Consider the following 115,343-nt stretch of genomic DNA (forward strand, 5'->3'; position numbering starts at 1 on the left):
AATAGGTTTCCAGATTCAATAGCTTGTAGGCTGATTTGATAAGACGAGCTACACCCGATTCCTCCAGACCTACTTCGGCAAGAAACATCTGACGGTCTTCATAAGTCTCCAGTTCGGCAATGTCCGATTCTGTTTTGGCGGCCACAATCAGAATCTCTGCATTTTCGTCCTTCACAGCTTCACGTACCATGTCTACGTATTTGTTTCCGCTTACTGCGCTGGCTTCGTCTACGTTGCAGACATACATCACGGGTTTGCTGGTAAGCAGGAAAAGTTCACGGGCAATCTTTTGCTCGTCTTTTGTTTCGAATTGTACGGTACGGGCTGATTTCCCTTGCTCCAATGCCTCTTTGTATTTCACCAATACGTCGTAGGCCTGTTTGGCTGCTTTATCTCCACCGGTCTGTGCCTGTTTCTGCACTTTCTGTATGCGGGCGTCGATGGTATCGAGGTCTTTCAGTTGTAATTCGTAGTCGATGATTTCTTTGTCGCGTACCGGATTTACACTTCCGTCTACGTGTGTCACGTTATCATCGTCAAAGCAACGGAGTACGTGCAGGATAGCATCTGTTTCGCGGATGTTAGCAAGAAATTTATTGCCCAATCCTTCTCCTTTACTGGCTCCTTTTACCAATCCGGCGATATCCACGATTTCTACCGTAGTGGGTACGATTCGTTGCGGATGTACCAGTTCCGCCAACTTATTCAGACGTTCGTCCGGGACGGTAATTACGCCTACATTCGGTTCTATTGTACAAAAAGGGAAGTTTGCCGCTTGTGCTTTCGCATTTGACAAACAGTTGAAAAGTGTCGACTTACCCACGTTCGGCAGTCCGACAATACCACATTGCAATGCCATTTATCTATTTTGTTATTTTATTTATTATCAATGCACATTAAACAGTACGTACTGTTTAAAATATGGGCGCAAAGATAACTATTCTTTTGCAGGCAAGCAATTATGTTCTCAATTTTCATATTTCTTGTGAAATACAGTCAGCAGTATAAATCCTGCAAAAGCGAAAGGGACACCTATCAATGCAGGATATTGATAGCCAAGTCCTGCTTGCAATGCTAATCCGCCGGAGTAAGCACCAATTGCGTTTCCCAAATTGAATGCCACCTGTACGCTGGCTGCTCCCAACATCTCTCCTCCTTTTGAATAACGTATCAGCAAGACTTGTTGCGGACTGGAGAGGGCAAACAGTCCTGCCGTACAAAGACACATCAGCAATACGGACAGCCACGAAACGGATGATAAAAAGAAAATTAGCAATAGTGTGACGCAGATGCATGCCTGTACGGTAGCTGCCACTCGTCCCGGTTTGTATTTATCGGACAAACGTCCACTGGCAAGATTTCCTACAACCATACCGAAACCGGCAAGTACCATTAGAAAAGTAATGCTCTGAGGATGGAATCCGGATACATGGGTCAGTAGCGGATTGATATAACTGTACCAGCAGAATACGCCGCCGTTTCCCAACAGGGTTGCTCCTATCAACAGCCAGGGGGCGGGAGATTTAAGAAAGCGGAACTGTCCTTTTAATCCTGTATCGGGCAGGCTTTCTATTTGTGGCACCCAGCGCCAGATGTAGTAGAGTATAATCATTCCCCAACAGCCTACCAACAAGAAAGTTACACGCCATGAAATAGCGGCACTCAATGAAGTTCCCAATGGGACACCGAAAAGATTAGCTATCGTCATCCCAGCTACCATAATAGAGACGGCTTCCGAACCTTTTCCTTTATCTGCCAATTTTTCGGCAACAATAGAGCCTACTCCGAAATAGGCGCCATGTGGAAGTCCGGAGATGAAACGGGCCAACAACAGTATCCAATAGTTAGGTGCCAGAGCCGCACTTATATTTCCTACCATGATCAGCGTGACGAGTATCAGAAGAATACGTTTCAACGGATGTTTGCGGGCAAGTATCAGCATAGGTGCCCCTACGCATACTCCCAGCGCATAGGCAGAAATAAAATGTCCTGCCTGGGAGATACTGATACCGAAATCATGCGCCACATCGGGCAGAATACCCATCATGACAAATTCTGCGATACCCAATCCCAAGGTACCGAACGCCAATGCGATAAGACTTTTCTTCATATTAACTATACCAATCTTTTTACCGGCGGCAAAATTACAACAATCATGAAAAACAGCGATCAGTGCTCTCTTGTTTTTGAGTTTATCCCCTTTTTTCTTGATTTATGTCATTTTTTGCATTTCGTCTATTCGGTCTTTTTGTTCTGTCCGAAAACGGCCGATTGCTCATTTTGTAGACTGAAGAAAAAGGTTTCTTATGCTCCATATACTACTTTTTGTTTATCTTTGTTGAAAATATCGTTTTGGACGGTGACTTGATGACCGGCTCTTTCTTTTTTGTAAAACAGCCTTTTATGATTTGTGCTAAAATTATGATTATATAAATTAACCTTTGTGACAATGAAAACACTTCCGATATTAAACAGTATGTTAGTGCTGGCTTCCGGGGCCGGACTTTCGGCTCAGCAGGCAAATGCTCAGCAAAAACCTCATATTATTCTGATCATGTCCGATCAGCACCGTGCCGATGCTTTGGGATGTATGGGAAATGAATCCGTCATCTCACCCAATATAGATCAGTTATCCCGGGAAGGGACCTTGTTTTGTAACGGCTATTCTTCGACGCCGAGTAGTACGCCGGCACGCGCCGGGCTATTGACCGGTATGTCTCCTTGGCATCACGGTATGCTGGGTTATGGAAGGGTGGCCGAAGAGTACAAATATGAAATGCCCGCCATGTTGACGGAACAAGGCTATTATACATTCGGCATTGGAAAGATGCATTGGTTCCCGCAGAAGGCTTTGCATGGTTTTCAGGGGACATTGATAGACGAGAGCGGGCGTGCCGAGTCAAAAGACTTTATCAGTGATTACCGGTTATGGCTACAGCTTCAAATGCCGGGTGGAGATCCGGATTTGACAGGTATCGGTTGGAACGAGCACAGGGCAGGCATTTATAAATTGCCTGAAGAACTGCATCCCACAGCCTGGACAGGTAAGATGGCCTGTGAATTGATCCGAAATTACGATAACGAAAAACCTCTTTTTCTGAAAGTTTCTTTTGCACGGCCGCATAGTCCGTACGATCCTCCCCAACGGCTCTTGGATGAATATTCGGATAAAGAAATTCCGGCACCTTATATGGGTGATTGGTGTGACAGGTATGCTGCCCTGCTTGATCCGGCGAAAGCGGATAAAGACGCTCCATTTGCCAACTTTGGGACGGAATATGCCCGGAATTCCCGCAAGTACTATTATGCAAATGTGACATTTATTGATGAGGAAATAGGTAAAATAGTACAGGTCTTGAAGGACAAAGGCATGTATGACAATGCTTTAATCTGTTATGTCTCCGATCATGGGGATATGTTAGGTGATCATTACCATTGGCGGAAGACCTACCCTTACGAAGGTTCTACACATGTGCCCTATATTGTGAAATGGCCCGATTCGTTTGGTGTAAAAAAGGGAGCCCAAATAGATGAGCCGGTAGAGTTGCGGGATTTTCTGCCTACTTTTTTAGAAGTTTCCGGCGCACAGGTTCCGCAGGATATGGACGGACTTTCTTTATTGGCTTTGATGGATGAAAATAGAAAACCCGGCTGGAGACAGTATATTGATTTGGAGCATGCTACCTGTTATGCTAAGGAAAACTATTGGTGTGGTTTGACGGACGGTAAGATGAAATATATATGGAATTTCCATACAGGTGAGGAACAGTTGTTTGATCTGGTAAAGGATAGGGGAGAACAGAAAAACCTGGTGTCGGAGAAACGCTATAAACATAAACTGGAAGAATTGCGTGGGGCAATGGTGAAACACTTGAGTGAACGGGGAGAAGGGTTTGTGAAAGATGGAAAATTGGTGGTTCGGAAAGAAACTTTGCTTTATAGTCCCAATTACCCCAAGACAGAGGCAAGTGAATAAGATTGGTTTTTATATTTTGTCTATCTTTGCACGTCCATTTAGTTTGAAATTATGCAAAAGCAGAGATATGCATTGGTGAAAAAGGAATATAGGATTCCTTTTATCCTGGTTACTTCTTTATTTTTCTTATGGGGGTTTGCCCATGCCATTCTTGATGTGTTGAATAAACATTTTCAGGATGTAATGGTTATTAGCCGGGCCCATTCGGCATGGGTGCAGGTGATGTTTTATTTGGGATATTTTGTTATGGCGATTCCGGCCGGACTGTTTATTAATAAATACGGTTATCGCCGTGGTGTTGTCTTCGGATTACTGCTTTACGGGCTCGGTTCTCTATTATTTATTCCCGGAGAATATTGGATGTCGTTCAATTTCTTTCTGTTTTCTTTGTTCGTCATCGCCTGTGGTTTGGTTTTTCTGGAGACTGCTGCCAATCCCTATATGACAGAGTTGGGAGACAGGGAGACTGCTGCCAGCCGGTTGAATCTGGCCCAGTCATTCAATGGCTTGGGGTGTATCTGTGGGCCGTTGGTAGGTGGATTATTATTATTTTCAGAAGACGGATCAGCCGCCATCGCTTTGCCCTATACGTTGATGGGTATTGTGGTATTGTCAGTCGCTATGGTTTTCTCTAAGATCAGGTTGCCGGAAATAGTTCATGAAGAAGAAAACAAGGAACAGGAAAAGGTGGGAGGATTATGGTCGCATAAACTTTTTGTTTTGGGTGTTGCCGCCCTGTTCTGTTATGAGATAGCTGAGATTTCCATTAACAGTTTCTTTATCAATTACGTGGTAGACGATGGCTGGATGAATGCCCGGGATGCTTCTGTCGTGCTCTCTTTCGGAGGATTGGGCCTGTTTATGTGCGGACGTTTTGCCGGTAGCTGGATTATGCAGCGCATTTGTGCAGAGAAAGTATTATTGTTTTGTGCCATATGCACGGTGATCACTTCTTTATTGCTTGTGCTGAACTTGGGGATGGTTTCCCTGATTGCCCTTTTCTTGGGTTATGCATTTGAAGCTATTATGTTTCCTACTATCTTTGCCCTTTCTTTGAGAGGATTGGGGAGACATACGAAGCGCGCTTCCTCATTTTTGATGATGTCACCTGTCGGTGGGGCGGTAGGCCCGTTAATGATGGGATATGTAGCCGATCAGACTACGATGTCTTTCTCTTTTATAGTGCCTTTACTCTCTTTTATAATAGTTATGTTGTATGCTTGGAGAGTGAATGTGGCAAAATCATATTGAGCTTTTATCAAGAACCATTGTATATAATTTGACAGGTTTATCATTATAAAACATCCGGATGTTGCTAATGAAAACATGCCCATGTTGTATAAGACAACATGCCCATGTTCTGACATAAAACATGGGCATGTTTTTACTTCTTGATCCTATAGGGAAGAGAGACGGAAGTATACTTTTAAGTAGTAAAAGAGTATACTATGCTTATTTATAATAATATTAAGCAATACTTTTGAAAGACAACCAAACGGGTTTGCTTCAGTCTTGATTTTTATTAATACTCGTCACTGAGTGATATTACTTTCAGTTGCTTTTCCAACATCGACTGCGATAAAACGGTATAAATAACAACCGATACGGGAGTGCCCGGCAGTATGTCAAAGTAATTGTCGCTGAAAGAGCTTTCTGCATCACCTGTACTTAAAAATACAGCCCGTGCAAAATAATCACTTTTCAGGGTTACCTCGAAACCTCCTTCTACCGGTTTAATGTCCCGTGTAATCGATACTTTGGGATAATTGACCTCTTTTTGCTTGACTAAAAAGTATTGATTCGAATAAATGTTTTTATTCTTATCTGTAAGCCGGGCATAAATGAAAACGTCTTCTTTAGGGATATTTTTTAGTGCTTTGTCCAGTTCGATGGAAAAGAGCTTACGGCTCGTATTGGCGGCTATCTTTACGGTTTGCCGGAAGTCGCTGATGATTTCACCTGTCAGTTTGATAACTTTTACATCGAGGGTACCGCTACAAGAAGCAGGGCGGTCGGAAACCACATAGATGTTCAGCATACCTTCCTCATCGGCAATGGGGGAGACGAGCAGATCACGATAGGTTTGACGGGCAAAGTAGTGTTGCGCTTTCCAGCGTCCGTAATAGTCGCGGCTTGCCCAAGAGGCCACCGGCCAACAATCGTTATGCTGCCAGAAAAGTGTTCCCATGCAATAAGGCATGTCCCGTCGGTGGGCTTCAATAGCTGTTTTGATGGCATCTCCCTGCAATACATGATTCATGTAGAGGAAAGCTTCGAAATCTTTCGGTTGACGATATTCGTTCAACAGATATGTTTCGATCAGTCCGTTGGCATGCGCGCCACCGCGTTGGTGAGATATCATTACCTCCGAGTAGATGTCCCAGTCTTCCGGGTAGGGAGCATAGCGCTTTACCGATTCAAATTCCGGAAACGACTGGAAACCATATTCGCTGAAAAAGCGGCTGCGTGCTTTGTTGTAGCTGTTGATCGGTTCTTTGGAATGCCATACGTTCCAATAATGGCGGTCGCCGTTGCGATCGTCGCTGCCGCCGTCATAACGGGCAAAAGGAGAAGAGGGCCAATAAAAACTTTCAGGAGCATATTCTTGAACGACTTCGGGAAGCGTCACGTAATATTGATCGGTAAATTGTTTCCATATCCGTTGCTCGTACTCCGGATTCTGCTGGGTATATCGCCTTTGCCATCCCCAGTTGAACCAGGCATCATTGCACTCATTGTTACCGCACCAAAGGGCGATACAGGCATGATTGCGCAGGCGCTTTATGTTGTCGATCGCTTCCTGGCGGATATTTTCAAGAAATTCACCTTCGGCAGGATAAAGGCTGCATGCGAACATGAAATCCTGCCAAACCAGTATACCATATTGGTCGCAAAGATCGTAGAAGAGGTCGTTCTCGTAAATACCTCCTCCCCAGATGCGCAGCATATTCATATTGGCATTGACTGCGTCGAGAATGGTTTTCCGGTATCTTTCTTCCGTGACGCGTGGCAGAAAATTGTCTTGAGGAATGTAATTGGCGCCTTTTGCAAAAACAGGTTGCCCGTTTAGTTCCACATAGAATGTCTTTCCGTCCTTGTCGGGCTTATTGATAATCTTTAAGGAGCGGATTCCTATTTTCTCTGTTTGGCTGTCTGTAAGTCGTTCGTTGACAGATAAGTCTGTCCGGAAGTCATAACGGTACGGTTCTCCCAGTCCGTTGCTCCACCAAAGCTCCGGGTTTTTGAGGACGAAAGACACGGTTGCTTTGTTGAACCCTTTTTTGAGAGATAATCCTTGCTGTCCCAGTACTTTCCCGGATTTATTATCTGTAATGGAGACAATGGCTTGGTCGAAATCTCTGTCTGCTTCTATTTCTACTTCTCCGGTGATGGTTGCCCGGCTTTTGTTTACTTCTTTTTGCCGGATAAAGATATTGTGAATATGTGCATCGTCCCATGCTTCTATAAAGACGGGGCGCCAGATGCCCGATGTGACCAGACGCGGTCCCCAATCCCATCCGTAATGATAGCCTGCCTTGCGGGCGAAGACGCTGACCTTCTTATCGAATACTCCGCCATTCTCCGATTGGTCATTGGATGCTTCGTAATGATAGGGAAGCGCATCCCATTTAGGGATATCCATTTTGATGGGTGAGTGGAAGTAAACTTTCAGCTTATTATCATCCGGCAGCAGATAGGGTTTTATATCGACTTGCCACTCACGGAACATATTATTGGCTGCCAGTATCTTTTTTTCGTTCAGGTAGACATCCGCATAGGTATCCAGTCCTTTGAATATGAGTCTGATAGTTTGTTTCTGCATGATTTCTGCCGGGAGAGAAAAAGTGGTTTCATAGATCCAGTCTTCTTTGTCGATCCATTGCAGCCCTCTTTCGTTGAGTCGGAAGAACGGATCTTCAATGATTTTATTAGCCAGCAGATCGGTATGTATCACACCCGGTACGGTGGCCGGATACCAGTTGGTAAGTCTTGCCTGTTTGAATTTCCAGCCTTCATTCAGTTCCTTCCGGAACGGGACGGCCATCAGTAAAGCACTGCATAGGAGTGATGAGGCCAGTAAGCCGGTACGTTTCACGGTTGATTTCAGTTCCTTCATAATATATTCGTTCTATGTGTTGTGGACTTCTATTTGCAAAAGTATGGAAAATTACCTTTATCGAATGATGAAATTTTATTGAATGCTGATACTATTCTGAATATTAGGGGCTGTTTTTCGTGTTTATACCTTATTTGTAGTACGAATTTACCACAAGTGTGGTATTTCCGGCGAACTAAAACCTCCCTATCTTTGTCGTATAATAAAAGAATGGATATTTAAATACAATATAAGTATGGCAAAGATAGCGAAAAAGCTGACGGACCTTGTTGGCAACACTCCGTTGCTGGAGTTGAGTAATTACAATGCAAGTAAAGGATTGAAAGCCCGCGTGGTAGTAAAGTTGGAGTATTTTAATCCGGCAGGAAGTGTAAAAGACCGCATTGCGCTGGCAATGGTGGAAGATGCGGAGGTGAAAGGTGCTTTAAAGCCCGGTGCCACTATTATTGAGCCGACCAGTGGAAATACGGGGGTAGGACTGGCTTTTGTATCTGCTTCTAAGGGATATAAACTGATTCTGACGATGCCGGATACCATGAGTGTAGAACGACGGAATTTGCTGAAGGCTTTAGGGGCCGAGTTGGTATTGACCCCCGGTGCCGACGGAATGAAGGGTGCTATCGCCAAAGCGGAAGAATTGAAAGCAAATACTCCCGGTGCAGTGATATTGCAGCAGTTTGAGAATCCTGCCAATCCGGCTGTGCATGTACGGACTACCGGACAGGAAATCTGGGCCGATACGGATGGCAGGGTTGAGATATTTGTGGCTGGAGTCGGTACAGGGGGGACAGTAAGCGGCGTCGGTAAGGCGTTGAAAGCTCATAATCCTTTAATAAAGGTAGTGGCTGTGGAACCTGCGGATTCTCCGGTTTTATCCGGCGGTAAGCCTGGTCCTCATAAGATACAAGGTATCGGTGCAGGATTTATCCCGAAAACTTATGATGCTTCGGTAGTAGATGAAATAGTACAGGTACAGAATGACGATGCTATCCGGACCAGTCGTGAACTGGCTACAAAAGAAGGATTACTGGTAGGTATCTCTTCGGGAGCTGCCGTATACGCTGCTACCAAACTTGCCGAACTTCCGGAGAATGCCGGTAAAACAATAGTAGCACTACTGCCTGATACAGGAGAACGCTACTTGTCGACGATTTTATATGCTTTTGAGGAATACCCTCTTTATTAGTTGAAAGTTGAGAGTTGAAAGTTGAAAGTTAGCTGCGCTATAAATACGCGCTGCATAGTAACTTTCAACTTTCAACTCTCAACTAAATAAGGCTTTCAACTATTATGCGGGGCAGCATATTCTTTGGCTGTCACGCTATCAATAGGTATTTCCCATATTTTCACATTTCTTACAGCCGGGTCGGAGTATACGAATTCCCGGCTGCTATAATGTTTCATGATGATATTCAGTGCTTCCCGTTTACTGTCCATATCTTCGATGAATCCTACCTTTCCACGGCAAATGACGCTCTTGGCTTTCATACGGTAACTGCAGGCTACTTTGGGATGCTGGAATACCAGTTCGTGATCTGTGCTGAAAGTGATACACACATGGTTGTTTTGCGCCAGCATATCGATACTGCTTCCGGTAGGGCCGGAATGCAGATAGATAACTCCCTCCTGATAACCGAAATTCATGGGTATTACGTATGGATTTCCTTCCAGATCGGTGATGCCGACAAAACAGATATCGCAACGGGAGATGATCTCTTCCACTCGTTGTCTGTCTTCTATGATAACAGTTTTCATTTTAAATAATTCAATAATATATCAAATCAATAATGTGCCAATTAAATAATGTGCCAATATGCCAATGTGCCAATTGCCATTCGGCTGGACAGCGCAGCTAATTGGCACATTGGCATATTAGCATATTGGCACATTATTCACATTATTAAACTAATGCAAAGTCGAGTTGTTTCTTTTCCAAATTGGCTCGTGCCACTTTAACGGTGATGGCATCTCCCAGGCTATAGGTGTGATTTTTGCGACGTCCCCGCAGGCAATAGTTCTTTTCGTCGAACTCATAGTAGTCATTATCCAAATCGCGCATCGGTATCATACCCTCGCATTTATTTTCGTTGAGTTCTACATAAAGCCCCCACTCCGTAACTCCGGAAATTACTCCGTCGTAGGTCTGACCTACCCGTTCACTCATAAATTCCACTTGTTTATACTTGATGGAAGCACGTTCGGCATTGGCGGCAATTTGTTCCATGTTCGAACTGTGGTCGCACAGGTCTTCGTATTTACTTTCCGAAACACTTCTTCCACCATCGAGGTATTTGGTAACTAACCGATGAACCATCATATCCGGAAAACGGCGGATGGGGGATGTGAAGTGAGTATAATAATCGAATGCCAAGCCGTAGTGGCCGATGTTGTGCGTTGAATAACGGGCCTTCTGCATGGCACGGATAGAAACTGTTTCGATCAGGTTTTCTTCTTTTTTTCCCTGTATATCATCCAACAGGTGATTGATGGATTTCGAAATATCCGTTTTGGTACCACTGGTACGCAGTTTGTATCCGAAACGCGCAATGAACTGATTCAGGTTGTCTAACTTTTCCGGATCGGGCAGGTCGTGAATACGGTAAGGCAGGACTTTGGCCTTTTTGCCTTTAGGTACACGGCCTATCTGCTCGGCTACCGTCCGGTTGGCAAGCAGCATAAACTCTTCCACTAACTTGTTGGCATCTTTCGATTCTTTGAAATAGACGCTGACCGGTTTTCCTTTCTCATCTATCTCGAATTTTACTTCGTAACGGTCGAAATTGATGGCACCGGCGGCAAAACGCTTTTCTCGTAAAGCTTTGGCAATCGTATCCAGCATCAGTACTTCATCTTTAAAGTCACCGTTTTTGGTTTCGATGATCTGTTGTGCTTCTTCGTAAGTGAAACGACGGTCAGAATAGATCACTGTATGTACGACACGGGAATTTTTCACATCTCCTTTTTCCGTGATGTCGAAGATGACGGAAAATGCGAGTTTCTCTTCGTGTGGACGCAGGGAGCAGAGGAAGTTGCAGAGACGTTCGGGCAGCATCGGTATGGTACGGTCTACCAGATAAACGGACGTTGCGCGTTTCTCGGCTTCCTTATCGATGATACTTCCTTCTTTTACATAATGGGTCACATCGGCTATATGTACGCCTACTTCCCATAAATTATCTTTTAGTTTACGGATAGAAAGCGCATCGTCAAAGTCTTTGGCATCTTTCGGGTCGATGGTGAAAGTCGTTACTTTACGGAAATCTTCACGTCTGGCTATCTCTTCTGCCGTGATTTCCGCCGGGATTTTATCGGCAGCTTTCTCTACAGCCTGCGGATAAACGTAGGGCAGGCCGAATTCCGCCAGGATGGCATGCATTTCGGTTGTGTTATCCCCTGCTTTTCCTAAAATATCGATCACCTGTCCGATCGGATTTTTGGCTTTGTCCGGCCATTCGATCACCTTTACCACTGCTTTGTCTCCGGTCTTTCCACCTTTCAGTTTGTCTTTTGGAATGAAAATATCGTTGGCCAGTGTCCGGTTTTCGGTTACCAGAAAAGCATAAGACTTCTCTACTTCCAGTGTACCCACAAAGGTGTCGTTGGCGCGTTCCAGAATTTCGATCACTTCTCCTTCGGCATCATGGTGCTTGCGTTTGGCAAAAAAGGCTATCTTTACTTTATCATTATTCATGGCATGGGCCGAATTGCGTTCGGCTATGAATATGGGTTCGCCTCCGCCTTCGGGAATAAATGAGTTCTTTCCATTGCTTTTCCGTTGGAAAGTCCCTGTCATCTCGATACCGTGATTGTTGAGTTTGTATTTGTTTTTATCGACTTCCGTTATGTAGTCGTCTGCCAGCATATCCGCGAGAATATCCATGCACAGCATTTTCAGGGGATGTGTGGTAAGGTGTAATTCCGCGAAAAGATATTTAAGGCTGATAACCTCTTCCTGTTTGGTATGGAAGAAATCCATTAATATGTTTGCCAGTTCTTTTTTCTTCATTCGTTTACCGGCTTTCTTTTCTTTCTTTTTCGCCATATTTTTTAAATTATAAGTTTAGTATGCAGGCCAGGTGGTAAGTGCGTATCTTATACGCTGGTTTCTAATTATTAATAGATACAAAGTAAATGATTAAATATTAATAATTCAAGATTTTCATGTACATTTGCCCGCGAGTTGATTAATATTATAACAAATTGGGGGCAGAAAATCCTACTCGGAATGAAATTTAATAATGTGTCAATGTGTCAATATGCCAATGTGCCAATTACCATTCGGATAAACAGCGCAGCCAATTGGCACATTGGCATATTGGCACATTGAATAATTATCTCTTATGGCAAGTATCTTAATAACAGGAGCAAGCGGATTTATCGGCAGTTTCATTGTGGAAGAAGCATTGAAGCGTAAATTTGCTGTGTGGGCAGGCATTCGTTCGTCGAGTAGTAAGAAATATTTGCGTGAGCGTAAGATCCATTTTCTGGAACTGGATTTTGCCCATCCCAATGAGCTGAGGGCACAGTTGTCCGGGCATAAAGGTACTTATAATAAGTTTGATTACATTGTACATTGCGCCGGACTGACCAAGTGCAGGGATAAGAAAGAGTTCGATCTTGTCAACTACTTGCAGACGAAGTATTTTGTCGATACGCTACGGGAGTTGAATATGGTTCCCAAACAGTTTATTTATATCAGTACGTTGAGTGTTTTCGGACCGGTGCACGAGAAAGATTATGCTCCGATAAAGGAGACCGATATTTGTACTCCGAATACTGCTTACGGGCTTAGTAAACTTAAAGCAGAATTGTATATACAGAGTATTCCCGGTTTCCCTTATGTCTTTTATCGTCCTACGGGAGTATACGGTCCGCGTGAGATGGATTATTTCCTGATGGCGAAATCGATTCGCAACCATATGGATTTTTCGGTTGGCTTCAAACGCCAGGATCTTACTTTTGTATATGTGAAAGATATTGTTCAGGCCATTTTCTTAGGGATAGAGAAACAGATATCCCGTCGTGCTTATTTTCTTTCTGATGGAAAAGTCTATAAAAGCAGTGCATTTTCCGATCTGATACGAAAAGAATTGGGGAATCCATACGTTATTCGATTGAGATGTCCGTTAATTGTCCTTAAAGTTGTATCTTTGCTCGCTGAATTCGTGGCTACCCGTTCGGGAAAGAGCAGTACACTGAATTCGGATAAGTATAAGATAATGAAACAACGAAACTGGCAATGCGATATAACTCCTGTCATGAAAGAACTGGGATACGTTCCGGAATACGATCTTGAAAAAGGAGTGAAAGAGGCTATTGCCTGGTATAAGAATGAAGGATGGCTCTAGATTTATTTAAACGTGTAGAGACCCGCAAGGGACTGTTCGCTGTCGAGAAGGTGACACTGATATATAATTTGTTAACTTCCATATTGATTCTGTTCCTTTTTCAGCGGATGGATCATCCCTGGCATATGTTGCTCGACAGGGTTATGATTGCCGGTATGACGTTTTTGCTGATGTATCTCTACCGGCTGGCACCTTGTAAGTTTTCCGCATTTGTGCGTATTGCCATTCAGATGAGCCTGCTTTCTTATTGGTATCCGGATACTTATGAATTTAACCGTTTCTTTCCCAATTTAGATCATATTTTTGCTTCGGCCGAACAATGGATGTTTGGAACTCAGCCTGCCCTTCATTTTTGTTATCTTCTTCCGCAGAAATGGATGAGCGAGGCTTTTAATTTAGGCTATTTTTCTTATTATCCGATGATTCTGGTAGTTACACTGTTTTATTTCATTTACCGGTTCGAGTTGTTCGAAAAGCTTTCTTTTGTATTGGTTACTTCGTTTTTTATCTATTATCTGATTTATATATTTGTTCCGGTTGCAGGTCCTCAGTATTATTTTCCGGCCATCGGGTTTGAAAATGCAGAACACGGGACGTTTTTTGCCATCGGTGATTATTTCAATTATCATCAGGAGTTACTTCCCGGTCCGGGATATGAGCATGGCTTCTTTTATAATTTGGTAGAGGGGTCGCAGCAGGTCGGCGAACGGCCTACGGCTGCTTTTCCCAGTTCGCATGTGGGGATTTCTACTATCCTGATGATTATGGCATGGCGTGGCAGCAAGTGGTTGTTCGCTATTTTGATGCCGTTTTATGTGCTGCTTTGTTGTGCTACTGTCTACATACAGGCCCATTATCTGATTGATGCGGTTGTCGGTTTTGTTTCTGCATTCGTGATGTATGTCCTTGTGACGAAGATGTTCAAGAAATGGTTTGCGGTGCCGATGTTCAAGTAAGGTGAACAGGGAAGAGAATGCCGTTCATAAAAAATAAATAGTAATCGATGCTTTATTTTATTTAAAGCTCCCCCGGCATTTGTTGTTAGAATGCCGGAGGAGCTTCGCCTTATGTAGAGAAGATTATAGGGTTTTATTGTTAAGAGTACGGAGGATAATGGCAAAGATCGTTGGATTATTCTTCGCAAATATAATGAATGTTTGTATTCCCGGTTTAATTTGGCAAATAAAATGATGGGGAATGATTGGATTTTAACTTATAAAATCAATACGTGTCACGGTTTTCAGTGACAAAACTTTTTAAGGGAGATATAAAAGTTGAGGTGCGATGTGAAAGGGTATGGTAAAGAGTGCGGCCCACATGGAATTTCCGTGCGGGCCGCCTGTTATTTAAAAATGACTTAGGTCGATCAGTCCGAAGTTCGGGTCTTTTTCCGGTTGCCATGTACGTACATGGATAATCGGTTCTTTGGGATTATTGAGATCTACCATCAGGAAAAGATACCCTGTGTCGCCGTAACTGGATGAAAAGTAGTCTTGTTTGATCTGGATGCCATAGATTTCTCCTCCTACTCCGGATTTACGCACTTGATTATCAGCAAAACGGATGTTGATATACTCATTGCCTGCGAAGATGTGTTTCAGTCTTTTCATGAATTCGCTTTTCGTCTGGCGGGTATATTTGACGGCATCTTTGCTCATAGGCTGATTTTCGTTCGCCACTTTGTGTTTCAAGACGGAACCGGTGATAATCAGAGCATCATCCGAGAAGATGCTGTTGATGTAATCGTAACGTTTCAACGCATAGGCTGTTTTGTAGCTCTCGAGGAAGTTTATCAGTACCTTACGCACGTCGTCTCCCCAAGAGGTTTGATTCATGATGTCGTCAACGGCCGGTTTGTTGAGTCCGAATGAGATCGCGTCTATTTTCCCCTCTTTAGTCAGGGTGAATACAACGTCCTCGACGAATGTGCGCCGGTTGCCGTTGAAACTGAAACTCATAGGAAGGCTGCGGCAGGTGATTTCACCATTGCATTCCAGGTATTTGAGTTCAGGCTCTTTTATTATTTTGGCATTGCCATATTTGATAAGTTGATTGAACATGGAAAAACCTTCCGGCGTGCATATGGATTGTATGTTCGTATAGTTCTTAGAGCGGATTGCCTTTTCTACTTCGTCTATGGTGTTTTGGTAAATGGTGGTGGCTTCGTCGGCGAGGTAATGCATGGCGGATTCTGTCTGTTTGGCACTATCACCGGAGGCAGCTTGCAGAGGCTCTTCAGGGGCGGATTCTCCCGGTTTGGGTTCGTCACCTTCCAGTTTTAAATAGCAATTGCGCATAGGGATCGGGTTTACCGATTGCATCACTTCTGCCAGTTCATTGTCGATGTTCGATTCGCCTTCGAACATGTATTCTGTTTTGATCTGCATTCCTTTGGCATTGGCTACGGCCGGCATTTCGATGATGCCCAGTCCGTCTTTTGCCGAAAAGATGTTCGACCAATCGCGCCCGTCAAAATAAGTGTAGTCGTAATTGCGGGCGGGTTTGCCTTTGTAGAGTACTTTCAGATCGATGGTTTTCAGATCCCCGTCGATATGCACCTCGTTGATAGAGACTTCCAGATGCGAAAAGATCTCATTCATTTGTTTGGGAATCCAATTGCATAGTAATTGCTCTTTGCCTTCTTCGTCTTTTATGGTGAGGAAATTGCCGTCCGGATAGCTTTGCAGCAAGATAAGAGCCCAGTAATAATAACGTAGGGCATCGGCTACCTGTGCCTTTTTCTCGGCTTTTATCGCTTCTTGGGTAAAGTCGAGCAGTTTGGTTTTGCGGCCTTCGAAAATACGTTGTATCTCGCTCACTTTGATGTAGCGCATGACAGCTGCTTCCGGTTCGTTTTGTATGACGATGCGACGGGTGTTGTTCAGGGTAGCCCGTGAATAGGTGTTGATGACCGATTTGAAGGTCTCGTCCACCGTAGCCTTGTCTCCGTCTGTCCCTCCTTCGGTGAGCTGGCTGAATTGGCTGGATACATTGGTGGAAATCTGGCTGATTAATGCAGCCAGAGCTTCATTGTCGGCTTTCTTGAGCGTGGAAGCGTTTCCTGTTCCCCAAATATATTCTTTGCTGTTCTGTATTTCTTCTACAGATTGTGCACGAAGCAGTGGGAGGCTGAATGTCAGCATAACAAGAAGTAGCAGTTTTCTCATATTGTTTGTTACGTTATAAGAGGTTCATTTTCTTGCAAAAGTAATAACTTTTTTATAATTATGCGATTAAAGTCGATCTCTTTTTTATTCACCTTCCGGCTTTATTTTGTCGAAAATTTGGAAAAGTTCTTCTACTGATTCTGTTCTTAGCATGGCAATACGGGTTTCCCGGAAATTTGGAATGCCTTTGAACAAGGGTGTTGCAGCCAGATGGCGGCGTATGTGTATGATACCCCGGCGTTCGTCCAGGCGGGTTACACTGTTGAGTACCTCTTCGCGGAGTACGTTTAGATACCATTCGAAAGTTTCGGGCGGCAGTTCGTTACCTGTTTCTAAAAAGTGTTTTACTTCGCGGAAAATCCACGGCCGGCCGATGCTGCCGCGACCGATCATGATGGCATCCACTCCGTAGCGGTCAAAGCATTCCTTTGCCCGTATGGCCGAGGTGATGTCACCGTTGCCAATGATCGGGATGTGCATGCGCGGGTTGTTTTTCACTTCGCCGATCAGCGTCCAGTCGGCTTCTCCCGTGTACATCTGTGCACGGGTACGTCCGTGGATGGCCAATGCGGCAATGCCGCAGTCTTGCAATTGTTCGGCCAGATCGACGATGATCTTATGGTCGGCATCCCAGCCCAGCCGGGTTTTTACGGTAACCGGTATTTTCACGGCATCTACTACGGCACGGGTGATTTCAAGCATTTTCGGAATATTCTGCAACATTCCGGCACCGGCGCCTTTTCCGGCTACTTTCTTTACGGGGCATCCAAAGTTGATGTCCAGTATGTCGGGACGTGCTTCTTCTACGATTCGTGCGGCTCCTACCATGGCTTCGGTGTCTTTACCGTATATCTGTATGGCAACGGGGCGTTCTTCATCGCAAATCGTGAGCTTCTGCGTGGTTTTATTGACCGAACGTATCAGTGCGTCGCTCGAAACGAACTCGGTGTATACCATATCTGCTCCAAACTTTTTACACATCAGACGGAAAGCGGGATCGGTCACATCCTCCATCGGGGCTAAGAAAATAGGGTGTTCACCCAAATCTATATGGCTTATTTTCATTTGTTGTTTACTTAATTATGCGGTTTACGATTGAAGTAACTTTCTTTATCGCTGCAAAAATACGGATTAAATTGTACCTTTGCATCATGATAAATCTATTTTCAATCGTAAATTATGAATATAAATGACTTTGAGATAATGGCTCCGGTGGGTTCCCGTGAGTCGCTTGCGGCAGCTATTCAGGCGGGAGCCGATTCCATTTATTTTGGTATTGCCAATCTGAACATGCGTGCCCGTTCGGCCAATACTTTTACGATTGACGACTTAAGGGAGATTGCCCGTACCTGTGACGAACATGGGATGAAGAGTTATCTGACGGTAAATACGATCATATATGATGACGATCTGGAGCTGATGCGCACCATTGTGGATGCGGCAAAGGAGGCCGGTATTTCTGCCGTGATTGCTGCTGATGTGGCGGTGATGAGCTATGCCCGTCGGATCGGTCAGGAGGTGCATCTTTCTACTCAGTTGAACATATCGAATGTGGAGGCGTTGCGGTTTTATGCACAATTTGCCGATGTGGTGGTGCTTGCCCGTGAATTGAATCTGGAACAGGTGGCCGAGATCTACCGTCATATCCGGGAAGAGAATATTTGTGGTCCTTCGGGGGCACAGATACGCATCGAGATGTTCTGTCACGGTGCATTGTGCATGGCAGTTTCGGGCAAATGTTATCTTTCATTGCATGAGATGAACAGTTCGGCCAATCGGGGTGCTTGCATGCAGGTGTGCCGCCGTTCTTATGCGGTGCGCGATAAGGAGACCGATGTGGAATTAGAGGTTGATAACCAGTATATTATGTCTCCTAAAGATTTGAAGACCATCCACTTCATGAATAAGATGATGGATGCCGGTGTGCGGGTATTCAAAATAGAAGGCCGTGCTCGCGGGCCGGAGTATGTACGTACGGTGGTGGAGTGCTATAAGCAGGCCATTCAAGCCAATCTGGAAGGCACGTTTACCGATGAGAAGATCGCTGAATGGGACGAACGTCTGAAAACAGTGTTCAACCGTGGCTTTTGGGACGGTTATTACTTAGGGCAACGCTTGGGTGAATGGACGAGAAATTATGGTTCGGCCGCTACGGAACGCAAAATTTATGTGGGGAAAGGAATCCGGTATTTCAATAACATTGGGGTTGCGGAGTTTTTGGTGGAAGCGGCTGAGCTGAATGTGGGTGATAAGCTGTTGGTGACCGGTCCGACTACCGGTGCGCTGTTTGCCACACTTGAGGAGGCTCGTGTAGACTTAAAGCCCGTGCAGACCGTAAAAAAAGGAGAGCGTTTCTCCATGAAGCTGGATAAAGTACGGCCGAGCGATAAGCTCTATAAACTCGTTTCAACGGAAGAATTGAAGAAATTTAAAGGAATTGAATAATAATGTGTCAATGTGCCAATATGTCAATGTGCCAATTTTCCCTGCGGCATATGTTATGACAGCGTAGCCAATTGGCACATTGGCATATTGGCACATTATTTAATTGACAAATTATTTTTTATGGATAAATATATTTATGAACTGGAGATGAAGGTGCGCGACTATGAGTGCGACCTGCAGGGCATTGTTAATAATGCCAATTATCAGCATTATTTGGAGCACACCCGTCATGAGTTTCTTTCTTCTGTCGGAGTTAGTTTTGCCGTACTTCACGAGCAGGGTGTCGATCCTGTTGTAGCCCGTATCAATATGGCTTTTAAAACTCCTTTAAAGAGTGGTGATGAGTTTGTCTCTAAACTTTATATGAAGAAGGAAGGGATCAAATATGTATTCTATCAGGATATCTTTCGTAAAAACGATCAGAAAGTAGTGGTGAAATCAACGGTTGAGACGGTCTGTGTGGTGAACGGACGTTTGAGTAACAGCACATTGTTTGATACCGTTTTTGCACCTTACCTCTGATGAGTAGTCCTGAAGAGTGTATTTGCAGCATTGCCTTGACGCAGATTCCGGGAATTGGGCATATTTGGGCCAAGAAGTTGCTGGATGGGGTTGGAAATGCTGTTGATGTGTTTCGCTATCGAAAAGAACTTCCCGATTGTTTGCCCGGTGTCAATAGCCGTGTGGTAGAGGCTTTAGATTGTCCGCAGGCTTTGTCGCGTGCTACACAGGAGTTTGAATTTGCAGAGAAGAATCATATTTCGTGCCTTGCTTTCACTGACGAGCGATATCCCTCCCGTCTCCGTGAATGTGATGATGCTCCTGTCGTACTCTTTTTTAAAGGTGCGGCCGATTTGAATTCTCTGCGTGTCATCAATATGGTAGGTACTCGTAATGCTACCGATTATGGAAAACAGCTTTGTGCTTCTTTTCTTCGTGATCTGAAGATCCTCTGTCCGGACGTACTTGTGGTAAGCGGCCTTGCTTACGGTATCGACATTCATGCCCATCGCGCTGCTTTGGCCAATGATCTTTCTACGGTCGGAGTATTGGCACACGGTCTCGACCGTATTTATCCTTCTGTCCATCGGAAGACGGCTGTTGATATGCTGCAAAAAGGCGGTCTTTTAACGGAGTTCCTTATCGGAACCAATCCTGATAAGCATAACTTTATAAGTCGTAACCGTATTGTGGCAGGTATGTCCGATGCCACAATTGTGGTGGAATCTGCTTCTAAAGGAGGCTCGCTGATTACTGCCGACATTGCCGAGAGCTATCATCGCGACTGTTTTGCTTTTCCCGGCCGTACGATGGATGCCTCTTCTATCGGCTGCAACCAGTTGATCCGGGATAATAAAGCGGCTCTTCTTCTGTCGGCCGAAGATTTTGTAAAGGCTATGGGCTGGGGAGTTTCCCCTGTCTTTTCAAAAACGGAAAGTATTCAACGAAGTTTGTTTCTTGAATTGTCGGAAGAAGAACAACAGGTTGTTTCTATTCTTGACAAGCAGGGCGATCAGCAGATAAATACGTTAGTGGTAAAAGCGGATATTCCTGTGCATAAGATGAATGCCATACTTTTTGAGTTAGAAATGAAAGGGGTAATACGTGTATTGGCAGGCGGTATGTATCAACTGCTTCGGTAAAGAGCAAAAAAAAGGAGCAACGCCTTGCTCCAACCTTTGTTAACCTTAAATCTAATACTATGAAAAAAATCACATTGCAAATGTAAAGTTTTTGCCTGTTCCCACCAAATTTTATTCTTGATATTGGTTCTCTTTTAATTTCTTTCACGGTTTTTCACTGTTATCGTACACGAATGCACTCAGGATAGGTATATTCAATGTAATTTAAGCTCTTTATCCCGAAGAATCGGGAAAAGTGAATGTGCATAAGAACATCGTTTATGGAGGATAAATACAGTTTGATTTGCGAACAATAGTCCTATGGCAGGGTTGCGTACAAGTCTGTTTGAGAAATGTTGTGATTTCAGATACGTGTAAGTGCATGGAGACGGAAGAGCGGGAACGGCCCTTCACTCTGTATCACCGATGAATAGGGAGTTTGATTAAAAAAGGTGAAGCCTGTGAAGGGGGGCGAAATATATAGAATAAGCATGCTGAAAAATAAAAAACGTTTGCCGGAAAAAAGATGTTACGTCTTTTTTTGAAACTTGTACATCTTTCTCTTGAAACCTGCTACATCTTTTTTTGAAAGATGCTACGCTTTTTAAAAAAGATGCTACGCTTTTTCACGCAGAAAGTTAACGGGCTGAAGTTGTAAAGTTGCAAATATCTTCCAATCGTTTCACGAACCCTTTCAGTACCGTAAAATAGTTGCCGGAGTGTTGCTTAAGTTCATTTTCATCTTCTATATTTGTTGCATCGAGATAATCGGTAGATGCAAAACAAGAGAAATTTATTCATGAAAAAGTAATGTCTTTCGTATTGTATTGGAGGAATCTCTTTTTGGGTAGATATGGCATTTATTAAAGATAAACGCGACTGTTACGGCAATGAATTGGAGGGCAATGAATTGGAGAATGAAACAGGATGTATGTACCGGTGGAATTTAGAAACAAATAAAACAATAATATAAACTTTAAAAACAAGAAGTATGAAGACATTTATTTTTTCAGCATTGGCATTGGGAGTGATGGCTGGTTGCTCAAATACAGAGATTGAGGATGTGGTTGATAGTGGGGAACCGGTAGCGATTACACTGAATGCAGGAGTAGAAACAGCAGTAGTGGTAGGGACGAGAGCTGCTATTGGAACAGATGAGCTGTTTAAAGCTACAGTATTGGGATGGGAAGGTGATAATGTTGCTGATTATAAGGTCGCACCTACATGGACGGCAATATCCAGTGATATAAAAGCGTCTTCTGAAGTAACTAATAATATAACTTTAACGAATACTCAATATTATAAATCAGATGGAACCCATACTTTTATGAAAGCTTTTTATGTAAATGGTGAAACTCCTGTTGCTGATACTGATAGTTGGATTTATAACTTGACAAAGAAAGATGGAACATTAGACATCTTAATGGCATCTGCCATTAACGGTGATAAAAATACGCCTGCTGCTTCATTTGCTTTTAAGCGGCCGTTGACAAAATTGATATTTAAGGTGGTTGCCGGTGATGGATTAGCTGATAATGTAACACTTACCTCTATTGAGGTAAAAGATATGTGTGTACCTGAAAAAATAAATCTTGGTACTGATGAAGTTGTTTTTGGAGAAACGCTTGCTACGCCTTTGTCTATAGGTGTTACTGCAAGTACTTCAATAACTGCAACTGAAACACCGGTAGGGCATGCCATCATGGTAAAACCTATCGCAGGTACATTTGTTATTAGTGTGACAACAAGTACAAAAACTTATGATAATGTTACTGTAACTTTAAATTCTGTGGCAGAGCATTTAGACGGCGCAGGTGTTGCATACACTGTAACTTTAACATTTAAAGAACAGATTTCGGTCAGTGCTTCTGTTGCTGATTGGAGTGAAGGTACAGGTTCTGCTACTATTGGATAATTGTTTTTATAAATGTAGTATAATCATCTAATGAATTCCTCAAGAAAAGTTTTTATATCTTTTCTTGAGGAATTTTTTATATAATGCTTTGTGTGTAAAAATATTATTGTACTTTTGTGGAAAACATAAACAAATAAATAATATATCGTTATGTCCGGCCTCTCCACTTGTGGAGTCACGATGAACTGTTTGGAATGTCCCAAGGCAGTGACAAATTCTATTGTTCATGCTTCTCATCCGAGAGGGTTTCACAAGCCGGCTCAGAAGTGTGAAGAGAACATTATTATTTTTTTGCTTAAAGGTGAAGTTCTTGTCAATAGTCAGGAATATGCCGGTACTACATTGCGGGCCGGCGAATTTATTCTTCAGGCAATCGGTTCGAAGTTGGAGTTGCTTGTTATGGAAGACGCTGAATGTGTATGCTATAGCTTTAATAAACCTGAATTCTTTTGTGAGGAGCGTTATAATCATATAAAAACTCAAGTGACTCCTCCCTTGATCTTTTCTCCATTGAAAATAGTGCCGGAATTGAAACATTTTCTTGAAGGTTCTGCCAGCTATTTATCTAAAGACAAGATATGTCGCGAGCTATTATCACTCAAGAAAAAAGAACTTGCTTTTATTCTTAGTTCCTATTATTCCGATTATGAGTTATCCACTTTAGTACATTCATTGGCCAAGTATACCAGTAGTTTTCAATACTTTGTCCTCGGCAATCATACGAAAGTAAAAACAGTGGAAGAATTTGCCCACTTGGGTGGATATACGGTTACTACTTTTCGTCGTATATTCAATTCTGTATTTCATGAACCTGTCTATGAGTGGATGATGAAACAACGTAAAGAAGGGATCATTTACGAACTTCGCTATACGAAAGCTACCATTTCTGAGATTTGTTACAAATACGGATTTGAATCTTTACCTCATTTCTCAAATTTCTGTAAGAAAAACTTTGGAGCTTCTCCTCGCAGCATACGTTTAAGCGAATCGCAGTAAGTTTTGGGAGTATAAAAAAGGGCATCGCTTCACAGCGACACCCTGCCTAAATGGACACTCAGCAGTCTATAAAGATACACACTTGTACTTTTTGTTTATTGACTACCGGTATCCTCTCTTACATAAGGGATGATAAAATTCTATTAACGATTGGACGGAATTGTTAGCTTGTTTAAATAATTTATATTCATAATCATTTTTTTCTTTGTGTGTAACTTATTAATATAATTCCTATTACATGTGAAAACGAACAATAATATGTAATATTTAGTCGGAGTGCCGATAATATAAGAGCGTGAGACCGAAACATTACTCCTAAACGAGGCTCGACCAAAAGCCTAACTCTGGATCAATGAGTCAGCCCACACTCCCTTTATTGGTATATACGGGGAATTTATCTGTACGTATAAAAGCGTGTAGATATAACATATATATGCAATAAAGGTTGCGGGACTTTCTCTGTGCCAGAGTTCCAGAAATGAAATTGGTCGATTTCGTTTAGGCACAAATATTAGTTCGCAACAGAAGATGTACTACTGATAGTTAACGTCACCTGTGCTTGTATACGTTATGCATCTCCTTTTCCATTTGCAAATATAATGCATTAATATTATATTACAACCGATAATAATCTATTTATTTTCTTAATTCCTAAGAAAAATGGTTAACCTTGTTTTTAAGAAAACATCTTTTTCTATCATAGAGACAAGTTTATAGGTGAAATAGAACAGGAATATATGCTTATTTTTATGAAAGAAAGTGTCTTGATTTTACGATGAAAAGCTTATACGAATCCGTAGCGGCTATTCTATGGATTAGTGAATATTCAAAGTTTTTTTCGGTCGGTTCTATTTGATGCGGAAGTAAAGGACTGGTCCTAAAGAAAGAACTCCTTTAAATGTATTTTGCAATCTTTTAAAATCATTTTAGAAAGTATTACCGTCAATGCGAATAGCAAGTTTTACGTGATTTCTCTCTTTATTTGCAAACTCTGAATGGTTAATCCTGAAAGACAGTATCCTATGTTGAATTTTAAATTTAGTATTATGAGACATTATTTTACAAGTAGATTGTTTCTATTTTTGTTTGTTCTATTCGGCTGCGTGATGGCAACCAACGGGCAGAGTCTGAAAACCGTTAAAAATTGGAATTTCTTATCGTGGAGTGAAACAACTTTAGCTAATCTGGGGGCAGATGCCACCAGCTGGGAAGCAGAAATTGACGCTGAGACGCAAGTTCTTAAGCGTTATAAGAATTTAGAGACGGTGGATGCCAAAAATGTCCTGAAAGCTAATGGGGTAGTGATTGCAGAGACCGATGGCATTCTCTTTCCTGCACTGACCAAAGGAAATTTGAGTCTTCGTATAAATATGGGTGATGATGGTATCCAGTTAGGAAGTAAGAATCTGGAAGTGACAATCAAAGAACTGAAAGCTGGACAGCATGTTACCATTATTCTGAAAAGTGCGAATGCGACAAGTGGACGTGGTATCAGCGCCATAACGAACATGACAGGTACGGTGGGATCTGACACTTATAAGACCGGCAATGATGGTGAAAATACTTATGAGTTAGTAGTCGCTGCTGATGGTGATGTGAAGTTCAAATACAATGAAGGTGTTATCTTGAAAAGTATTACAGTATCCGAAGAAACGGTTGCACGTAAAGTAGCTTATATTTATGATTCTTCTTATGCCGGTTATGTACTCGATGAAGACCCTGTACATGCTGCATTGATTGACGCCTATGAGGTAACGGATATCGATGTGAAATCTTTAGATGGTTCTACGGTAAATGAATTACTTGGTTATGATCTGGTATTTTCTTCTGAGGCTGTTGGCGGTAAACATGCGTATGGGTTGAAGTTGGAGACCGTTGTAAATAAAGTGCCTATGCTCAATCTGAAGTCATTCTATTATTCTTCAGACCGTTGGGCATGGGCTACGGGGCAGAATCCGGATAAAGGAACTAATACGATGATTATATTGGAAGCTTATCGTAATCATGCTATTTTCAATGGAGTGGCCATCGCAGAAGACGGTACATGTGTTATTTTTACCGAGAGCGATGCCAGCAACAATCAAGTGCAAGCTTATAAAGATCCGGGTGCAATCATTGCTGATGACATTGTTATGGCAAAAGATGGAACAGGCACTTATAATACCATTCATGAACATGGTACGACAAATAAGTATATGTTGATACCGTTTGCCAGTAATCTGATCAGGGGGATTGATGCCAATGCAATTAGATTGTTGCTGAATGCGGCCGATTATCTGATTGCCACGAAGGAAGTATATGTTGAGCCGTCGGATCCGGTAGCTGCTCCGGTTATTTCGGATGTTGTTAATGGAAACGCTAAAACAGTGACTATTACTACTGCAACAGAAGATGCCGCGATTTACTATACTTTGGACGGTACTGTTCCTACTATTGAAAGTATCCTATACACGCAACCATTTGATGTTTTGAAGCCGTGTTCGGTAACGGCTTTTGCTGTGAAAGAAGGAATGCTCGATTCAGAAGTAGTGTCGAAGGATATTGAGAACGAAAATTATATTGCACGAAACAAAACGTTGTTATGGGCCAATTTCAAGGATCAGCCGGAAGAATGGGGAGTAACCGGGGATATAATCGGTTCCGGAAAGACGGATGAAAAGACAATCGCAGGATTTATAATCGGAAGCAAGGGGCAGCGTGTTAATCTGCAGGCTACAGGTGTGTCCGAAAAGATCGGTGATACTTACGGTCCCGTTACAGAAGAAGATATGGGAGCGACAAGCTATGCAATGTCTTTCCTTACAGGCTCTGCCAGTGGCTATATAATTACTCCGTCTGTAGTAGCCGGACCTTTTGATGTTGCTATTTGGTGGTGTACGGCAAAGAGTGCATCTTACACTGAGAAATTGACTATATCTGTGAAAACTGCGGATGCAGAGGAGTGGACAGAACTTGAAACGATCTCTAATAAAAGTTATAAGAGTGTTCGTAAGCAAATTGTATCTTATGATGGAACAGAGCCTGTACAAGTTAAGATAACTTGTGCTTCCGGAAACGGCTCTAACAACAATGCAATGATATTCGATGTTAAGTTGTTGGGCGAAGGGGCAGATCCGGTAGCTACTCCGGTTATTTCGGCAGAAGCAAATGGAAATGCCAAGACAGTAACCATCACTACGGATACGAAAGATGCTACTATCTATTATACGATTAATGGAACAGATCCTACGATTGCCAGCACGCAATATACAGAACCTTTTGACATCTTGAAGCCTTGTACAGTAAAAGCATTTGCCGTGAAGAAAGATATGGCAGATTCGGATATAGCTTCGGAAGATATTGAGAATGAAAATTATATCGCACGGAATAAAACCCTGTTGTGGGCCAACTTCAAGAACCAACCGGAAGAGTGGGGAATAACCGGGGATATAATCGCTTCCGGAAAGACGGATGAGAAAACGGTTGCAGGATTTATAATCGGAAGTGAAGGCCAGCGTGTAAACCTCCAGACTACCGGTGTTTCTGAAGAAATAGGCGGAAATTATGGCCCGGAGACAGAAGCTGATGCCGGTGCGTCGGGTTATGCCATGTCATTCTTGACAGGAACGGCCAGCGCTTATATGATTACTCCTTCTGCCGTAGCCGGACCGTTTGATATTGCTATCTGGTGGTGTGGTGCAAAATCAGCTTCCAATACGGAGAAGTTGACCGTATCGGTGAAAACGGTGGATGCTGAAGAATGGACAGAACTGGGAACACTTTCTAATGATGCTTATAAGAATATCCGTAAACAAGTGATTTCTTATGAAGGAACAGAACCGGTATTGGTTAAGTTTGCTTCTGCTTCGGAAAACGGAAAGAACAATAATGCGATGATATTCGATATTAAATTATTAGGTGAAGGTGAAGATCCGGTACTGCCGGTGGCTACTCCGGTCATTACGACAGAAGATACTGCCGATGGGAAAATGGTCACGATTGCTTGTGAAACAGAAGATGCGGCTGTCTACTACACTTTGGATGGCACTGAACCTACAGTAGAAAGTAGTCTTTATGCAGAACCGTTTGAGACGAAATCATCTTGCACAGTGAAAGCTATCGCAGTGAAAGAGGGTTTCCCCGATTCGGAAATTGCCGAACTGGATATTACTATCGCTACTTCCATTATTTCTGAAACAGCTTCTAAAGTTATCTTATCCCGCTCTTATTTCACTGTTGGCGGAGTGAAGCTTGAAGCTCCGGTGAAAGGATTGAATATCGTAAGAACGGTGTTTGAAGACGGGGTGATCGAGATGTCCAAGGTAATAGTAGAATAGTTCACAATTTCTCTTATTCAATAGGTATATATAAAAATCCCTGCCGGATGACCCGGCAGGGATTTTCTGTTATTAATCAAATGCTAAGTTATACGCTTAGTCTTTCAGTTTTGCGAGGATGAAATCGCGGTTCAAACGAGCGATGTTGCTGATAGAAATGTTCTTCGGACATTCAGCTTCACATGCACGGGTATTTGTACAGTTACCGAATCCGAGTTCGTCCATCTTAGACAACATGGCTTTTGCGCGGCGGGCAGCTTCTACCTTTCCTTGCGGAAGCAGGTTCAACTGGCTGACCTTTGCCGAAACGAACAACATAGCCGAACCGTTCTTACATGCAGCTACACAAGCACCGCAACCGATACATGCAGCAGCATCCATAGCTTCGTCAGCAATGTCTTTGGAAATCAAGATAGCGTTAGCGTCTTGTGGAGCGCCGGTATTTACGCTTACATAACCACCTGCCTGCATGATTTTGTCATAAGCAGAACGGTCTACCATAAGGTCGCGGATTACCGGGAAGCCGGCGGAACGCCAAGGTTCTACAGTGATTGTATCGCCATCTTTGAAACGGCGCATATACATCTGGCAGGTAGTGGCGCCTGTTGCAGGACCATGTGGATGTCCGTTGATGTACAAAGAGCACATACCACAGATACCTTCGCGGCAGTCATGGTCGAATACGATCGGTTCACCACCATCGTTAATGATTTGTTCATTCAGGATATCCAGCATTTCGAGGAACGAAGTATCGCCCGGGATATCTTTCATTTGATATGTTTCAAAAGCACCTTTTGCTTTCGGGCTTTTCTGACGCCATACCTTCAGTGTGAAACTTATATTTTTATCCATTTTTGTTTTCCTTTAATTGATTAGCCGATTAAGATTTGTAGTTACGAGTCTGAACTTTCACGAACTGATAGTTCAAATCTTCTTTGATCAATTCCGGTTCTGAATCTTCACCGGTATATTTCCAGCAAGATACGTAAGAGAAGTTCTTATCGTCACGCAAAGCTTCGCCTTCCGGAGTCTGATACTCAGTACGGAAGTGACCGCCGCAAGATTCTTCACGGTTCAGAGCATCGCGGGCCATCAACATACCTACTTCGATAAAGTCGATCAGACGGAGAGCCTTTTCAAGTTCTACGTTCAGTTCGTTTACTTCACCCGGGATGCGTACGTTGGTCCAGAAGTCTTTTTTCACTTCTTGGATACCGCTCAAAGCTTTCTGCAAAGATTCTTTGGTACGAGCCATACCTACAAAATCCCACATGATGTGACCCAATTTCTTGTGGATGGAGTCAACAGAATGTTTACCGTTAACGGCTTTGATTTTCTGAATCTTATCCTTGACAGCTTTTTCGGCTGCTACGAATTCCGGAAGGTCGGTAGAGAAACGCGGAACTTGGATTTGATCGGCCAGATAGTTTTGGATAGTGTATGGCAATACGAAATATCCGTCGGCCAGACCCTGCATCAACGCGGATGCACCCAAACGGTTGGCGCCGTGATCGGAGAAGTTGGCTTCGCCGATAGCGAACAGACCCGGAATAGAAGTCATCAATTCATAATCTACCCAAATACCACCCATTGTGTAGTGGATAGCGGGGAATATCATCATCGGAGTTTTATATGGATTCTCGTCGGTGATTTCTTCGTACATATCGAAGAGGTTACCATAACGGGCACGAACCACATCCTCACCCAGACGATCGATGGCATATTTGAAATCAAGGAAAACGGCCAAGCCGGTATTGTTTACACCGAAACCTGCATCGCAACGTTCTTTGGCAGCACGTGATGCCACGTCGCGAGGTACGAGGTTACCGAATGCCGGATAACGACGTTCCAGATAGAAGTCACGATCTTCGTCGGGTATATCATTCGGTTTTTTAGTTCCTGCCTGCAATGCTTTGGCATCTTCGATCTTTTTCGGAACCCAGATACGGCCGTCGTTACGGAGAGATTCAGACATCAGCGTCAGCTTAGACTGTTTGTCACCGTGAACAGGGATACAGGTCGGGTGGATCTGTGCAAAACAAGGATTAGCAAAATAAGCACCCTTTTTGTAGCACTGGATGGCAACAGAACCGTTGGAGCCCATTGCATTGGTTGAAAGGAAGAAAGCATTTCCGTAACCGCCTGTACCGATAACTACGGCATGAGCAGCGAAACGTTCAATTTCCCCGGTTACGAGGTTGCGGGCAATGATACCACGGGCGCGTCCTTCGATTATAACAAGGTCGAGCATTTCATAACGGGTGAACAATTTTACAGTACCTTTCTGTACCTGACGGCTCAATGCTGAATAAGCGCCCAGCAACAACTGCTGTCCGGTCTGGCCACGGGCATAGAATGTACGTGATACCTGCGCACCACCGAAAGAACGGTTGTCGAGCGTACCACCGTAGTCACGGGCAAAAGGAACACCCTGAGCTACACATTGGTCGATGATGGCATTGGATACTTCTGCCAGACGGTAAACGTTGGCTTCGCGTGCACGATAGTCACCACCTTTGATTGTATCGTAGAAAAGACGGTATACAGAGTCGCCGTCATTTTGATAATTCTTAGCTGCGTTGATACCACCTTGTGCTGCGATGGAGTGAGCACGGCGTGGAGAATCCTGGATACAGAAGTTGAATACTCTGAATCCCATTTCACCCAGAGAAGCGGCTGCAGATGCGCCGGCAAGTCCGGTTCCTACAACGATAATGTCGAGACGACGTTTGTTGGCAGGATTAACAAGTTTTTGGTGAGCTTTATAGTTACTCCATTTTTCGGCTAACTGGCCTTCAGGAATTTTAGAATCTATTTGAGTCATAATGCTATTTACGATTTAATCATTTACAATTTTAAAATTTAGCAAGAAGCGCCGCATAACGATTGAACGTAGAATACGACTACTACCAGGGCAAAGCAGATGACAACGATTGTTGAATAGATGTTAGAGATGCATTTCCAACGATTGATCCAAATCTTGTTGTTCCAGCCCAGTGACTGCATAGAGCTCCAGAAGCCGTGAGTCAGGTGGAACCAGAGAGCGGCCAGCCAGATGAGATAAAGCACTACGTATACCGGATTAGAGAAAGTGTTGGTGATGTGATAAACACCGTCGGCAGCATAAGTAGTATCTACTACTGCACCCATGTTGTGCATCAATTCGGGGAGCTGCATTTTAGCCCAGAAATTGAACAGGTGAAGACCTAAGCCCAGAACCACGATGATACCTAAAACAAGCATGTTTTGTGAAGCCCATTCCACAGTTTTGGGTTTATCTACTACGGCATAGCGTTCGCTGCCGCGTGCTGCACGATTCTGAATCGTCAGCCAGAAGGCATAGATAATGTGAATCACGAAGAGGGCAGCCAGTCCTAAGGTAGCCACCAACGCGTACCAGTTTGCTCCCAGGAACTCACAAACCAAGTTGTAACCCTCAGCCGAGATGATCGCAACAAGGTTCATCGCCATGTGAAACGTTAGAAACAGGACAAGGGCGATACCTGTAACGCTCATCACCACTTTCCTTCCTACAGATGAATTACTTAACCACATAAATGATTGATTTTAAATTATTTAATTGTTAGAACTATAATTTCTTTTTTACATGCCTATTTCTCTTCGTGCAAAAGTACAGGAAATACATTGATTAACCAAAGAATTAAAGAAATAATTCTTTAATGAAAAGGGGGTATTATTTCTTACTAATATTCTCCCCTTTGGCTGCACGTGATCTCAGAGCACGGGGAGAATCTCCGAAAGAGGCTTTACAGAAATGGGCAAAATGTGACAAGGAGTCGAATCCGTAACGCGTGCTGATGTCGGTAATTCGCTCTTTGGTATGTTGCAGATCGTCAAGAATTCCCTCACGCTTTTTGTCGAGTATCCATTCGTACACCGGTACTCCATACATGTTTCTGAACAGGCGCCGGAAGGTAGTAACGGTATATCCGCCCAAATGGGCGAATTCTTCTACATTCTTTACCTTATTATAATTCTGCATGATGAAGTACTGGAAACTTTCAGTATACGTACTGATGGGATAAAAAAAGTTACTTAGTTGGGGGCGCGGATAGTAGCAGGTAAGAAGGAATACGAGTTCCTGACTTTTAATATCGATAAAAGGTCCGCATGAAATGCCTTCTGTTAAGTATTCTCCCAAGTCCGTTATGAACCGGCTGAGCCGGTAATTCATCACCAAGGGAGTATAGGTCAGCGGGGCTTCGGAAGTATTTAAGATTTCGCGGTAATAACTTTCACATATTTGTGGCAATTCATTGAACCAGTATACGATGTATTCCACTTCTGTCAGTGCCAGTAATTCGATTTTGGAGCCGATGGCCTGAAGGATAAACTGCCCGTCACGTAAGCTGGTTCCGGGGTATTCCTGGCTATTCACGAGGAGTTCTCCCTTTATCATAAACAGTATGCAGTTTTGTGTGCACTTGTCGGCAGGGAAGTGTTGTCCCCTGGGAAAGTTCCTATAGACAAATGTACCTTGAGCAGCTTTGGGGCATTGTGCACAGTCGGTAAATCTTTTACAATAACTGTTTTTTATCATGAATTAAAGTGAGAAGCTATGGTTGTCAGGCAACAAAGATATGATATTTTTTATGAAAACTCAATATTTTTGCTATATCTTTGTCTGGTCTAATAAATGAAAATGGTGATGAGGAAATTAATGATTGCGTGTGTTGCAGTGTTCTGTACTATGGGAATTCAGGCACAAAACTGGGATATAAATACGTTGCATAAAATTAATAGTATGGACGGGAAATTTGTGCGGAATTATAGTAAAGCATTTTCTCGCTCGGCTCCTTATATTTCGGTGGGAGTGCCTGTCGCTATGGCAATTTATGCCGGTATAGGGAAGGACAAGGAGTTGTTAAAAGATGCCGTATATATTGGTACGAGTGTGGCCGAAGCTGTGGTGCTGACTTATGGCATAAAACACATGATCGATCGTGAGCGGCCGTATGACCGATATCCCGGGCGGGTATATCCGTATAGTACGGAAAGCAGTCCTTCGTTCCCGTCCAGCCATACGGCGGCAGCTTTTTCGTTGGCTACTTCACTGAGTATTAAATATCCCAAATGGTATGTGATTGCTCCTTCGGCTGTTTGGGCCTGTTCGGTAGGTTTTTCCCGAATGAATGAGGGGGTACATTATCCTTCGGACGTGATAGCAGGAGCGGCTATCGGCGCAGGTTGTGCAGTCGTTAATATTTATGTCAATCGTTGGTTGAACAGTTGGCTGTTCGGAGAAAAAAAACAGGTCGCTTTTACCTATTAAAAGCCTGTTTTTAATTTTCACTTATAAATAAAAACGGGGATGTAAATGTGTCAAAACTCCCCTTTTATCGAAATCACCCTCGCTACAACTGCTTGAGCTGCACTCCTAAAGTTTTATGTCCAACTTTTGGGGTGCAGTTCATTTTTAGTTTATGAGAATTTCGACACACCCTCATTTTCTTGGAGGGGGATATGCACCCTTCATTTATTTCAGCATTTGTTCGTACTCCTTTGAACTTAATATTTCCAGTGCCCGTTCTACACTTTTATTTGTTTTATTCATTACTTGGAAATATTCGTTCATATCCCATAGATCGCGGGCAATGAGTGCTTTCAGTTGGGTCTTGATAAGAGGCAGAGCCTTGTTGTATTGCTCTTCGTTGAATTCGATTTTCTCTTGATCTGCCATTTCACGCATCGTTTTCAGCAATTCATCATCTACTTCGAATTTCTCATTGAAAGTTTCAAACTTTTTGTATTTATTCAATAATTCTTTCCGATGCTTTTCGATGTATTTCATGGTCAGTTTGATAATTACCCCTTTGGCCACGAGATTGCGGTGATAATCCGTATACAGAGTGGTATCGATCGGCACAAAATAATCGGGCATGATACCTCCGCCGCCGTAAACGGTACGTCCTAATTTTTTAGTCTGGCATTTTAGTGAATCCGGAAAGTGGATACTGTCTGCATTCATCAACTCACCACGATTGAAACGGTCTATCAAATCCTGATTATATTTCTTTTGATTATTCTCACTGTCACTGTTCCTGCCTGATAATTTGGTATCTGCTGTGCTATCGTAAGGTTTTTGAATGCAACGGCCTGCGGGAGTATAATACCGTGCTATGGTCAATCGGATCATTGAGCCATCGGGCAGGTCGATAGGACGTTGAACCAGTCCTTTTCCGAAAGAGCGTCGTCCTACAACTACACCTCTGTCCCAGTCTTGGATGGCTCCGGTCACAATTTCACTGGCTGAGGCGGAATATTCGTCTACCAGTACGACCAAGCGTCCTTTACGGAAATTTCCCGTACCTTTTGCGAAAAATTCACTGCGCTGTGCCGTTCTTCCTTCTGTGTATACAATCAGCTCTTTTTCCCCGAGGAATTCATTGGCAAGGTCGATAGCTGCGTTCAGATATCCTCCTCCATTACCTTGAAGATCGAGGATAAGGTCTTTCATACCTTTGCTCTGCAACTCTTTCATTGCTTTTAGAAATTCTTCAGCGGTGGTAGCTCCAAAACGGTTGATACGGATATAGCCTGTTTTCGGTTCGATCATATATGCGGCATCCAGACTAAGGATGGGGATTTTGTCGCGTTTCACTGTGAAAAGTAACGGGTCATTTACTTCCCGTCGGAGGATGGTCAGGTTTACTTTAGAACCTTTCGGGCCACGAAGACGGCTCATGATATCTTCCGTACTCATTTTCACTCCGGCAATAGCCGTATCGTTGACTGCTATGATACGGTCTCCGGCGAGAATACCTACTTTCTCGGAAGGTCCGTTACTGACAGGTTGTACGACCAATAGGGTATCTTCAATCATCTGAAACTGAACGCCGATACCTTCAAAATTACCCTGTAAGGGTTCATTCATCTTTTTTACCTCTTCCGCATTCGAATAAGTGGAGTGTGGATCGAGTTGTGCCAGCATTTTGATGATGGCTTCTTCTACCAGTTTATTTTCGTCTACTTTGTCCACATATAAGTTGGCGATAGCGAATTCGGCCATTTGCAGTTTGCGCATGGCAGGAGAACCGAAGTTCTGTGCCTGTGATGTGATAGCCCACAGGCAGGCTAAGAATATATATATTTTTTTCATCATCTTGATTTACTAATCACTAATCATTTATTACTCGTTATTAAATTTCCATCCCTTCCGGAATAAACATACTGATATCTTTATTGTAGCCAAGAAGTTCGCGTACGATGGTAGAACTGACGCAAGTGAGTTCCGGCTCGGTGAATAGTAATATGGTTTCGATTCCGGCCAGTTTGCGATTGATGTCTGCAATGGTCTCTTCATATTCGAAATCTTTTACCGTACGTATGCCGCGAACGATAAATTGCGCACCTACTTGCTGGGCGAAGTCGATGGTCAGACAATCATAAGACATTACTTTTATTCGTGGTTCGTTTTGGTAGAATTTCCGGATCATTTCCACACGCTTCTCTATCGGGAAATAAGTGTTTTTGTTTTCGTTGATACCTATTCCGATGATTACCTCATCCATAAAAGTCAGGGTACGGGTTACTACCGAATAATGTCCGATAGTAAACGGGTCGAACGTGCCCGGGAAAATAGCTCTTCTCATTTTTTTGTTTTATGCTATGTCTTCTTCTATAACCAGATTGTCTATAATAAAGTTTTGCCGTTCCATGGTGTTTTTACCCATATAGAATTCGAGTAATTCTTTTACAAGATCGGTTTTACGCAATGACACTTGCTCCAGACGCATGTCTTTCCCTATAAAGTGTTTGAATTCGTCCGGGGAGATTTCTCCTAAACCTTTGAATCGGGTAATTTCCGGATTGGGGCTTAACTCCCTGATTGCTTTCTGGCGTTCTTCGTCACTGTAACAATAAAGGGTCTTTTTCTTGTTGCGTACACGGAACAGAGGTGTTTGCAGGATATAGACGTGCCCTTTTTTAATCAGGTCGGGAAAGAACTGAAGAAAGAAAGTAATAAGCAGCAAACGGATATGCATACCGTCTACATCGGCATCCGTAGCTACGATTACTTTGTTGTAGCGCAATCCTTCAATACCGTCTTCAATGTTTAATGCAGCTTGAAGCAGGTTGAATTCTTCGTTCTCGTATACCACTTTTTTGGTCAGCCCGAATGAATTTAGCGGTTTACCGCGCAGGCTGAATACTGCTTGTGTGTTGACATCGCGGCTTTTGGTAATAGAACCACTGGCAGAGTCTCCCTCGGTGATGAATATACATGAATCTTCTTCGAGTCCTTTACCTTTGGGGTCATTCAGATGAATGCGGCAATCACGGAGTTTTCGATTGTGCAAATTGGCTTTTTTAGCGCGTTCACGTGCTAATTTGGTTACACCGGCAATGGCTTTGCGCTCTTTCTCGGAGTCTTGTATCTTTTGCAGCATGATTTCTGCTACATCACCGTGTTTGTGCAAAAAGTTGTCTACTTCCTGTTTGACAAAATCGCCGACAAATTTGTTTACAGTTATGCCACCGGGTGACATATTGGTAGAACCTAATTTGATTTTTGTCTGGCTTTCGAACATCGGCTCCTCAACGTTGACGGCAATGGCAGCTACCAGCCCGTTACGAATATCGGTATAATCTTGATTTTTATTATAGAATTCTTTGATCGTACGGGCAATGTGTTCTTTGAAAGCACTTTGGTGAGTACCTCCCTGTGTCGTATGCTGTCCATTGACAAATGAATAATATTCTTCGCCATACTGTCCGGTATGTGTAAAGGCGATCTCGATGTCTTCTCCTTTCAGATGTATAATAGGGTAAAGCCCGGTAGCAGTCATGTTGTCATTCAGCAGATCGACTAATCCGTTTCGGGATAAAATTCGTTGCCCGTTATAGATTATTGCAAGGCCGGTATTGAGATAAGTATAGTTACGCAGCATCGTCTCGATAAACTCAGGACGGAAGCTGTAGTTCAGGAACAGGGTAGCATCCGGTTCGAAGAAAATATATGTTCCGCTTTCTTCTTCCGTATCCAGTGTTTCGTCTGTAAGCAGATTGCCTTTAGAAAAGGTGGCAATGCGGACTTTACCGTCGCGATAGCTACGTACTTCGAAACGGGAGCTCAATGCATTGACGGCTTTTACACCTACACCATTCAGGCCGACACTCTTTTTAAATGCTTTACTGTCATATTTACCACCGGTATTCAAGACACTGACGGCTTCTACCAGCTTTCCCTGTGGGATGCCTCGTCCGTAATCTCGTACACTGACACGCAGATTTTCTTCGACAATGATTTCTATTTTCTTACCGGCTTGCATCTTGAACTCGTCGATACTATTATCTAACACTTCTTTCAAAAGGACATAAATTCCGTCTTCGGAATGTGCACCGTCGCCAAGCTTTCCAATATACATGCCGGGACGTGTACGGACGTGTTCCATGTCGCTCAGATGGCGGATGTTGTCATCTGTGTATTCTACAGGACTGTTGTCTAAAGGTATCAGTTCGTTCTCTTCCATAAACAATAATTTTTTAATGTGCCAATATGCCAATGTGCCGATTGGCTACGCATGCAGCTACGCTATGCTAAAGCACCGTTCGGAAACTGGCACGTTGGCATATTGGCACATTGTTCCATTATTCTATCTTTTTTGTAAACGCACGACGACGTTTATGTTGCTCGGTTTTGAAGTATTCCCATTGAGCCTGGACTTTTCCGTTTTCTTCCAGCTCCGGGTTGCTTTCTGCAAATATAAAACCTAATTTTTGATAAACCGGAATTAAATCGGAAAATAACAAAGCGTTAACACCTTTATTCTGGTATTCCGGTTTCACGGCTACAAGCAGCAGATCGAGCATTTTTGCCCGTCGTTTCATGAACAGGGCTTTCAGAAGATAATACCAGCCAAAAGGTAATAAACGCCCATGTGATTTTTGCAGAGCTTCTGATAATGAGGGCATTGAAATACCTACTGCAATCAGTTTGTCATTGGCATCCGTGATAAGGGTTACCATGCGCAGGTCGACGATTGGCAGATACATTTTAACGTACTGGTTTATTTGGCGTTGCGACAGTGGGGAATAACCGTACAACGGACTGTAGGCTTCATTCATTAACTCAAAAATGGCCTGTCCATAGTCTGCGGCAATCTTTTTGGCGGAGGTATATTTCTTTATTTTGAGATTATATTTCCGTTGGATGAGATCGGAGATACGTTTATGTTTTTCCGGTATAGCGTCCGGTATGTAGATTTTATATTCTACCCAGTCAACATCTTTTTCGTATCCCAACTTCTCCATGTGTTGGGGATAATAAGGATAGTTGTAGATTGTCGCCATGGTGCTGAGCTGGTCAAATCCTTCTATCAGCATACCTTCTGCATCGAAGTCGGTAAATCCCAATGGGCCTTGGATGTCTGTCATGCCTTTGGCTTTGCCCCATTCTTCTACGGCTTTCAGCAATGCAGAGGATACTTCTATGTCATCGATGAAATCTATCCAGCCGAAACGTACATCTTTTTTATTCCATTTCTCATTGGCTTTATGGTTGATAATGGCTGCTACACGGCCTACCAGTTCATCATTTTTATAAGCCAGAAAGTATTCGGCCTCACAAAATTCAAACGCAGCGTTTTTCTTTTTGTTGAACGTATTAAGCATATCGTCATAAAGATCGGGAACGGAATAAGGGTTACCCTTATACATCTTGAAATTGAAACGAATAAACTTTTTTAGTTCTTTTCTTCCAGATACTTTTTTGATTGTAATAGCCATAATTTGTATTTATTTGAGTTTGCAAAGATACGTGATAATCTTTAAATTACAACGGGGAAGTGGCAAAAACTACTGTAATCGCCATTCCCCGTTTTGTGTAAATACAAAGTGGTATCTTTTATGATTTGAAAGGTATGTATAATGTTGTATTTATGATAATGAAAGTATCAGTAGCTGTGCCGTAAGCACGCGCAGAAACATGGCCAACGGATATACGGTAGCATAGCCTACGGCGGGAGCGTCGCAAGAAGTCAGGTCATTCGAGTAGGCAAGAGCGGGTGGATTGGTATTGGCTCCGGACAATACTCCGATGAGTGTATAGTAATTCAATTTACAGCCATAACGTCCGATAAGCCCCGTTATTAATAATGGGATAACAGTGATGATGGCCCCATAACCGATCCAAACATAACCTCCTTCGTTCACAACAGTTTCTATGAATCCCTTACCGGCTCCTAATCCTACACAGGCAAGAAAGAGTGAAATGCCTATTTCTCTAACCATCAGATTGGCACTCATGGTGGTATAAGTAATCATTTTGTATTGTGGGCCGAAACGGCTGATAAGGATCGATACGATGAGCGGGCCTCCCGCAAGTCCCAGCTTGACCGGTTGAGGAATGCCCGGAAACATAAATGGAATACTTCCTAAGATACATCCCAAAGCGATACCTATAAATATCGGAATAAGATTGGGATGGTTCAGTCGTTTCATTGAGTTTCCCAAGACCTTCTCGGCATGTCCTACAGCCAGTTCGCTACCGACTACTGTTACACGGTCGCCCATCTGCAATTGCAGGCTCGGAGCGGCTACAAGGTCTACTCCCGAACGATTGATGCGGGTGATATTTGCGCCGAAATTATTTCGTATTTTCAGTTGCGACAGCGTTTTTCCATTCAGTTCGGGTTTGGTAATCAGGATACGTCTTGAAATCAGATTCTTACTAACCTGTTCCCATTCTACCTCCACTTGTTTACCGAAGAAGACCGTGATAGCCTCAATATCTATCGGATTGGAGATAATTAAAATCTCATCATCCAAATGCAGGATAGTACCCGAGTTAACCAATTCCGTCTCTTTGTTTCCTTCATGATAACGTATACGCGAAATAACAAAATTCCGGTTTACCAACGGGCGTATATCTTTAATTGCCTTTCCGTTTATCGCTTCATTTTTTATAACTAAGGTGACGGGACGTACAGTCAGTTCTTGTAAGTGTCCTAATCCTTTTTCCGCATCGGCCTCTTCTTTGGTCGTATTGATATTTAAAATATACTTCAAGGCAAGTAATGAAAGGATAGCACCCACCACTCCGAGTGGATAGGCTACGGCGTATCCCATTGCTATCTCAGGCGCATCGATACCGTTCAGGTCACTGTTGGCCTGTTGGGCAGCACCCAATCCCGGGGTATTGGTGACGGCACCGGAAAGAATTCCGACCATTGTTGTGATGGGAACGCCTGTGGCGAAGTGTAGGATGATGGTAATAACAACACTCAGAAAGATAGTTGTCATGGCGAGCATGTTCAGTGTAAATCCTCCCTTTTTAAAAGCGGAAAAGAAACCAGGCCCTACCTGTAAACCGATGGAGTAGACAAATAATATCAATCCGAATTCCTTTAGGAAGTGTAGCAGATGTTCGTCTAAACTCAGGTTGAAATGCCCGAATACGATACCGACGAAAAGTATCCATGTGACACCCAATGAAATTCCGGCTATCTTTATTTTAGCCAGTATGATACCGAAGGCAATAACCAACGATAAAATAAGTACGGAGTGTGCCACTCCACCACCCCAAAGATTGGGGTATCCTTCGAAAAGGTTTCTGAGAAGTTCCATAATATAATAAATTTGTCTTTAATGTATCAACCACAGAACCTCGATTAATTGTATCACAACATAGACATACCCATATTTACAGGTATCTCTTTCGCAGGTTCTTTCATTGGATTCATCTTCTTTCACACTGCTTTCCTAATCCCACGAGTAAAAACAGCCTTTGATGAATGGCAGGTCTTCTGACTGACTCCTTATCTTGAAGCCTTCCCGGTTCTATAAAAAGAACCAGTGGCAAAGGTCTGTTTTCAAGATATTAGCAGAGTTTCACAGCAGCGGGACTGTCCGGGATTTTCACCCGATTCCCTTTTAATCCGAATAGTCGAAATGTCTATCCGCAACCAATTCGGGGCAAAGATAGTCGATTTTATAATTCGATGGAGAAGAAACGAAGAAAAAAGATACGGCTGAATATTTTTTCCTTTTCAAGTTGAATTCTTGATTTAATTTCTAACTTTGTCAGCAATATCGGTTTCTGAAGTAGCTTCAATGCGAACCGGAATTAAAAGGGAATCCTGTGAAAATCAGGGACTATCCCCGTAGCTGTAAGTTTTATCTCTTGCATTTGAAAGAGAAATGTTACAACAATCTTTGCCACTGGTTATTTTATAGAATCGGGAAGGCGTTGTAATAAAAACAAGTCAGAAGACCTGCCGGTTTCATTACCTCATTCAAGGCTTTCGGGTGAAAGGCGATGGAGTGGATTCTACCGATTTCATTTTATTACTGACCTCCGTGAATTGTCGTATTTGAATAGCTTTATGATGAATTTATTTGTTAAATCTTAATTTATAAGTATGATTAGTTCGGAGATATTCATTATCAAAAGAGATGGGAAAAGAGAAGTGTTTTCTCTTGATAAGATTAAAAATGCGATTGCCAAAGCTTTTTTGTCAGTAGGGAGTTTTGCTACACAGGATGTCATTACCAATGTATTGAGCCGTGTCAGTGTCAGTGATGGAACCAGTGTGGAAGAAATCCAGAATCAGGTGGAAGTAGCTCTGATGGCAGAGCATTATTACAGTGTTGCAAAAGCATATATGCTGTATCGTCAGAAGCATTTGGAAGACCGTGAAGTCAGAGACAAGCTTAGATTCTTGCTTGATTATTGTGACGCTTCCAATCCTGCTACCGGCAGTAAATATGATGCAAATGCAAATGTGGAGAACAAGAACATCGCTACTTTGATAGGTGAATTGCCAAAATCGAATTTTATTCGTCTGAACCGCCGGTTATTGACGGATCGTTTGAAAGATTTGTATGGTAAAGAAGTCTCCGACCGCTATCTTGAACTTTTGAATCATCATTTTATTTATAAGAATGATGAGACTAATCTCGCCAATTACTGTGCAAGTATCACCATGTATCCCTGGTTGATAAACGGCACTGTGGGTGTGGGAGGCAATTCGACGGCTCCGACTAATCTGAAATCTTTCTGTGGAGGATTTGTCAACATGGTATTCATTGTATCCAGTATGCTGAGCGGTGCATGTGCTACTCCGGAGTTTTTAATGTACATGAATTATTTTGTAGGCTTGGAGTATGGACAGGATTACTATAAACACGCTGACAAGGTTGTTGATTTGTCTGTTAAGCGAAGAACGATCGATAAGATTATAACGGATTGTTTTGAACAGATAGTGTATTCTATTAATCAACCTACGGGTGCACGGAATTTTCAGGCGGTATTTTGGAATGTAGCCTATTATGACAAGTACTATTTCAATAGTCTTTTCGAGCATTTTGTTTTTCCCGATGGAAGTAAACCCGATTGGGATTCTTTGAGTTGGTTGCAAAAGCGCTTTATGAGGTGGTTTAATAAGGAACGCACACGGACCGTTTTGACGTTTCCTGTCGAAACAATGGCATTGCTGACCAAAGATGGCGACGTATTAGATAAAGAATATGGAGATTTCACTGCCGAAATGTATGCCGGAGGGCACTCTTTCTTTACCTATATGAGTGATAATGCCGATTCCCTAAGTAGCTGTTGCCGTTTGCGTAATGAAATACAAGATAATGGTTTCAGTTATACGTTAGGTGCCGGCGGGGTTTCTACCGGTTCGAAGAGTGTATTGACTATTAATCTGAATCGTTGTATCCAGCATGCAGTGAAGTCGGGTATGCTTTATCCTTTCTTTTTGGAAGAGGTCGTCGATTTGGTTCACAAAGTACAACTGGCTTACAATGAGAATCTGAAACAGTTGCAGGCAAAAGGTATGTTACCTTTGTTTGATGCCGGTTATATCAATATGAGTCGTCAATATTTGACTATCGGTGTCAACGGTTTGGTTGAAGCAGCTCAGTTTATGGGAATCGAAATCAATGATAATCCCAAATATGAAGCATTTGTGCAGGAGATTTTGGGTATGATAGAAAAATATAATAAGAAGTATCGTACAAAGGAAGTTTTGTTTAACTGTGAAATGATCCCTGCCGAAAATGTAGGCGTGAAGCATGCCAAGTGGGATAAGGAGGCCGGTTTCCAAACTTTCCGTGAATGCTATAACAGTTATTTCTATATCGTGGAAGATGAGTCATTGAATATTGTCGACAGGTTTCGTCTTCACGGGCATCGCTATATCGAGCATCTTACCGGTGGCTCTGCTTTACATATGAATTTGGAGGAGCATCTTAGCAAAGAACAATATCGGCAATTGTTACGGGTAGCTGCTATAGAAGGTTGTAATTACTTCACATTCAATATTCCGAATACTATTTGCAATAAGTGTAAGCATATCGATAAGAGATATCTGCACGAATGTCCTGAATGTCATAGCGAGGACGTAGATTATCTGACTCGTGTTATCGGTTACATGAAACGTGTCAGCAATTTTTCACAAGCCCGGCAGAAGGAGGCTGCTCAAAGATATTATGCTCCGGTACGCTGATTATGATATTGTTTTTCAAGAGATACCGGGTGAGGTTACTTTGGCTATCAATCTTTCTAATTGTCCGAACAGGTGTAAGGGGTGTCATAGTCCTTATCTGATGGATGACATAGGTGAATTCCTAACTGAAGAAAGTCTTTCATGGCTTTTGCAGAAATATGGTAAAGCTGTGACTTGTGTCTGTTTTATGGGTGGGGATGCTTATCCGTTAGAAGTAGAGCGATTGGCACAGTTTCTCTGTTGCCGTCAGTCCATAGCTCCGGTGAAAGTGGGTTGGTATTCCGGAAAGTCGGAGTTACCTACCGACTTTAATATGAGTTATTTCGAATATATAAAGTTGGGACCTTACGTGGAAGCGTTGGGTGGATTGAAATCTGCAAAAACAAATCAGCGTTTGTATCGTATTGTCAATGGGAAAATGGAGGATATTACTTATCGGTTTTTGTCAAATCAATTGTTTGTTTGAAGGGATTTCCATGATCACTTTTTATATTCTATGATAGGAATACCTGGATATTTTCATGTATGAAAAAATCACCCTTACTACAATTGAACTGCACCCCAAAAGTTGGACATAAAACTTTAGGAGTGCAGTTTAAACATGGTTAGAGTGAGGGTGATCTCATAATTATTAAGACTTTTTGAACTGCTATTTATCTAAATAATTTTTTGATAATCAGTAGTGTCCTTTGAAATATGCTTTTAAAGGGAAATGGCTGCTGGGGGTACATTCTACGATTAATATTGGATCTGTTTCATCTTCTGGAATTGTTAATGAAATTACATTAGTATTACCTGTGCCATTTTTGTAGCCCCAAATTGAAAGTACGCCACCTGGATATACATCTATTTCTGATGTGCGTTCAATGAAATTCTGCCCTGCCAGCAACAGTATGCCCTGATCATAATCCGTGCACAATAGTTTTCCATCTAATGCTATACTCACCATTCCATCCCAACCAGGATTAGAAACTTGGATTTTCATGTCTTTAATGACTCTGTTTTCCGAAGTAAGGTTTTGCTTCCCATTTTCGTTTAATTGCGCCCATACATTAGATGTACATAAAAAGACGAAAAGTAATAACACAATTTTTGTAATTTTCATAAACGTAAAATTTAAAGGATAATATAATGATTTTTGTATTAAAATATTTAAAGACCTAATGGTACTAATTAGCAGTCTATTGAATTTTAGATCGACTAATGGAAAGTAATTCGATTACTATATATTAAGAAATAATGTGTTTAGAAGGAAAGAGCCCAGTATTATACCAGGCTCTTATGCAAGTTATAAATATTAACTTGTCCAATTTGTTAGAAACGTTTTAGTTTCTTTTGGTTATAATATATACTTTATACCTATTTCTAACAGATCATTTCTTAAGAACTTTTATTGTACGAACCTCTTTGCCGTCTTTTATTACTTTCACTAAGTAAATGCCATTAGTTCCAAGGGTAATACGCATATTTTGACCGGCATAAAGAGTTTCTGTTTTTTGAGCAGCAAGCATACCGGATACTGTGTATACAGAAACTTGGTAGTTACCGTCTTCTGCAAATTCTACAAAGAGAATGTCTTCTACAGTATAAGTACGTAATTCTCCAGTTACGTTTGTATCTTCAATACCTACAGGATCATAGATTGTGAATACAGGGTATTCTTTAGAATCTGAGCCTAATGTATTTGCGAGTGTTAAAGTAACAGTACGGTCATCAGGTTTAGCATAGGACAGTTTTGCGCTACCAGCAGTGGCATTGCCAGTAGCTTCACTGATTACGGCACGTTTGGCAGTCCATGTAGGCAGTGTCTCAATTTTATAAGCAGATCCGGCAATGAACGGAGTACCGGAGATATAAAGGGGTTGTTGAGGGGTTTGAGTTCCAGAACCTTCATTTACTCCTGCTACAATTTTGAAAGCACAAGCTTGTGCTTCTGTCTTAGTACCTTTAGCTGTAAAATAATGACTGTCATTAGCATCTGTATCAAAATCCCAGTAAGCTAATATATTAGCTGGAAGATTATTTGCATCAAGACCTGCCTTTGATGTCTGTACATCTGCTTCGGTCATAGCTCCATCCCAAATTTGCAACTCATCTATTATACCATTGTTGAAAGTAGCTCCTTCACCACGACCTCCACCGAAACCAAACCAGTAGTCAGACGGGAGGGCAAAGCGTATAGAACACCAATCTTCTGTTGTTCCGCTTGTACGGCCAAATATCCATGTTGATTTCTGAAGAGTGCCGTTAACATAGAATTTAGAACGGAACTGACCATTTTCGTTGTATTCAAATACCAATGCAACGTGATTCCAGGAATTAGGTACAATAACAGTTTCCGGGAAAGTGTATTTAAGTTCATCAGAACCACCTGCAGTAGCACTACGGAATGTATAAGAATCTAATTTACCTTTAGAATCAACATTAGACCAGAACCAACCCCAGTTATTTACAGGCCAAGTACTGGCACGATTTTCAATACTGAAGAATGCCGTACTACCGGGCAATGAATTAAATAGTACCCATGTAGAAACAGAGAATGATTTATAAGAAGCAATGTCTAAAGGTGCGACTTTACCACCTACCCAGCCTTCGTCTATTTCAACACCGCGTGATGCAGCGCCATCTGCTTCTCTACCTGTATAGCCTAAAGTCAACTCTTTTCCTATTTCAATTTTAATAGGTGATGCTCCCTCTTGCACTGTTTCTCCGTCGATTGTCAAAGTCTTGATTTGGGGCAAAGCGCCTGATCCCCAACTTGTAATCTGTACATAAGAATTGAAGCGGCGAGTAGTATCGGATTCAGTAATTTCGAGATCATAAGCACCAACCTCTTTGATACCTTCCGTTACAGAGAATTTTACAGTATTGTTCGCCTCTTTAACTACTTCACCCTCGGCATTGTAAAGTTTCCAACCAGCCGGATTGTGACGCGGATCTACGTAAGAAATTTCAAAATCTTCTTCCGGTTTAATTGTTGTCTTATCAATCTGGACATCATTAATAGTAAAATAATCACCAAAACCATCTATGTAATTGCTCCATTTAATATCAGAATCAGAGTTGGTATCCACTGAAACTGCAGCAACACCAAGACGTATCCGTTGTGCTTTATCTGCATCAACAGGAATAGAATAGTACATACCTGCCCAAGAAGTAGTGATACCCATAAATATAGGATCTCCACCTTCTTGTTGTGCATAAAGTTTAAACATGGAAGCGTTCACATCAAGATTGTAAACAGGAGTTCCTGCTTCCTTATTATTAGGCATATTAAAAATTACCTTGGCATCAACACCTTTATAATGATTACCAAGAGTTTTTGCTACAGTAATTTCAGGAGCTGAAGGAGTAGAAGTCGTACCACGGGTAATAGAAAATTCTCCAAGATAAAGATCAAGATCTTGGGTATTCATAAAGTGCAGACCAATCATTGCAATCTCTTTATTGCTAAGTGTGGTGAGAAGCCCGCTGACTTTGAACGTTTTTTCAATCCAAACCTCATCATCTGCGACTTCTGAAGTTGTTACTACTTTAAGGTTGCTCTCACGCAAAATTACTGTTTCATTACCTTTGGCAGACAAAATAAGATTTATATCAGACTTACCTTTCACTAATTTATAACGAACTGTAATCACATCATTCGTTTTCAAAGCGAAATCTGTTTTGAAAAGATGTAAATATTCATCAGCTGTCGTACCGAAAATACGAAGACAAGAACCGCCTACATAAGCATCATCCCACGTAAATTGAGCATCTAACCCATTAGGCAGTACATCAGTTGCTTTTTTACCCATGAACGAGGAAGCAAACCAATAACGCCATGTAGGAAGATAATCTTGTACACCTATATTATACCATTCGTTGTTGTTTTGACGTTTACCTTTCCAATTGAAGAAACGGCCGTTACCTAAATTAAAGAATGTTATAAAGGGCTCTTCGGAAAGATCCCAGCTCAAAGAACTGCGTGCGGACATATATGCTGACATACCAAACCACTTTTCATCAGGGAAATGACTACCGGCATTATAGATATCGATTGATTTTGCAGGGTTACGATTTCCGTTAGTAAAGAACATCTCAAGAACATTCTGATAGGTTGTCTGTTTGGCTATATCCGAACTGCCCTGTTTTGCGCGTCCGGCCCAAAGCATATTACGTTCATGTGCACCCCACAAGCCGATAGACATCGGATAATCAGCAAGGGTAGTCCATGTGGAAGGATCTCCTCCTTGCATATTAAAACCAGCATAAATATCCAATGGATTACGCCCGGGAGCAACATTCTGGAGATTAGAGAGAGAATTTAACACATTTGAACGATGCCAGTTGTAATTAAAGAAGAGTGAGGTACGTATATGCTCGCCGTTTCCGAATGTTTCTTTATTATGGCTACCAATACCACCATCAAAGGAGATACCACCGTTATCGTTTGTTCCGTCATACCAGAAGTTTTCTGCCAAATTATTTCCCTGTTCAACAAGATATTTATGAATAAATTCATGTTGAGTGCGAAGAGCGGGCAGATCAGCGCTCATGCCGTAAAACTCAGCATTATAACCTAAGCCGTCTACTCCATGATAATGAAGGAATTTAGCCAATTTTTCATTGTCAAGAGCTACTTGTTCATGCAAAGCTTGTCCCCAAGCTCCATCATTAGCGTTAATACTTGCATTAGGAATGGAAGCAACACCAGACACCCCTACACCATTTTTATGGGCAACATCTGCAAAACCGCCGGGAACCCAACCATGTGGTGAAGTCCAGTCCCCATAATGGGTTACATAAGACCATGTACTAAATACTTCGCCATCGAACACGCCATTAGGACGTGCATTCGGGCTACCTCCTGCAGCATTACCTACGGGAACCCAAAAAACAAGTTTTTTGTCATTTGCCTCATTTAATGTCTCATTAATTTGAGTTGCAGCATTACGGAAACGCTCTTTTGGTTTCACACGAGAGATGTAAAAATTCTCATCTTCAAACAAAGGAGTACCTGGGGTCCATTCAGTCACATAACCGGGCAGACCTCCACTATTAGGCCATACCATGTAGTCTTCTTTCAATTCTTGTGCATTAGCAGAAAGAGAAAGAACTGCAATTCCGGAAAGTAAAAGTAAATTTCTTTTCATGGAATGTGTTTTTAAAGTTAAAAAATTAATTTATATAATTCACAAATTGTTTGTTAGTGATTAACATCTTATGAGACAAGAAGCTTGAAGCTGAAAGCTTCAAACCCCTTGTCGATATTTTATTGAAGCCCCACTACGTTATCTGCTTTAAGCGTAAACGTTTTGTCACTGGTTACTGAAACGATAAGATCAAACGAGATCAACACATTACCATCGTTATCAGAAGCAAGAGTCACATATCCTGAGGTTACAGGTGCCTCTGCTTCATCAATATTTACACTTGCCGGATAGCTACTGACCTGATAGGTACCGTCATAACTACCACCGGAATATGCACCAGTTAATGTAATGGTAAGTTTTTGTCCAGATATTAGAGCGACATACACTAAAAGGTCCCTTTCGTTTTCGGCAGGTATTACAATAGTATTATCATAGTCTGTATTAGAGGAAGTATACGTCTGATCCGCCGGTAAATCAATTACCTTAACAGAAACGTCATCGGAACGAACATTGGCCACTTCTGCTATAATTGTGGCTGTTCCTGATGTTACAGCAGTAATTATACCTTTGGTATTATCTTTGTCTACTTGTGCAGCTTTCAGTATTGATGTATCAGATGATATCCATTTTACCTCATAAGGATTCGGACCGTCTGAAGTTGTCCTTGCATCGACTCCCCACTGAACAGATTGGCCGGCAAACAAAACACGTTGATTTCCTTTTTCCCACAACACACTTTTTATACCTTCGGTAATTGTTACCGGTACTTCAAGTTGTTTGCCATTAGATGTCAATATAAGTTTGGTTTCACCAATTTCCAAACCTTTAAGAATTATCAGATTACCATCATATTCACCAACTTCTATAATATTGGGATTTTCTGCTACAACTACCGGTTTGTGGTAAGCATAAGAGGCGATTGGTTCCACTCCCGTTGTGAACATGATAAAATCACCTACAGGCATCTTTATAGACTCATGACTCACTGTTATTTTGTCTACAGGATAACGGTTCTTATAATCCTGAACACTGAAAGTTGCCACAAGAACAGTATCCGAAGTAATACAATGAAATTCCGCCTCTCCTTCTTCAATACCCGCACGTACAGTTAATACGGCATCAAATCCTTGATTCTCTACAAACTCCTCATATTTTTCAGAAATGACGACTGCGCTACCGGATATTGCTTCCCAATGATATGAACTATAAGCTGCTTCAATGTCTTCAAGAGCACCGCTCTCTGTATTGATAGCAACACGTATAGTCATTTCTGAGTTTATGTCCATACTTGATTCATTTGTATAAGCAAACCATTGCGGCAAAACACTTCTATCTGGTCTGGTACCTAAATACGGCATCTCGGCAAATTTTTCACCATAGAAAGTAGCCAGAAGTTTCGGTGCCGATACTACAGTACAACTTGCAGTTTTGGCAGAGGACCCATCACCTATGGAAACAGTTATCTTTCCTTCTCCAGCGGCGCGTGGCGCAGAATAGTGTACAGCTACCAACCCTTTATCTTTATATACAGTCATCGGAATTCTAAATGGTTCAAGTCCTTCAATTGTATACTGAGGCTCAAAATCCTCAAGGAGTTCTTTAGGAGAAACAGCAAATAATACAGAATCATGGGTGATGTTATAACTATGTTTAGAAGAAATTATAGCCCCACTTTCGTCTATAGGAGTAATACCTTCCGGAAGATTTGTTGTGACGGTAACATTAGTCAGGGCATACTTACCATTCACAAGCTCTGCCTTTAGTTTTGTCTCTTTTCCTTGTGCACCTGTTACACAGACAATCGCCGTATCGCCCAACACCTTTGCCACATCTTCGTCCAATACCGTCCAAGTAATAGGTGTTTCTATACGATTACCACTCAAATTAGTAACTACAGCCGAGATTTTTATTGTATCGCCCACTCTCAAAGTGATATCCATAGGATTAAGGGTAATATATACCTCAGACGCACCATCCAGCGTTTCATCTTCATTACATCCGACAAAAACACCCATACATAAGATGGCTATCAAAAAGAATATTATGTTTCTATATAGTTTCATCTTAAAAAATTATTAAAAGTTTACCGGAATTACCAAATTATATTTATTATCTGGACTTTTTTCACCACGCTGTTCGGTAGGTACATCCCAAAATACTCGCGTACTACCCTGATTGGGTGCTCCAAGAGCCTCTTCAAGTGAAGCTATCTCAAGCGTATTATTGGTTGTTTTTACCAAAGGTATTCGGCGAAGCTGAAGTTCCAAATCAACATCTTCCATGTCACCGTTAAGATAAACAGGGAATAAACGCGGATACCCTGTACGACGGAATGTAGTCCATGCTTCCCCGCTCATCGGGAAATTAGCGATGTACTTTTGAGTGATAATTTTTTCCAGTTTCAACTCATCAGTATCTGCTTCATTCCACTTCACATCCACTTTTACACGACCTTTGATGTTATGAATTCCGTTAAACGGATCTGTATAGTCTACATCTTTTACCTCTGTCCGGTTGATATATTCGTCAATTATACTTTGATCAGTAATCCCATTTTCCTCAAAAGCCAAACGAATGCCGGATTCATAAAAGTCTTTGGCAGTTCCGCCCATCGACCAACCTCTAAGAGCACCTTCAGCACGGAGGAATAAGCACTCGACACGTTTTAAGAAAGGCTGATGCATGAATTTATATTTATCGGTTAATACCGCAAAAGGACCATACCCACTTTTTCTATCTGAAGTATTTATCTTCCTCATATCAATACCAGCACGCATACCGTATACATCAATCGGGGCCACAATACCAGAATTTTTATCTTTAATAGGACTGGGGTTTGAATCAAACCATTCTGTCAGCAATGGATTCTCAAAATGCTTAAGGATGTTTTCCAATGATGCATTCAAGCGGAGATCATTCCAAGTATTACAAATTTTCCACAAACAGCACACAGTCTCACCGGCTGGGTAGTAAGCTATATCTTTATCGTCATGTTCGGTAAGCACACCTATCTCATCAGCCACAGCTTCTTCGGCTTTTTGTTGAGCCTTGCCTGCGTCATATTTCACTATATTCATTGCCATACGAAGTTTGATGCTATTAGCAAACTTCACCCAACGCCGCCAATCGCCATAAGAAATGTTCTTACCATTGCTATCCTCTATTTTCTCTAATTCTGTTTGCGAAGGCTTCCGCTCTTTTAGGATAACAATAGCTTCATCCAAATCATTAAAAATCTTGTCATAAATATCAGCCCCTTTCTCATAAGCCAACGGCGGAATGCGTTTTACATTACGCCAATCTGTGAAAGGAGCAGCACCATAGAAGTCAACAATTTCATGACCGGCATATGCTTGGATAATCAGAGCTACAGCACGCCATTCGGGCTTTCCAAGCTCTGTAGCATGTAAAATAGCATTCACCGATTGTGTGAAAATTTGATTGCTATTTGCACCACCCAAATAGTCATTAGGATACGTATATAAAGTAGGTAACGGCCCTCCAAATGTAAAAGTACCTTTTGAAGTAGTCCAATACCCGGAATAGTTATCAATATTATTAGCACGACCATATTGATAGTCATGAGGTTCCCAATTACCACCCGGTTCATGCGAATAATTAATCATAAAAGGGATAGCACCACGAAGTTCTTTTTCAAGAACCGTAATGTCAGTAGCTCCTGCACCTTCCTCATTGGTATTATCCATCTCTTCCTGTCTGCCTATCATCCATGGGTATTCTTCCGGAAACTGATCACCGCAACTGATAAATATACCCGTTGACAATAAAGACCCGGCAATGAGAGCAATCGAACATATTATTTTCTTCATTTTCATAATTTATTAAGGAGATATGCTTTATTTTAAAAGTTAAATTTTAGAGTCAATGCATAACTACGTGTAGTAGGCAATGAATAGCAGTCGATGCCGGAAAAACCGTTAGCAGCCGATACAGAAATATCCGGATCTACCGGTGAATCTTTATAGATAAAGAATGCATTCTTTACAGAAAACTGTGCTGTCAATCCTCGATTCTTACCAAATAAGTTGTTGAAATTATAACTCAAGGAAATATCACGTACACGGAAATTGGTAGCGTTATAAACATAATCCTCCATCGGGGAAGCACCAATGGTCATGTAATAATTCTCAACGGAGACTTTGTTTCCGGAACCATCAGGAAGCTCTTTAAGAATATATTCTTTACCGTTTTGTGTAACGCGTTCACCATTTAAACGTTCTTGAGCCGAACGTTCTGAAAGGCCAAACAAATCAAGATCTGGTTCTGTTAAAGACATTACCTTACCACCTACACGTCCATCAATAAGAAAATATAAAGTAAGATTCTTCCAAGAAAGGGTGTTATTCCATCCGAGAGTGACAGGAGAAGCCGTATTGCCTACATAAGTTTTATACTCACCGGATTCCATTTGAGGCACAGCAGTTTCATAATCGTCAGCTCCACTGATTTTTATGTGTCCATTTTCATCACGGACAAAGGAATTAACATAAATATCTCCATAGCGACCTCCTTCGATATATTTAACTTTAAACGCATTGGTTCCCATTTCTACAATGTAAGGTGTCCCGCTTTCTGTTTTATAAGTTTCTAAGATTCGATTGTCGTTCCAAGCAATATTAAATCCCGTTTGCCAACGCCAATCACGACCAATATTCCAGCGATATGCCGCAGAAAACTCAAGGCCATAATTACGGATCTTACCTGTATTTACAGGCTTAGATTCCCCATTGGCTGTAGTGACATTAAGGAACTGATTACGAAGAACAGAATTATAATATGTAAGATCGAAATTAAATTTATTATCGAACATCCATACATCAACACCTGTTTCAAATGAAGTTGTAGTCTCCGGTTTCGGATCATCAAATAATGGTGGACGAGTATTTACAGTACCATTACTGAAATCATAACTTTGCCGAGCAAAAAGAGTATTAGGAATCGGATTACCTACCACAGACCAACTGCCACGCCACTTCAATTGATTGAGCCAATCTAATTTCGGTAAAAACTTATCAATAAGTATATTGATACCAGCTGAATAGTAATCAAAAGAACTGTATCCACTCCCTTGAGTAAATTGTTGAAATGATTGTGACCAATCTACGCGATAACTACCGTCAAGGTATACCCTATCGAACAACCCGATAGAAGCTGTTGCGAAAAGAGCAGTACTCCAGTCGGAATAGTTCCAACTATCATAGGCAGATGTTGCACTACCATTGGGATTAGTGGGACGACTTTTCTTGCTGTTTTGAGGAACGAATGCATTAGGTAAACCACAAGTATCAATATTGGTAGTAATGGATGTATTGCGACTATAGTGTCGAGTAAAACTGGTACCCACTGCCGCATTGATATCAATTTTATCATCAAAGCGGTCATTGTAAGAAACCATATGGTCGTTATAAATGTCACTTGTACGTGAGTCACTGGAATAATACTTGCCACCTACATAATCAAAACCTGTACGATTCATTCCGGCATATTCTTCATTTAGATTATTTTGAAGTACATAGTCGATACTGAGACGTGTTTGATATTTGATGTTTTTCCAGATTTTGGCCTCCAAAGTGATGTTACCCATCAAGCGATCGCGTTTCAACACATCGTTATACATATTAGCCACCCAATATGGATTATTTAGATATTGGTCGTACCAATACCACGTTTGTACTGGCTGTCCGACTAATTTGGGATTTCCTTTTGTCGGATTACTAACAATATCGTCTGCCATCGTACCGGCATGTTGATAATTATGTTTAAAATAGCGCATGTCAATATCTGCCGGAGTACGATATAGTGGATAAAGAGTGCTCAAAGCCTTTCCAACTACTGGAGCATTGTTTGTTTTTTGATGTATCCAATTAAGACTTGTACTGATATTAACGCGTTTGTCAAACAAAGAGAATATTTCCTTGAACATCACATTATTACGTCGGAAATCGTTATTGGGAATCTGTCCGGTTTGATATGTGTTATTGTAAGAGAAATACGTACGGGAATTTTCTGTACCGCCGCTAAGTGTTATACCGTTATTAAGTGTAACACCTAAATTAAAAAAATCTTTTACTGCATTACGAGCAGAACTCATCAGATAAGGTGCAGATGCCAGCTCATCTGCCGAACGTGTACCGATCTCAGGTCCCCATGCCGACCATTGATTATTGTCGCTAAGACCAAAAGTTTGCTGGGTTTGAGGATACATTGCCATTGTTTCAACAGAAGTACTGCTGGAAATATCCACTTTAACAGTGCCAGAAACACCCGATTTCGTTGTAATAACAATTACACCATTATTGGCAGCACTACCATAAAGCGCAGCAGCATTCGGCCCTTTAAGAATGGTCATGTTTTCAATATCTTCAGGGTTAATAGTAGATAGAAGGTCATCTCCACTACGTCCACCACCATAAGCGATACCGTCGGTTACTTGACTTCCCATACCGTCTTGCATAGGTACACCGTCAATTACAATTAACGGTTGATTGGTTCCGAGAATAGAGGTGGAACCGCGAAGCACTATTTTAGAAGCTCCACCGCCCGCACCGGTATTGTTAGGAGTAATGGTAAGACCTGCACTCTTGCCTTGAAGTGAATTAATAAAATTTGTTTCTTTAATACGAGTTACTTCATCGTTTTTGATAGTTTGTGCAGCATAAGTTAGAGTTTTGGCTTCACGGGTAATACCCATAGCTGTAACAACCACTTCGTTCAGAACTTGGGCATCTTCTTTTAGAATAATATTAAAAGAAGTGGCACCAGATATTGATAATGTTGCTTTTTGATAACCAATATAACTGAATTCGAGTATGGCATTGTCATTGGGAATTTCGATAGAGTAATTTCCATCGATATCAGTAATGGTTCCTGTGGTAGTTCCTTTTACCAATACACTTACACCAATCAGAGGTTCTCCAAATTCATCAGAGATCAAACCTTTAATGATACGTTTGTTTGATTGGGTTGTTTCATTTACCACATCAACATCTTTAGAGGAATAGAGTACCAGATAGTTGTCCTTTATAGTAAATTTTGCATTTGTGTTTTTCAGCAAGTTTTTCATGACAGAAGATAATTTCTGATAATCTACTTTCACTGATACAATTTGGTCGGGATTTACATCTTTTGTATTGTAAACAATACGCAATGAAGTTTGACGACCAATCTCATTTAAAACTTTACTTAAAGGAACATTGGAAAAATCCAAACTTATGGCTACATCATTTTGCGCTGTAGCATGCATAGAGAGTGGAACAAAAAGAAATAGGGAAAACAACAAGAGTTCGATCTTGTACTTTAGATTTTTTTTCATTTAGCATTTTTTTTATGTTAACAAAATACTGGTTACTTTAGCTGTAAATGTGCACTTTGCATCAAATACAAATTCTTTTCCATTAGCTTTTTTTGTTCATGTTCTTCATTAATTCTATATAAAACAACATATATTAATTTTAATTCTTATTTTAAGGCTATCTATTAATATTACAATTCAAGCGTAAGTCTTACTAAATAAAAAAAGTATTTTATTGTGTTTTTTTTATTTAAGCTTAATAATTCATGGATAATAGACCTTAATTAAATAAGAGGATAAGTTTCTATATTACATGAAGCTTATTTCATACCTACAAAACATCCGGATGTTTTGTACTACAACATCCCCATGTTTTCATGCAAAACATGGGGATGTTCTTGGGGTAAAACTATATACTTTGATTTAGCTTAAATATATATGGTATAAATAGAGTAGTATTGTCTCTCTTTGGTGGCTATATTACCTTACAGTAAAGCCCTCTATAAACGATTGTACGATTATAGAAGGCTTATAATCTTGATATATTCTATTGCTAACAAGAATTTACACTGTAAGCAATATATAGTTACTTATTTTTTGTTTTAATTACACGTGGGTATTCCCCAAGATGTATTAGGCTTGTCACCCATTTCCAAAATCAGTTCACCGCCTTTTAGTAATTCGGAAGCCGGAAAGAAGAATTCATTCAGTACTTTACCATTTAGCATGGCACTTTGAACATATTTATTTTTTCTGGAAACGTTCTTTGCTTCGATTGTAAATGTTTTGCCACGATTATAACGTTCTCCCAAGTCGATAATGACTTTCTCATAAAGCGGGCTGGCTATTTCGTAGATCGGATCGATGCGGCATCCGCCATCTGTCTGGAACAGACCTAAGGCGGCCATTACAAACCATGAGCTCATTTGCCCTTGGTCTTCGTCACCTAAGTAAGCATTGGCGATGCCTGTTTCATAGTACTTATCAATGATGGATCGTGACCATTTTTGCGTGAGCCAAGGCTTCTTCGCCCAATTGAACAAGAAGGCAAAATGCATAGACTGTTGATTACCCTGTACTACAGGATAGTCCCAATACTGATCGTTCGGTGCATTGTACCTCCAAGGTTCACTGGCTTCAAAGCCCCAGTTCAGACGATCGATAAAAGTTTCTTCACCGATTGTTTCTATTAATGCCGGAACATCTTGGGGGACAAAAAAACTGAGTTGCCAGGAATTACCTTCTACATAATGATGATCACGTCCGCTTTGGAAGGGATCAAAATCAGGGATAAACTGCCTTGTCGTATCGCGCATGTGTGCATATCCGTTTTGGGGATTAATGGCATTTTTCCACCAACTTCCACGGTCATTGAATATATCGTACTCGGTATATTTTCCTAATGCTTTTGCCATTTGTCCTACCGTCCAGTCATCATATGAGTATTCCATTGTATTGGAGAAACGTCCCTTTTCGATGGGTACATATTTATATTTAAGGTAAGGCAGCAAATCACGGTTACCGGCAAATCCGCCGGCAACACGGGTAGCAGGCGTAGTTTGCATTTTTTTTATCGCTTCAAATGCTTTTTCGACATCATAGTCCCGGATGCCCATTTGATACGCAGAGACTATTAATGGTATTTCGTGCTCTGCCACCATTACGGGGATATACTCCATGCCGGCGGGGCCCTTTGCCAGCCAACCGTTGGAATCGTACATGGCCAGTTGTGAATTTACCCATTTGGAGGTCCATTCGGGAGTTACCAGGTTCCAGAATAGATTGAGATTCCAAAATGAATTCCAGAATGCATCACAACCTAAGGCGACATGATCCGGGTTAGTAAACTTACGTACTTTTTCATCCGGGGACATCCACTCTCCGTTTATATCGCTCCACATATTGCGGCAAAGTGCACGGAACATATTTGTGTAGAAACGTACTTTTTCGATCCGGTCATTGGATGTGATGGTCAGACGATTCAGAATCTCGTTCCATACATCTTTCTGGTTTTGTACAACTGCATTGAAATCCCAGCCAAATTTGTCGCTTATCTCTTTTTGCAGATTTTCTGAGGCATTGGCTATGCTGACCAAAGAGATGCCAGTACGGACTTGGACTACGGGATGCTTTTTCGTATCGAATTCGACATATAATCCGGCGTCTTTTAAATTCTTTCCTGTTATCTGTTTTGAGTCCAGTACCTGATCGTTTTTCCAGCCACCGGTTTTCTTTATGGGGGCATCGAATTCAATGACGAAATTTACAACATACTCCTGATCGGCGTCACCACTCCATACCTGTGGGGAAAACTGATGGCAGAATCCTTCTATTCTGTAGTCGCTTACCTGCTTCATTTCTACTTCACGCAGATTGTAATCATACTCAGCCTGAATATGTAAATCAATCATAACCCGGCCGTCTTTATCTTTCGGGAAAGTATATTTCTGGAAACTGGCTCTTTCTGTAGCCGTCACTTCTGCAAGAATCTTTGTATCGGTAAGGAATACTTTATAGTAGCCTAAAGGGGCTTCTTCTGTCCGTTTATCAATGCGTGAACGATAGCCTTCATCGGGACAGAATTGATCGCCTACTGTTGTGAACAGTTTTCCATTGGTCGGCATCATGCCTAATCCTCCCATGGTCCACTCGTGAATATGGCTGAAGCAACCCAATGTTTCAAAAGTGGGTTGATAACCGGCCTGCCATCCCATATTCTGGTTGTCCGGGCTCAGTTTTACCATGCTGAAAGGCATCCATGGGCCGGGAGCTATCATCCATCGGGAGTGTGCAGTGCCTATTTTGGTGTCTACATAGTCCGCCAGTGTCTGTAGAGCCTGGGGGGAACGCAATACGATACCCTTTTCTATCAACTCATTGTTTACCAACACTTGATACATACTTTTCCTGTTTTTTTTAACAGCAGGCATAGGAGCTTCGAAAATAGACCGTGAGGTATCCAGTTTAGCAGCAAATATATCCGTGCCGTCCAGCTTCACTGTTAACTGCGGGGTACCGTTCAGGTGTTCCACATCAATTAAAAGCGGTTGTACTCTTTTGCCTTCCAGTTCTGTTTCATAAGCAGCAGGCGCTACATTGCGTAGAAAAGCGTATTTGTTATTATCCCCTAATGTAACACGATCCGATCCTTCCAGTAAGATTTGGTCGAATACGATCCAACCACCTTCGAGCACAGAGATAGTAACAATATTACCGCCTTCTTTCAGGTCGGCAGTAGAAAAAGGAAATTCCAGAATCTGTTCTTTGGCATTTTGTACATTGCCTTCCAGTGCCTCTTCGGAATGGCCTTTGATCTCGAATTTCTTTTCTATAGAATTAATTGTGACTTTTACCACCGAGCGATTCGGATTTGAATCTACCAGATCGATAATCAATTTGCATTGTCCGTTTTTAGGTTTTTGGGAGATATTGAACAGAATGTTTGTATCATGTGTTCTCCAACCGGAAGTCCTCCAAGTACCTCCCCAAGTATCATCCGGTCCGGGCATCACATATGGGAAATCTGTTTTATCAGAAGAAGTCCCGATCAGAAAGAACCGGTCTTCATACCCGAAATCGTTAGCTAAAAATTTCTTATAATCAGAGGGGCCTAATGCCAGTTCGGAACCGGAATTATCTCCGTTGCCAATTGTCCATATTATTTTGGCTGTGGCTGTAAAGGTGGAGAAGTAAACCGATAGAAAAAGGAATAATAGCTTTCTGCTCATAGTTGCACTTTCTTTAATTTATGATTTTATTGGATAAGGCTTGCTGCATCTATCTGTTGCAATGCAAAAGTATATGCTCCTAATGCAATGGCTTTATTGGCACCCAATGAGGATACAATTACCCCGATACGTTTATTGCAATCATATAGAACCTTTTTGTCGGTAGAAGGCACTTGGATATGGACGGCTCTGTTTTCCATAAACCTCCTGTAATCGTTTGCGTCCTCCAGATTGCAGACATCCATCTGTAAACAGGGAAATTCCTGCCCTGCAAAAGTGGAGACGGATTGTTTCATCTCTCTCATTATACCCGGCAGAATGTATTTAGCGGCTCCCGCTATGCCGCCACCGATTACTACCAACCCATCGACAATGTGAAGCGCTTGGGTAATGGCTGCTCCGGCCATTTCGCCTAATTCTTCAAAGCTTCTCACGGCCGCCTCACGATTTCCGGAATGCAGGCCTTCTGCAATATCGTAGATATCTTTAGGAGTCAACTTTGAAGCATCTTCACCGCTAAGTTCGGTATATACCCGGCGGACGGCTCTGATACTTACACTTTCTTCTGCTATCAATCCGGGATATTTTTTATTGCGCATGATCCATACGTCACCACCACATCCGTTGTCGCCCGTCAGCAGGCGATTGTCGATAACCACTCCTGCACCGAACCCTGTTCCCAAAGTGATTCCCAATAAGTTTTTATATCTTTTAGGACTACCGGCGGCAGCAAGTTTTTCGTTTATGGCAGGTAATGCACCGGCCAGTGCTTCACCATACGCAAATAAGTTACCATCATTATTAATAAAAACGGGGATTTTAAATTTCTCTTCCAGATATGGTCCTAAAGCTATTCCTCCCCGGAAAGCCGGGAAGTTGGGCAAATCTCCAATGATCCCGTTTTTATAATCGGCAGGCCCCGGAAAAGCAAAGCTAATTGCAACCGGGGTGTCTTCCAACTGATCTTTAACCAAGCTAAACCCTTTTAGCAATGCAGACAAACATTTATCCAGGTTATCAGAAGTAGCCGGAAGACAGACCGGAGTTACAATTTCTTTACATTCTCGAATGGCAGAGAATACAAAATTGGTACCCCCTGCATCCAGAGTCAGTACAATACGCTGATCATGTTTATACATATGATAATAGAATTAAGTTAACCTTACGTTTTTATCAGAATCTCACATAAGCTTTAATAGTCGCACATTCTTTACCGGCAGACTTGCCATAAGGGGAAATGATGTATTCGTTTACATTTGCCGGAATGATAAATGTTTCGGCATAATGAACCACAAATGGCTTAAACGCTCCGTTGGGACTTTCGATGATGGCTTCTTCGCCTTCTATCAGATTCAAGACATTCACACTGTTGTTCGTATGGTGTGTCACAGGTTTGGTAAACCAGTGGCGGCGGGTTTCGATGAATTCATTCGGGTGCAGCCCTGTTCTTTCTTCTCTCCAGCCGTCTCCTTTGGAAATCTTTGTCAGATGGTTGGCCAAATGCTGTTTGACATATTCCGTATCACGTTTCCAGTCGATAACTTCTTTTCCTCTTTCTACGTTTATGGGGCGTGGTTTTCCATCTAATCCTAAACGCTGCCAGTCCCATAACTTGAAAGTAAACAGGTTAGGAGTAGAACTGATTTCAAGTACCAATGCTTCTGAGCCGGAACAATGTACGGTTCCGCCCGGAATCAGATAATGATCGTGTTTCTTTGCGGGCAGTTTATTCACGTACTTCTCCGTATTGAATACTATTTCTCCTTTTTGGGCTTTCCGCAAGTCTTCAATCATTTCATTTTTATCGATACCCGTCTTCAAACCGAGGTAAACGGTAGCACCTTCTTTGGCATCCAATAGATAATAGCTTTCATCCTGTGTGTAGTACATGCCAAAGTTTTCGCGAATGAATTGTGTCGTGGGATGTACCTGTACACTTAGATTACCGCCACCTACCGTATCGAGAAAGTCGAAACGGATGGGAAAGTCTTTTCCGAAACGCGCTTCTACCGGCTCACCCAACAATTCTCTTGTTTTTAAAAGTACGAGATCTACCGATGGCAATTCGAATCGTACACCATTCACTTCGAAATAGAGGCTGTTTTCTTCGGGAACACAATCGAAACACCAACCGTAATTTTCTTTTTCCGGATCGAGATCGCATACTTCTTTCATCCATTGACCGCCCCAGGGAGCCGGATCAAAGAAAGGAACTACGCGGAAAGGAGAATGAACCGTCTCTTCGATTCCTTTGAAAAAAGTGGTTTGATCAATCATTTTAGGCTCAGTTGCTATGTGGGTGTCTAACCAGAAGTCAACCTTGTCAAACAAACTTTCCTTGTATTTATCGCATACTCTCCAATCATTGAAGTAGCCTCTTTTATATTGCAGGGATACTGCGTCTTTCCGGTTGTCTATCCCCAATGCTTTCACTTCATGACGGCGGAAACGCTGTTGGATTTCCCAACGCGCCATATCTGCATAAATCAATACGGCTTCGGCAGGGACTACCATGGCGGCTCCGCTTCCCACAACCACTACTTTTCCTTTTGTCGCAATTACTTCCTCACGCGCTTTCTTCAGTTTGTCCTGGTCAAAATAATCGTTTAGCGTGATATTAGTCACGTAGCCAAATAAGACGTCATCCGTCATAAAGCGGGCTGTCATAGCTTTAATCTCACTTTCCGGTTTCATCAGGTCGCGGGTATCGATAAATAGGGCGGGGGATAAGCGATGGAGTTCATTTATTACTTCTTCCTCATATACCCCTGTATAAAAATCAACGGCTAAAGCCGGATAGGCCTTTAAATGTTCTTCCAGTAGAGAACAGATATTCTCCCATCCTTGAATTACAGTTCCCGAAATTTTAGTAGATGGAAACCGGTCATAATTTGCTTTTCTCATAATGATATGTATTCTTTATAATTTAATTATAGTTCCGGTTGCAGCCAGAAACTATAGGCATGATATCTCAGTAAAACCAAATATTCGGAGTGTACCGGCTTTCCCCAAGAGTTATCGCCACCCACTCCCTTTTGTGCATAGTCAATATTCAAATAATAATTTTGCTCTTTTACCATATTGACGGAAGAGCGCATCCGGGCGCCGTCATTAGTGAAATATCCGTCTTGTCCGGTGAACTGAATATTAAAACAGAATATCGGTTCACCCGTTATTTTCAGTGCATGCCCATCGGGACTTTTTAATTTCAGCCACCGGACATCCGTGCGATAACCATTCTCCTGAGGACGGATGTAGTTGTAAGGAAGTTCACTGACGGGCATTTCGTATTCCCCTACTAATGCGGAGGTTTTACGGTCTGAGTAGTTTTCCCAAGGACCACGGCCGTACCATTGAGCCAATGATAATTCAGAATTCATATTCACTACCTGGCCAATTCTGGGTATGGACATATTGGATTCTCCGTTGTAATAATTCGGTGTAAAATAGTTATCTACCCGGATGCTTCCATCGGCATGTACAGTGTAGTCCGTATCGAAGAAAATGGTATGCTGCGGCTTTTCCGAAACGGTAAATTGTGTTTTAACGTGCACTTTTATCTGTTCGTATTTTTTCTCCTTTTTAGAAACGGCAGTGGCAGGTTCTACCGTAACTTGCAATACTTGCATTTTGGAAATAGCATTCTTCCAGACATTATTCTCGCTGTCCCAATCGTCATTGTCGGTATTTACACGCCAAAAATCCGGAACAAGAGATGATTTCAGATAATCGAAGCCTTCATAACGAAAAGAACTCAGTCCTCCTTTCCGTTTGTCGAAGATTAGGTTTAATCCGCGTTCTCCTTTTATATCGATTATCGTATCGTTCTCTTGATAGGTCAATGTTTTGTTTAAAGTATTACCGACAGTTATTTTTCTGACCGGATGATTCAAAGCGATCTGATCATAGGCTATTGTCCAACCTTTGGGTAACAGATCCTCCGCTTCTTTCAACTTGAATTCAACGTTTAAGAAATATTCATGACAGTCAGAAAGGGCTGTCTGATAGGGTATGGTCAATAATCCGGCGGAATGAGGAGCAAGGGCGAACGGTATGGTACCGTTTTCTACAGTTTGTCCGTCTTGCAAAAGGCTCCATGTCAACTGATACTTATCTGCATTGGTGAATGAGAATGTATTCGTGACTTTAAAGACCTTTTCTCCCAGTCCACTCTTTCGTACCCGTAAACTCTGCAATACTTTTTTAGCTTCATACGCGTGCGGGTTGGGTTTTCTGTCCGGAGAGAATAATCCATTGATGCAGAATGCACCGTCGTTACGGATCTTTTCCTGTCCGAATCCGCCACCATATTCATAATAATGCACTCCATTGTGATAGGCATCCATTCCTTGATCTACAAAGTCCCATATAAAGCCTCCTTGTAATACCGGATAAGTTTCTATCAAATCCCAGTAATCTTGGAAGTTTCCAAGACTGTTGCCCATTGCATGGGCGTATTCGCATTGGATAAGAGGTATGCGTGCATCCGGCGATAAGGCATAATTTTTCATCATTTCCCCTTTCATATACATGGGGCAGTAAATATCCGTATGTGGTAATGTTCCGGCCTGTTCGAACTGCACTAACCGGCTTTTATCCAGTGCCTTCAACATTTTATAGCCTTTGACAAAGTTGACTCCGTCACCACATTCATTACCCATAGACCAGATAATGACTGACGGATGGTTTTTATCTCTTTGGAACATACGGTTCATGCGATCCAGGTGAATGTCTGTCCACTCCGGATCACAAGCGATATGTTTTTGCGGATCTATTACATTTTGTAGAGCCGCCCCTAAACCATGCGATTCGATATTGGCTTCATCCACAACATAAATCCCGTATTTGTCACACAACTCATAAAAATAAGGGTCGCACGGATAGTGGCAAGTGCGAATTGCGTTGATATTAAATTGTTTCATTAACCGGACATCCTTCTCCATCGTCTCACGAGGAATATAATGTCCGTATTTAGGATGGTGCTCATGTCGGTTAGCCCCTTTGATGTAAACAGGAACTCCATTGACCAGAAGTTGTGCATTCGCTACTTCCACTTTACGGAATCCTACTTTACATGAACTGTATGTCGTATTGCCGTTCGCTTCTTCGACACCGATCAGCAATGTATATAAATTGGGTGTTTCTGCTGTCCAGTGTGAACAGCCTTCGATCACCTGCTTCAGATTCATAGTTTGTTCTTTCAGTCCGGGCAACACTATCTTTTGCTGCTCTGCCCAGATCTCTTTATTTTCCTTGTTGAGTAAAGAAAAAGAGACATTGACTGATGTTTTGCGTTTTTGGGTATTTTTGAGTGTATAGTTCAACTCCAGTTCCCCGTTCTTGTATTGTTCATCCAAATCGCCTATAGCGAAGAAATCTTTCAGGAATACCGGAGAGGTGGCATACAGCCACACATCTCTTTTGATGCCTGCCAACCGCCAGAAATCCTGGCATTCTAAATAAGAGCCGATCGAAAAGCGATAGACTTCGATGGCAATCACATTTTCTCTTCCCGGTTGTATATAAGAGGTGATATCGAATTCTGCCTGCATTTTCGAATCTTGAGAATAGCCGACCTTTTGTCCGTTCACCCAAACATAAAAGGCAGACTTGACAGCACCCAAATGCAACACCACCCGTTTCCCTTCCCAGGCAACGGGAATATGTACTACACGTCGGAACGCTCCTACAGGATTCCATTCCGTAGGAACCCGATACGGGTAGGGGTCTATATAATTGAACTCGTAAGGATGATTCATATATAGAGGCTTGTCGTATCCTTGTAAGGGCCAACTGCCCGGTACGTCAATATCGTCCCATTGTGATACATCGAATCCTGTCTGGTAAAAATCTACCAGGCGTTCGGCCGGTTTTTCGCAAAAATGAAACTTCCATTTGCCATTCAACAGTATATTATCCGGGGTATTTTCATAACCACCTTTCAGTGCTTCGGTTCTATCCGAATAGTACCAGAATGTTGCACGTCCGCTCTCTCTGTTTACTCCTGTCACGCGAGGATTTTCATACTCTTTCTGTTGTGCAGACAGGGCGGTACATACAATGGATAATGCAATGTATATTAAAATTCTAATGACTTTCATTCTTCTCTGTTTAAACGGTCTGACCCTAAAAAAGACTCCCCGATACATGAATATATAGTTCGCTACTTATGTATCAGGGAGTATTCATACCTATTGATAAAACTTTATACTATTTATTTACAATACTTCTTGCTACAATTTCTCCATTTACCGTTTGTATTTTTGCAATGTACATACCCTGAGGCAATGCCATAGAACATTCATTCATGTTTCCTGCCTTTTCTGCAACAAGGGTTCCGGCTGCTGTATACACATCCACCTTGTTCAGGTTGTTTCCTTTGACATAGATGCTTCCGTCGGTGGAGTATACAGCTATGCCGCTCTTGTTATCCTTTAATTCATTGATACCGGTGCTGACCTCTTCGCGTGCATCAAATTCGTCATTTAAAATAATTTCGTCAATGTAGAATTTTCCAGCCGGATTATCCCAGTTATCTTCTCCATTAAAGCCAAACAGGAATTCGATTGCAGAGATTGTTTCACCTTTCAATTCAGAGATATCGAATACAAAGTCCTCCCAACTGGTAGCGTCATAAGGCATATATTCGGATCTGGCCTGATTACCCATATGGTCTTTTACAATTACTCGTACTGTCTGCCCGCCGGTATACATCATTATATGCAGGTTGGTATTCGGATATTCGGCTTTCACCAAGCCGTTGATAGGCAGTTGCAAAGCATGCCACCAAACCGCAGATGCCGGCTTATCATAACACAAAACCTTTTTTGTTAAATTTACAGCCTCAGAAGACGGATTATCGACTACCGTGCAAGAAGCATTCGGATCCATCGAACTCCATTCCATCAGATTTTTTGCAGTCATGTCCGGATCATCAAAATTCGCGATGTCTGTAATCTCAAGTATTTGTGCTCCATCCGGATAGGAAGAATCCATCAACTGAAAATCATCCAATAAATATTTGGTTTCCGGTACGGCGCCCGGACCGTTCCATTGTAATTCGGGTTGTATGACAATTTTGCTGATTCCCTTGCCTGCCTGGACATAAGAGGTCAGATCAAATACAAAATCTTCCCAGCAATTTGCTTTTGTATTATTGAATTGTGCTTGGAAATGTCCGTCCTGTGTGCCTTTTTCGTCATAAACATGCACTTCACTGGCATCTCCGATTCGGGTGCGATACATCTTAAAATGAAGATATACGTGCTTGTCGGAAGCCGGCATAAAGTATTCTCCTTCTGCCGGGGCGATGTGTAGTTTGTGCCACCAGTCATGCTGGTTGGTTGCTGTAAGGGCAAAGCATTTTTCCGATTTATTAATTCCGCTTTTCTGAGGGTTTTCTTCAACACCCATTGTTTCACTTCCGGTTCCTTCATAAGTAATGTTTTCCAATACTAAAGAACTGCCTTCGAAGTTTTCCCACATGGGGGTAGAAATTTGTGCATGAATACCTAATGCAAACAACGCTGTACATAAAGTAATAATTTTCCTTTTCATGATAAGTTATTTAAAGTTATACAATCTGTTTTGAAAACGGCTGCAAGGTAGCGAGGAATAGAAAAACGGAGATTCACACTTGTAACATTCACTCGCTACCTGGTAACAACCTACTTATTTTATGTATTTTATGCCCGTTACAGACATTGGAGCGAGGGTTATGACACTTTTTTTATCAGTGGAAATAATATTCTCACCATTTATTCCTTTTTCGGTATAAGTTACTGTATGCTTCTCGATTCTCGAATGGTCTGAATTGGAAGAAAGGGCCACTTTTATAGGTGTCTGGTGATTGTTTATGAGGATTGTGGAGTATTCTCCTTCAGCATTTATGATTGAAAGTACATTCAAATGCTCTGCTGCTTCTGCATAATCGGTCTGTACAACGCGGTTTTCGCCTTTTCCCAATCCGAGCGTTTTGGAAAGTAGAGTAAATACATATGCTTTGGGCAGTAGTTTTCCTTCTTTGCTTCGAACGTCCCAACTATAAAGCCCGTGTGCATCCGATGAAATTCCCTGTTCTGTTGTTCCGTTTTCGGCAAATGCCTGCAAATAATTCCAATGCATGGCTCCTGTCAGCCCGTCGCGCATCCAGTTGACGAGACAGTTGGCTACAAAGAGGTGTGATTTTGAGCCGGTATAGGTTATGGAGTCTGCAGCGTTACTGATAGATGTGCTCCATTCGGTGAAATAAACCGGCAGGTCGGCGTATCCGAATTTCCCTAACAGATTTTTGACTCTTGTTACAGTTTCCTGTTCCGTAGGAATGCCATAATCGCCATATACATGATGAGAATAAAAATTAAAGTTATCCTTGTTTATACGTTTATCCGCGAAGAAATCACGATTGGTGCTGCCACCGACTCCACCGTCGGAATGAGTGACAACAGAGGTCCCTCCCATCGGCATATCCGGCGTAATTTCCCGTACCACCTTTACACAGGTCATATAGATATCTGCCAATGCCGCACCGGCCGATGCATAAGGACTTTTATCAATGGTCATGAAATATCCCGGTTCGTTGTATACTTCTACCCAGTCTATATATTTGTGATAACGGCTATATACCTTACGCACAATATCGGCATAAACATCGAGGTCCATAGGAACCCCTTTACTGGTACCGTTGTATGCCAGCCATCCCGGACAATAGGCAATGATCATCATTACTTTCATGCCGCTTTTCTTAGCCCGGACTGCCAGTTCTAAATCCGAAAAATCCCATGTATCGGGGTTTTGTACATCGTTGACGTTATTGATGTAATCTTGATAGGTAATATTTGCCGGTAAGATTTTTTCAAGCCACATATCGCAACGGATACAATTGAAACCGGCATCCGTCAGCTGGGGTAATATTTTATGGGAATGAGGGAGCGACGGATTCTGGCATCCTCCGAAGAGCATATTTCCGCATGTATTATTCACTTGGCCAAAATCGACGGAGACTTTTAACGCATCATCGATCTCGTCGTCGGTAGTGAACAGCACTTCGCTCAATCCGAAGGCATTTCCACCCCAATTACCGTTGTTTATCGTTTTTGAAATAAGAAAACGGACATACTGTGCTTGTACACCGGATAAGTTTATCGGAGAATTTTTCCCATCATTCAAATTAGTTGCTTTCAGTTCGCTCGTACCCGAAGCCTGCGCCAACTGAAACGGATAAGATGCATCCATTGTATAACCGGGCTCTGCCGGAGCCGGTAACTCAGTCCAATTCGTTTTGTCTGTGGAATATTCAATACGCATATTCTTCACTCCTTTATTCAGATTGTCCGGCTGATTGAAATTCCAGATATACAGATTCTGTAAATGATATGATTTTTTCAGGTCAAATGTCAGTTTCACATCTCCTAAAACTCCTGTTCTGCTACACCACATGGTAGAACCGTTTGAAGCATTGTCGTGAAAAGCGTTGGCCGAATTTTCCGATAACCCCGAATTGTTTACTAAATTCTCTGAGAGCATGATACCGTCCGAATTACTGGCAGATACTCCCACAAAAGGAATTGTGTTTGTGCTGCAAACCGTGTTTAACGGGAGCAGCCCCCAAACAATAAGTAATGCATAACCTATTTTATTCATACTATTCTGATTAAATTCTATTTATAAAATTGAATGGATACAGCTTTACAATACAATCTTCATTGTCTCGTTGTGCCCGTCTTTATTGACAACAATCAGGTAAACTCCCTTTGGGTATTCTTGTAAACTAATAGATTGTGAATAGTCTCCCGAAGTGTTCTGTTCGGTTAATAAATCGATACCCGAAAGGTTTTTGATACTGACATGCTCCCAATCTCCGGAGATCGATAAGTTTTTTGTATCGGGAGCATAGTATAGCTTCAGTTGTTTGGAAGATGTTATTTCTTCCACTGAACTCGGAAGATCGCCCGTAGTGAATGTCAGTGTTTCTCCTTCTATTTTAATGTCGGAGATTGCAATATCCGCCCGGTCGCCATTACTAATAAAAGGATAGGGATTGGAAGCCGCACTAAATATGTTTCTTCCGTTTATATCCGAGAATAATGCTTCATTCAGATCACCGGCCTGGTCGATTTCTCCGTCTTTCCGGAATACATAAAACTCTGGAACCGGCTCTGTGGAACCGTTTTTATCAGTATGTACCCGGTAAATTAATAATCCGGACTCGGGCAAATACCTTTCATAAGCGTTTTGGTTGTTGCGGTATTCTAAAACAAAGAATTCTGTCGGATCATCTGTCAGAATTTTATAAGCATTCTTTTCCGGTTTATCGGCAGAATTCAAAGTGTAGGTAGCATGGCTTCTGATAGCCGGGATATCTTCTACCCATGTACCTCCGGAATATTTCCAACGGTTGTATACCAACGGAAGAGTCAGTTCCGGCCCGTCCATCACATCCCACATGCCGACAGGGCGGGGATATTCCGAACGGGAGCGATACAGATAAGGGAAGCCCAGTTCGTTCAGTAAGAAACGGCAATGAGTGGCCAGAGAGCTACGTTCATAAAGAATGGTATATTTCTTTATTTTCTTTCCTCCCAGTTCAATATCTCCGTTGGCATTTATAAAACGTTCGGACAGTTCTCCATTCTGAGGTGAATGTACTCCTTTGTCCGTGCCACGGCTTCCGCCTCGGAAAACCATTACGAAATCATCTATATATCCATCGGCGTCCCGGTCGTATAGATTGCCGTCTACCTGTGAAGTTATTTTTTCTGCAAGTTCTCTTATGATAAAACCGATTGAAACGTCTGCAAGTCCTGCACTGATATCTTTCCCTTTACATTCCGGAAAACTCTTTGACCAGTCACTGTCGTAACAGTAAAAACAGTATTTCAATTCATAAGAGTGTTCCGAAGACGTTGGTTCGTTCATTGGGAAAATGGAAGAGTTTATTTTCAATTTCCCATTAGACAGGGCCTTGAAATAAGATTGTACCGACATTTCACCCGGACCGTTAAAGAACTCCTCATAATAACTCTGCGGTTCTTCGAAGTCCGGATCATTTTGGAAACGGGCGAGAACAACAATTCTATTTCTTTCGTCCGTTTGGCTATCGCCGGTATCGGCAGCTACCAGACTGGCAGTATGCCCAAGCAACAAATAACAAATAATAAATCTTATCACTTTCATAATCAATCCTTTCGTATGTTATAAAGGTTCATTACCCATCTCAAGTTCCAATCGTCCGCCATTCACCAATGCGCTAAATGGAATACGGAAATTCTTTAACAGCTTTCCATTTAACCGGGCACTACGGATATAGCGGTTTTCAGGTGAGTTATTCACCGCCTCTATCACAAACTCTTTACCCGGATAATAGCGGGAATCCAGAGCAATGGTAATCTTATTGAATAGAGGAGAGGTTATATCGAGTTCCGAATCAGCAGTTACGCCCCCATCCATTTCGAACAGGCCCATAGCCGACATGACAAACCAGCCGCCCATCTGACCTTCATCTTCATCTCCTTCCCAGCCTTTATAGGGAGAGTCGCCATAGAACCGGTCGAGTATCTCTCTTGTGTAATTCTGGCATAAAGAAGGTTTATCCAGATAGTTGAATATAAATGCAGAGTTCATATTCACTTCATTTCCCTGATTGATATAAAACTCGGCCGATTGCCCCATGGTACGGTCGAATACGTGTGCGGCAAAATTGTGTTTTCTCGACTTTTCAAATCCGTCGGACAATCGTTCCAATGCTTTTTCCTTTCCAATCAGTTTTATCAGTCCTTTGATATCATGAGGTACATACCAGGAGTATTGCCAGGAATTTCCTTCAATGAAACCGGCATTGGAGAATACATCGAACTGATCGTCCCAGTTCCCCAATGAGTCTCTGCGGCATACATACTTGTATTCGGGATGAAATACATTTTTATAGTTCATGGAACGCTTTTCCAGAAAGGTGGCATCCTTTTTCTTACCGAGTGCTTTTGCCAATTGTGATACACAGAAGTCATCATAAGCATAATCCAGTGTCTTGGATACCACATTTATCTCGCTGGGCATATAGCCGTATCGAGCATAAGCATCCAGATCGATCTGACCGTAGGTTCCTCCGCAGGGATGTTCGCCACCGGGATTCGTTACCATTTTGTGAACGGCTTCGTAAATGGCATCCCCGTCTTTACGTATCTTTTTCTGATAGGCCGCTACCATCAGGGCAACTTCGTGGGAGCCTTCCATGATGCCGGAATACTCAATGCCGGCCGGTCCTTTACTTGTCCAACCGGTATGTCGATACATTTCTAACTGTGTTGTCACCCAATTGTCTATAATCTCCGGAGAGACGATAGACCATAAACCATTCAGGTTCCAATAAGAATTCCAGAAGGCATCTCCTCCGTACATGGCCTGTCCCGGTTTCAACTGCTGTATGTTTTCACAGGCATCCCGGTATTTGCCATCTATGTCATTCCAAGTTTGCTTGCCTGCATAGGCACGATACAGGTTGGTGTAGAATTTACGTTTGTCCTGCTCTTTTCCTCCTTCTACTTTGATCTTTCCCAACAGGCTGTTCCAGGTTTGACGTGCATTGTTTACACATGCTTCGAAATCCCATCTGAAAGGTCGGATCATTTCTTTCTCCAGATTCTGCCTGGCTCCTTCTATGCTGACTAATGACAGCCCCGTCTGTATCAGGATTTCTTCATTCTCTGCTGTCTTGTAAGTCACGTAAGCTCCCATTTCGTCTGAACCGGAAATTTTGTTTATATTCTCTGTTACTTCCGTGCCTTTCCAACCATTGAAAGAGTCGAATGGCTTGCTGAAACGGATAGAGAAATACAATGTCCAATCATTCCAACGGCTCCAAGCACCCGATACGCATTTGGCATATCCTTCAATCCGGGTGTCGCTTACTTGTTCTATAGTTGCTTCTTTCACCGAGAATCCGTAATCCCATTCGGTAGGGAACAAAAGGTCCATCAGAATCCTTGAATCGGTACATTCCGGGAATATGTATTTCTGGAAGCTGCAACGGGTAGTGGCTGTCATGGCAGCCTTTACCCGATGGTCATACAACTCTACTTCGTAATATCCCGGAGACGCTTTTTCCGTCTCTTTTAATATACGTGAATGATAGCCGGCATTAGCCCCTTTGTAGGGAGCGTCCGGTCCCGGATTTTCGATGGTAAAATCTGCGGTTGCAGGCATCATCGACAGGCCGCCCATTGTCCAGGCATGAATGTGGCTGAATGCCGAAACACTGTTAATGGCATATTCGTATCCGCCCATCCAGCGATTACCTTGGTTATCCGGGCCGATTTGTACCATACCAAACGGCATTTGTGCATAGGGGCCGAGCATCCAGCGTGAATTGGAAGTTCCGATGAAACAATCTACATAATCTACCGGCTCTTTCCCGTTAGCATTCGTTTGAAATGCTGTGAATAAACAGCATAGAAAAACAGTCAATTTATACTTTACCTGCATAATTACTTCACTTTTATATAGAAATAAAAAATATTCTTGTTCTTAACCCCGTCATAGCAGGTCAAAGAGATCTTATGATAACGTTGTTTGATATTGAATTTTGTTCCGTCATGTTTGGTATATACTTCATCCCATTCATACAAGGCATTCAAGGGCACTGTTATCTTATATGTATAGTCGTATCCGGTTGTTCTTGAAACTTCGTCGACGGATATTTCGTCTTTCAAATTCCAGTCGGCATATTCCAGCCCCAGATAGGCAATGCCGCTTTCGTCTTTTATGAATGCTTTTATTTCCACATTTTCTCCCCGTGCCACTTCAAAGGTATCTCTGGCAATATCGGCCTGAGGAGAATAGTAGTCAACTCCTTCATTTAAATCCCGGTCGCAGGAACATATAAGCATGACTGTCAGTAGCATGCTTATGGCGGATGTTATTTTATGAAAACTCATGTTCATCGGTCTATTTAATTTGTTCTGATATTATATTCTTACCATCCCGGATTCTGATCCAGTTTGCTGTTCTTTTGAAGTTCCGACTGGGGAATCGGGTAATAGTTCATTTTCGGTTCAAACACCCGCTCTTCAACAACGAATGTCTCATACGAAGCTTTTTCATTTTCCATCGTAATTCTCATGCCGTGAATAGGTTGATTGAAATAGGTCTGTCCTTCTTCCCAACGGCGTACATCCCAAAAACGATGTTCTTCAAAAGCCAGTTCTACTCGTCTCTCATTCCTGATCCGTGCACGCATTTCTTCTTTGGATAAGTTCATGCGTATGTTCAGTTGGGGGATTTTGGCCCTCTTGCGTATCAGATTGACAGCATCGTATATGGACTGGTCCGGAGCATCCAGATATTCGTTCATCGCTTCGGCGTAGTTTAGCAGAATTTCCGCATATCGGAACAATATCCAGGGACGGCGGCGTTTCTGGTCTTTTGATAAGTCCAGATTCTGGTCGATGAACTTCCGCATATAGTATCCGGTTTTGGTTGCCGTAGGCGTCTTGTTCAGTCCGTCTTTTCCACCGACAAATGTTTCGATCGGAGTGCCGCTAAATTTTAATCCGTTGTAGGCAACTGAATATTCCATACGGGGATCGCGCCCTTTATACGGGTTCTCCGGATCATAACCGGAACGGGGATCATCGATCGGATATCCTTTCGTTGTTTCGTAAGCATCTACCAGTTCTTGAGTCGGGTTGGTATATCCTTTTCCGCCATAGCTAATCGGGTTATTGTATAATTCTACCTCATTTGAGTTGTCCGAACTCGTAGCAAAGAGAATCTCAATATTATAGGGAGTGGTAAAGACGGAGTAATAAGCACTCAGCAAACCGACTTGTGAAGGGTTCTTTACCTGTATATCCATTATCTCTTTGGCTGCGTCTGCCGCATCTTTCCAAAGTTGTTTATCTTCATCCGGATTGTTTAGTTTACTGGCTAAATAGAGTAATGCCCTCGATTTCAGTGCCAATGCAGACAGCCGGGTGGCGCGTCCATAGTCGGCAGATTCTTTTTTGAAATCATCTAAATAAGTGGTTGCATTTTCGCAATCCCGGACGATAAATTCTATAGCTTTTGCAAAGGTAGACTGCTTGATTGTTTTTGCCTCTTCTTCTGTCAGTACCTTATCGACCAGTTGAATGTTTGAGAAACGCTTGGCCAGCTCAAAATGATAAAAGGCTCTTAAAAACAGGGCTTCGCCCTTCATGCGTTTATAAGTGGCTTTGGTCTGTTCGTTTTTATCAATCAACCCTGCCTCTTTGATGGTTGTTTCCAGCTCCTGCAAAAACATATTCGTCTTGCGGATGCCGGCATACATCGTTTTCCAGATTTCTTCTTCCGGATTATAAAAAGGAGTGATGGCTCCATTGTTGTAGCTGTGTACCGCGGAGCCGGAATAAGAACAGATCGCTTCGTCTGAAGCACAGGCGAACATGGCGTGGTCCAGACGGTTGAAACCGTTAATCAGTTCCCGGTAGGTACTATTCAGAAATCCCTGGGCAAACCGTTCGTCAGTGAAGATGTCGTCTTTGTCCAGATTTGTATCTATATCCTTGTCCAGAATATCACATGACCCTAAAAACAAGGTTGATAAGATTAATAATTTAGATATGTATTTCATATGGCCCTAAATTTAAAATTTCATATTTATACCAATGTTGAAAGAACGCATCATAGGATACCCGGTAACGCCTGCATCTACTACTTCCGGGTCGAGGTTGTATTTACCTAATTTATCTATGCTAAGCAGATTTTGCCCATTGACATAAAGGCGGAGTTGCTTAATGTTCACTTTTCTCAAAACGGAAGAAGGTAACTGATACCCCAATTCCACATTGCTTAATCTCAGGAAGTTACCGTTTTTGATCCAAAATGAAGAAGAACGGTAGTTATTCAGATTGTTCTCTGTTGTCAGGCGTGGGAAGGTGGCATCCGATTCACGCACTCCTTTTTCCCAGGCTCCATAGGCCAGTGCTGTCACCTTATTATTATTTTGCAAAGCCCATACTGCCGCATTGTTCAGATAAACCGAACGGTTTGCTACTCCTGAAAGTACTGCAGAGAAATCAAATCCGGCATAATCTACTCCCAATGATAATCCCATGGTCACTTCCGGGACAGTCGGTTTCCCTATAGGTATTTCATCATAAGAGTTTATGTGATTATCCTCATCCGGATTCTGGTTCTTGTATTTTAAATCTCCGGGACGAATTTTATAGAAAGTGGAGATGGGGCTGTTTTTTATATCGTCTTCATTCATGTAAAAACCTAAGGCTTCCAATCCCCATAGCTGGGCTACGGATTTTCCGGTTCTCCTTTGATATTCCTTCAGACCTTCCACTTCATCCATTGCCAGAATCTTGTTTTTTGCCAATGAGACGTTTGCCTGAACAAAATAACCTACTTTGTTGATACGTTTTTGATGCATCAACGATACTTCCATACCCCGGTTGACTACCGTACCGATGTTCACATACGGGAATGGAGCACCGATGATCCAGGAGGAAGTATTCTGTTTCTCCGAAACGATATCCGAACGTTTATGCCAGAAGGCATCGACAGTGACTGATAAGCTCGAAAATAATTCCAGATCGATACCTACATTTAAATTCCGGGTCGTTTCCCATGTCAAATCGGGATTAGGCAAACGACCCTCCCAAGCTCCGTCACTCCAGGCAAAGCCACTACCGAAGATGTAACCGCCACTGGACTGATCAAAGCCCGACCAATGAGACTGATAGGCATAACGGTCAAAACCGGTTTTACAGTTTCCGGCTTCTCCATAGGAGGCTCTCAGTTTCAAATAATTCACCGCTTTGGTATTGAAGAAGGATTCATTGGATATGATCCACGCTCCGGCGATGCTTGGGAAAAAGCCGAAACGGTGTCCCGGTGCATATTCATCACTGCCGTCATAAGCGAAACTGATTTCACCGACATATCTTTTGTCAAAACAGTAAGTCAGTTTGCCATCGACTCCTTGACGCGCATAAGCGGGATTGTCACCCTGTACAAATAATTGAGACTGATAATAGCGGGCATCGGCATAGACTTCGTGTTTTCCAAAAATACGGTCATAAGAGAAACCTGCATTAAAGGCCAGTTGATATTGATAATAATCGTATAATTTCTCTTGAGCCAATGACAATTGTTTGTCTTCTCCGTACACAGAGTATGTATTATCTCTCTGTAGCTCATAAGTTGCATAATTGCTCGTTTTACCGGTACCATATCCCGATACTCCGTCAAAAGCAACCATGGCACGTACTCCCAATCCTTTTGTCACGATATCCAGTTTTTGTTTTGCCTGTGCTTTCACTTGCAATACTTTGTTTCTGTCTTTCCGGTATCCGGTGTGGGAAATCATTCCATAAGGATTTTGTCTGTATTGCGAAGTACCTGCTATTTTTCCATCCTCGTAAGTGATCGGCATGGCATTGGGAGCAATTGTAGACAATACATTGAAGATATCCGAAGAAGTGCTGTTAGGCATATTCTTGTCTTCTATTCTTCCGGCCAGGTCCAATGATACATCCAGCGACTTTGTGACGGCAGCATCGATATTCGAACGGATATTATACCGGTTGTAATTTACATTCGTATTAAATCCGGAATTTATATCGGTATATTTATAAAGCCCGTCTTTACCTAAGAAACTGAATAATACAAAATATTTGACCTGCTCCGTACCTCCCCGGACGGACACCTTATATTGCTGTTGGGGAGTGCTGTTTTTCAAAAAAGAAGAATACCAGTCTACGTCGGGAAATAAATAGGGGTTCTGAGTCCCGTCATAAATTCCCGGATTATATTTTTCGTCCGACGGTACCGGTAGTCCGTCGTTCTGTAATGCTTTGTTGTAAAGAGAGACATATTCACGGGAGGGCAAAAAATCCGGTAGCCGTGTAGGTTGTTGAAAGCCGTATTGAGCTGTCAGAGAAATCTCGGGTTTACCGATAATTCCTCTTTTGGTTGTTACAAATACGGTTCCGTTGGCTCCTCTCTGTCCGTATCGGGTATTGGCGGCACCATCTTTGAAAATGGAAATCGATTCTATCTCTTCAATATCCATCTGACTGATGTCCCGTTCTACGTCGTCTACTAAGAAGAGAGGTGAACGGAACTGTCCATATGTTCCGATACCGCGTATATAAATATCCGAGAGGCTGTTTCCCGGTTCGTCTCCCGTCTTGCGTAAGATCGTTAATCCGGAAGCTTTGCCGGTCAATGCATTCTCTAAATTGGAGGCCGATGCCTTATCCAGATCTGAATAACGGATTGTCGATACGGCCGATGTCTGCAAATACTTTTCGTTGCTTGTCTTATTTTTTATGGTATCCTGCACCGCTTTTTCACTCTTTTGCGAAAAAACCGGAAGGGAAAAACAAGCTATCGTAAGGGCCAGACATAAAAGTCTGAAAGATAAATGCCCGATAAAATATTTCATATTCTTACTTATTTTCAATTAATACTATTTACACATTCGAAAATGTATCATTAATAATTATTCCATCCGGGATTTTGCTGGTATAAGGGGTTTTTATCCATGTCACTCTTAGGAATAGGGTACAGATTCATTTTGTCCGTAAATATTCGGTCTTCGAAAACAACTTTGTTGTAGGTATAGCTATTGTCACTGTTCTTCGTGATTTCCATTTCGTACATCGGACCGTTGAAGTAAGTCTCCCCGTCTTTCCATCTGCGTACATCCCACCATCGGTGTTCTTCAAAGGCAAGTTCTATCGCCCGCTCATTCTTGATACGTTGCCGCATGGCGGTTTGAGACAGACCTTGGGGTAAAGCAGGCATGCCGCTTCTTTTACGGACAGCATTCACAGCATTGTACACTTCGGTAGAAGGAACAGGAAGGCTCTCATTCAACGCTTCTGCATAATTTAAATACATCTCGGCCAAGCGGAAGTAAATCCAGTTGTGATAAGCTTTATTGGATGATTTTTCATTCAAACTTTCCGGTAAATATTTGCGTACATAGTATCCGGTGCGGCATCTGTCTTTGGAAAGACGGTGTTTACCACCCATATACAGTTCTGCAGTGATTCCTTGCCATATACTTCCGTTGTAGATAACCGTTTTGTAAAAACGGGGATCTCTGTTCTTGTAGGGATCTTGTGCATCATAGCCCGAATCCTCATCCGTGATCGGTTTGCCGTTATTCATCTCGTATAAGTCTACAAAATTCTGTGTAGGAGCTACGGCACCTACTCCGCCGAATCCTTCGCCGGAAGGCGCCCAAACTTTTATCTCGCTGCTGGTGAAGCCAACAGGAACATTATTATACCAGAATATCACTTCTGAGTTCCCTTCATCGGGGCGCAGCAGGAATACTTTCTCATAGTCGGCTGCTCCGTTGCCACGATCGAACAGGCGATAGGCCGGGTTACCGTCTTCATCTTTCAAATTCAGTACATCTGCAGCCGCTTCATAAGCAAGCTTCCATTTTTCCGGATTCGTATTTTCTTTATCCCACAACGGGCTTGCTGCATATAAGAGCACCCGGGCTTTCAGTGCCATGGCAACTCCACGGGTAATGCGTCCCTGTTCGTTTTCATTTACTGTTACCGGCAATAGCCCGATAGCCTGTTTTAAGTCTTCCAAGATAGCGTTTACGCATTCCATGTAACTGTTTCGCGGTAAGCTGAGATTGTCATTCGGATACAAAAGTTTATCATTTAGAATGGGCATGCCGCCATATCGTTTGATGATTTCGTGGAAGAAGAAAGCACGCAGAAAAAGAGTTTCGCCTAATAATCTTTCTCTCATCTCTTGACTCGGGAAAGGAATGATGTCTTTCTTGGATAAGAAGACATTTGCTTTGCGGATACCTTCATAGTTGCGGGTCAACTGATTATCTACATCATCATACGAACCGACATTGAATGAATTGCTGGTATTCCAACCGAAACGTGATTCTGCTTCATCCGTAGCACAGGCTATAGGAGCCGGATCAAAACTTCCGAGCACATTGAAGCCTTTCAGTAGATTGGTGTAAATATCGGCTTGAAATTTATAGGCGGTTTCGTAATTGGTGAATATCTTGTTTTCGTCCAGATTTAAATCCGGTGCCCGGTCCAAATAGTCATCACAGCCGTAAAAGAGAATGGCTAACAGGCAGGAGAATATTTTATATGTTCTCATAATATCCTAAAAATTAATATTTAAACCAAAGTTATATGCTTTCATTGGCGGCATGTTTGCCGCTCTGTTGTCTCTGTTGTCCGGATCAAGATAAGGTTCTTTGGCCCAGGTTGCCAAGTTCAGAGCCGAGAAATAAATGCGGATTGTCTTTATAAAGGCTTTTTCCGTTATTTTTTTAGGAAGGGTATAGCCGATATCGAGATTCTTTAGCCGTATGTAACTTCCATCGGACAAAGTATAATCGGCGCCGGCTTCATTATTTTGGTATTTTCCGTACATTTGGGTGTATTTGGCATTTGCATCTCCCATTTCCGGAGTCCAATAAGACCAATGTTTATCGTACACGTTGTCTCCGTTGGAAAAGGCCCACATCGCTTCCCAATTCTTGTCGAAAGAGACGTGAGTGGAACCTTGAAACAGTACGCCGACATCAAATCCTTTATAGGATAAGGACAAGTTGATACCGTATTGTATCTCGGGTACCAACGGATAACCGGTCCTTATAAAATCGGCACGGTCGATTACTCCGTCACCATTGATATCCTTGTATTTCAGATCTCCCGGATGTACTTCTGTATTTCCTTCCAGAGCTAATTGGGAAGGACTTCTTTCTATATCGTCATAGTCTTGAAAATAACCCAAGGTGATCAGTTTCAAAGGGGTGTCGATGGGATATCCTTCCGGGCGCTGATAAGGTAAAACACCGAGAGGAGTACCCATATCGATCACTTTGTTTCTTGCAAAACTCATGTTTCCTTTGATGGAATATGAGAAATCGGGGCCGATGAAGCGGCTGTGATTTACTTCTAATTCCACTCCCTGATTTTGTACAATACCGATATTGGCCGGAGAGAATACGGTTCCCACGTAAGACGGCATTGTTTGTACCTGTGTCAGGATATCCGATCTCCTTTCATGGAAATAATCAATATTGAAAGTCAGGGCATTGTTGAAAAGGCCGGCCTCCAAACCGATATTCAATTTTCTGGAAGTTTCCCAAGAGACATCTTTGTTGGCTACACGTCCCTGGCGTATACCTTGAACGCGGTTGTCGCCAATACCGAATATATAGGAGTTGTCTGTGTTGCTGGTATCAACATATTCGTATTGTTGAAGATAAATGAACCGTGCTTCTGTGCTGGTATTGGCTACCGGGTCGTATGCCCAGACGCGATCATTACCGACCCAGCCTAAAGAACCTCTGATTTTCAGACTATTCATAATCTTGCTGATATTGGATTTTTTATAGAAAGGTTCATTTGAAATAACCCAGCCTAATGCAAAAGAGGGGAATAATCCGTAACGTTTTCCTTTGGCGAAGTTTTCCGAACCGTTATAGCCGAAGTTGACTTCTGCCAGATAACGGGTGTCGTATCCATAAACAAACCGTCCTACCATACCCTGGCTTGCGTATGGCAAATCGACGTTGTATCCATGAGACAGACGGTTAAATAATATAAGAGCACTTACGTTGTGTTTTCTGAAATCATGTTCATAGGTCAGTCCGCCTTCCAGATAAATTTTCCGGAAATTGTCTACATATTGCCAGTCCCAACGCAATGGACGATTTTCTCCGTGCATGATATAGGTGTCTGTTGGGTAGAGATATTGGTAGGTAGCAACCTCTTTCCGATAGATCTTTCCATGCTTACTGTCATCATCGTATGCCACTTGTCCTCTTATGGCAAGCCCGGGAAGAAGCCAACTCAATTTATAGGTAAGGTTGAGCCCCGCTTCCAGTACGTTCCGGTTTTCTTTGAACTCTCCGGAATCACGAATCAAGGCATGTATATTGGAGTAATCTTTGTCACCGCCATAAGAGCCGTCCATGTTGAAAGCCGGATATTTACGACCGGAGTTGGCTATTGCGGCATGGTATATATCCCAACTGCTATACTGCATGGAAGTGGGATAATGGCGGTCTTCAATGCGGGCGCCTATGTTGATCGAAGCACTCAAATCTTTCGTAATGTCGAAATCCAGATTCGACCGGAAGTTATATCGGTTGAAGTTGGTGATATTGTCTCCTTTGAATGGAGAATTCTGATTAAAAAAACCGCCGGAAACGAAATAACGCATCGATTTGGTACCCCCCCGCACATTCACATTGTATTGCTGTTGTATGGAACCGGATTTCATAATCTCATCCATCCAATCCACGTCCGGGTGGGTATAAGGAGAAACTTTCGTCCGATACTTCATTAAATCTGTTGCACTGTATTCTGCTTGCTGACCGCCATTATTCAGCATTTCATTGCGCAGCAGAGCAGAACGATAGGCATCCAACGGCTTATACAACCGAATAGGAACGTTTACTGCCACTTGTGAAGTAATGGATACTTCCGGTTTACCGACAACTCCTCTCTTGGTCGTTACGATGATAACGCCGTTCGCTCCTTTCACACCATAAACGGCCGTTGCCGAAGCATCTTTTAATATATTGATGCTTTCGATCTCATTAGGATCAATTTGTGCAAAGCTTTCACGGATAATTCCGTCTACTACAATCAAAGGTTTCGTGTTTTCATTGGCGAACGTTGCTTTACCGCGGATGTAGATATCTGCTTCGTCGCGTCCGATTTCACCGGAACTTTGAACGATTGTTACACCTGAAGCTTTACCGGCTAAAGATTGGGTCAGGTTGGACGCCGGGACCGTAGTCAGCGTTTTGCTTTTTACAGTTGAAATGGAACCTACCATTGATTCCTTTTTCTGCGTACCAAAAGCAACTACGACAACTTCATCCAAGGCTACGGCAGCATCTGTTCCTAACTCTATTTTCATCTTCTTTCCGAATACGGGAGTTACGGTCTGAGCTTCGAAACCGATATAGCTGATACTCAGTTGTACATCTTTTGCAGGCACTTTTAAAGAAAAGTTGCCATCCAAATCGGTTACAACACCGATTGTAGTACCTTTTACCAGAACAGTGGCACCGATTAGAGGTTCCCCATTATTTTTATCTAATACTATTCCTTTCACTACCAGGTCTTGTGCCGACACAAAGCATGGGCAAAGGAATAATAGAAGCAATATAGTATATCCTTTCATAATATTATATTTTAATGAATTCGTCTAAACTGATAGGTGTAGGTATGCAGTTCTTTATTTTTCTTGTCTAATTCCATCGCCTCTTCAGGAGTAGCGGGTGTAGGATCTTGTTCCATCTGGGAAAACATAACTGTTTTCTTACGTTCTCCTAAGAATGTTTTTATACGAAGTTCCATTTCATTCCCTTCTAAGTGGGTTATGGTGAAACGAACCAGCACTTGAGTATATCGATAAGAATTGTCGGATGAGTTTTTACCGGCTATTTTATCCATAGACATATTCAACCAGTCTTTGTCGGTTACAAGCCATGTTCCGGCATGTTCCTTTTCAAGGCAGGGATCAAACATCCTGTAAACTCCGTTTGCTTCGAACAGAATGGAGAGGTTTTCTTCTTTATCGGTACTGCACACTTCTCCGTTGTCATAGGCGGCAACTTGTTTCCAATATCCCGATAGTCCGCTTGCCAAATCTTCATCTTTCGAGCAGGAAGAGAAAATGAATAGTAGAAATACTAAACCTAATAGATATTTATTCATGGTATTTGGTGTTTATTGATGTGATTCTTTTAATCTCAGCTTGCCATCTTCAATAATAGTTTCGACCGTTTTATACGTTTTTATATAGGTGTCTAATTGCCCTGTTGCCGAATAAGTATAATATTTCAGGGTTAATCTGTTGGCTGTACGATCCTCCACGTAAAAGGTTACAGGCAATAAATCCGAAATATTCAGAATTCGGTTATTGCTTTCATAATTCCAGGCAGTTCTCAAATCTTTCGATTCACAAGGCAGGTAGAGGTAGCAAACATTTTTCTCTGTAAAATACAGTAATTCACCTTTTGCGCATTCATCCAGTTCCTGTTCTTCATCATTTGAGATTTGTGAAATCAGTTGCCATGATCCCGATAAATCGATATCGTTATCGGTCTCTTTATCGCAGGCAGTTCCTAAAAAGGAAATGAGTAATGCGCATAATAATGGGATTTTTTTCATTTTCATAATAATAAGATTTTTTACACGTCACAAAAATATTACAAAATATTATTTATATAGATTTTCCTGGTAACAACTCTTCTATTCAGTGTAACATCTGCTGATGATCAGCTAATCTTTCTCTATTTTCTTGTCGCTTTTAATGCGAAAGAACAATATAGCAGATAAGTAATGCAGAGTCCGATGATCATTAGTGAACCGTTAAAACTACCTACCCATTGTGAGAAAGCGGCCATTAATGGCGGGACAACTGCTCCTCCCGATATTCCCATAATCATCAGTCCGGAAAGCTCATTTGCGCTGTCGGGATACAATTGTAATGCCTTTGAGAAAATGATACTGAATACGTTGGCGCAGAAGAAACCGACAATCGCTATGATGGCTAACAGCAACTGGCTCTCGGAAACAAAAAGCATAAAGATAAATACACATAAAGTGATAATCATACTGATCCGTAGAAACTTGATGGAAGAGAAGCGTGCCAGAATGAATGTTCCCATAAATGCACCTACGGTGCGAAAAACGAAATACAGGCTAATGCCATAACCGGCTTCGTTCAGCTCCATGCTGCAACGTTCCATTAAAAAACCGGGTATCATGACATTTAAGCCGACGTCTACTCCTACAATAAAGAGGATCCCCAGGAACAATAATAGAATCGTTTTATCTTTCAATAGGATGAGATAGGGTTTGAATGACCATAACGTATTTTTTGTAGTTTCTTTGGGTATCGGTGTGAACAATAGCCAGCAACCGACAAACAGTGTTATTAGTGCAAAAACAGGAAACATATAAATCCAGTTTCCCAGAAAACCGGCTGCCCAAACTGCAATAATCGGTCCGGCAAAAGAGGATATGGCCTTAATAAACTGACCGGCAGTCAAACTGCTGGCCAATTTGTTTTCATCCATAATATTCATCAGTAACGGATTTAATGAAACCTGTAGAATCGTATTCCCGATGCCGAGCAATGCAAAAGCAATCAGACAAGATATGTAGGAGTAATCCAATAAGGGGAGTATCATAGCCAGAACGGTAAAGCCTAAACTAATAAGCACTGTATTTTTTCTTCCTACCCGGTTCATGAAAGCACCGAACGGAACAGAAAATACAAAGAACCAGATAAAGACCATTGAAGGTAAGAAGTTCTTTTGGGTTTCGGATAAGGAAAAGTCGGATTGCATATAGTTGGATGCTATGCCGACAAGATCACAGAATCCCATAACAAAAAAGCTTGCCAAAACCGGCAATAATGCTATTATTTGAGCGCGTTTCATATAATACGCCTCCTTCCGATGCCTGCTGTAATTGTGTAATTTCCCATGTTTTCAGATTTGTTTTTTGCAAACATAGGGCTTTTGTAGCTATAAAAGATTAACTACTGTAACATACTATATATATACTGTAACATCCCTTTCTGGGTACTCTATGGCGCAATTCTAAGCCTCTGATTCCTTTGCCGGAGTTTCATGGCGTTCTCTGAATTCGGTAGGAGATACCCCGAATTTTTTCACAAAACAAATATAAAAATAAGAAGGAGAGGAAAAGCCTAAGTCGTAGGTAATCTCCGTAATTGTTTTGTTTGTATTCAGCAACTCCTTTTTTGCATTCTCCAACCGGACAGTTCTGATAAAGTCTCCGGAAGAGAGACCGACCAATGCTTTTAGTTTTCGGTGAAGATTCATGCGGCTCATTCCTACATAGTTTGCGATACTTTCTCCCTTGATATCCGGATCGGATATATTTTCATTGATATAATTAATAATCTTTTGTATCAGCATATCGTCACCGGACATTGCAGGCGCTGTTTCTGCGTCTGGTTTCTTACCGGACACAAGCGCTACTTTCTTCATGAATTTCTCTTTGACAACTTCTTGGTATCTGATCAGTTGCTCGATGCGGATTCGAAGATGACGGATATCAAACGGTTTCGGTATGTAAGAGTTGGCACCCACTTCCAGCCCGGCCAAGCGGTCTTCATGAGTTTCTTTTGCCGTCAGCAGGATTATCGGAATATGAGAAGTGTTTATATTCGACTTTATTTTTTCGCAAAGCTCTATACCGTCCATATTGGGCATGATGATATCACTGATAATTAAATCCGGAATAGAGTTTAAGGCACTCTTGAATCCTTCTATGCCGTCGGCAGCCGTATATACTTCATATTCTTCGTGTAGTTCCATTGCAAGAAAGTCACGAATTTCGGATTCATCATCTACTACCAGAATCTTATATTTCTTAGTCGTTTCATTCTTTTCATCTGTCTTTTCCTCAATCACTTCTGTGTTTTCCTGTAAGGCTTCTTTGACAAATGTAACATAAGAATCGTCTTTCTCTTTAATATCGGCTATTTCTTCTTTGGAATAATTGGCCTTATCGAACGGGACGACAATGGTGAACCTGGAACCGACATTCAATTCACTCTCAACAGAAATATGGCCTTTATGTAATTCAACCAAAGACTTTACCAAGTACAATCCGATGCCTGAACCCGGATATACAATATTTTTGTCATTCAATTCAACTTGATAAAAACAATCAAATATTTTTTTCAAATCTTTTTTGTCGATACCGATACCTGTATCCGAGATCTCAATATGTAATAAGTCTCCTATATCAGTTTGCTCCACAAAGACATTCATTACGATCTCGTCATAATCCTTCACGTATTTAAAGGCGTTAGAGAGGATATTATACACAATTTTATCCATAAATTTGGGAGATACCCATCCAACCAACCGTTCCGCGCTTGTGTTAAAAACGAAATTTATGTTTTTGTCTTCTATTACTCCTTCAAAAGTATCTGCTATTTCCTTAAAGAAAGAAACTACATCCATTTCTTTCACCTTGAGTTTCAATTGGCCATAATCGATTTTCCGAATATCGATCACTTCGTTCACATTTTTGATCACACGCATTGTGTTCCTTTTGATAAGAGACAATAAATATCTCTTTTTGCTATCTGTTTCTCCAAGTAATAGTTTCTCCAACGGTGCCAGAATAAGGGTAAGCGGATTTTTCAATTCATGCGAAGCATTGGTGAAGAATTGTAATTTGGCCTGATACAGTTCTTTTTGTTTCTGCTTCTCCAGACGTTCATAGTTTATTTTATCACGGACTCTGATTTTCATCATAGCAATGTTCCAGCACATGTACAATATGATTAATAACAGGACAAAATAGATGATATAGGCCCACCACGTTTGCCAGAAAGGTGGTTTCACGAGGATATATAATGTACGTACATTGTCTTTGTCGAAATTTCCCGAAGGAGAAGAGGCCATCACCATAAAGCAATAGTTGCCGGGTTTCAAATTCCGGTAGGTGACGGAACGCATGGAGCCCACTTTGTTCCATTCTGTATCTACTCCTTTTAAGAAATAGGCATATTGAATGCGTTCCGGAGAAGAATAATTGATACCTAAATATTCGATTGTAAAGACCGATTCATCGTAATTCAGTTCTATTCTATCGGTAGAATTTATATTTTTGACTAAAGGAGATTTCGGGTTCTGTTCACTTCTGATTGTAACATGCTGATTAAATAACAGGAAATCGGTAAAGACAACAGAAGCCGGGGTTTTGTCTTTTGTGATAATGGAAGGATCGAAAATGTTCATACCTTCCGTACCGCCTAAAGCGATTACACCCGATCTCATGATTAGTCCCGAATTTTTCAGGAAACTGCCGGGTTGAACTCCGTCAGATGCACTATAGGAATCAAGTTCCTTGGTTTCTAAAGACATTTTTACGATATCTTTGTTGGTACCCATCCACAGATCATCGCCTACCAATATCAACTCTCGTACTATGGAACTGTTTAGACCGTTTGCTTGTCCGTATATGGTTAAAGAGTCGTTCTTTATTGTATACTCCCATAAGCCTTGCCCTTCTGTACCGATCCACATGTTTCCTCGTTTATCAAACAAGAATGAATTCACCAATACGTTTTTTAACCTGGAGCTAAACGGTTCCACATTTCCGGTTTTATAATCGTACTTGTACAAGCCGCCAAAAGTACCGATAATCAGGTAATCATTATATTCTTGCAGTGCGGTGATATGATTCCATTTGAGGGGTTCAATCACATGGAAAGAGTTCTGCTTCTTATTAAAGTAAGAGAGTCCGGCGCGCTGTCCCACCCAAATGTTTTTTCTGGAATCTTCATACAAACAGCTCAAATCGCTATGCATAAGTGAATGGGGATCATCTTTCTGATGGGTATAGTGAATGAACTGCTTGGTCCCATCTTTCATTCTATTCAGAACGCAATCATAGGTACCGATCCACAGATCATTGTCCGAATCAATCAATGAACATAAAGTTGCATCATCGCTTAAATTATATCCTTGGGTTTTAGACGTAATTTCTTTAAACGTATTATTCCGGATATCCCAATAGTTAATACCACCGCCGTCGGTAGTAATCCAAAGATTGCCGTACTTGTCTTCGCTGAAAGAGGAAACATGTTTGTAAGACAAACTATTGGTCAAAAGGATATCGCTTGTGATATAATTAAATTTTTGTTTACGCTGATTTACAAAATTTATTCCTCCGCCATAAGTACCGATCCATAGATTGTCATTCTTATCGCTTAGTACCGATCGGATTGTCTTGTAGGATAGTCCGGTTTCCGTCTCCGATTCATAGTAGAATTTGGTGTCTGCTTTTTTTATTTCCTCATCACTCTCCTTTAGCTTAATGGAACATAGAAAATACTCTGTTCCAATCCATAACTGTCCCAACCGATTTTCCTCTATACAATTTACCTTCGCATTTTTCAGTTCATCCAATTCGATTAGTTCCGGCTCTTTTTCCCTTTTACAAAGCGCATTAATCCTTTCCAGGTCCCTACCCAGGTGTCCCCATAAGAATCCCGAAAAATAGCTTCTATCTGGCTATCCGGGAAATTACGATTCTGTACACTATAATTGGTCACCGAACGTGTGTTTAAATGTACAATATCCAGTCCTCCAAAATGGGTACCTATATATAATAAACCCTCAGGTGATTCATACAGGCTCAGAACACGATCGTCGGATGCTTGATAATAAAGGCGGTTGAAGGATTCTGTCTCCGGGTCGAAAGAGTATACGCCATTTCCATAAGTTCCTATCCATAAACCTCCCTCTTTTCTTTTTATGATTGAATGAACGGAGTATAAATTGTTTTCGGACTGAAGTGCGTTGTTCTTTAAGATTTTATAGGTATCGGTTTCTACATCATACATCAATAGCCCGAAATTTGTACCGATATAGATACGGTTTTCATCACAATATATTTTAAGGGCCTGTTGGTTTGTAAAATCCAAGGAGTTTTCAAAAGCCCACCTGTAATTTTTAAAGGCAATACCGTCAAAGCGGCAGAAACCTTCATCCGTAGCACACCAAATATAGCCGTCCTTATCCTGTTTTATATCAAATACTTTACTACTGGATAATCCATCTTGTATACCAAATTTCTCAAAACGCTCATGAGCAAAGTAAGTTGGATTTGCATTCACAAACAATGAACTGCATAGGAGAAAGAAGTAAAATATAACCCGGTACATCATGTTCTTATTCAGTTTTTTAATAATAGTTTGTTAATCTGTGAGTTAACATATAAAAATTAAGTCATGTACTGATAGCTTGCTGAATTTAAGGTTTCTATATTTTTAATTCATATGAAATAATACAGAACCTGACTTATCTTTTGAAATAATAAAAAAGCATTTTGAATAAATTAAGGGCGAAGATAAGCAAATGGTATGAGAAATTTATATTTGAGGGGGGACTTTTATATTCGAATGCTTCTTAGGAGGTGTTGGTTGTGATAGGAGAATGAAATGTTATTTGTAATTATTTGTTGTTTTATATTCTTGTTTCACAAATCAAAATATAATAATTTGCTTAAGAAAATATTTTATAAATTGACATGTTTGTATTTTGTTGATTATTAAATTGTTACAGAATTGTATTTTCTCTCTACGAGGATTGGCTTGTTTCTCTACGGGACTCGCTCTGTTCCTCTACGAGAAACGGTGTATTTGACGTAGAGGAAAAATGGTGTTGTTTGTAAATTGCAACAAATGGGTTATGGGAGTTATGTAATTCTTTTGGGTGTTGTAAAAAAAATGAACCATTATACACATCTCTCTTTACTTCTGTTCCTGATTAAAGATATGTAGTAGACGGTTGATTCATATTGGTTCAAGTTTCGAATAATTTGCCAATATGTTGATTTGCCAATGTGCCAATATCATGCGGTATACAGCGTGGCCAATTGGCACATTGGTAAATTAGCTCATTATTATTTATTATAGTTTGAGAATAAGAGCCGTTGTATAGGCTATATAGCACAGTATCATAATCCCTCCTTCAATTCGTGTGATTGTACGTTTAGCAAAGAATAGTCCGAACAGCCAGAGCAGTATTCCTGACCCGACGAGAACCCATAGATCGAAGTTGGTGATGCCGCTCAAAGTCAATGGAGTGATGGAAGCACTACATCCAAGTACAAAGAAGATATTAAATAGGTTACTGCCGATCACGTTTCCAATCGCTATTTCCGGGTTCTTCTTCAATGCGGCTACGATCGAAGTGGCCAGTTCGGGCAGGGAAGTTCCCCCGGCCACTAAAGTAAGTCCGATAATCGATTCGCTTACACCCAGGCTGCGGGCAATATTGCTGGCTCCTTCCACAAACCATTGCCCGCCGAAAATCAGTCCGGCAAGACCACCTATAATATAGAGGATGGAACGCCACATAGGCAACTGACGGATTTCTTCATCCTGGCTTTCATTGTTGCCGCTCGATGCAATGGCAAATGTATATCCCAAAAAAATAGCAAAAAAACATAGCAGCAACAATCCGTCGGTGATGCTGATGACATTTTCTGTGGCATGGTTCAGCAATATGTCGTTGGCACAGATCAGCAATACGATGGATGAAAGTATACAAAGGGGAATTTCTTTCCTTAATGTATTCCGGGTAATAACGATGGGGGCGAATAATGCGGTACAGCCTACTATCATTAATGTATTGAAGATATTGCTTCCCACTACATTTCCGATAGCGATATCTGCGCTTCCTTTCAGGGCGGAAGAGACGCTGACTGCGAGCTCCGGGGCGGATGTACCGAATGCGACAATGGTAAGTCCGATAACGATAGAAGGAATACGGAATCGTTTGGCAACGGATGCGGCACCGTCTGTCAGTCCGTTGGCACCTATCAGGATGAGGAGGAGGCCTCCGACAAGAAGTAATATATCCATATGGCTTTTAGATTTTTGCGCAAATATAATGATTCTACTTTGATGATATATCAAAAACATTGTGTATGTTTGGTGCATCTTTTTAAATTATGCTGTCCGTGAATGGAGGTAACTAAGTCGTTTTGTATGAAAAAGAACCGTTTGTTTTGTCTTTTTATCTTATTAGTATTGGTCGGTGGGGTATCGGCTCAGTTAGTAGAGAAAGTCCGTGAATTCCTTGCCGAAGAAGATACGATGAAGACTGTTCCTGTCATACGAACAGACTCGGATTCATTAAATATAGCCAAGATGCGCGAGGAGTTGGAAGCTGCACGGTTGAATGAAGCCAATATGCGGATGGAGATGGAACAAATGAAATTGCGGGCATATGCTGCCGATTCCGTAAAACTGGCTTTACAGAGGTTGCGTATCGATTCATTGCGTAAATTTACTCCGGGTGTTCCTGTAGTAGTGGAAGGAGACACGCTTTTCTATATATTTGCCAAACGTGGCGGTCATACTCCCCAACAGCGAGCGGAAATGAATGCTGCGGCTATCACCGAGTTAGGTAAACGATTCAATTTGCAGCCGGACTCTTTATATTTGGAAAGCAGTGATATCGTTACCGATCTGATGTATGGAAATAAAGTACTTGCCTCATTTACCGATCAAGATGGTTTGTGGGAAGGGCGTACACGCGACCAGCTCGCTGCCGATAAACGTCAGGTAGTAGTGCACAAACTGAAAGAGATGAAAGAAGAGCACGGGTTGTGGCAATTGGGCAAACGGATTCTCTATTTCATTTTGGTATTGGTCGGGCAATTTTTATTATTTAAGGGAACTACTTGGCTGTTCCGGAAACTGAAAGTGCGTATTCAAAAGCTTAAGGACACGAAATTGAAGCCTATTTCTATTCAGGATTATGAGTTGCTGGATACTCAGAAACAGGTAAATCTGCTTATATTCTTATCAAATCTGCTTCGCTATGTTTTCATGCTGTTGCAGTTGTTGCTTACCGTACCGTTATTATTCTCTATTTTCCCGCAGACAAAGAATCTTGCTTATCAGATATTCTCATATATATGGAATCCTGTAAAAACTATATTCAGCGGTGTAATAGAGTATATTCCGAACCTGTTTACGATCTTTGTCATATGGTATGCAGTGAAATACCTGGTGCGGTTTGTGCATTATCTGGCTACGGAAGTACAATCTGAAAGACTGAAATTGAACGGTTTTTATCCGGATTGGGCCATGCCTACTTATCATATTGTACGCTTTTTACTATATGCCTTTATGATTGCGATGATCTATCCCTATCTTCCGGGGTCTGATTCAGGTGTTTTTCAAGGTATTTCGGTTTTTGTCGGTTTGATTGTTTCTTTGGGATCGAGTACTGTTATCGGAAATATCATTGCAGGATTGGTTATTACTTATATGCGTCCGTTTAAATTGGGTGACCGTATCAAACTGAACGATACTACTGGAAATGTTATTGAAAAGACTCCTCTCGTGACACGTATAAAAACGCCGAAAAACGAACTGGTTACCATTCCGAATGCTTTTATCATGTCGTCACATACCGTGAACTACAGCGCATCGGCGCGTACATACGGATTGATCATCCATGTAGAAGTAAGTATCGGCTATGATGTTCCTTGGCGTAAAGTACATGCGCTGCTGTTGAAAGCAGCCAAAGCAACTTCGGGTGTGATGGCCGATCCGGAACCTTTTGTACTTGAAACAGAGCTACAGGATTGGTATCCGGTGTACCAGATTAATGCCTATATAAAAGAGGCCGATCAGTTGACGCAAATTTATTCTAACCTGTATCAAAGTATTCAGGATGTGTTTACAGAAGCGGATATCGAGATAATGTCTCCACATTATATGGCTGTGCGGGATGGGAATGAGACAACTATACCCAAAGCTGGTGTAAAACCGGAAGATACGAAAGAGGGCATCCCTTGCTGATGCGTTACAAAAGTAAGGGAACGGTATTTCGTGTCTTTTACGAAATGTTTACCGGAAAGTGACAAATGTGATACATTGGAGTTACGAATTAGAAGATACTTTGCTGCATCTTATCAGTACTTTCTGATCATTGGATAAGGTGGTGGCAAACAGATAGGTCCCGCCTCCATCAGACAATTTAGTACGTTTCCGGATTTCTGCTACTGTAGCCGGAAAATTCCGAACGGTAATATTTGCTTTCTTGATATCCCCGATACATTCTTTGATCTCTTTTTTGTTGAAGGAACATTGCCCCGTCACCTGAAAAACTCTTCCGGGAAATTCTTTTATCCATTCGTCGGAGGTATACAGATGGCTATTGGGGTGTAGCTTTCTCGTATGATACGAAGCGGCGATGCTGCGGAAAGCACCTGCTTTAAGAATGGATGCATTGGGCTCGTACAAGTATGTGCCTACTTTCTCTGTATAAGTGCATTCCGCTCTTGCTTCTTCTTCACGGGTGAAAACAAAGCTCTGTTTTTCTTTGGATGTGAGATTGATGCAATGGATCGGTATCTGATGTGTGGGAGGGGTATCTCCGATAATTAGCAAAAGCTCTTTGCAATCATTGTTTACAGAAATAACATGTGCTTCCTGTGTATGTTTCATTGTTTTTAATGCCAGGCTGAGATCGAGCATCGGGGATAGTTTTATCATGATTCGGTTGGCCTTGGATAACAAAAGTTCTTCCAGTTTTGCTACGTCCGGTTCACAATCTGATATGGCAACAGTTTTTCCTCCGTGTTCGTTTCTTCGTGCCGGGTCGATGAAAATACAATCTTCCCGATTCATTTGCTGTAAGTGGGTTACGGCATCTTCATTGTATATTGTAATGTGATTCAGGCCCAGCAGGGGAAAGTTGTGCGAAGCGATTTCACAGAGTTCTTCCTGGCGTTCTACATACGATATATGTTTGAATTTAGTAGCCAGAAAAGCACAATCGATCCCCAAACCGCCTGTTAGATCGGTGAGCGTATTTCCATTTAACAAAGAGGCTTTGTAGAGTGCTGTTGTTTCGGAAGAGCATTGTTCCATTGAAAGATGACGAGGATATAAAATCCCTTCGATGGCTGCCCACGAAGGAATTTTATTGGCAGCTGCTTGTTTGCCCGCTATTTGCAGAATAGCGGCCGGCATGTCTACATCAGGATATTTCGGGGTTTGTAAAGCTAATGCATGTATATCCTCATGAGCGTGATCGCGGATAAAGTCAAGGGTTTGTCGGGAGAGTGTCATGGGTTGGAATGTTTTCTATTCGTTTATATCTTTGTTTGGCTTCTTCTCTGCTACAACGGTTGAAGTGCCACCATTCGCTGTTTAGTGCCCGGAATCCGGCATCTTTCATTACTTGCCGTAGTAAAAGGCGGTTCTGATAGGCCTCTTTACTGATTCTTCCGCTTTTTACCAGTTCTACCTCATGAGTGATATGTGCTTCGATACCTAAATGGTCGACTTCTGTGCCCATGGGGAGTGCCTCTCCATTTTCATTGACGATACTGACGTCTACTGCCAAACCGTAATTATGCAATCCGCCTCCACGGCCGGGATTGGATACATAAATGCTTTTTGATGTGCCTTTCACTATATTCCACATTTTCTGCTGAACGGACATAGGTCGTGCTGCATCATATACGATCAGGGAGTATTCCGGATATTTTTCTTTCAGAAGTCGTTGTGCACGGATGAGGGATGTCAGAGCATCGGGATGTAAGTAAGCCTCTTTCAGATCATCGTAAAGTAATTGACCGGTAAAGTTATCTGCGGTGGCATACATGAGTTTAACAATTATGCTGCTATCTGCGCTTTGCACGTCTTTTAATCCGAGTGAATCCAGATAAAGGGCGGTCCGGCTCTTGGCTATGGTGGGAGAGGGAATTTTCGTAGCAGTTATCGGGTCTTTAAGAAGGGGGACAATGCTTTCTTCCTGTACCGGTTTCTTTTCGGCACCGCAGGCTGCCATTAACGGGAAAAAGATTATGTATATCCACTTCACATTTCTCATGTTGCTAATAAATATCCATTTATTTCATTGATCCCTTTAATTTACTATTCTTAATCTTATGTTTTTATAGTCCGTACGTTGACACAATGTTCAATCAGTGAAACAATAGTGAAACGAATGTCTTAAGAGTGTATAAAAACAGCAAGAACGACGGATTTTATCAGAAAGGGATATAAAAAGAAAAAGGCTGACTCCCAACGGGATACAGCCTTTTCTTTTGTGGACCAGCCTGGGCTTGAACCAGGGACCTCCAGATTATGAGTCTGTTGCTCTAACCAACTGAGCTACAAGTCCGGGATTCAATTTCTTGAATGCGGTGACAAAAGTAGGCCTTTTCTTCGAAATATGCAAGCTTTTAGAGTAAAAAACTTCTTATTCTTCTCAATACTTCAAAACTTATAGGTGCGTTTGGGATTCTTGGGAAACCAGCCTTTTTTAACCCGCTCTTCCTGTTCGAAGACCTCTTTGATAGTCCAGAAAGAAGAAAAAGCGAATACACCCAATAGCGAAGAGACAAGAATATTGTCTACGCTTAGTGAAGCGGCTATACCACCTATCCCCAATACCAAAAAAATCCACCAGCATTTAGTACCCCAATAATATTCGGCTTTTACCACGATAGGGTGGAAAAGGCCGATTATCAAAAATGTGCAAATTCCGATCAATAGTCCTGCCAGATGATATTCATTTAAGAATTCCATTGGCTTACTTTTCTACTCGGATGGGAATTTCTTTCTTGATGCTTTGTTCCAGTGAGATAAGTGTCTCAGTGGCTACAACGCCCGGTATCTCCTGCATTTTGTTGTTCAGCAGATCCATCAGGTGTTCATTGTCGCAAGCATATAGTTTTGTCAACATGGTATACGGACCGGTAGTAAAATGACATTCTACAATTTCGGGAATTTTCTGTAATTCGGCTACCACGGATTTGTACATAGATCCTTTTTCAAGCTTGATACCGACGTATGTGCAAGTTCTGTATCCAAGTGATTTGGGATTCACATGGTAACCTGAGCCGACAATAACTCCCAGATCGATAAGGCGTTGTACGCGTTGGTGGATAGCCGCACGTGAGACACCACATTCTGCTGCCACATCTTTGAAAGGTATACGGGCGTTCTGAGAGATAATCTCGAGAATCTGCCTGTCAAGGTTGTCTATCTTTTCCATAATTTATGAGTATAATTTCCAGTTGTTATCAAATAGTAAGCAAATATAGAGATTTATTTTAATTTCTCTATATAAAAGGGATAAAAAATAGGAAATAGCAAAAAAAGAGGCGCAAATTTCTTTGCACCTCTTTCTGTTTATTAAGGGATTTTGCTTACTTTTCGATACTGAGCAATTCTACTTCGAAAATCAAAGTTGAGAACGGTTTGATCTGTCCCTGGTCTCTTGAACCGTAAGCCAGTTCTTGTGGGATGTAAAGTTCCCATTTAGAACCTACAGGCATCATAGTCAAAGCTTCTGTCCAACCTTTGATTACTTGGTTGGCACGGAAAGTAGTCGGTTCTTTACGTTTGTAAGAGCTGTCGAATTCTGTTCCGTCGATCAAAGTACCTTTATAGTTTACTTTTACTTTGCAAGTGTCAGCAGGAATTGCACCTTTACCTTCAGTGATTATTTTGTATTGCAGTCCGCTCGGAGTTGTCTTTACACCTTCTTTTGTTTTGTTTTCTGCAAGGAATTTTTCACCGGCAGCTTTGTTGTCGGCATATTTTTCTTCCATTGCTTTTGCTTTGATGGCTTCCATTGCAGTCTGAGTATAGGTTTGTGCCTGTTCCATAGTCATCAAACCACCTTTTTCCAATGTACCGGCGATGAAACCAGCGAGGAAGTTTTCTTTGCTGATTGTTTTTACAGAATCGTTGCCGAACAGTTCGTGGTTGATACCTTTCATCATCTGGTTGCTGATCTGCTGACCGATCTGGAGACCTGCCATGTAAGCAGTTTCTTTTTTACCGCTTTTCTTGGCACCTTCGTTTACGCCTTTGATAAATTCAGCTAAATAAGCTGTGTCAACATCCATACGGCCTACCAAGTAACCTTTCAGACCTTGAGTCTGAGCCATACCGATTGAATAAGACAATGAATCGAGTTCTGTTTTCAGATTTGCTTTAGGAGCCTGGGCTGTACATGATGCAAGGCCGGCTACGGCAGCGATGGCTGCCAGCGTTGTAATTTTCTTCATTTCGCTTTAAAAAATTTATTTGTTTAATACTTCAAGTAATTCTACTTCGAATACCAATGTGCTATGCGGGGGAATCATTTCTCCGGCACCTTGTGCGCCATAGGCCAGGTCGGAAGGAATATACAGCTTCCATTTGGAACCTTCGGGCATCAATTGCAGGGCTTCTACCCATCCCGGGATTACCTGATTGACACCGAATACAGCCGGTTGGCCGCGTTTGATGGAACTGTCGAACAGGGTTCCGTCAATCAGTGTACCCTCGTAGTGGCATTTCACTTGGTCGGTAGCTTTGGCAAGTTTGCCTTTGCCTTCGGTGATAACTTCGTATTGCAGTCCGCTCGGAAGAGTGACAATGCTTGCTCTCTTTTTATTTTCTTCTAGGAATGCTTTGCCTTGTTCGATGCTGGCGGCGTTCATTTTCTGTTCCAGTTCTTCGAAATATTTGTTCACTATTTCGCGGGCTTCCTGGTGGCTGATAGCTGTCGGATTACCTTCCAATACATCTTTGATTGCCTGAGCAAAATCTTCTACCGCGATGCCCTTGGCACCCATACCTAACAAGTTTTGGCCAATTCCGAGGCCGATTGCATAACTAAATTTATCCATATATGTTTTTGTTGAAGATTGGAGGAAGAATGTTGAATCTTTCACTCTCAATCAATTGCAAATTTACAATTGGCAAAAATACGTGTTTTATTTGAATGAACGGGCTTTTTGGAATTAAAATTTCTTATTGTCTTATAAGTTATCTACTTTTATTGCGATAATGGGGAGAAATGAATCGATTATTGTTGCCGGGCCACTTAGATTATGCAGACACGGACTTTGATATTCGATTATTCTATTCTATTTTTGCTATTCATATATTAAATGAAGGAGGAGATTATGAAAAACTTGGTTGTTTTATCCGGTGCCGGAATGAGTGCGGAGAGCGGTATCAGTACTTTTCGTGATGCGGGTGGATTATGGGATAAGTATCCGGTGGAGCAGGTGGCCACTCCGGAGGGTTATGCGCGTGACCCGGAATTGGTGATTAATTTTTATAATGAACGCCGGAAACAGTTGTTGGATGTAAAGCCGAATCGCGGTCATGAATTGCTGGCCGGTCTGGAGAAATATTTTAATGTGACGGTGATTACCCAGAATGTGGATAATCTGCATGAACGTGCGGGTAGTACGCACATTGTACACCTGCACGGTGAATTGACAAAAGTTTGTTCCAGCCGTGATCCCAACAATCCTCATTATATAAAAGAACTTCAGCCGGAGGAATATGAAGTCCGGATGGGCGACCGTGCCGGTGACGGTTCGCAGTTTCGTCCGTTCATTGTATGGTTCGGCGAATCGGTACCGGAGATAGAGACGGCTATTGATTTCGTGGAGAAGGCCGACATATTCGTTATCATCGGCACATCGATGAATGTCTATCCGGCTGCCGGTCTGCTGAACTATGTGCCCCGTGGTGCTGAAGTTTACCTGATTGATCCGAAGCCGGTGGATACGCATACTTCCCGCCCGATACATGTGATTCGGAAGGGGGCTTCGGAGGGAGTAGCGGAATTGCAGAAGCTATTGGGCGTATGATTCTTTTGAATTGATTTCTGTCAAGAGCATCTTTATGTATTCTTAACAGGAAAGCGGCTTTTGAAGAAGATAATTCCTGTTGCGTCGGCACATGGTGGGAAGGGGATCGCGACAAGTAATGAAACTCATCGTCACGTGCCGTGTTATTCATCGTCACATGCCGTGTTATTTTCGGTAACTACCGTTGGGAAGATGGTTGACGACCGTGCTTAGACGCCCTTTTTACGTTATTTGAAAAAGAAAGGAGAGGGCTGCTGCTCTCTCCTTGTATCGGGTGGATTAACTGAATCTAATTCATGATTACTTTCGCAAAGATACGATAATAAAACCCGGAAGCCAAGTAAAGGCCGTTTTATTTCTTGATGATTGCACGAAATATAAACCAGATATGATGGAGAACGGTACTGGCTGTTCCATAGTGGTGCGCCATAATACGGAAGCGTTCGCGAAGCGATGCTTTGTGGTTCCGGGTGGTCATTCCCTCGTCCAGATAGTCGATAAGTATCAAGTGGGTATTATGCAAGGTCCGTGCTTTCTTCATTACACGGATACACCAGTCGAAATCGGCGGAAAAGCGGTACTGCAAGTCATAAGGTTCTACCACTGTATGCCGTGCAAGAAAAGCCTGATGACATACGAGCATTCCTTGTTTGAAACTCTTCCATGTCAGTTTTTCCGGAGCGGAAAGGCGGCGCATGTGCAGGAAGTGGCGGTCCTTATCTACAATCGCGGTTTCACCGTACAGCACGTCCGGCAGTTCGCTTCCGTTGATCGAGTGTACCATTTGTTGTAAAGTGTCATCTTCATGGAAACTGTCGCCTGCATTGAGGAAGCAGAGATAATCTCCCGTGGCGAGTGAAATCCCCTTGTTCATTGCATCATACAATCCTTTGTCGGGTTCGCTGATAATCTTATGGATTCGTTCCCGATACCGGTTTGCGATGGCCATTGTATGGTCTCTCGATGCACCGTCCACAAGGATATATTCCACGTGATGGTACGTTTGTGAGATGACACTTTGTATGGTATCCTCTAATACTTCCCCGGCATTGTAGGTTACGGTGATAACCGATATTTTGGGCGTATGGCGGTTGCTATGCATATCTTCCCGTGATTTTATTGTAAACCTCGATGTATCTTTTGGCTATATAGCTTTCCGAATAGCTGGAGACGGCTTTCCGGCAGGCCTGTTCTGACAGAACCGGGTATTCCGATTCTTCCAATGCCCAATAAATGCCATTGGCAAAGTCTGCAGACGATTTGTATTGTGCCACGTACCCATTGTGCAGATGATCTATCATTTCCGGTATCCCCCCTACATTAAAACCTACACACGGAATGCCGCACGCCATTGCTTCCATAATCGTATTCGGCAGGTTTTCTTCCAGAGAAGGGGTCACAAACAAGTCGACGGCATTGTATATATTCACTAAGTCGTGTTCATTGCTGACGTATTCGAGGGCATAAACAGGGAAAGGAAGCAGGTGGGACAGTTGTTGCGACTGGTTGCCAAATGCTACGACTCCTAATGATGCTTTCAGCTCCGGATGTTTCTCGGCGAGCAATTTGCACGATTCGATCAGGTAGTCTATCCCCTTGCGCTTGTCGGTGATCTTGACAGAACCGAACAGGATCAGTTTTCCTTCCTGTGGCAGTTTGCAATGTGCACGGGCTTCTTTCTTGTTGCGTGGTTTGAAGAGGTTGGTGTTGATCGGGTTGGGAATGCTTATGACGGTCTGGTTGCGTAACAAGGCGCTGCTTTTTGCCCTTTCTTCCAACCAATGGCTACAAGTGACAAATGTAATGGGAGCTTGTTGGTAAAGCGCCTTTTTTTTGTTGAATATCCGGGTGGACAAATCTTTCTTGCCGCCTCCGGTGTATAGAAACTGGCAGTGATGGCATTCTTGCTGATAGTGGGTGCATTCACGGGCGTGGTGGCAGATGCCGGTAGAAGGCCACATGTCGTGCATGGTCCATACCACCGGTTTGCCCGATTCCAATATCCGGTGTATGTCTTTCAGTGAGAGCATTCCCTGGTTGATCCAGTGTAAATGGATGATATCTGCCTGTGTAAACTCGGGCAGAGTGGTGATATCCGTTCCGGTATTGGCTATATCTACTGCAAAAAGATTGTTTTTTCGGAAATGGTTGGCTTTCCAGATGACGATACGTTCCCACATAAATTTCCATACTGTCAGCCAGTTGCGTTCAAGGCGAACGACGCTTATTTGATTGGTTTGTTTGTCACGTACCAGCATTTTCGCTTTAATCCCGTTATTCTTCAGGGATTCCATAAGCCGGCTGGCGGCCACGGCTGCCCCGCCGATACGTTCGGATGTATTAATGATCAATACTCTCATGTGCCTGAATGTTTTGGCAAAAGTAGCGGTTTTCTGTGAGAATTCGTATAAAGTCGTGGATTATTTGTACTTTTGCGGCACTATATTAAATAGGTTTTGACATGAAAAAAGTTCTGTTTTTGGGCTTGGGTTATATTGGCCTTCCTACGGCGGCAGTTGCTGCAACCCACGGTTATCAGGTGATTGGAGTAGACGTAAATCCGGTGGTGGTAGATACCATCAATCAAGGGCGGATACATATCGTGGAGCCCGATTTGGCCAAAGTAGTGAAGGAAGCGGTTTGCAACGGCGCCCTCCGGGCAACGACGAAACCCGAGCAGGCGGATGCTTTCTTTGTGGTAGTGCCTACCCCTTTCAAGCAGAACCACCGGGCGGATATCACGTATGTGGAGTCCGCGACGCGTTCGGTAATTCCTTTTCTTAAGAAGGGAGATTTGTTTGTCATCGAGTCTACCTCCCCGGTGTTTACTACCGAACGGATGGCGGAGGTCATCTATAAGGAACGTCCGGAACTGAAAGATAAACTGTACATAGCCTATTGTCCCGAACGGGTGTTGCCCGGAAACACGCTTTACGAGTTGGTGCACAACGACCGGGTGATCGGTGGTATCAATCCGGAATCTACCGGGAAAGCAATCGAATTTTATTCCGCTTTTGTGAAGGGAACACTCCACCGAACCAATGCCCGCACGGCCGAGATGTGCAAGCTGACCGAGAACTCTTCGCGCGACTCCCAGATTGCTTTTGCCAATGAACTTTCCATGATCTGCGACAAGGCGGGCGTAAATGTATGGGAGCTGATAGAACTGGCCAATAAGCATCCACGTGTCAATATCCTGCAACCGGGATGTGGAGTGGGCGGACACTGTATTGCGGTGGACCCCTGGTTCATCGTTTCCGATTATCCGGAACAGGCGCAGCTCATCAAGCGTGCCCGCGAAACAAACGATTACAAGGCGGACTGGTGTGCCAACAAGGTGATGGAGGCCTGCCAGGCCTTTGTGGAAAAGAACGACCGGGAACCGGTGGTGGCTTGCATGGGGTTAGCTTTCAAACCCAACATCGACGACCTGCGGGAATCCCCTGCCAAATATATCGCTTCCCGTATCATCTCCGAATCGAGAGCGGATGTGCTGATTGTGGAGCCGAATATTACTTCGCACCCCAGCTTCCACCTCACCGATTACCGGGAAGCATATGCGAAAGCTGATATTGTGGTGTGGCTTGTTCGCCACGCTCCTTTTGTGGAGATGCCGCGTGCAAAGGATAAATTGGAGTTGGACTTCTGCGGGGTAAGAAAGTAAAGATGAAGAAAATTCTATTAGTGTTCGGTACTCGCCCCGAAGCCATCAAGATGGCACCGTTGGTGAAAGAGTTTCAGAAGGATACAGAGCATTTCGAAACAAAAGTATGTGTAACGGCACAGCATCGGCAGATGCTCGACCAAGTGTTGGAAGTGTTTGGCATTACGCCCGATTATGACCTGAACATCATGGCTCCCAATCAGGACTTATACGACATTACCTCGAAAGTGCTGTTAGGGCTGCGGGACGTATTGAAGGATTTTGCGCCCGATGTGGTGCTGGTGCACGGCGATACTACCACCTCGATGGCGGCTTCATTGGCTGCCTTCTACCGGCAGATTGCAGTGGCGCATGTGGAAGCGGGGCTGCGCACATACGACATGCTGTCGCCCTGGCCCGAGGAGATGAACCGCCAGGTGACGGACCGCATCTGCACGTATTATTTTGCGCCTACCGGGCAATCCCGGCAGAATCTTCTGCGGGAGAACATAGAAGAGAAGAAAATCTTCGTTACCGGCAATACGGTGATAGACGCTTTGCTGATGGCGGTCGACATCATTGCTACGAAGACGGGGATGGAAGAACAGATACATAAGGAGATCCAAGAGAAAGGTTACACTGTGGGCGAACGTGATTATATCCTCGTTACCGGCCACCGCCGTGAGAATTTCGGCGAAGGGTTCCTGCACATCTGTAAGGCTATCAGGGAGTTGGCTTCGAAGTATCCCGATATAGATATCGTCTACCCTGTGCATCTGAACCCGAATGTGCAGAAACCGGTTTATGAGCTGCTGTCCGGACTGGATAACGTTTTTCTGATCTCTCCGTTGGACTACCTGCCTTTTATTTATGCCATGCAGCACTCCATCTTGTTGCTGACCGATAGCGGGGGTGTACAGGAAGAGGCGCCTTCGTTGGGCAAACCGGTGCTTGTGATGCGCAACACCACCGAACGGCCCGAAGCGGTGGAAGCTGGAACAGTGAAACTGGTGGGCACGGATGCCGAGACCATTGTGGGCAACGTAGTGGAATTGTTGCGTAACAAAGAACTTTACAAGCGTATGTCCGAGACGCACAATCCTTACGGTGATGGTCAGGCTTGCGAAAGAATCGTGAACGCTCTCAAGTAGCGTGCACTGACTGTTTCGATATTTATCTTTTCACGAATGATCCGTTCGGATTCTTTTCCCATCTTTTTGCATAGTGCAGGAGAAGAGAACAATTCGCTGATCTTTTCGGCCAGACTGTCTGCATCACCCTCTTTGAAAAAGAAGCCGTTCTTGCCATCGATCACCAGGTCACGTTCTGTGCCGTCACATACCGAGCAGAGCACCGGCATGCCGTAGGTCATGGCGTCGTTGATGGAAAGTCCGCCCATACCGGCCAGTACATATACGGTAGATTCGTTCATATAAGCACCTAGCTTTTCCGGGTCGTAGACTGCGCCGATGAACCGGATGGAATCTGTCAACCCCGATTCGGCTGCTTGTTGTTTCAGATGTTTTAGTTCCGGTCCGTCGCCGACAATCACCAACTCGGCATCGGGGAAAGAGTGGATCGTCCGGTGGAAAGCGTTGATCAGTAAATCCACCCGTTTCCATTTCACTAAGCGTCCGATGTGTAGAAGCCGCCTTTCGGAGGGCGGGAGCAGCGGGGTGGAGTTTACTACGGTTTCTTTTTCTTTCAATAAGGCTTCCGTATCTGTGGAGTTGTATGTGACGTGTATCTGTTCTCTTTTTACTCCGTAAGAGGGGAGGATCTCGTAGGCCACTGTAGAGTAGTTCAATGTTCCTGCCGTCCGGGCGTAGCAGTATTTACGAATCCGGGCTGTGAACCATTGTTTCAGATAGAACCCTGGACCGGTGCTAAGCAGGCGCATATTCTCGTCGTACATCGGGTTGGCACGGAAGTATTCTTTTATTTTTCCATAGGGTGGGGTTTGGAAGGGGATCTCCCGGATTACCAGTTGGGTGTTGCACTCTTTCATTACCCGCCGGAGCTTGGGCTGAAAGAATATTTGCAGGAAGTAGGGCCAGCCCATGACAAGTATGTCGGGCTTTTCTTTGCGTACGATGTCCGGCAATGCGGGATAAGCGCTTTTGCCGTAGAACATCTTTTTCTCCTCTGTCGTGAGGTGCTTATAGGTACCGCCTTCCACCATTTTTACTCCCTTGCCGATGGTGGCGTTTCCTTTTTGGGGAGTGACTACGGTGATTTCTACTCCTTTAGTGCACAGCTTGTTGAGCATGGCGCTGAGGTAATGCGGTATTCCTCCGAAGGTATAAAGTACTTTCATTATTGTAGATAATTAGCGTTTCTCAGTTTGCTTTGTTTCCGGAACTTTCTGACTTCGGCAGTTCGTTTCAGCAATCGTGTAGTTATGATGACGTATGTACCAGCCGTTTTTGCTTTTCCTTTGACAAGAGCTATTAAGGATTTTTTGACACATGCCAGTACGCTGTAGCCAAATGCTTTCTTAAAAGAATAATTAATATTGGCATATTCCGTCAGATGGTAGATTTGTTCGGAACGTAGGAAGACTTCATGGCTGATTGTCCTGTTTTCACGGTCGTGGCAACCGAATACTTTAGGGGAATAGCCGATGAGATAACCGTGATGTTTGATGCGATTAGCGTAGTCCACGTCTTCGCCGTAATGATAGAAAAGTGGAGAAAAACCACCTACGGTTCGCAACACATTGCACGGAATCATCCAGAAAGCGGCATTGACGAAAGGCAGAGGGATGAGTCCGGACTGTCCGTTTGTTTCTTGCCGGATTTTCAGTTCTTGCTTTTTCACCTCTTCCAGATTGTTGAGATTGGAGTAACCGGCAAAGCCTTGTTCCAACTTCTCTCCCGAACCGGTCAGATGTATGGGCGAGAGAATGCCGTAGCGGGGATGGCTCCGACTTAGTTCACTCAGTTCTCCAAGTACTTTGGCATCGATCCAGGCGTCTTGGTTCAAGAGGAAAACAGCATCGTATCCTTCTTTTAGGGCGATTTTCATGCCGATGTTGTTGGCGCGTCCGAAACCGAGATTCTCTTTGCTTTTGATAAGGCGGACTTCGGGATAACGGCTCTCGATGAGTGAAACGGTACGGTCTTGCGAAGCATTGTCTATCACAACGACATCCGCTTGCTGCTCGGATTGGCGAAGGCTGTTCAGGCAACGGTCTATCCAGCGTTCAAAGTTATAGGATACGATGATGACTAATATTTTCATGAAATTTCCTGTTTTCGTTCTGTTTCAATGGTTTTAACGAGAGAGTCCGATGCACCGCTTACCACTTTCCGGCAAAACATCTTGCCGGATTGTTGCAGTGCGCTCCAATCTTCCAAAGTCAGCACTTTGATGGATTTCCCATATATAATATAATGTAGGGGTGTCAGGGCAGAGAGTCCTGTATATCCTCCTTCAACGGATAATGCGCGGGCGGCAAAGGGAGAATTGAATACAAGCGTCTGTATGCACAATTCGCTGGGTACGAAACTTGTTTTGAAATAACGTACCAACTCTTTTTCGGTACAAAGTTTTTCATAAACATATTGTGCGCAAGGCAGGGTGATACCCCAATAATCCGAGCCGCAATATATGTCACTTTCCTTATTGCCTATCCGTACGATAGGGGCTTTTCGTATGGGAAGCCACTTCATCAGGTGGCGTGATGCCACAATAAATTTATTCTTTAGCCAAAGATTCTCCCATTTCAGGTCGCGGAAAAAGTGATAGTACACTATTTTGGCGATTTGCCGTTTGTCGGCGGAGCGGGTCAGGTTCATTCCCATGATAAATTCCGTATCCCGATGTTCTTCAAAATACCGGTGGATTTTTCTGTTCGGCCATAAAGGGTAGTCTTGACCGCTTAAGCATACGATACGCGTATACTCTATGCCACTGTGTAGTACGGCAGCTAACAGCTCCTTCTGATATTCCACTTGTTCCCAGCCTCCCCAGCTCACCCAATGGCTTTGTACAAAGGTGACCTTGCCTTCCGGCAACAGTTCTTTGAATGGACGGCTGTCTGCTTTCCGGTCAATATGTACGTAGAAATCAGCATCTTCATCCAATGCTTTAATGAGACGCGACAGATGCGGAGCATCTTTGTATGCTGAAATAATATAGGCGATCCGGCTCATTTCTTTTGTTTTTGAAGGATGGACTGATTGATGTCGTATAGATCCCGATGAGTACATAAGGCATATAGAGTGGCCAACAGCGCTGTATACAGCTTCTTTTGAAAAGGAAATATGCGCATGGCGATGAAGAATTCTCTTATAGCCAGCCTGTAGTGGTGCGCAAAGAAAGCGCCTACCATTCTTCCCTTGTGCCAGGAAGAAACGTAACGGCGTACTCCTTTTCTGTGGGCGGCAGTGCGGAGCAGTTCGTCGAACATCTGGTCGATCGGATTGTGCCACAGTATGGGACGTATCTTTTTCCCTTCGCTCGGATTGAGGTAGTAAATGGAAGTGGGATGCTTGGAGTAAGCAATGTCACAAGTAGCGTGCAGCCGTGCCAGTGTGATGATATCCTCTCCGGCAGGGATACCGGTGGGAAATCCGCCGAAGGCTTCTATGCTCTGTTTCCGTACGGCATATGAACTCATGTGTAGGGGTGGATTGACGCCCGATGCCATCTCAAAGTAATTGTCAAGAATCGTATCCGTCCCGTCGAAGGCGAACCGGTCGGGTAGTACAGGGAGAAACGGTTTCTTGCCGGGGCGGCAGAAATAATAAGAAGTTCCGAATACTCCGCATCGGGGATATTTCTTTATCAGGCCGGCAATAATTTCCAGGTGATTGTCCGTCCATTGGTCGTCTGCATCCAGAAAAGCTACATATTCATATCGCGACTCGGAAATACCCTTGTTGCGGGCAGCCGATACTCCGGCGTTGGCTTGGCTGATGAGGCGTACCAACGGATAGTTCTTTTGCATTACCAGAGCAGCCCCATTGTCTGTAGAGCCGTCATCGATCACTAATATTTCTGCCGGAAGTACGGTTTGTGCCAATACCGAGTGGATGGAACGCTCTATATAGGCCGCTCCGTTATATAGCGGTATCACGACACTGATAGCGGCATGTGCCGGTTTTCCACATTCTGTTTGGTTATTATTCCTTTCTTCCTGCTTCATATTATTTCTTTTTCCCGGGCAGTTTTTTGCCGATGAACTGAAGGCTTTCTTTGAAAATGGAGACACGGCTTCCCCACATCAGCAAGCAATAAAGTGCGGCACTGATTCCTATTTTGGCGGCAAACAAGAGATATAAGTTAGAAACTCCGCATGTCACATACCAGGTGATTGCCATTGTTGCCGATGCGATGATGGCAAACGGGAGTATGTCCTTCAGTGCCATCCAAAAGCTTAAGCGTATTTCTCTCCAGACAAAATACTGCCATACGGGTAACCAGAGAATATTGAGACAGACAAAACATTGTATCATTACGGCAATACCGTAAGGATAGCTCACAAGCATTGCAGTTAGTTGCAGCAGGCTCAATACGATGGTGTTCCACATGTAAATGTTGGATTTTCCCTTACTGATGACCAGATTGGAATACAGGGTGATGATGGGCATGAATGCCCCCCAGATACAGAGCATTTGCAGCATAGGGACACAAGGAAGCCATTTTTCCGTAATGGTGATAACGATAAATTCGCGGGCTATGAATGCCAGTCCCAACATGGCCGGAAAGGATAGGAATGCGGTAAAACGGAGCATTTTCCGCAGGACGCCCAACTGGCGTGCCGGGTCATTGGAGACTTCTGTCAGGACGGGTTGTGCTACGCTGCTTACCGTACCGCTGATGAAAGAGTATCCCATAGTGTTCCATTTGTTGGACTGGGTGTAGTAGCCCACTTCCTGTTCCGTGAAGAAACGGCCTAACAGGGTAGACAGAATGTTATTATTGGCTTGTGTAAAGATGTTGGTCACCAATATTTTGCTGCTGAAGCCGAACATCGATTTCAGTGGACGGAAGTTAATGTGAAAGGTCGGTCTCCACGGAGAGAAGTACCAGAATGAGAGATTCACGACAGTGATAAATGTCAGGGTTTGTGTGGCTATGCCCCAATAAGACATTCCGTTGTATGCCATGAGGACGCCTACCGTCCCCGACAACAGCAATGCGGGTATCTGTGCCATTGTCTTCTGTTTTACCATCAGGTTCCGGAACAGATAAGCGTTGTGGGCTGTTGCCGTACTGGATATTAGGAAACCGAGAAAAACATAACGTGCCAGCGGTGTGAGATCGGGGTTATTGTAAAAGTCGGCAATGAATGGGGCACAGAAAAAGAGAAGGATGTATATTCCGACTCCCGTGAGTGTGCTGAACCAGAATACGGCATTATAGTCTTCGTGGCTCACTTTCTGTTTATTGGCCAGTGCCACGGTAAACCCGCTTTCCTGCAACGTGCCGGCTATGGCGGAGAAAATAGCGAGCATGCCTATCATGCCATAGTCGGAAGCATCCAATAAACGGGCAAGGACTATTCCGAAGCCCAGATTCAACAACTGCTGTGCGCCGTTGCTGAACCCTCCCCAGAATAGTCCTTTCGCTGTTTTCTCTTTTAGTGATGATTCCCCCATGATAGTACGTCTGCTTTTTTGTTGGAATATCCGTTTGAGGCGCTTTACCGCTTATTTTACTTCGCTGCCGGGCTTCACTTCTTTCAATAGCGAAGTGACGGCCAGCGAGCCATCGTAATTTTCGGCAGAAAGAATCATGCCTTCACTTACCAGTCCGTTTTTGAACTGGCGCGGAGCCAGATTGGCGATGAACAACACCTGCTTACCTACCAATTCTTCCGGTTGATAATGCTGGGCGATACCGCTAACGATCGTACGGTTTTCTAAGCCGTCGGCGATCTTGAATTTCAGTAACTTCTTCATCTTGGGCACCATCTCGCATTCCAATACTGTACCTACGCGGATATCCAATTTTTCAAAATCATCGAATGAGATGACCGGCTTGATCGGGTTGGCTTTGTAATTGGAGGCCTCATTTGCTTTTTTGGTTGCGAGCAATTTGTCTACCTGCGCTTGGATGACATCGTCTTCTATCTTTTCGAACAGTAATTCGGGAGTTCCTAATTGATGTCCGGTAGGAAGCAAGTCTGTTTGTCCCAATTCTGCCCAATCGAAATTGTCCATGTTCAGCATCTTGCGAAGTTTGTCGCTGCTGAATGGCAGGAACGGTTCGAAAGCGATGGCAAGGTTGGCAACTAACTGTAAGGAGATATTCAGAATGGTAGCAACGCGTGTCATGTCGGTCTTTGCAAGTTTCCACGGTTCGGTATCTGCCAGATACTTGTTTCCGATGCGAGCCAGATTCATTGCTTCTTTCTGGGCATCACGGAACTTGAATACATCGAGCAACTTTTCTACTTCTGCCTTTACATCGGCAAATTCTTTCAGTGTTTCGCGGTCATAGTCCGTCAGCTCTCCCGCGGCAGGGACTACACTGTCAAAGTATTTTTTTGTAAGCTGCAGAGCCCGGTTTACGAAGTTGCCATACACGGCCACCAATTCGTTGTTATTGCGTGCCTGGAAGTCTTTCCATGTGAAATCGTTATCTTTGGTTTCCGGTGCATTGGCGGTCAGTACATAGCGGAGCACGTCCTGCTTGCCGGGGAAGTCTTCCAGATATTCATGCAACCATACGGCCCAATTGCGCGAAGTGGAAATCTTATCGCCTTCAAGGTTGAGGAATTCGTTGCTCGGCACGTTGTCCGGCAGAATGTAACTGCCTTCGGCTTTCAGCATGGCCGGGAACACGATACAGTGGAATACGATGTTGTCTTTTCCGATAAAATGGATAAGACGCGTTTTAGGATCTTTCCACCAAGTTTCCCAAGTGTCGGGCAATAACTCTTTCGTGTTGGAGATATAGCCGATAGGAGCGTCGAACCATACATAGAGAACTTTCCCTTCGGCACCTTCTACCGGAACAGGAATCCCCCAGTCGAGGTCGCGGCTTACGGCACGTGGTTGCAGCCCCATGTCGAGCCAGCTTTTGCATTGTCCGTATACGTTAGGACGCCATTCCTTATGATCTTCCAGAATCCATTGGCGCAGCCATGTTTCATGCTTATCCAACGGGAGATACCAGTGGGTGGTTTCTTTCATCACCGGTTTGCTGCCACTGATGGCACTCTTCGGATTGATAAGGTCTGTCGGTGAAAGGGAAGTTCCGCACTTTTCGCATTGGTCGCCGTAAGCTCCTTCCGAATGGCAGTGCGGGCATTCGCCTGTGATATAGCGGTCGGCAAGGAACTGGTGCGCTTCTTCATCGTAGTATTGCTCTGACGTTTTTTCGATAAATTCTCCTTTATCATACAACTTCCTGAAGAAGTCTGAGGCCAGTGCATGGTGCGTTTTTGAGGAAGTACGGCTGTATACGTCGAATGAGATGCCGAACTCTTCAAAAGATTTCTTTATGAGGAAATGATAACGGTCTACTACATCTTGTGGAGTGATACCTTCTTTCTTGGCACGGATTGTGATAGGCACACCGTGTTCATCCGAACCGCCGATAAAGAGTACGTCTTCTTTTTTCAATCTCAGATAACGGACATAGATATCTGCCGGCACGTATACACCTGCCAGATGTCCGATATGAACAGGCCCGTTGGCATATGGCAGAGCCGAGGTCACTGTGGTTCTTTTAAAGTTCTTTTCCATTGATATAGGGATTATTTTTATGATTCTCTTATCATTAATAGCCCACAAAGGTAGGGAAATTCTTTTTTATTTCTTGTTTTTGCTGATAATAGAAATGTATTTAATACGTTTTTACTCTTCCGGGATACGAAATTCTTTTTGTGATCGTGATCAGGGAGTCAAATCGATGAAATAATGCCAGAGGAAAATAGTATCATTGGATATGTTTCTTTTATGGCAGGATGCAAACTTTTCGACGGATCCAAGCAATGAGACTTTGGCTAATTGTTCATCTTCTGTCCAATCTATGGACTCGTTTATGCTGTTTTGCGATTGATAAATCACCCAACCATTTACTTTTGAAAACCACTCTTCAATGGTTCGGCTTTGCACATACGCAAACATTCCGCACTCTTTGAGATGCTTTGAATGTTCTCCTTTTTTGAAACGTTCTATTCCGCCTCGTTCTCCATAAACGTATTCTTGATTGTTGGATGTCTCAGAGAAACGTTTAGCCTCAAACTCCATTATCGGAATAACCTTTGAATTTCTGGTATTGATATATACACCGATATCCGTTTCTCTTGTAGAGCTTGCTTGTGGCGGGTTTTTACTGAATTCATATGGCAGATACCCTCCGTTTTCACAATTACATAAGTTGAAATGGCGGACTAAAAGGTTGCTAATCCAATTTTCCCTGACAGAATCTTTATTTTGATTATAGTAGTGTGGAAAATCTGCTATGTGATTGTCAATGAATGATACAATTTGTTCTACTTCGTGTTTGGGAGGAACTGATAAATCATTCGGTTGTGGCAATTGATATGAAGGCAAACTATCTTTGAACATTTTAGTAACGGGCTTTTATATAGTCTGCAAACACTTCATCGGCATCACGTAAGGCAATAGACGGAAGCCAATAGCGTAATTGCTTCGGTTTTATTAATATAATAGTATTTTTACCATACACTTTCATTATTTTCTGAATATGTGTGTGTGGGCGTTTGATATTTTTTTGAGGAATGACATTTTGTATATACTGTTCTAAATTGAAAACTTGTTCTTCTGATACAGTAAGCAACTCTTTGCCGTACTCAAAATGTATGGCAATGTAGTTTTCGGTATTTAATATTTTATAAGGTTGGAATTTTCCGTTATCAATTTGATAAACACTATTGAGCGTTTTACAAAAAACAGATGCGAATTTGGTTATGTCTGCATTTAGAACCGCTATTTCTTCTGTTTTTCTTTTATCAGCAATTTCTTCTATGATGATCTTTTCTGCCTCAGAGAATATGATATCGTTTTTGTTATGCGAATACGGAATCCTCATAATATCATCTTTGTTGATTGAAGTGGCTTTTCCAATCATGGCTCTTCCACTCGTTGCCAGAATATAGCTTCTTAGTAAACTATTGTTTTCTCTTAAATAATCATATAATGCGGATAACTCTGATTTATCATCTTGAGGCGCATGAATACCGATTATGCCGAATGGAAAAGTCAGGTATTTTTCCGAATAAGCAATTGGAATTCCTTGGTTGCCTGTTATCACTCTTATCAAAATATGCGGCCCTTCATAAATTTTCTTTTTTGTTTTTCTGGGTCTTTCGAAACGTTGAATCAGACATTCGTGGATTTGTTTTTCATCAATGCCGTTTTCGGTTAACGCTTCTACGGGGATAGTCTCTTTTCCGGTTATAAAATCGGCTTTATTGGATTTGTCGCCAATGATATATCCGATACCCACACACCAACCCTCTTTTCTTTCTTTTTCTTTTAAAAATTCTTTTAGAGTGGGCAAAGTGGACAATCTTTCAATGAGAGATGTAATTCGGCCTCCTCCTAATAAATGTGCTTTCCATGTGTATGGCTTAAAAATAGCATCATTTTTAGACATGAAGTGGAAATCGTAATAATCAAACTCTAAAAAAAGTTTATTTGCATTTGAGAAGGTGCGATTGGCTATCAGATGTAAAACAGGTTCTGAGTCCGGTCTTGATTTCTGTAAAAACACAGCTGCTGTTGACACGTTCTTTTTACCCCATAGTTTATCTGCCAGTTTGGTGAAATCAATAACTTGCAATAAATTGTATGTAGAAAAGACGTCTTCCTTGAATTTTAAGTCTTTTTGATACAATAACGGTCCGGATGGTTGAATCATAGAAAGTATTCCTCCCGCTTTTAGAAGTTTCATAGATTGTACTAAGAAGTGTAGTGCGGGATTTTCGTCCGGTATATCTATTTCTGTTTTATAACCAAACTGTTTTTCTAACTTTTTAAAATATTCCTTTCTGGCAGGTTCTTTATCATTTACAAACGGCAAGTTGAAAGGTGGATTTCCAATCACCAATGAAAAGTCATTGGGTGGATTTTCCGTTACATATTTAAAGAAGTTCTTTGTGATGATATTATTGTTCAGATCAGGAAATTTCAACTCTCCCCATGTCGGAGAATCCAGATTTACTTCATCTAAGATTGCAAGGGCCAGGCTGAAAATAGACAAACGAATGGCATCTTGCTCAATATCTACTCCATGAATGCTCTTTAATAATAAGTCTTTTAATACCGGTAGCGACGGTTTCTCCAGTTTGCCTGTTTTTTGCCATTGTTCATACCGCCACCATTGAACGATGCGTTTGTAGGCTTTAACCAAGAATATTCCGGAGCCACAACTTACATCGATCAGTTTAAAATCTTTTTGAGGAGATTGCAGAGGCATGCATTCGTCCACTAAAGTGGAGACGATCATTTCGGGTGTGTAAACGATGTCCTTGCTATCGGTCAATAGCTCTTCATATACAGAACTGATTACTTCTACCGGCAGGTGTGAGAATGAATATAGCCGCCAGAAAACATATTGATTGTTTTCTATATTGGCATCTAAATAGTTTGCCAGGTATTTGATTTCTGTTTTTCTAATGGATGTTCTCTCCTTTACTTCTTTTTCCTTGTCCCATTGAAATATCTTCCCATTGAAATCAGAAGCTAATTTATCTAATAAGTCAAGAAGTTTGCCTTGACGGATAACATCACAAAATCCGTTGCATTGGAAATGTTTTTGAAAGTAAGTACTTGCAAAGTACCCGCTCTGTGAATCTTCGTCCCGTTCTTCCAGATATTTTATAAGAAGACATTGAACCAGCAATTTTAAGGCTACGTGCTTGTCCAAACCGGATTCTTTTTGAAAACTGGCATATACCTCTTTAAGGCCACGGATTAAATCTTTTGTCGCCGATTGTTCAAATTGAAAATGATTTTTGTTTATTTCCTCTTCCCAAAATAGGCCATTATCAAAGCTTTGCGCATTAAAATTTCTAATGGCTTCTCCTGTTTTTATGATTATCTCTTGTGCATAATTTACCCTGTTGTAATCGGGTTTTTCTCTTGCGTCGAAAAAGCTCACAGATGACTTCTCGATGATGATGTATACAGGTACCTGATAACCATTCCACATATTTCTGTGTATGCGGTTTTTTTCTTGAGAGCTTAACGGTTTTAGGGTATAGTCAAAGATATATAGCTGTGGCACGGCGGCTCTGCTATCTTGGAAATAGCGGAAATACACAGCATCTGCACCGAATTTATTTTTTGCGGTTTCTAAGGCGAAAAGAATGTCTGGTGCGGATATGGCTTTTGAAAGACTTTCATAGTTTTGAGTCAATAACACTCCACTGGTTCCTTTTTCAGAAATAAAGGAAAAGTTGAGTTCTTGAATTTTTCTTTCAAAGTGGGCTATTGGCATACAAATTCTAATGTCTAAACTCTATTTTTCGGTAAAGATACTATTTTTCGGTATTGTTTTAAAATCATCGGACTTAAAACATGATATTTTTGTTGTATTACCGTTCTTTAAGAACTTGTCAATGAGAAAATCGTATGTCTGATTTTAACATTGTTAATTCCGTTTTGCGGCATATTGTTTCTTCTGTTGCAAAACATTAATTCTTTGCCTGTAAAGATACGTATTCTTGTTGACAAAAAATTGTATTTAACACAGTATTAAATACGTATTCTTGCAGGCTAAGAATATAGATTCATTTACTTAGGAAATGAACAGTTAATGATTTGATATACAATGAACAATAGCATTTGCGACTACTTCCTTGTATCGGGCGGCCCTCATTGACTCGAAAAACGCTTCCTCCCTGTACTTGTCAAATTAACAACTTCAGTGCTACCCGGTTATCGTTTAATCATTACTGAAAAGAAACCCGTCATTGACAAATACATGCCGATGACGGGTTTCTTTTCAGT

Annotated in this window: 74 protein-coding genes, 1 tRNA gene and 2 riboswitches (1 of these 77 only partly in view); of the genes, 18 read left to right on the top strand and 57 right to left on the bottom strand. The window is 42.4% G+C overall.

The window, feature by feature from the left end:
• Positions 1-859 carry the 5' portion of a redox-regulated ATPase YchF gene (gene ychF / locus HMPREF1532_RS09395; RefSeq protein ID WP_005928207.1) on the bottom strand. It extends 245 nt beyond the left edge of the window, so 859 of the gene's 1,104 nt are visible here — the first part of the coding sequence; the start codon lies at positions 857-859; its stop codon lies beyond the left edge, outside the window.
• Positions 860-967: 108 nt separating this feature from the next.
• Positions 968-2,110, bottom strand: coding sequence for an MFS transporter AraJ (gene araJ, locus HMPREF1532_RS09400; protein ID WP_005928209.1), 1,143 nt, complete (start codon positions 2,108-2,110; stop codon positions 968-970).
• Positions 2,111-2,449: 339 nt separating this feature from the next.
• Here araJ and HMPREF1532_RS09405 point away from each other — a divergent pair, with 339 nt between their 5' ends.
• Positions 2,450-3,976 (top strand): arylsulfatase, encoded by a 1,527-nt coding sequence (locus HMPREF1532_RS09405; RefSeq protein WP_005928211.1) that lies wholly within the window; start codon positions 2,450-2,452, stop codon positions 3,974-3,976.
• Positions 3,977-4,027: 51 nt separating this feature from the next.
• A complete protein-coding gene (locus HMPREF1532_RS09410; RefSeq protein WP_005928212.1) occupies positions 4,028-5,227 on the top strand; it encodes a sugar MFS transporter in 1,200 nt (399 codons plus the stop codon).
• Positions 5,228-5,498: 271 nt separating this feature from the next.
• On the opposite strand, the gene HMPREF1532_RS09415 is transcribed toward HMPREF1532_RS09410, so the two are convergent.
• A complete protein-coding gene (locus tag HMPREF1532_RS09415) occupies positions 5,499-8,093 on the bottom strand; it encodes a beta-mannosidase (protein ID WP_005928216.1) in 2,595 nt (864 codons plus the stop codon).
• 235 nt (positions 8,094-8,328) lie between these two features.
• On the opposite strand from HMPREF1532_RS09415, the gene cysK reads away from it, so the two are divergent.
• Complete coding sequence (cysK, locus tag HMPREF1532_RS09420) at positions 8,329-9,279, top strand: cysteine synthase A (protein ID WP_005928217.1); 951 nt, start codon at positions 8,329-8,331, stop codon at positions 9,277-9,279.
• Between the two features lie 95 nt (positions 9,280-9,374).
• Here the strand turns inward: cysK and HMPREF1532_RS09425 are convergent, their stop codons facing one another.
• Positions 9,375-9,848, bottom strand: coding sequence for a pyridoxamine 5'-phosphate oxidase family protein (locus tag HMPREF1532_RS09425; protein WP_005928220.1), 474 nt, complete (start codon positions 9,846-9,848; stop codon positions 9,375-9,377).
• A gap of 145 nt (positions 9,849-9,993) precedes the next feature.
• Positions 9,994-12,135, bottom strand: coding sequence for a ribonuclease R (rnr, locus tag HMPREF1532_RS09430; RefSeq protein WP_005928222.1), 2,142 nt, complete (start codon positions 12,133-12,135; stop codon positions 9,994-9,996).
• Positions 12,136-12,433: 298 nt separating this feature from the next.
• Between rnr and HMPREF1532_RS09435 the strand changes: the two genes are divergently transcribed.
• A complete protein-coding gene (locus HMPREF1532_RS09435; RefSeq protein ID WP_005928225.1) occupies positions 12,434-13,441 on the top strand; it encodes an NAD-dependent epimerase/dehydratase family protein in 1,008 nt (335 codons plus the stop codon).
• Positions 13,432-14,397 carry a phosphatase PAP2 family protein gene (locus HMPREF1532_RS09440; RefSeq protein WP_005928227.1) on the top strand — a complete coding sequence of 322 codons (966 nt, stop codon included), beginning with the start codon at positions 13,432-13,434 and terminating at the stop codon, positions 14,395-14,397. Before HMPREF1532_RS09435 ends, HMPREF1532_RS09440 begins: the two co-directional genes overlap by 10 nt.
• 390 nt (positions 14,398-14,787) lie before the next feature.
• Here HMPREF1532_RS09440 and HMPREF1532_RS09445 read toward each other — a convergent pair whose 3' ends face one another.
• Both HMPREF1532_RS09445 and dusB read right to left on the bottom strand, forming a co-directional pair.
• Positions 14,788-16,608: an LPP20 family lipoprotein gene (locus HMPREF1532_RS09445; RefSeq protein WP_005928229.1), complete on the bottom strand. Its 1,821-nt coding sequence runs from the start codon at positions 16,606-16,608 to the stop codon at positions 14,788-14,790.
• 84 nt (positions 16,609-16,692) lie between these two features.
• On the bottom strand, positions 16,693-17,673 hold the full coding sequence (gene dusB, locus HMPREF1532_RS09450) for a tRNA dihydrouridine synthase DusB (protein ID WP_005928231.1): 981 nt from the start codon (positions 17,671-17,673) through the stop codon (positions 16,693-16,695).
• A gap of 114 nt (positions 17,674-17,787) precedes the next feature.
• Here dusB and HMPREF1532_RS09455 point away from each other — a divergent pair, with 114 nt between their 5' ends.
• The 6 genes from HMPREF1532_RS09455 (at position 17,788) to HMPREF1532_RS09480 (ending at position 27,902) form a co-directional block, all read left to right on the top strand.
• A complete protein-coding gene (locus HMPREF1532_RS09455; protein ID WP_005928233.1) occupies positions 17,788-19,053 on the top strand; it encodes a peptidase U32 family protein in 1,266 nt (421 codons plus the stop codon).
• Positions 19,054-19,173: 120 nt separating this feature from the next.
• Positions 19,174-19,575 (top strand): acyl-CoA thioesterase, encoded by a 402-nt coding sequence (locus HMPREF1532_RS09460; protein ID WP_007479630.1) that lies wholly within the window; start codon positions 19,174-19,176, stop codon positions 19,573-19,575.
• The gene (gene dprA / locus HMPREF1532_RS09465; RefSeq protein WP_005928238.1) at positions 19,575-20,696 is read left to right on the top strand and encodes a DNA-processing protein DprA; all 1,122 of its coding nucleotides are present in this window, start codon (positions 19,575-19,577) and stop codon (positions 20,694-20,696) included. Before HMPREF1532_RS09460 ends, dprA begins: the two co-directional genes overlap by 1 nt.
• Positions 20,697-21,666: 970 nt before the next feature.
• On the top strand, positions 21,667-22,590 hold the full coding sequence (locus tag HMPREF1532_RS09470) for a fimbrillin family protein (protein ID WP_005928241.1): 924 nt from the start codon (positions 21,667-21,669) through the stop codon (positions 22,588-22,590).
• 150 nt (positions 22,591-22,740) lie between these two features.
• A complete protein-coding gene (locus HMPREF1532_RS09475) occupies positions 22,741-23,586 on the top strand; it encodes a helix-turn-helix domain-containing protein (protein WP_005928245.1) in 846 nt (281 codons plus the stop codon).
• A gap of 1,046 nt (positions 23,587-24,632) precedes the next feature.
• Entirely contained in the window at positions 24,633-27,902 is a 3,270-nt protein-coding gene (locus HMPREF1532_RS09480; protein ID WP_244266418.1) for a chitobiase/beta-hexosaminidase C-terminal domain-containing protein, read from the top strand.
• A 96-nt stretch (positions 27,903-27,998) separates the two neighbouring features.
• Here HMPREF1532_RS09480 and HMPREF1532_RS09485 read toward each other — a convergent pair whose 3' ends face one another.
• From HMPREF1532_RS09485 to HMPREF1532_RS09500, 4 genes are all read right to left on the bottom strand, one after another.
• Positions 27,999-28,754 (bottom strand): succinate dehydrogenase/fumarate reductase iron-sulfur subunit, encoded by a 756-nt coding sequence (locus HMPREF1532_RS09485; RefSeq protein ID WP_002558385.1) that lies wholly within the window; start codon positions 28,752-28,754, stop codon positions 27,999-28,001.
• 28 nt (positions 28,755-28,782) lie between these two features.
• Positions 28,783-30,726 (bottom strand): fumarate reductase/succinate dehydrogenase flavoprotein subunit, encoded by a 1,944-nt coding sequence (locus HMPREF1532_RS09490; protein WP_005928252.1) that lies wholly within the window; start codon positions 30,724-30,726, stop codon positions 28,783-28,785.
• A gap of 38 nt (positions 30,727-30,764) precedes the next feature.
• Positions 30,765-31,457 (bottom strand): succinate dehydrogenase/fumarate reductase cytochrome b subunit, encoded by a 693-nt coding sequence (locus HMPREF1532_RS09495; RefSeq protein ID WP_005928255.1) that lies wholly within the window; start codon positions 31,455-31,457, stop codon positions 30,765-30,767.
• Positions 31,458-31,596: 139 nt separating this feature from the next.
• The gene (locus HMPREF1532_RS09500) at positions 31,597-32,463 is read right to left on the bottom strand and encodes a helix-turn-helix transcriptional regulator (RefSeq protein WP_005928258.1); all 867 of its coding nucleotides are present in this window, start codon (positions 32,461-32,463) and stop codon (positions 31,597-31,599) included.
• 108 nt (positions 32,464-32,571) lie between these two features.
• Here HMPREF1532_RS09500 and HMPREF1532_RS09505 point away from each other — a divergent pair, with 108 nt between their 5' ends.
• Positions 32,572-33,195 (top strand): phosphatase PAP2 family protein, encoded by a 624-nt coding sequence (locus HMPREF1532_RS09505; protein ID WP_005928261.1) that lies wholly within the window; start codon positions 32,572-32,574, stop codon positions 33,193-33,195.
• A gap of 204 nt (positions 33,196-33,399) precedes the next feature.
• Here the strand turns inward: HMPREF1532_RS09505 and HMPREF1532_RS09510 are convergent, their stop codons facing one another.
• From HMPREF1532_RS09510 to HMPREF1532_RS09530, 5 genes are all read right to left on the bottom strand, one after another.
• Positions 33,400-35,022 carry a S41 family peptidase gene (locus HMPREF1532_RS09510; protein ID WP_007479640.1) on the bottom strand — a complete coding sequence of 541 codons (1,623 nt, stop codon included), beginning with the start codon at positions 35,020-35,022 and terminating at the stop codon, positions 33,400-33,402.
• Positions 35,023-35,062: 40 nt separating this feature from the next.
• Positions 35,063-35,515 (bottom strand): pantetheine-phosphate adenylyltransferase, encoded by a 453-nt coding sequence (coaD, locus tag HMPREF1532_RS09515; protein WP_005928267.1) that lies wholly within the window; start codon positions 35,513-35,515, stop codon positions 35,063-35,065.
• Between the two features lie 9 nt (positions 35,516-35,524).
• The gene (locus HMPREF1532_RS09520) at positions 35,525-37,396 is read right to left on the bottom strand and encodes a DNA topoisomerase IV subunit B (RefSeq protein WP_005928270.1); all 1,872 of its coding nucleotides are present in this window, start codon (positions 37,394-37,396) and stop codon (positions 35,525-35,527) included.
• Positions 37,397-37,514: 118 nt separating this feature from the next.
• Positions 37,515-38,651, bottom strand: a complete 1,137-nt coding sequence (locus HMPREF1532_RS09525) for a hypothetical protein (protein WP_005928273.1) — start codon at positions 38,649-38,651, stop codon at positions 37,515-37,517.
• 150 nt (positions 38,652-38,801) lie between these two features.
• A complete protein-coding gene (locus HMPREF1532_RS09530) occupies positions 38,802-40,490 on the bottom strand; it encodes a putative transporter (RefSeq protein ID WP_005928276.1) in 1,689 nt (562 codons plus the stop codon).
• Between the two features lie 152 nt (positions 40,491-40,642).
• Positions 40,643-40,848, bottom strand: a riboswitch (cobalamin riboswitch).
• 91 nt (positions 40,849-40,939) lie between these two features.
• Positions 40,940-41,159: riboswitch (cobalamin riboswitch) on the top strand.
• A 125-nt stretch (positions 41,160-41,284) separates the two neighbouring features.
• Between HMPREF1532_RS09530 and nrdD the strand changes: the two genes are divergently transcribed.
• Positions 41,285-43,378 (top strand): anaerobic ribonucleoside-triphosphate reductase, encoded by a 2,094-nt coding sequence (gene nrdD, locus HMPREF1532_RS09535; RefSeq protein WP_005928279.1) that lies wholly within the window; start codon positions 41,285-41,287, stop codon positions 43,376-43,378.
• Positions 43,362-43,844, top strand: coding sequence for a radical SAM family protein (locus HMPREF1532_RS09540; RefSeq protein WP_005928282.1), 483 nt, complete (start codon positions 43,362-43,364; stop codon positions 43,842-43,844). The genes nrdD and HMPREF1532_RS09540 overlap by 17 nt, the downstream gene beginning before the upstream one ends.
• Before the next feature lie 210 nt (positions 43,845-44,054).
• Here the strand turns inward: HMPREF1532_RS09540 and HMPREF1532_RS09545 are convergent, their stop codons facing one another.
• The 24 genes from HMPREF1532_RS09545 to HMPREF1532_RS09660 form a co-directional block, all read right to left on the bottom strand.
• The gene (locus HMPREF1532_RS09545; RefSeq protein WP_005928285.1) at positions 44,055-44,483 is read right to left on the bottom strand and encodes a hypothetical protein; all 429 of its coding nucleotides are present in this window, start codon (positions 44,481-44,483) and stop codon (positions 44,055-44,057) included.
• A gap of 268 nt (positions 44,484-44,751) precedes the next feature.
• Positions 44,752-48,513, bottom strand: a complete 3,762-nt coding sequence (locus HMPREF1532_RS09550; RefSeq protein ID WP_005928288.1) for a LamG-like jellyroll fold domain-containing protein — start codon at positions 48,511-48,513, stop codon at positions 44,752-44,754.
• Between the two features lie 119 nt (positions 48,514-48,632).
• Positions 48,633-50,576, bottom strand: coding sequence for a hypothetical protein (locus tag HMPREF1532_RS09555; RefSeq protein WP_005928291.1), 1,944 nt, complete (start codon positions 50,574-50,576; stop codon positions 48,633-48,635).
• 12 nt (positions 50,577-50,588) lie between these two features.
• Entirely contained in the window at positions 50,589-52,343 is a 1,755-nt protein-coding gene (locus tag HMPREF1532_RS09560; RefSeq protein WP_005928293.1) for a SusD/RagB family nutrient-binding outer membrane lipoprotein, read from the bottom strand.
• A gap of 32 nt (positions 52,344-52,375) precedes the next feature.
• Complete coding sequence (locus tag HMPREF1532_RS09565) at positions 52,376-55,846, bottom strand: SusC/RagA family TonB-linked outer membrane protein (protein WP_005928296.1); 3,471 nt, start codon at positions 55,844-55,846, stop codon at positions 52,376-52,378.
• 581 nt (positions 55,847-56,427) lie between these two features.
• A complete protein-coding gene (locus HMPREF1532_RS09570) occupies positions 56,428-59,553 on the bottom strand; it encodes a GH92 family glycosyl hydrolase (protein ID WP_005928299.1) in 3,126 nt (1,041 codons plus the stop codon).
• 26 nt (positions 59,554-59,579) lie between these two features.
• Complete coding sequence (locus HMPREF1532_RS09575; protein ID WP_005928302.1) at positions 59,580-60,692, bottom strand: ROK family protein; 1,113 nt, start codon at positions 60,690-60,692, stop codon at positions 59,580-59,582.
• Between the two features lie 34 nt (positions 60,693-60,726).
• Positions 60,727-62,457, bottom strand: a complete 1,731-nt coding sequence (locus HMPREF1532_RS09580) for a class I mannose-6-phosphate isomerase (RefSeq protein ID WP_005928304.1) — start codon at positions 62,455-62,457, stop codon at positions 60,727-60,729.
• A 26-nt stretch (positions 62,458-62,483) separates the two neighbouring features.
• The gene (locus tag HMPREF1532_RS09585; RefSeq protein ID WP_005928307.1) at positions 62,484-65,654 is read right to left on the bottom strand and encodes a glycoside hydrolase family 2 TIM barrel-domain containing protein; all 3,171 of its coding nucleotides are present in this window, start codon (positions 65,652-65,654) and stop codon (positions 62,484-62,486) included.
• A gap of 109 nt (positions 65,655-65,763) precedes the next feature.
• Positions 65,764-67,110: a T9SS type A sorting domain-containing protein gene (locus HMPREF1532_RS09590; RefSeq protein ID WP_005928310.1), complete on the bottom strand. Its 1,347-nt coding sequence runs from the start codon at positions 67,108-67,110 to the stop codon at positions 65,764-65,766.
• Between the two features lie 114 nt (positions 67,111-67,224).
• Positions 67,225-69,195 (bottom strand): discoidin domain-containing protein, encoded by a 1,971-nt coding sequence (locus HMPREF1532_RS09595; protein ID WP_005928311.1) that lies wholly within the window; start codon positions 69,193-69,195, stop codon positions 67,225-67,227.
• Positions 69,196-69,240: 45 nt separating this feature from the next.
• Positions 69,241-70,728, bottom strand: a complete 1,488-nt coding sequence (locus HMPREF1532_RS09600; protein WP_005928313.1) for a T9SS type A sorting domain-containing protein — start codon at positions 70,726-70,728, stop codon at positions 69,241-69,243.
• 18 nt (positions 70,729-70,746) lie between these two features.
• A complete protein-coding gene (locus HMPREF1532_RS09605; RefSeq protein WP_005928315.1) occupies positions 70,747-73,032 on the bottom strand; it encodes a GH92 family glycosyl hydrolase in 2,286 nt (761 codons plus the stop codon).
• Between the two features lie 2 nt (positions 73,033-73,034).
• A complete protein-coding gene (locus HMPREF1532_RS09610) occupies positions 73,035-73,490 on the bottom strand; it encodes a hypothetical protein (protein ID WP_240060397.1) in 456 nt (151 codons plus the stop codon).
• Positions 73,491-73,522: 32 nt separating this feature from the next.
• Positions 73,523-75,160, bottom strand: a complete 1,638-nt coding sequence (locus HMPREF1532_RS09615; protein WP_005928320.1) for a RagB/SusD family nutrient uptake outer membrane protein — start codon at positions 75,158-75,160, stop codon at positions 73,523-73,525.
• 12 nt (positions 75,161-75,172) lie between these two features.
• Positions 75,173-77,986: a SusC/RagA family TonB-linked outer membrane protein gene (locus HMPREF1532_RS09620; RefSeq protein WP_005928323.1), complete on the bottom strand. Its 2,814-nt coding sequence runs from the start codon at positions 77,984-77,986 to the stop codon at positions 75,173-75,175.
• A 50-nt stretch (positions 77,987-78,036) separates the two neighbouring features.
• Positions 78,037-79,695 carry a RagB/SusD family nutrient uptake outer membrane protein gene (locus tag HMPREF1532_RS09625; RefSeq protein WP_005928326.1) on the bottom strand — a complete coding sequence of 553 codons (1,659 nt, stop codon included), beginning with the start codon at positions 79,693-79,695 and terminating at the stop codon, positions 78,037-78,039.
• Between the two features lie 6 nt (positions 79,696-79,701).
• The gene (locus HMPREF1532_RS09630) at positions 79,702-82,746 is read right to left on the bottom strand and encodes a SusC/RagA family TonB-linked outer membrane protein (RefSeq protein ID WP_005928330.1); all 3,045 of its coding nucleotides are present in this window, start codon (positions 82,744-82,746) and stop codon (positions 79,702-79,704) included.
• A gap of 11 nt (positions 82,747-82,757) precedes the next feature.
• Positions 82,758-83,282: a hypothetical protein gene (locus tag HMPREF1532_RS09635; RefSeq protein WP_005928333.1), complete on the bottom strand. Its 525-nt coding sequence runs from the start codon at positions 83,280-83,282 to the stop codon at positions 82,758-82,760.
• 12 nt (positions 83,283-83,294) lie between these two features.
• Positions 83,295-83,744, bottom strand: coding sequence for a hypothetical protein (locus tag HMPREF1532_RS09640; protein WP_005928336.1), 450 nt, complete (start codon positions 83,742-83,744; stop codon positions 83,295-83,297).
• 116 nt (positions 83,745-83,860) lie between these two features.
• Positions 83,861-85,015: an MFS transporter gene (locus HMPREF1532_RS09645; protein ID WP_005928339.1), complete on the bottom strand. Its 1,155-nt coding sequence runs from the start codon at positions 85,013-85,015 to the stop codon at positions 83,861-83,863.
• Positions 85,016-85,177: 162 nt separating this feature from the next.
• Positions 85,178-88,531, bottom strand: coding sequence for a two-component regulator propeller domain-containing protein (locus HMPREF1532_RS09650; protein WP_005928342.1), 3,354 nt, complete (start codon positions 88,529-88,531; stop codon positions 85,178-85,180).
• Positions 88,532-88,536: 5 nt separating this feature from the next.
• On the bottom strand, positions 88,537-89,241 hold the full coding sequence (locus HMPREF1532_RS09655) for a ligand-binding sensor domain-containing protein (protein ID WP_167556082.1): 705 nt from the start codon (positions 89,239-89,241) through the stop codon (positions 88,537-88,539).
• A 795-nt stretch (positions 89,242-90,036) separates the two neighbouring features.
• Positions 90,037-90,993 (bottom strand): calcium/sodium antiporter, encoded by a 957-nt coding sequence (locus tag HMPREF1532_RS09660; RefSeq protein WP_005928348.1) that lies wholly within the window; start codon positions 90,991-90,993, stop codon positions 90,037-90,039.
• Between the two features lie 126 nt (positions 90,994-91,119).
• On the opposite strand from HMPREF1532_RS09660, the gene HMPREF1532_RS09665 reads away from it, so the two are divergent.
• Entirely contained in the window at positions 91,120-92,946 is a 1,827-nt protein-coding gene (locus HMPREF1532_RS09665; RefSeq protein WP_025818987.1) for a mechanosensitive ion channel family protein, read from the top strand.
• A gap of 81 nt (positions 92,947-93,027) precedes the next feature.
• Here HMPREF1532_RS09665 and HMPREF1532_RS09670 read toward each other — a convergent pair whose 3' ends face one another.
• The 7 genes from HMPREF1532_RS09670 to bamJ (HMPREF1532_RS09700) all read right to left on the bottom strand — a co-directional run bounded on the left by HMPREF1532_RS09670 (position 93,028) and on the right by bamJ (HMPREF1532_RS09700) (position 97,784).
• Complete coding sequence (locus HMPREF1532_RS09670) at positions 93,028-94,221, bottom strand: THUMP-like domain-containing protein (protein WP_005928352.1); 1,194 nt, start codon at positions 94,219-94,221, stop codon at positions 93,028-93,030.
• On the bottom strand, positions 94,196-94,945 hold the full coding sequence (locus HMPREF1532_RS09675) for a M15 family metallopeptidase (RefSeq protein ID WP_005928354.1): 750 nt from the start codon (positions 94,943-94,945) through the stop codon (positions 94,196-94,198). The genes HMPREF1532_RS09670 and HMPREF1532_RS09675 overlap by 26 nt, the downstream gene beginning before the upstream one ends.
• 262 nt (positions 94,946-95,207) lie before the next feature.
• Positions 95,208-95,281: transfer RNA gene (locus HMPREF1532_RS09680), tRNA-Ile, on the bottom strand.
• 95 nt (positions 95,282-95,376) lie between these two features.
• Positions 95,377-95,688, bottom strand: coding sequence for a DUF4491 family protein (locus HMPREF1532_RS09685; RefSeq protein WP_005928356.1), 312 nt, complete (start codon positions 95,686-95,688; stop codon positions 95,377-95,379).
• 4 nt (positions 95,689-95,692) lie between these two features.
• On the bottom strand, positions 95,693-96,157 hold the full coding sequence (locus HMPREF1532_RS09690; RefSeq protein WP_005928359.1) for an Lrp/AsnC family transcriptional regulator: 465 nt from the start codon (positions 96,155-96,157) through the stop codon (positions 95,693-95,695).
• Positions 96,158-96,311: 154 nt separating this feature from the next.
• Entirely contained in the window at positions 96,312-97,178 is an 867-nt protein-coding gene (gene bamJ, locus HMPREF1532_RS09695; RefSeq protein WP_005928361.1) for a BamJ family beta-barrel-assembly machinery protein, read from the bottom strand.
• Positions 97,179-97,193: 15 nt separating this feature from the next.
• Positions 97,194-97,784: a BamJ family beta-barrel-assembly machinery protein gene (bamJ, locus tag HMPREF1532_RS09700; RefSeq protein WP_005928362.1), complete on the bottom strand. Its 591-nt coding sequence runs from the start codon at positions 97,782-97,784 to the stop codon at positions 97,194-97,196.
• Between the two features lie 279 nt (positions 97,785-98,063).
• On the opposite strand from bamJ (HMPREF1532_RS09700), the gene HMPREF1532_RS09705 reads away from it, so the two are divergent.
• Positions 98,064-98,762 carry an SIR2 family NAD-dependent protein deacylase gene (locus tag HMPREF1532_RS09705; RefSeq protein WP_005928364.1) on the top strand — a complete coding sequence of 233 codons (699 nt, stop codon included), beginning with the start codon at positions 98,064-98,066 and terminating at the stop codon, positions 98,760-98,762.
• A 352-nt stretch (positions 98,763-99,114) separates the two neighbouring features.
• Here HMPREF1532_RS09705 and HMPREF1532_RS09710 read toward each other — a convergent pair whose 3' ends face one another.
• Together HMPREF1532_RS09710 and HMPREF1532_RS09715 are read right to left on the bottom strand one after the other, a co-directional pair.
• On the bottom strand, positions 99,115-99,864 hold the full coding sequence (locus tag HMPREF1532_RS09710; protein WP_005928366.1) for a glycosyltransferase family 2 protein: 750 nt from the start codon (positions 99,862-99,864) through the stop codon (positions 99,115-99,117).
• The gene (locus HMPREF1532_RS09715; protein ID WP_005928368.1) at positions 99,857-101,122 is read right to left on the bottom strand and encodes a glycosyltransferase family 4 protein; all 1,266 of its coding nucleotides are present in this window, start codon (positions 101,120-101,122) and stop codon (positions 99,857-99,859) included. The genes HMPREF1532_RS09710 and HMPREF1532_RS09715 overlap by 8 nt, the downstream gene beginning before the upstream one ends.
• 101 nt (positions 101,123-101,223) lie before the next feature.
• On the opposite strand from HMPREF1532_RS09715, the gene wecC reads away from it, so the two are divergent.
• The gene (wecC, locus tag HMPREF1532_RS09720; RefSeq protein ID WP_005928370.1) at positions 101,224-102,426 is read left to right on the top strand and encodes a UDP-N-acetyl-D-mannosamine dehydrogenase; all 1,203 of its coding nucleotides are present in this window, start codon (positions 101,224-101,226) and stop codon (positions 102,424-102,426) included.
• 2 nt (positions 102,427-102,428) lie between these two features.
• On the top strand, positions 102,429-103,556 hold the full coding sequence (wecB, locus tag HMPREF1532_RS09725) for a non-hydrolyzing UDP-N-acetylglucosamine 2-epimerase (RefSeq protein ID WP_005928372.1): 1,128 nt from the start codon (positions 102,429-102,431) through the stop codon (positions 103,554-103,556).
• Here wecB and HMPREF1532_RS09730 read toward each other — a convergent pair.
• The 8 genes from HMPREF1532_RS09730 to HMPREF1532_RS09765 all read right to left on the bottom strand — a co-directional run bounded on the left by HMPREF1532_RS09730 (position 103,520) and on the right by HMPREF1532_RS09765 (position 114,831).
• On the bottom strand, positions 103,520-104,722 hold the full coding sequence (locus tag HMPREF1532_RS09730; protein ID WP_005928374.1) for a glycosyltransferase family 4 protein: 1,203 nt from the start codon (positions 104,720-104,722) through the stop codon (positions 103,520-103,522). The two genes, wecB and HMPREF1532_RS09730, sit on opposite strands and share 37 nt — an antisense overlap.
• Positions 104,722-105,648 (bottom strand): glycosyltransferase family 2 protein, encoded by a 927-nt coding sequence (locus tag HMPREF1532_RS09735; RefSeq protein WP_005928376.1) that lies wholly within the window; start codon positions 105,646-105,648, stop codon positions 104,722-104,724. Before HMPREF1532_RS09735 ends, HMPREF1532_RS09730 begins: the two co-directional genes overlap by 1 nt.
• On the bottom strand, positions 105,645-106,562 hold the full coding sequence (locus HMPREF1532_RS09740; RefSeq protein WP_005928378.1) for a beta-1,6-N-acetylglucosaminyltransferase: 918 nt from the start codon (positions 106,560-106,562) through the stop codon (positions 105,645-105,647). Before HMPREF1532_RS09740 ends, HMPREF1532_RS09735 begins: the two co-directional genes overlap by 4 nt.
• The gene (locus HMPREF1532_RS09745) at positions 106,559-107,557 is read right to left on the bottom strand and encodes a glycosyltransferase family 2 protein (RefSeq protein ID WP_005928380.1); all 999 of its coding nucleotides are present in this window, start codon (positions 107,555-107,557) and stop codon (positions 106,559-106,561) included. The genes HMPREF1532_RS09740 and HMPREF1532_RS09745 overlap by 4 nt, the downstream gene beginning before the upstream one ends.
• A 1-nt stretch (position 107,558) precedes the next feature.
• Complete coding sequence (locus HMPREF1532_RS09750) at positions 107,559-109,013, bottom strand: lipopolysaccharide biosynthesis protein (RefSeq protein ID WP_005928382.1); 1,455 nt, start codon at positions 109,011-109,013, stop codon at positions 107,559-107,561.
• Positions 109,014-109,064: 51 nt separating this feature from the next.
• Positions 109,065-111,107 (bottom strand): methionine--tRNA ligase, encoded by a 2,043-nt coding sequence (metG, locus tag HMPREF1532_RS09755; protein WP_005928384.1) that lies wholly within the window; start codon positions 111,105-111,107, stop codon positions 109,065-109,067.
• A gap of 150 nt (positions 111,108-111,257) precedes the next feature.
• A complete protein-coding gene (locus HMPREF1532_RS09760) occupies positions 111,258-111,935 on the bottom strand; it encodes a hypothetical protein (protein WP_005928386.1) in 678 nt (225 codons plus the stop codon).
• Position 111,936: 1 nt separating this feature from the next.
• A complete protein-coding gene (locus HMPREF1532_RS09765; RefSeq protein ID WP_005928388.1) occupies positions 111,937-114,831 on the bottom strand; it encodes an HsdM family class I SAM-dependent methyltransferase in 2,895 nt (964 codons plus the stop codon).
• Positions 114,832-115,343 lie beyond the last annotated feature (512 nt).

The organism is Bacteroides salyersiae WAL 10018 = DSM 18765 = JCM 12988, from assembly GCF_000381365.1.
In the GTDB taxonomy this organism is placed as follows: domain Bacteria; phylum Bacteroidota; class Bacteroidia; order Bacteroidales; family Bacteroidaceae; genus Bacteroides; species Bacteroides salyersiae.

Excerpts from the sequence above, each read along its gene's own strand:
- HMPREF1532_RS09675 (WP_005928354.1), bottom strand. The coding sequence starts at position 94,945 with ATGGCAGCCTGCGGTGCCGAAAAGAAACCGGTACAGGAAGAAAGCATT.
- rnr (WP_005928222.1), bottom strand. The coding sequence starts at position 12,135 with ATGGCGAAAAAGAAAGAAAAGAAAGCCGGTAAACGAATGAAGAAAAAA.
- nrdD (WP_005928279.1), top strand. The coding sequence starts at position 41,285 with ATGATTAGTTCGGAGATATTCATTATCAAAAGAGATGGGAAAAGAGAA.
- HMPREF1532_RS09710 (WP_005928366.1), bottom strand. The coding sequence starts at position 99,864 with ATGCATAGCAACCGCCATACGCCCAAAATATCGGTTATCACCGTAACC.
- HMPREF1532_RS09445 (WP_005928229.1), bottom strand. The coding sequence starts at position 16,608 with ATGAGAAAACTGCTACTTCTTGTTATGCTGACATTCAGCCTCCCACTG.
- HMPREF1532_RS09685 (WP_005928356.1), bottom strand. The coding sequence starts at position 95,688 with ATGGAATTCTTAAATGAATATCATCTGGCAGGACTATTGATCGGAATT.
- HMPREF1532_RS09460 (WP_007479630.1), top strand. The coding sequence starts at position 19,174 with ATGGATAAATATATTTATGAACTGGAGATGAAGGTGCGCGACTATGAG.
- HMPREF1532_RS09735 (WP_005928376.1), bottom strand. The coding sequence starts at position 105,648 with ATGAAAATATTAGTCATCATCGTATCCTATAACTTTGAACGCTGGATA.
- HMPREF1532_RS09475 (WP_005928245.1), top strand. The coding sequence starts at position 22,741 with ATGTCCGGCCTCTCCACTTGTGGAGTCACGATGAACTGTTTGGAATGT.
- HMPREF1532_RS09500 (WP_005928258.1), bottom strand. The coding sequence starts at position 32,463 with ATGATAAAAAACAGTTATTGTAAAAGATTTACCGACTGTGCACAATGC.
- HMPREF1532_RS09630 (WP_005928330.1), bottom strand. The coding sequence starts at position 82,746 with ATGAAAGGATATACTATATTGCTTCTATTATTCCTTTGCCCATGCTTT.
- HMPREF1532_RS09575 (WP_005928302.1), bottom strand. The coding sequence starts at position 60,692 with ATGTATAAACATGATCAGCGTATTGTACTGACTCTGGATGCAGGGGGT.
- HMPREF1532_RS09470 (WP_005928241.1), top strand. The coding sequence starts at position 21,667 with ATGAAGACATTTATTTTTTCAGCATTGGCATTGGGAGTGATGGCTGGT.
- HMPREF1532_RS09415 (WP_005928216.1), bottom strand. The coding sequence starts at position 8,093 with ATGAAGGAACTGAAATCAACCGTGAAACGTACCGGCTTACTGGCCTCA.
- HMPREF1532_RS09660 (WP_005928348.1), bottom strand. The coding sequence starts at position 90,993 with ATGGATATATTACTTCTTGTCGGAGGCCTCCTCCTCATCCTGATAGGT.
- HMPREF1532_RS09425 (WP_005928220.1), bottom strand. The coding sequence starts at position 9,848 with ATGAAAACTGTTATCATAGAAGACAGACAACGAGTGGAAGAGATCATC.
- HMPREF1532_RS09740 (WP_005928378.1), bottom strand. The coding sequence starts at position 106,562 with ATGAGCCGGATCGCCTATATTATTTCAGCATACAAAGATGCTCCGCAT.
- HMPREF1532_RS09640 (WP_005928336.1), bottom strand. The coding sequence starts at position 83,744 with ATGAAAATGAAAAAAATCCCATTATTATGCGCATTACTCATTTCCTTT.
- bamJ (WP_005928361.1), bottom strand. The coding sequence starts at position 97,178 with ATGAAGAAAATTACAACGCTGGCAGCCATCGCTGCCGTAGCCGGCCTT.
- HMPREF1532_RS09455 (WP_005928233.1), top strand. The coding sequence starts at position 17,788 with ATGAATATAAATGACTTTGAGATAATGGCTCCGGTGGGTTCCCGTGAG.
- HMPREF1532_RS09505 (WP_005928261.1), top strand. The coding sequence starts at position 32,572 with ATGAGGAAATTAATGATTGCGTGTGTTGCAGTGTTCTGTACTATGGGA.
- HMPREF1532_RS09525 (WP_005928273.1), bottom strand. The coding sequence starts at position 38,651 with ATGGCTATTACAATCAAAAAAGTATCTGGAAGAAAAGAACTAAAAAAG.
- coaD (WP_005928267.1), bottom strand. The coding sequence starts at position 35,515 with ATGAGAAGAGCTATTTTCCCGGGCACGTTCGACCCGTTTACTATCGGA.
- HMPREF1532_RS09530 (WP_005928276.1), bottom strand. The coding sequence starts at position 40,490 with ATGGAACTTCTCAGAAACCTTTTCGAAGGATACCCCAATCTTTGGGGT.
- HMPREF1532_RS09510 (WP_007479640.1), bottom strand. The coding sequence starts at position 35,022 with ATGAAAAAAATATATATATTCTTAGCCTGCCTGTGGGCTATCACATCA.
- HMPREF1532_RS09645 (WP_005928339.1), bottom strand. The coding sequence starts at position 85,015 with ATGAAACGCGCTCAAATAATAGCATTATTGCCGGTTTTGGCAAGCTTT.
- HMPREF1532_RS09730 (WP_005928374.1), bottom strand. The coding sequence starts at position 104,722 with ATGAAAGTACTTTATACCTTCGGAGGAATACCGCATTACCTCAGCGCC.
- HMPREF1532_RS09625 (WP_005928326.1), bottom strand. The coding sequence starts at position 79,695 with ATGAGAACATATAAAATATTCTCCTGCCTGTTAGCCATTCTCTTTTAC.
- wecB (WP_005928372.1), top strand. The coding sequence starts at position 102,429 with ATGAAGAAAATTCTATTAGTGTTCGGTACTCGCCCCGAAGCCATCAAG.
- HMPREF1532_RS09665 (WP_025818987.1), top strand. The coding sequence starts at position 91,120 with ATGAAAAAGAACCGTTTGTTTTGTCTTTTTATCTTATTAGTATTGGTC.
- HMPREF1532_RS09555 (WP_005928291.1), bottom strand. The coding sequence starts at position 50,576 with ATGAAACTATATAGAAACATAATATTCTTTTTGATAGCCATCTTATGT.
- HMPREF1532_RS09550 (WP_005928288.1), bottom strand. The coding sequence starts at position 48,513 with ATGAAAAGAAATTTACTTTTACTTTCCGGAATTGCAGTTCTTTCTCTT.
- HMPREF1532_RS09585 (WP_005928307.1), bottom strand. The coding sequence starts at position 65,654 with ATGAAAGTCATTAGAATTTTAATATACATTGCATTATCCATTGTATGT.
- HMPREF1532_RS09595 (WP_005928311.1), bottom strand. The coding sequence starts at position 69,195 with ATGAATAAAATAGGTTATGCATTACTTATTGTTTGGGGGCTGCTCCCG.
- HMPREF1532_RS09760 (WP_005928386.1), bottom strand. The coding sequence starts at position 111,935 with ATGTTCAAAGATAGTTTGCCTTCATATCAATTGCCACAACCGAATGAT.
- HMPREF1532_RS09480 (WP_244266418.1), top strand. The coding sequence starts at position 24,633 with ATGAGACATTATTTTACAAGTAGATTGTTTCTATTTTTGTTTGTTCTA.
- HMPREF1532_RS09705 (WP_005928364.1), top strand. The coding sequence starts at position 98,064 with ATGAAAAACTTGGTTGTTTTATCCGGTGCCGGAATGAGTGCGGAGAGC.
- metG (WP_005928384.1), bottom strand. The coding sequence starts at position 111,107 with ATGGAAAAGAACTTTAAAAGAACCACAGTGACCTCGGCTCTGCCATAT.
- HMPREF1532_RS09495 (WP_005928255.1), bottom strand. The coding sequence starts at position 31,457 with ATGTGGTTAAGTAATTCATCTGTAGGAAGGAAAGTGGTGATGAGCGTT.
- HMPREF1532_RS09600 (WP_005928313.1), bottom strand. The coding sequence starts at position 70,728 with ATGAAAGTGATAAGATTTATTATTTGTTATTTGTTGCTTGGGCATACT.
- HMPREF1532_RS09410 (WP_005928212.1), top strand. The coding sequence starts at position 4,028 with ATGCAAAAGCAGAGATATGCATTGGTGAAAAAGGAATATAGGATTCCT.
- HMPREF1532_RS09560 (WP_005928293.1), bottom strand. The coding sequence starts at position 52,343 with ATGAAGAAAATAATATGTTCGATTGCTCTCATTGCCGGGTCTTTATTG.
- HMPREF1532_RS09745 (WP_005928380.1), bottom strand. The coding sequence starts at position 107,557 with ATGAAGCAGGAAGAAAGGAATAATAACCAAACAGAATGTGGAAAACCG.
- HMPREF1532_RS09590 (WP_005928310.1), bottom strand. The coding sequence starts at position 67,110 with ATGAAAAGGAAAATTATTACTTTATGTACAGCGTTGTTTGCATTAGGT.
- HMPREF1532_RS09765 (WP_005928388.1), bottom strand. The coding sequence starts at position 114,831 with ATGCCAATAGCCCACTTTGAAAGAAAAATTCAAGAACTCAACTTTTCC.
- HMPREF1532_RS09485 (WP_002558385.1), bottom strand. The coding sequence starts at position 28,754 with ATGGATAAAAATATAAGTTTCACACTGAAGGTATGGCGTCAGAAAAGC.
- HMPREF1532_RS09670 (WP_005928352.1), bottom strand. The coding sequence starts at position 94,221 with ATGACACTCTCCCGACAAACCCTTGACTTTATCCGCGATCACGCTCAT.
- araJ (WP_005928209.1), bottom strand. The coding sequence starts at position 2,110 with ATGAAGAAAAGTCTTATCGCATTGGCGTTCGGTACCTTGGGATTGGGT.
- HMPREF1532_RS09620 (WP_005928323.1), bottom strand. The coding sequence starts at position 77,986 with ATGAAATATTTTATCGGGCATTTATCTTTCAGACTTTTATGTCTGGCC.
- wecC (WP_005928370.1), top strand. The coding sequence starts at position 101,224 with ATGAAAAAAGTTCTGTTTTTGGGCTTGGGTTATATTGGCCTTCCTACG.
- HMPREF1532_RS09605 (WP_005928315.1), bottom strand. The coding sequence starts at position 73,032 with ATGCAGGTAAAGTATAAATTGACTGTTTTTCTATGCTGTTTATTCACA.
- HMPREF1532_RS09570 (WP_005928299.1), bottom strand. The coding sequence starts at position 59,553 with ATGAGCAGAAAGCTATTATTCCTTTTTCTATCGGTTTACTTCTCCACC.
- HMPREF1532_RS09715 (WP_005928368.1), bottom strand. The coding sequence starts at position 101,122 with ATGAGAGTATTGATCATTAATACATCCGAACGTATCGGCGGGGCAGCC.
- HMPREF1532_RS09615 (WP_005928320.1), bottom strand. The coding sequence starts at position 75,160 with ATGAAATACATATCTAAATTATTAATCTTATCAACCTTGTTTTTAGGG.
- HMPREF1532_RS09405 (WP_005928211.1), top strand. The coding sequence starts at position 2,450 with ATGAAAACACTTCCGATATTAAACAGTATGTTAGTGCTGGCTTCCGGG.
- HMPREF1532_RS09750 (WP_005928382.1), bottom strand. The coding sequence starts at position 109,013 with ATGGGGGAATCATCACTAAAAGAGAAAACAGCGAAAGGACTATTCTGG.
- HMPREF1532_RS09565 (WP_005928296.1), bottom strand. The coding sequence starts at position 55,846 with ATGAAAAAAAATCTAAAGTACAAGATCGAACTCTTGTTGTTTTCCCTA.
- HMPREF1532_RS09610 (WP_240060397.1), bottom strand. The coding sequence starts at position 73,490 with ATGAACATGAGTTTTCATAAAATAACATCCGCCATAAGCATGCTACTG.
- HMPREF1532_RS09520 (WP_005928270.1), bottom strand. The coding sequence starts at position 37,396 with ATGGAAGAGAACGAACTGATACCTTTAGACAACAGTCCTGTAGAATAC.
- HMPREF1532_RS09490 (WP_005928252.1), bottom strand. The coding sequence starts at position 30,726 with ATGACTCAAATAGATTCTAAAATTCCTGAAGGCCAGTTAGCCGAAAAA.
- dusB (WP_005928231.1), bottom strand. The coding sequence starts at position 17,673 with ATGAAAATAAGCCATATAGATTTGGGTGAACACCCTATTTTCTTAGCC.
- HMPREF1532_RS09690 (WP_005928359.1), bottom strand. The coding sequence starts at position 96,157 with ATGGAAAAGATAGACAACCTTGACAGGCAGATTCTCGAGATTATCTCT.
- HMPREF1532_RS09435 (WP_005928225.1), top strand. The coding sequence starts at position 12,434 with ATGGCAAGTATCTTAATAACAGGAGCAAGCGGATTTATCGGCAGTTTC.
- dprA (WP_005928238.1), top strand. The coding sequence starts at position 19,575 with ATGAGTAGTCCTGAAGAGTGTATTTGCAGCATTGCCTTGACGCAGATT.
- HMPREF1532_RS09440 (WP_005928227.1), top strand. The coding sequence starts at position 13,432 with ATGGCTCTAGATTTATTTAAACGTGTAGAGACCCGCAAGGGACTGTTC.
- HMPREF1532_RS09580 (WP_005928304.1), bottom strand. The coding sequence starts at position 62,457 with ATGAGAAAAGCAAATTATGACCGGTTTCCATCTACTAAAATTTCGGGA.
- bamJ (WP_005928362.1), bottom strand. The coding sequence starts at position 97,784 with ATGGATAAATTTAGTTATGCAATCGGCCTCGGAATTGGCCAAAACTTG.
- HMPREF1532_RS09545 (WP_005928285.1), bottom strand. The coding sequence starts at position 44,483 with ATGAAAATTACAAAAATTGTGTTATTACTTTTCGTCTTTTTATGTACA.
- HMPREF1532_RS09540 (WP_005928282.1), top strand. The coding sequence starts at position 43,362 with ATGCTCCGGTACGCTGATTATGATATTGTTTTTCAAGAGATACCGGGT.
- HMPREF1532_RS09635 (WP_005928333.1), bottom strand. The coding sequence starts at position 83,282 with ATGAATAAATATCTATTAGGTTTAGTATTTCTACTATTCATTTTCTCT.
- cysK (WP_005928217.1), top strand. The coding sequence starts at position 8,329 with ATGGCAAAGATAGCGAAAAAGCTGACGGACCTTGTTGGCAACACTCCG.